The following is a 115,343-nucleotide window of genomic DNA, read 5'->3' on the forward strand; positions in this document are numbered from 1 at the left end:
AAGTGCTTGTGTCCCCGTGTTTCCTGCCATCCCGCCAATTAGTGGAATAAAGACAGCTAGAATTGCCTTTTGGCTTAATGTCTCCTCGAATTGGCCAATTAAGCTCGCTGTCATCATTCCGAGAAATAATAGTATAACAAGCCAAGGCAGGCGCTTCCTTGCCGCAGATATTGGGCTCTTATCAACAGTATCAAGATTGGATACACCAGCAAGTTTAGAATAATCATCGGATGCTTCTTCATCCATGACATCAATAATATCATCGACTGTAATAATACCTAGTAATCGATTCTGAAAATCAACAACCGGCATCGCAAGAAAATTATAATCACGTATTTGTCGGGCTACTTCCTCCTGATCTTCTGTGACAGAAACAGAGACTACCCGATCATCCATAATTTCAGAAATCATCGTATCATCGTCACTAACAATTAATGTCCGTAATGAAAGAACACCTGCTAGTTTTTTATTATCGTCCACAACAAATATATAGTAAATCGTTTCAGCTTTTGGAGCTACTTTTTTCAAAATATACATGGCGGATCGAACGGTTTGGTTTGCTTCAATCGCTACGAATTCAGTCGTCATAATACTACCTGCTGTATATTCCTCATAGCTTAATAGCTCTTTAATCTCTCTAGCCGATTCATCATTCATGATCGTTAAATAACTACCTGCTTGTTCTTTATCAATTTCATTGAGAACATCAGCGGCATCATCGGCGTACATAAGCGATAGCATATCAGCCGCATAAATAGGAGACATTTCAGCTAATAGTCCTTCATATTCCGTTTCGTCAATTTCCATGATTTCAAACAATGTAGCCATTTCTTCTGGAGATAAATAGTGGTAGACTTTGGGACGTAGTTCTTCATTCAGACTTGTAAAAAAATTCGCTTGATCGTACGGGTGAGACTCTATGAATTCAGTCCTAAATACATCAATTTGGTCATCTATTAATGCTTGAATAAGCAATTGTTCATTTATTTGATTATTTTGCTTTTTTTGAGAATCAACAGTTCCCATTTTATACCTCCTCCTTTCTTTAATACTTCATGATCAGATATGTCATACATATTCTTATTAGTAATCGTACATCTTAGTGATAACATACAAGTAGATATACATTATTATTATTCTAACAAGTTTGCAGGTGAAAGAATGAAAATTGACATTATTGGTGATATCCATGGCTGTTATGAAGAATTTACCCAATTAACCGAAGTATTAGGCTATTCATGGGAAAAAGGGTATCCAGTTCATCACGATGGTCGAATCCTAGGTTTTGTAGGTGATCTTACGGATAGAGGTCCACAATCATTAAAAGTCATTGAAATCGTGTATGAACTTGCTATTGTTCATAAATTAGCTCTATATGCTCCTGGAAATCATTGCAATAAACTGTATCGTTATTTTTCTGGAAACAAAGTACAGATTACGCATGGACTTGAAACGACAGTAGCTGAGTATAAACAGCTGCCTGAGCGCCATCAAAAAATAATTCGTAAGAAATTCATGGACTTATACGAGCAATCTCCGCTCTACCAAGTAACTGACAATGAAAAACTAGTAATAGCTCACGCAGGTATACGGTCTGATTATATTGGAAAAATGAATGATAAAGTGAAGTCATTTGTCCTATATGGCGATGTTTCGGGTGCAAAACATCCTGATGGTTCTCCTATTCGACGAGATTGGGCTCCATATTATCAAGGTCAGGCTATAATCGTTTATGGCCATACCCCAGTTTTAGAACCAAGAAATGTAAACAGAACCTATAATATCGATACAGGATGTGTATTTGGAGGAAAACTAACTGCACTGCGTTACCCTGAGTTAAAAATGATTTCTGTACCATCTACTCTGCCTTTTTTTGCAGAAAAATTCAAGACAAGATTTGATGAATCATGAAGTTACTTTATTAAGTCTATTTATATGACAAAGGGTCAGACCTCACAAACACTATATACAGTCATTTACACGTAAATGTAATACTTTAAACTGTATGTAGAGTAATCTCGGTCTGACCCTTAACAGCCTCTATTTCATCTAATAAATATGCGTTAAAAGTTGTTGAAAATCCGCAGGCGGTTTCTCATGAAACGTGAGAGTTATTCCAGTAACTGGATGAATAAACGTTAAATGGCAGCAATGCAACGCTTGTCTTGATATTCTATCAAGCTGTCCGCCATATAAATCATCTCCACAAAGAGGATGACCGATATAGGCCATGTGAACACGGATTTGATGTGTTCTACCCGTTAACAGTTGTAATGATAAATGAGTATAATTCTCTCCCGACTGCAATACCTTGAATTTCGTACAGGCATATTGACCGTCTTCTCTTACCTCGCGTTCGATAATACTCGTTTCTTTCCTCCCAATTGGAGCTTCTATATTTCCTTGCTTTTCTTGAAAATCTCCTTCAACAATCGCTTCATACGATCGACAGACTCTTCCTGCTTTCTGCTGTTCACTTAGGAGATGATGGATATGACGATGTTTCGCTACTAAAATCAACCCCGAAGTATCACGATCCAATCTCGTAACGACATGAACAGTCGCAGCAATCTTATGTTTCTGATAATACGATAGTAAGCCATTAGCAAGGCTCCCTGTTGGATGTTCTCTTGATGGAATAGTATTCATATTAGCAGATTTAACTAAAACCATTACATATTCATCTTCAAAAATAATCTGAAGGGGCATTTTTTCTGGAAGCAATCCTTTACTTCCAGCTTCAAGCGGAAATTCTGCGGTCACACGATCTCCCATTTTAAGTACGTAACGGACCGTCACTTCTTCTTTATTGACACTCAACTTTCCACCGTCAAATTTAATAGCGGTTAACGCGCGTTTTGAAATACCTTGTTCCTCAAGAAAAATTCTTAATAACTTTCCCGCATCACTCTTTCCGACATTCCAATTTAATCGAAATGGCGATCCAATTTTGTTTGACATAACACCCATAACTCCTTAATTCGCAATGAACGAATCATGCACTCGCTTCCAGAACGGAAACGGTCTAAACCGAGCAAACCGAATTTTCTCATCTGCAACTCTAAATTGTATCGATTTTACATCTTCATGAAGCAATGAAAGGTGATCAATGGTAATTTGAAAATCAACATTGTTAACTGGCTTTAACATGCATGTATGATGAGCAGGCAAGACTAGTGGTGATCCTACCGTCCGAAACACACGGTTATTAATCGAAGCCATTTCTGCAAGTTGAATAGACGGAATGGACGGATGAATTAGCGCTCCACCGAGTGCCTTATTGTATGCCGTACTACCTGAAGGTGTTGATACACAAAGTCCATCTCCCCTAAATGTTTCAAAATGCTCACCGCGCATTTCCACATCCATTACGAGAGTACCTTCCACACTTTTAACAGTTGATTCATTCAGTGCTAAAAAACGAGACTCCCTCCCGCCATGCTGATACCTGATGATCACTTCAAGAAGGGGGTATTCAACGACTTGAAATGGAGTTTTCGCCAAAGCAATCACTAGCTTTTCGATTTCTTCAGGAGTCCAATCTGCATAAAAACCAAGGTGGCCTGTATGAACGCCAACAAATGCGGTTTTATCAAGGCGGTTTTTATAGCGATGAAAAGCATATAGTAACGTACCGTCTCCCCCAACTGAAATGACTATATCTGGCTGGTCTTCGTCATACTCTAAATTAAAATCTTGGAGATACGTCCTCATACGTTGCTTTAAATTATTTGACTTCGAATCTCCCTTTGAAGTTATGGCAAATTTCATACAATTCCACCTCATGTTTTCTACTGCTCAATCTTTTGATTTATCTTTTTTTCGTGAAAAAACACGCTGAGCTTCCTGTATCTCGAGTCGTATCTGCGACATTTCCTCGTCCAACAAGAAAGCAGCTTCAGCTGCTCGCTGCAGGCGTACACGTATATCTTCCGGAAAATCCCCGCGATATTTATAATTTAGAGAATGCTCAATCGTTGCCCAAAAATTCATAGCGAGTGTCCGGATCTGAATTTCAATGAGAATCTTTTTTTCACCATGGATCGTTTGGACTGGGTATCGAAGAACGACATGATAGGAACGATAACCACTCACTTTTTTATGAGAGATATAATTTCGTTCCTCAACGATTTCAAAATCATTTCGGGCCCTTAGTAATTCCACTACTTTTGTTATATCATCCACAAATTGACACATCATCCGTAATCCTGCAATATCTTGCATTTCGGTTGCCAATTTATCTAGCGGGATATTCTTCTGTGCTGCTTTATCCAAAATACTTACAATCGGCTTTACTCGACCCGTCACAAATTCGATTGGTGAATGTACATGGTCGCGTTCGAATTCATTTCGTAATCCTTTTAACTTTACCTTTAGTTCTTCAACCGCTTGTTTGTATGGAGCCAAAAAGTCATCCCAATGTTCCATTGCCACACCACCTGTTCATAGAAAAGCGCAAGCGCCTATTAAAGAACTTCAATTATGGTCTGCTAAGCCTGTTTTTGAATCAAGTTATTACATTCTGTACAACTCCGCAATCAAGGCGCTTTAACTAGACAGACAAATAAAGTATTTAGGCTTCTTACGCTAGCGCCAAAATTTATTAAATTCGCATACCCTAAAAAAACTGCTGCTACTCATTGGTTAAAATAACCAATGAATAGCAACGTTCAAACTTTACATATATTCAGTGCAAATAGAGGATTAAGAAATAAACATGCGTTCCACTTTTGCTACAAACTCTTCCCCGTAATTTCCATTTCCCTCAATATTGTCAATTAAATAAGTAAGTTCTTCATAAATACCCGATAATTCTAGCGTTTTATCCCCAGACTTCAGGATGACTGGCAATCTCTCTGCCATGGCTTGTTTCAAAGATGCCCATATTGCTTCAGGCAAGAAAATATATGTATAACTTTCAGCATTTTCTGCTAAATAAATGAATGAAGCGTTATCTGAATCTACGATTACTTGCTCTTTCGGTAATAGATGAGCAATCTCTATTACTTTCTCAGGAATCAAAACCAGATTTCCAACTTCGATAACCGCTTCTTTAATTTGTATATTCTCTCTCATGAACCCCTCAACCTCCCATTTTAACGATTATATTTTATCACATCCTACAAGGTATTCCTAAATATTCAGGGTTGTAATAGCAAATTTTCAAATTGATCACATTTTATTACAAGTTCTTGTTGATGAATTATTACAAAAACGTATATGATACGGATAAAGTGTTACTTTCATCAGGAGTCTTTATCCACCTCCCTATCTATTTTTTCTTATTCGATTTACAAATCTAAGGGTAGGATTTACTGCCTATTAAACCTTTTTAAAAAAGGCTGTTTTCACATACTTTGTTGCTTTTCAATCATTTTTACACTAATAACCCGGGTTGATTTCCGTTGCAGGTACTCGCTTTCCGCGGGCGGTCTCAGAAGCCTCCTCAGTGCTTTGCACTTGCGGGGTCTCCCTCTACACGCTTTTCCCGCAGGAGTCTCGCACCTTCCACTACAATCAACATCTGTTCGAATTAGTTTCTTGCTAAAAACAACAATCTTTACGAAAAGAGCCTTAAAAAAAGATTGCCTAGAAAGGAAGTACCTAATGAACCAGCATCTTGAAATTGAATTCAAAAACATACTAACTAAAGAAGAATTTCAACTATTGGTACAAAATTTTTCTGTTAAAAAAACAGATTTTACCTATCAGGAAAATCACTATTTTGACACTCCACAATTTTCACTAAAAGAAAACGAATCAGCACTCAGAATTCGCCATAAAAAAGGAAATTATGAGCTAACATTAAAACAGCCAGCGAAAGAAGGTTTACTTGAAACAAATCAGCTCCTGTCAAAAGAAGAAGCTCATTCACTACTTCAAGGAAGTCGCATTCCCAATGGGGATATTGCCACTTTAATTGGTGAAATGGGAATTCATTCGGACGTGCAATTTTTCGGCACGCTCGCGACGAATCGTGCTGAGTTTCCTTATCAAGGCGGTCTACTTGTCCTTGATCATAGCCTTTATTTAAATACCGAGGATTTTGAAGTAGAATTTGAAGTGACGAATACATTGGAAGGCAAAGAAATTTTTGAAAAATTACTAAAATCCCTTCAAATTCCTATCCGAAAAACCGAAAATAAGGTTAGACGATTTTACAATGCTAAGCAGAAGCAAAATTAATCACTACCGTATTCAGAGGTGTATATATTGAAAATAGAAGATTTTAAAACTTTAATAGAACTTCAAGCTCTTCAAGGATTACATGCAAAGACTAGTACAGAAGAATCAACTTCAAATGGCATGTTTCAACAGCTTTTATCGGAATTCATAACAAAGGACCCTAGTGTACAATCTGATATGCAGACACTAGGAACTGTGTATGACAAAATTAGCGAAGGATCTTCATTAAATGGCTTATCAAATCAGCTGCCGATCAACATTTCACCAAGTTTACCGACGACCTTTAACACTGGCGCTATAGAAAAAACAGATTATGATCATATAATACGTGAAGCAGCTTTGCGATATAATATCCCAGAAAAGCTGATTAAGTCCGTCATTTTGCAAGAGTCTAATTTTAACACTTTAGCTAAAAGCCATGCAGGGGCATCCGGACTTATGCAACTTATGCCCACAACAGCAAAAGATCTTGGCGTGACAAATATTTTCGACCCTATTCAAAACATTATGGCTGGAAGTAAATACTTAAGTAATATGCTAAACCGTTATAACGGAGATACAAAACTCGCACTCGCTGCCTATAATGCTGGCCCCGGAAATGTAGACAAGCATAATGGTATCCCACCATTTAAAGAAACACAAAACTACGTTCAAAAAGTCATGAATTCATATTTAGGCTAATAACGATCCTAATATCAGTATTTTATGATGAATATTAGAAGCACCTAAAAGATGATAAATCTTTTTAGGTGCTTTTTAATTGGTCTAGGAAGTCTTTTCAATATGTTCTATTACAATGTGTAGTAGTACAGAATATCTAATTTCCTTAAGCTAGATATTTGTTATATTGCAATGGCGTTGTTAAAATGTAAATATACTTATTCTTTTAAAGGGAGTAATCATCATGACACAAGCGAACCCTACACCATACGATTTAATTGGAGAGGCGCTTTTATATAAATTAATTGATGTCTTCTATGAAAATGTGAGTCACCATCCAGAGTTAAAGCCGATTTTTCCTGAAGATTTAACTGAAACAGTCCGTCGGCAAAAACAATTCATGACTCAATATCTAGGAGGCCCTTCTCTTTACACAGAGGAGCATGGTCATCCTATGCTAAGGGCCCGGCATCTTCCGTTTGAAATCACACCAAGTCGTGCCGAAGCATGGCTATCCTGTATGAGGCAAGCTATGGATACTGTCGGCCTCGCTGGAGATATTAGAGAGTTTTACTACCATCGTCTTCGGTTGACCGCACAACATATGATAAATACTACAGATCAAGACGAGAAAGGAGAAGAAAATTGAGCGCTCAGAAACCGATTTTCAATATCTCTAATTGGATTAAATCGCAGCATTGCTATGGAATCGGAAAAAAGCCGATTGAAATCTATGTGTTTATTGACCCAATATGTCCTGAATGTTGGGCACTTGAGCCGATTATTAAAAAACTCCATATTGAGTATGGGCAATTATTCAGTATCAAGCATGTTGTAAGTGGAAAGCTATCTTCCCTTCATAATACCAAAACCAAGAATTATGAAAATATAGCGCAAACTTGGGAAAGGACAGCCAGCCGCTCTGGCATGTCGTGTGACGGAAATTTGTGGCTTGAGAATCCAATTTCTTCTCCTTATGCTGCTTCAATTGCTATTAAGGCAGCTGAATTACAAAGCAGAAAGCTATCAGCTCGTTTCATTAGGAGATTGCAAGAGCTGCTGTTTCTTGACAAACAGGACATTTCCAGTCTTGAAGTCCTCACCCAATGTGCACAAGAAGTTGGATTAGATGTAGATGAATTCCTTAATGATATCACTTCTACAAGCGCAGCAAAGGGTTTTCAATGTGATTTAAAGATTACATCTGAGATGGAAGTAAATGAAATTCCTTCCCTCGTTTTCTTCAATGAAAATATCGAAGAAGAAGGAATCAAAGTATCGGGCTTGTATGCATATGAGGTGTATGTAAATATTCTTGAAGAAATGCTTGAAAAACTTCCTACTCCCTCTACTCCACCGTCCCTTGAAGCATTTATACGTTGTTATAAATTTGTTGCAACGAAAGAAATTGAAGTAGTTTATAATATGAATAAACAAGAAGTCGAAAAAGAAATGAAAAAACTTATCCTCAAGCAATTTGTAGAAAAAATCCCTGCTAAATACGGAACCTTTTGGAGATATATCGAAAATGAAAATGAAACATTTGAGTAGAAAAACTCTAATATCTCATTAATACAAAAAACGAAACCTTTTGAAAGTAAATAGATGTGAAGCTAAATATCAAAATCCCTAAAAAAATTTATCTTTAAACGAGAGCCTGTCTTGACAGGCTCCTATTATACAAAAAACCTAGCAAATCGCGAATTTGCTAGGTTTTTTATCTATTTATACGAACAAAGGGGATGGGAGAAATTTTTCACGATCAAACAAAGGGGTATAAGTTTGTTTGTGATTAACTTCACAACTATAATATAACACGATTTAAACTTCTAAGCAATAACTATGTGATTAAATTCACAAGTAATATTTGGTAACCGTCATAAAGTGAAACTTCAATCTGTAGAGGTTTTCTCCATCCCCTACTGATTGTTAGTCCCGTTCTAGAGTCGCTAATATCTCCGCTCCACTTCGATAAATCGACTCTACGAACCCGAATCAATGAATCACAGACTAAGTACGCCGCGTCCTGCGGCAACGTCTGTGTGACCCACATCCTGTGGGCCTCAACTAAACCTCTGCTCACACATCGGTAAGTTTCACTGTATCTCACCAATCGGGCTTTTACTTCAAAAAGTGAGGCGACTGCCCAGCCCCGACAAGCATAAGATGGAATACGGCGTGGCGTAGTTTGCCACAGAGTATTACAGCTTATGACCTCGAGGGGCTAGGAGCCGCAACTAGATTAGGCAGTTATCCCCCACCTACGCTTCTACGAATATTCTAAGCCTTGGTGAGAGTTTTACTGCCCGTTAATGCGGGATAAAATAAGAAAATCCCAACAAATCGCGAATTTGTTGGGATTTTCTATCTATAATATACGAACAAAGGGGATGGGAGAAATTCTTCACGGTCAAACAAAGGGGTATAAGTTTGTTTGTGATTAATTTCACAACTATAATATAACAAGTTTTACGACATTTTTCAACATATTATGACCCTCTTCACAAAATTGTCATATTTTTAGAATTCTGATATATAGTTTAAAGTAAGAATATTCCTGGAGGTAAATAACGTGAAAATTATTTTGTTTTTGTTATTAATTCTAATATCACTTTTTCTGCATTTATTAGCTTTTCTAGACCTCTTCCCTTTATACATCAGTTCTTCGATTCTTTTTCTTTCCCTCTTTATTATTGTCTTTACCATCAGTCAGAAAAATCGATTCAAAGGTTATTAGAAGTACTATTACGTTTTCATAATACAAAACCTGTATATCGTAAATAACGCCACCATTTACCATGAAGAATCAATCCTATAGCACGCTACTCTCATCTCATCCAATGGTGGAGGTGCGGTGGCCACATTTTGGAGTTCTTTCTGTTAAACTTGCCTGTTGATTGGAACGTAAGGCATTCGCTTTCCGCAGGGGTCTCACGCCTACCGCTCAATCAACATAGTGTCAATAACAACAAGCTTTAACATAGCCTAAATAAAAGAAGGATACCTTCTATAGTTTGGCTATTTGAATAAGTCGCGAAGACCCGCCCCATGTCCTAAAAGGATGACTCGTAAGCGGAATACGCCTTAAGTCATCCTCTCTATCTTTAAGCTAATAAAGATTCCAGTTCAATTAGTTTTTCTTCAAACACTTTTAATGCTTCTTGAATAGGTTCTGCTTTTGTCATATCGACGCCTGCTTTTTTCAAAACCTCAATCGGGTAATCCGAGCTTCCTGATTTCAGGAATTCTAGGTAGCGACAGACGGCTGGCTCTCCTTCGGTAAGGATTTGTTTACTTAGAGCTGTTGCCGCACTGATTCCAGTAGCATACTGATACACATAATAATTATAATAGAAATGTGGTATTCTGGCCCATTCAAGACCAATTTCCTCATCGATAATAATGTTTGAACCAAAGTATTTTTTATTCAACTCATAATACTCTTTTGTTAATACTTCAGCCGTTAACGCTTCTCCATCTTGTGCTTTTTTATGGATCGTATGCTCGAATTCAGCAAACATTGTCTGGCGGAAAAGGGTGCCCCGGAATCCTTCCAATTGATGATTTAATAAATAGATCCGCTTTTTCTCATCTTCAATTGTATGAAGAAGATATTCATTCAATAAGTTTTCATTACAAGTTGAAGCAACTTCCGCAACGAATATCGAATAATTTCCATATGGATATGGTTGATGCTTTCTTGTGTAATAACTATGAACGGAATGACCAAATTCATGGGCAAGGGTAAATAAATTATTAACATTATCCTGCCAATTCATTAGTATATAGGGGTTCGTTCCATATGCTCCAGATGAGTATGCGCCGCTACGTTTCCCTTTGTTTTCATGAACATCCACCCAGCGATTTTCAAAACCTTCTTTTAATACGTTAAGATAGTCTTCTCCTAGTGGAGCGAGACCTTTTAGAATATATTCTTTCGCTTCAGCATATGTTACATCCATTTTTACTTCTTTAACAAGCGGTGTGAAAAGGTCGTACATATGAAGTTCGTCTAGGCCAAGTACTTTTTTACGCAAATCAATATAACGGTGAATCAAATGCAGATTCTCATTTACAGTCTGAACAAGATTGTCATATACAGTTTCAGGAATATTATTCTCGCTTAATGCTGCATGGCGAGCAGATTCATAGTTGTGCACAGAAGCATTGAAATTATCGCTCTTAACTTGACCTGCAAGTGTACTAGCAAATGTATTACGAAACTTTCCATATGTCTCATAAACACCTTTAAATGCTTCCTCGCGCACACGCCGATCTTCACTTTCAAGAAAACGAATATAACGGCCATGAGTAATTTCTACATCTTCCCCGTTTTCATCTTTAATCGTTGGAAAAGTGAGATCCGCATTGTTTAGCATCCCGAATGTATTACTTGAAGCATCAAAAATCTCCGAAGCTTGTGCAAGTAATGCTTCCTTCTCTGCTGATAAAATATGTGGTCTTTGTAGGTTAATTTGTTCAAGAGCATGAGCATATAATCTAAGTTCTTCTTTTTCCTGAAGAAAATCGCTAATTTTGCTTTCTTCAATACTAAGAATTTCTGGAACAATATAAGAAAGTGCACTGCTTGCTTCAGCAACTAAACTTTTTATCCGTGAATCCATCCCTTGGTAAAATGAATTGGTTGTATCTTGATCATAACGCATATGTGCATATGTATAGGCTTTCCCTAACTTTTCCCATACTTGATTTTGATATTGTAATACGGCAAAAAGCTTTTCAGCACTTTCGCCAAGGGTGCCTTTATATGCCTCTGCCTTTAATAAGTCTTCTTTCACTTCTTGAAAAGCAGTTTCCCAATCCTCTTCAGTAGCGTAGATATCCTCCAATTTCCATGTATCCTCAACTGCCAATTCACTTCTAGCAGGTAATGCTTTTACTGCATTTTCTTGTCCCATACATCTATTCCTCCAATCTAAATACAACGTAATCCCGATTTATTAACCCAACTAAAAAAACTACGTGGTAACAATATATGATTCTAATTCATATGGTCCAACCTCTATTAATAGAAGTTTCTCGTTACCATATTATTTCTCTATTGCTCGAAAAAATCCTTCTACTTCGATACAAATTAAGAAACAATCGCTCAAACATAGTATCCAGTATTAACGGACACTAACAACTCCATGATAAGATATTATTGAAGAAATATGAAGAAGTTTAACAATGTAAACTGTCCATAAAAGCCCGATTGGTGAGATACGGTGAAACTTACCTTTGTGGTTATCTAAGGTAAGTTTGCACCCACAGGATGTGGTGTACGACTAACCGTTTGCGAAAAGTCAGTCCTGGAAGTCTCACTTTATTCTATTGTACTTTACCTTTTATCATAAAATCATTTCCGAAAGCTTGGAATAGAGATCATTTTCTAATTGCATACATTCAACACTACTAGTAGGTGGAACAAGCTTATTTTTAATGATATATATCCCTTTTCCTCCAAATTCCAAAATCTTAAGTTTAGTCAATAAAGTTAAATAGGCATCCACTGGGAAAAAAGGATTTTCCCCAGGTAGCAAAGGCAGTGTTCTAAGTCGAATCTGCCCTTTAGCCATCCTCTTTTGAAAAGCTTGATAAATTTGACTAAGATAAATACGACTGCCTATTTTCTTATGCTGCAAACAATCCATGAAGACCCATCCTTGCCATTCAACTGGAGATGTTTCAATGATTACCATCCCTTCCACCGGAAGCCCTATTTCGCTCGGTAACCATGCAGGTGACCAACCACTTTTATACAATTCATAAAAAAAAGGATTCGTATGATTTGCTGTTTTTACACTATGAATAGCCCACGCCTTTCTTTTTATTCGCCATTCTTCAATAAAGTGAAATTCCCAAGTTTTATTAACGGAAAAAAGGATATTTGGATGGGTGTTGCTAAGAGGTACAACAGTAAACTGCGAAAAGGTTGTACGTGAGGAGAATGGAGTTAAGGGCTCTAATATGTAAAGCTTATGTTGATCAGGAGAAAACGTTAGGATCATCGGGGAGTGAATCGTATTCACGGTAAATAGCCATTGAAAAGCTGATAATGAATACTGACGAGTCTTTTTACGCTTAATTCGCTTCTCTGCCAATATCCAAATTGGTTTAATTCCAAAATCTTGATAAGATTTTGTACGGGATAGAAATAACTCCTCTGAAATGGGAGAGCATTGAAATTCAATCGCATAGGATTGTTGCTTATAGTGGATGAGGATATCAGGTCGCTTATTTATTTTAGAAAGATATGGTTCCATCTCTGCTTCTATACGATTGTCAACAAACCATTGGAATAGTTGCCGCTTTCCTAAAAGATGATATTCCGTTTCTGGTTCAGAAAAGCCTGTACACGCGGATGTTTTTTTGTGGGCAAAATGCGGAATCTTGATTTGACCAGCCTTAAGGATTAATTCTTCTGCACAGCAAGGACAATAATAATTATTCGCTTGCCATTCAACTAGCCGTTCTTTCGGGATATTTTCAGGAATTGTAATGATATTCCCATTAACATCTCGTGCAGATAACATCTAATTTCCCTCCTTCTTTAAGATTATTCTTCATTAATTCACTAAATCCTCTTTTTTGTGAGGTATTTTCTAAAATTCTTAGACATATTATCATACAAAACTCTTATGGTGTAAAACGGCACCATTTACCATGAAGAATCCGTCCTGTAGCACGCTACACTCGCCTAATCACAATGGTGGATGTGCGGAGTCGGATTTTGAAGTACTTTCTTAATAAGATATGTATATCTGCCAAGTAAATTGGCTAAATTAGTATGCCGCTAAGCCCCGTCCCCATGTCCTGAATACAAAAACGCCGATTTCATAATCTTTCATGAAATCGGCGAATTAGTTATGAGAAATATTTGTGGACTGTTTCAAAAACATGTTCATCCATTACCAGTCTTCCATACTCTTCAAGCATATGGATCGTAATTGAAGATTCTTGACTATATTCAAGTAAAAGACTTAAAACATCATCAATTTCGTCTTCTTCAATTTCCTCTTCCTCAAATTCAATATAGAGAAAATATCTATTCTCATAGGCATATAATTGTGTCTTGAAGTGATCAAGACCACTGCGCTTACTGAGTGAAATGACATCTTCAAAGTCTTTGAACTCCGTAATAAACTCAATGATACCATCCTCAAACTGAATTGGTTCATGGCCATCGTTTCTATATTGTTCATCTAACAAGGATTCAAGCTTATCATCGACATGAAGTTCACTAAATCTTTCATCGGTAATCGGCAGTTCTAGCTTTTGACCATCTTTCGTCAATTGTGCCTTCGTGACTAATATCTCAAGACCCTTTTCCAATGCTTGAACTTGAATCCATAATGGACCTTCAATCATAAACTCTTCTTCTTGATGTACTTCATCCATCATCTCCCAGAAAAGTTCCTCACTTCGTTCTCGACTATACCAAATATCTTCCCTATTAAAGCCGCGATCTTCAATATCTATATAAGAAATGTAAAACTTCACTGTATCTTCATTAATACGTTCGATCTCCACAAAAATCCTCTCCCTTCTGTACATGTTTTGAAGGGATTTACCCCCGAGCAATTAATGCTCTTTCTTTAATCTCTACCCACCATACCCTTTTAAACATCAGGTAGATAAGGAAATATGTTGTCATAATTTATTTTATGATAAAACTCTTCATAATGGAAATAAAATCGCTTAATCAATTAAAAACAAACTATTGCCTAATGTTCCATATATTTTACAAAATCCTCACAGGATATGCAACTGTTAAATAGGAAATATTTTTGGAATAAAGAAACAAAACACTCTCACTGGTCAGCTTCTACTTAGACATTTATTTTAACTTTATTCACAAAATAGATGCATGAAAAACCCTGTCAGTGCTTAGACAGGGTCGATGCTATAAATTAGTTGACCATTCGCTGAGCTTCACGTAGTTGGAACGATCGGACTTTACGTGGTAGGAATCTGCGAATCTCATCTTCGTTATATCCAACCTGTAATCTTTTTTCATCAAGGATAATTGGCCTTCTTAATAGTCCTGGATTATCTTTGATTATTGTATACAATTCTTGAAGTGGAAGAGACTCCACATTTACGTTAAGTTTCTGGAACGTCTTCGATCTTGTCGAAATAATTTCATCTGTACCATCTTCTGTCATACGAAGGATTTCTTTAATCTCTTCAATTGTAAGTGGTTCAGAAAAAATATTTCTTTCTGAAAAAGCAATATCATGCTCCTCAAGCCATGCTTTTGCTTTGCGACAAGAAGTACAGCTAGGTGATGTATATAAAGTTACCATGTTAACACTCACACTCCCTAAGTATAGAATCGACGATCTATGATGGGAAACTTATTATTCACAACAGTTTCAAGTCTAGATTGAAATAACTATAAAATAGTAATTCATATTAATATTATACACTAGAATTAGCAAAAATCATACTCTTTTCACAAAGATTGATCCGCTTTCAAAGTCCAACATTAATTTTACAATCTAATCATTCTTCTTTTAATTGAAAATTTTCACAAGCCATTCTCAATTACTTTTTTTCATATACTATATAAAATACCCAGTTTACTTGCTTATAAACATATTAGTTAGGATCTCTCACTTTTGTATTTCCATTCTTGTTCCTATTATGACTAAAAAACGATCTCATTTTTTGAGATCGTTTTTTGGTTATTGCTTATACATTTGTTGATATTGTTTAAATTCCTTTTCCGAGCAATTCACAAAGTGCCCTGGCCTTACTTCACGCATTTTCACATCATCGGTTTCACTATAATTGTGAATATTCGGGTTGTAAACTATACGTTGTCTCAGACGTTCACTTTCAGGATCTGGAAGTGGGATTGCCGAAAGCAGAGATTGAGTATATGGGTGAATTGGATTGTTATACAAATCATCACTTGGTGCAAGTTCAACTAATTTCCCAAAATACATAACTCCGATTCGATCACTGATGTATTTAACCATGGAGAGATCGTGTGCGATAAAGAGGTATGTTAAACCATGTTCAATTTGTAATTTTTTTAATAGATTCACGACTTGTGCCTGAATGGATACATCCAATGCTGAAATCGGTTCATCCGCAATGATGAATTCCGGTTTCACAGCTAATGCACGGGCTATTCCGATACGTTGACGTTGTCCACCGGAGAATTCATGTGGGTATCGATTGGCATGTTCCCGGTTTAACCCTACTGTTTCAAGCAAACTGTATACTCGTTCAGCTCTCTCTTTTGATGATTTCGCCAAACCATGAATATCAATTCCTTCAGCGATAATATCAATGACCTTCATCCGCGGGTTTAAAGATGCGTATGGATCTTGGAAAATCATTTGCATTTTCCGGTTAAAATCCTTTAATTGATTTTTATTTTTAGACCCATGAACATTTTCGCCATCAAAAATAACTTCGCCATCGGTTGCATCGTATAGGCGAATGATTGTTCGACCAGTCGTTGATTTGCCGCAACCTGATTCACCGACAAGTCCTAATGTTTCACCTTTGTAAATATCGAAAGAAATACCATCAATAGCTTTAACCATATTTGGCTTTCCAACATTGAAGTATTGCTTTAGATTTTTTATTTCCAGTAATTTCTCACGTTCAGCCATCATTGCCCCTCCTGTCCAGCTTGGAATTGTTTCATCCGTTTGACTACAGCTGCTGGCGGATCGACTTTCGGTGCATCAGGGTGCAATAACCAAGTTGCCGCATAATGTGTGTCAGAGACTTTAAACATAGGCGGTTGTTCTTCTAAATCTATTTGCATTGCATATTCATTACGTGGAGCAAATGCGTCACCTACTGGCGGATGCAAAAGATTTGGCGGAGTTCCTGGAATCGCATATAAGGCTTCCTCTGTCGAATCCAAGCTCGGCATTGAGCTAATTAATCCCCATGTATATGGATGTTTTGGATTATAGAAAATTTCGTCTACCGTTCCAATTTCAACAATTTTCCCGGCATACATAACCGCTACCCGATCTGCAACATTGGCAACAACACCAAGGTCATGCGTAATGAAGATAATTGAAGTATCAATTTTCTTCTGCAATTCTTTCATTAATTCAAGAATTTGGGCTTGAATCGTTACATCAAGCGCTGTTGTTGGCTCGTCTGCAATCAAAACCTTTGGATTACATGCAAGAGCAATTGCAATAACGACGCGCTGTCTCATCCCACCAGAAAATTGATGTGGATATTGATCAAAGCGTTGCTCAGGATTCGGAATCCCAACCATGCTCAGCAATTCAAGAGCCCGTTTTTTTGCTTCACTCTTACTAGCATTCTGATGCTTAATAATCGGTTCCATGATTTGCTTACCAACTTTAATTGTCGGGTTTAAAGATGTCATTGGATCTTGGAAGATCAAAGAAATGTCTTTCCCACGAACTTTTTGCATCTTTTTTTCACTTAAATGAGCTAAATCATTCCCATCGAAAAGAATTTCCCCACTCTTTATTTCCGAGTTTTGCGGTGGCAAAAGGCGCATAATCGCTTTTGTTGTTACCGATTTACCTGATCCCGATTCTCCTACTATTGCAAGTGTTTCACCTTTTTTCAACTCAAAATTCACGCCACGAATCGCTTGAACTTCTCCTGAGAAGGTATGAAACGATATATTCAAATCCTTAACTTCTAATATGTTATCCATCTTTTTCACCTACCTATTAATCGCGCATTTTCGGATCCAATGCATCACGGATTCCGTCTGCAATCATGTTAAAGCAAATCATGATGATACTGATAAATACTGCTGGGAAAATCATTAAGTGTGGATACAATCTCAATGTTTTAAATCCATCATCAATTAATGTACCTAATGAAGCTAGTGGAGATTGAAGCCCTAATCCGATGAAACTTAAGAATGCTTCAAAGAATATCGCATTCGGAATCGTAAACATTGTGTTAATAATGATAACACCAGCTAAGTTTGGCAATAAATGTTTGAAAATGATTTTACTATGAGAGTTTCCAAGTGTTCTTGAAGCAAGTACATATTCTTGTTCTTTCAACTTAAGTACTTGAGCTCTAACAACCCGCGCCATTGTTGTCCAGCCTGTAATAGCTAGTGCAATTGTAATCGACATAATCCCTGGTTTGAAAACGAGGATCATTAAAATCACGACAACAAGGTTTGGTATTCCAGAAATGACTTCAATAACACGCTGCATCATACTATCCAGTCTGCCACCAAAGTAACCTGATATTGCTCCATAGGTTACGCCAATTACCATATCAAGCAATGCAGCCAAGAAAGCGATATATAAGGAAATTTGAATTCCTTTTGCCACACGAGTAAATAAATCACGGCCTAAAGAATCTGTCCCGAACCAGAAGTATTCGTCAATATTCTTCTGTTCATAAACATCAACAACCGTTCCATCATTTCGAACAGTAGTCCCATCAAAGGGTAACCAGCTTACATTTTCCAATGCTGGGATTTTGGCAGGCAGATTTGTACGTTTTAAATTTTGGTCATTTGTTCCATGACCGCTAATTAAAGGACCTACAAAGGCAAGAATAATGACTAATAACATGACTACGATACTAACAAGAGCTGCTTTATTCTTTCTTATTCTCAGCCATGAATCTTGCCAGAAATTTAAGCTAGGCTTACCCAGTGCCTCACTTAAGGAAGCATCTAGAATGGCAGGAGCAAACTTATCTTTACTTATTTTCATATCTTCTTTTGCCATTACTTTTTACCCCCTGACAACCTAATACGCGGATCAATAACACCATAAAGAATATCCACTACAAGGATAATGACAACAAACATAAATGAGAATAACAGAGTCGTTCCCATAATAACGGAATAATCATTTACCGTTATAGACTTAACAAATTGTTCCCCGATTCCCGGGATGGCAAATATCTGCTCAATAACGAGAGAACCCGTCATTAGGGACACCGCTAGAGGTCCTAGCACTGTTATTACTGGGATTAACGCATTTCGTAATCCATGTTTAAAGGCCACTTCTAAACTACTTGCCCCCTTCGCTTTCGCAAGGGTAATATAATCCGAACCTAATACATCAATCATTTCTGTTCTCATAAATCGAGCCGTAATGGCGATAGGGAACATTGCTAGAGCTATCGTAGGCATAATGGTATAGTCCCAGCCCTTCCAGAACAAAACTGGTAACCAGCCTAGTTTAACACCGATATAATATTGCATGACTCCTGCAAAGACAAAGTTAGGAATCGATTTACCAAGAACAGCTATGAATGTTGCTCCATAATCGACCCAAGTATTTTGTCTTAAAGCGCTGATTACACCAAGCACAATCCCGATAATCGTACCGAAAAAGATGGCTTGAAATCCTAATTGTAGGGATGGCTGAATGCGTTCAATCAATAATTGTGTTACTGGAACATTATTAAACTGGAACGAAATTCCTAAATCACCTTTGAATAAACCACCTATATATTGTGCGTACTGTACAGCTACAGGCTGATCTAATCCATATTTATCCTTCATGATTTGTAACTGATCAGGTGATAATTTTCCCGCAGCGGAAAAAGGTGTTCCTGGTATCAATTTCATCAAGAAGAAGGTAAGGCTTGCAATAACAAATAAGGTTATTAACATATAGATAAACCTTTTTGTAATATATCTAGCCATTTGCACACCTCCTGCATATTCAAATTTTCTCTATAATTCGACAATTTTTTTAATAGGGAAAAGAGGATGTCCCAGAAGGGTCTTACCTCGCATTTTTCATACTGTTGAAAGGAAAAGAAATATCCTTACATACAAGATAATAGAAGTTGCGGGGTTTGACCCTGGCTTTGAGACAGCCTCTCTTCAGCTTTTAAATCGTTTTATTATAGTATTCTATTCTTCAACTGTGATCCATTTATAAGAATAGTTAGGACCAAATGGTAAAGCAACTAATCCTTTAACTTTAGTGTTAATAAGAATGTTATCTGCTTTTTGATAAGTTGGTGCCACGCCGTAATCTTCAGCTAAGAATACACGTTCTGCTTCTTGAAGTGTTGAAACGTACTCTTCTTGATTCGCTGCAACTTCTTCAGCCTTTTTAATTAACCCGTCATATTTAGCGCTTGAATAGGTCATTTCATTATTCGGGCCATCTGTTAACCAAAGATCCGCAAATGTCATTGCATCTGGATAGTCAGGACCCCATCCAGAGTGAAGCAAATCATAGTTTCCAGCTTTTGCACGATCAAGACGAATTGCAAATGGAACACTCTCAAGATTCACTTTTAAACCAGGTAAGTTCGTTTCTAATTGGTTCTTAATATACTCGTCCACTTTTTTTGCTGAATCAGTGTCTCCGCCGAGATATCTAAGCTCAAGTTTGTCAATTCCAAGATCAGCCAACCCTTTTTCCCATGCTGCTTTTGCTTCTTTAGCATTGAACACAATCAAATCGCCATTTTTCTCACGGAAATCTTTACCGTCTGGAGTCGAAACAAATTGTTTTGGTACAAAATAATTCGCTGCAATTGAACCGTTGTTCAAAATGCTTGCTGCGATATCTTCTTTATTGAAAGCTTTCGCGATTGCTTCACGGATGTGAACATTCGCAAGTGCTGCATTTTTATAGTTCATTTTCACCCAAAATACAGATGGTTGAAGTGAACTAACCATTCTTTCATCACCTTGATATTGTGGAACAAGATCAGATGCTAAAATATCTGTGATATCTGCTTCTCCACCTTCAAATGCATTCACTTGTGCATTATTATCTTTAACTACGTTAAAGGTAATTTTCTTAAGGGAAACCGCCTTTGCTTCTCGGTAATTATCGTTCTTTTCAAGAGTCCATTCAGTAGCTGTAGGACCGTTCCAAGAAGTTATTTTGAAAGCACCATTTGATAATAGGTTTTCTGCATTACTTGCATAAGCATCGCCTTTTTCTTTAACAAACTTTTCATTTTGTGGATAGAATGTTGGGAATGCCATTAAGTCTTTCCAGTAAGGAAGAACTTTCTCAAATTTAACTTCTAAAGTTTTTTCATCTAAAGCTTTAATACCTAAAGTATTTAAATCAAATTCTTTTTTGGCAACTGCAGCATCAGTAATTTCTTGAGCGCCTGCAATTTTTCCATTCATCATATATGGGCCATACTCTGAAGCAGTAGCAGGATCAATCGCACGCTGCCAAGCGTATACGAAATCATTTGCTGTCACTGGGTCTCCATTAGACCATTTTGCGTCTACAAGCTTAAATGTTACAGTCTTCCCGTCTTCACTTACTTTTGGCTCTCCGTCTACTAAAGCCGGAACAGAACTACCATCTTTGTCTGCTGTGTAAAGACCTTCGTTAATACTATTTAATACGTTAAAACCAATTTCGTCTGTCGTCTTAACAGAATCCAATGTTGGAATTTCAGATCTACTTAGGACTTTAATTTCTTGTGCTACATTAGATGTTTTTGCACCGTCAGACTTTTTATCGCCTTTGTCTGCACTGTTCCCGCCACCACATGCTGCCAAGAAAACACTGAGAACTAATGTCAAGGTCAAAAGCAGTGAATATTTAGATTTTTTCAAAATTTCGACACCCTTCCCTATTTTTTGTGTAACATTTACTATTATACAAATAATTTAGAATTTGTATATAAATATTTAAAAATAATTTAATATCTAGTAGTCATTATTTAATAAATATGTATATTTAGTTTTTTCGCCAAAGAATTATAACATTAATTGCAATTTTCGTAAAATTAAGCCTTTTCATTGTTAAATTTTTACATAAGTATTTTTCTCAACATTTTTTAATCATCTTTTTTAAACAATTAATTATTATATTTAAATAATAGTAACTTATTGCATGTACCTCTTTATGTTTTGGTATACTTTTTTTAGTAACATTTAGAAAGGATTTTGGAATATGAAAAAAACGATGATTTGGACAGGCGCAATGGTTTTGCTTTCTTTAATTTTATCGCTAGTCTTTTATCATGAGGTCACGTTACGTTCATTTCTTGATATGATCTTTTATATAGCTGGCTTCTTATTAACTTTCTCCTTATTTACGTTTGTACTACAAAAAGGTTTTTTTGACGTAATCCATTACAGCTTTCGCAAAGTACTGCCAAGTAAGAGTACAGAAACAGAAGAAAAAAGTGAAATCCGCAAGCTTTCTGAATTAATAACATTTAACCTTAGTGTCCCATTCTCAACTGGATTCACTCTTTTACTCATTTTAATTATTGGTTTATATGTTTATTACTTATGATATTTTGTAAAAATGGCGATGCTGTAAGGAAAATATGTAGATTTCAACAGTAAATATCTCTACAATGAAAGAAGTAAACAAACTATTATTTTTTAAGTTTATACAGGGAGTGACAATAGGTGAAAAGGATTTTCTCAGGCATACAGCCTACCGGTTCCATAACATTAGGAAATTATATTGGTGCGATGAAGCAATTCATCGAACTTCAACATGAATATGATTGCTACTTCTGCATCGTTGATCAGCACGCAATTACCGTGCCACAAGATCGATTAGAATTAAGAAAAAACATCCGAAATCTTGCAGCATTATATCTGGCAATTGGTTTAGATCCAGAAAAGAATACGATCTTTATCCAATCTGAAGTACCTGCACATGCCCAAGCAGGCTGGATGATGACATGCAATGTCTATATTGGCGAGCTAGAAAGAATGACTCAATTTAAAGACAAATCTGCTGGAAAGGATGGCGTATCAGCAGGTTTACTAACATATCCACCATTAATGGTCGCAGACATCCTTCTATATAATACTGATCTCGTACCAGTAGGCGAGGATCAAAAGCAACATATTGAATTAACACGTGATTTAGCTGAACGTTTCAATCGAAAATATGGGGAGATCTTTACGATTCCTGAAATCAGCCTGCCAAAAGCTGGCGCTAGAATTATGTCTCTACAAGAACCTGAAAAGAAAATGAGTAAATCTGATCCAAACAAAAAAGCGACGATTTCCTTATTAGATGATCCCAAGCAAATTGAGAAGAAAATTAAAAGTGCAGTTACCGATTCAGAAGGTATTGTCAAATACGACAAAGAAAATAAGCCTGGTGTATCTAACCTTCTTTCCATTTATAGTATTTTTAGTGGTAAATCTATCGCTGAAATCGAAGCGATGTATGAGGGTAAAGGATATGGAGACTTTAAGTCTGGATTAGTGGAAGTCGTTCTTGCAGAAATCAAACCGATTCAAGATCGATACTATAACCTACTTGATTCTACAGAGTTAGATGAAATTCTAGATCGTGGTGCTGAAAAAGCAAATCGCGAAGCCAATAAAATGCTCCGCAAAATGGAAAATGGCATAGGGTTAGGACGTAAAAAAAAATAAAGGCGCAATGACAGTTTGCATATCATGTAAACTGTCTTTTTTAATTACAGTGGCAATCATTTATTTGTGGTACAACTTTATATCTTTGTTTGTACACACAAATAAAGACGCCCTCACTTGCGACGTCTTTATCTTCCATTTCTAGACTATGGCCAATCGAAGAAACGTAGGTGTTAGAACAGAACTAACAATTATTTAGGGAGGCCCCTTTCTAATTGAATGTCACTTTATAACATTGACTGACTATCGCCGACTTCCATTTCCCATAACTTTTCAAAGAATGGTTGGCCTTTTACTAGATGCTCACACATGTGTAGATGTTGATCCGACCAGCCTGTTTTCATTTCTTCATATAACCCAAGCCAGGCTTCTTCGAAGTTCATCTCCTGTATACTTTCATATTTTTCTGGTGACCACTCTGTAAACCAGTAGCGAATTTCAGCTGTATGTTTCGCTGTAAATAGTTGATCCATAGCCATAAATAAAAGTTGCTTTAATTGGCGTTCTTTGCGAGTGAGACCTTTCATATAATTCGGTGATGGAGATAAAATATGATATTCTTTTTCAGTTGGCTCATTTTCATTAAATGTGTATTCTAAAGCAGGATGGTTTTCAATCATGTCATATACAATTTGTTCTTGGCGTGGAATTAGCCTACTTTTCCGAATGGGAATATGATACCCAATAGTATCAATAGCCAGTATTCCACTTCCGTCTGTAATGACAAAACAATAATCCAATTGGATTCTTTCATGATTCTTTCTTGCATAGGCTTTTTGATAAATATCATTGAGAAGCGCTTTCGGTAACTCAGACAGATCATTTTCTATGTAATGAAAAAGTGTAGACGAAATTTTCAAAAGCGGAACTTGATCGAGTAGTTCAATTCCGTCATCTTTTCTCCATTCATGAAAATGGCAAATATTGTAGCCGTTTTCTTCTCCTTCAAACCAATTCACCCAAACATCATGAAGATATAACATCATTTGCCCCCTCGCTTACTTAGTTCTATTTGTCCATCAGTATAGGCAGATTTGAGAGATATTATTCCTTATTTAGGTAGTTGATTATTTTTCTTTTTTAAGAAACAAAGGTAACTTGAATTACATTACTTTACAGGTTTTCCCCTCATACAAATCATTGGTTTATAGAGTTTTGCCCCCTCTTTCTCCAAAGCCCGTTCCTATTCCTTCAACTTAAAATCTTCAGATGATATCGCGAATGTTTTTTTTACTGTAAGATCTTTTTTCTGTCTTACTAAAAAATAACCCGCAGTGTACCCAAGCATTTTCGGATATGGTGATTTCCCAAGCAAAAGTTGGTCATGTTTTCTCTCAATACGTTTCAGATGAATATTTTCTTTAAGATATTTCTTCCAAAAAAGCTGAAGCTGCTCATCCGAATATAAGTCGGTCCAATTCGCTAAGTAATCTTTTCCTAGATAGGTCATGACAGCATGTTCCGCTAAACCCTCCATTACCATTCGATCAAGCAAAGTGAAATCATTTTCATGTTTCTTAACTGCAGCTATCCTGCATACATGATGATATTCATGAATAAACACTGCAGTAAGTTCCTTCAAACTAATATCTGGTCGGACAAAGAGGAATATATGATTTCGAAAGGCTAAACCAGATTTCTTATCGGTCACACGATTAAATAATCCTCCAGCATTCATTGGAAAAATATATATCGGAATATCTGGACCTTGCCATAATCTTTGAAAGCGCTGATAAATAACCTTCATTTCCCGCCAAATATCATCTGAAACTAGAACTTCTGCATCTTTTTTAGCTTGCGAAGGATCTCTATACATCCCATGTTGCAATAACATTTGGTAAATGTGATTAGGACTCATTTTAGGGAACTCTTTTGCTAACTGTTTACATATTTCGATTGGGTTATTATTATCCATCAGCCATCTATTCGTTTCAACAATTCCCATCATCCTCACCCCGCCCCTGTTTTTTCCATCATATGCTAGGAAGCATATGATGAGACAGACGAAGTATGATATTTCCACTAAATAGTTTTATAGATTTTCCAATCATCTATACATAGGAATGATTAAGAGTAGTGGTTATCGAAGCTTTAGATTTATTGCTACCAACTTTTTTTCGTTTCTTCATACACAATAGCGGTGATACGGAGCCGAATTTTGAGATAATCACTAAAAAAAATAAGTATATCACCTAAGAAAATTGGCTTTAGGAAAAGCTGCGAAATCCCGTTCCCATGTCCTACACGCAAAAAAGATTCTCTTCACATTTGGATGTCGAAATCTAAGGCTAAGACAACATTACTACTAAATCGTTCAAATGAAGTGTATATAACACTATGATCTAGAAATGATGTGCAGTCTTTATCCTTCGGACATCCTAAAATGTATCAGAGAATCTATCGATTATTTATCTCGTATTAACGGAAAAGTCAAGACTTAACGCTGTGAACTTCAGCCGTTTAGTTGAGGCCCACAGGATGTGAGTCACTCAGACGAAAGACTATAGGACACGGGCTACATAGTCTGAGCTCGTTGAATTGGTTTGACTGTCGGGTTGATCGAAGCGAAAGCAAAGATCTTAGCGACTGTCAAACTGGACTAAAAATCAGTGGGGTTAAAGCCCCCACTGATTGAAGTTTCACTTATTATTCTTCATATTTCTTTAAAACAATTGTTGCATTATGACCACCGAATCCCAATGAGTTGCTTAGCGCAGCCGTAACCTCAGCTTTACGAGCTGTATTAGCAACATAATCTAAGTCACAGTCTGGGTCTGGATTTTCCAAGTTAATCGTCGGTGGCAAGATGCAATCACGAATAGCCAGTGCGGTAAAAATTGCTTCAACACCGCCTGCTGCTCCTAACAAATGACCAGTCATCGATTTAGTCGAGCTTATCGCCAAGTTATTTGCATGTTGGCCAAAAACTTCTTTTATTGCCATTGTTTCGTATTTATCATTATAAGCTGTACTCGTGCCATGCGCATTAATATACTGAATCTCTTCCGGTGAAAGGCCCGCATCAGAAATCGCTTGTTTCATTGCTCTTGCTCCACCCTCACCGCCAGGAGCTGGAGCAGTTATATGGTATGCATCTCCAGTTGATCCGTATCCGACAATTTCACAGTAAATAGTGGCGCCGCGTTTTTGTGCAAACTCCAAATCTTCCAAAATGATAATACCGGCACCTTCTCCAATTACAAAGCCATCACGATTTGCATCGAAAGGACGGCTCGCAGTACTCGGATCAGGATTTGTTGATAAGGCAGTATTCGCGCAAAAGCCAGCAACTGCCATCTTCGTGATCGGGGCTTCTGCTCCACCCGTAATCATAGCATCAGCGTCACCTCGTTGAACCGCCTTGAATGCATCACCGATTGAGTTTGTTCCAGATGCACATGCCGTTACTGTACATGAGTTGATCCCTTTAGCACCTAGAGCAATCGATACTTGACCTGATGCCATATCTGGAATCATCATAGGAACGAAGAACGGACTTACCCTCTTATAGCCCCGATTTAAAAAGGTCTCGTGTTGGTTTTCGAACGTTTCCATTCCACCGATTCCTGAACCAATCCATACACCAATTCGATCAGCGTTTGTATCATTAATTTCTAAATTAGCATCTTGGACAGCCATTGTGGCAGCCGCTACAGCATAATGCGTGAAACGATCCATCTTTCGAGCTTCTTTACGGTCAACATATTCTTCAACGTTAAATTCTTTTAATTCTGCCGCTACTTTTGCAGGATATTCATCTGCATTCAATCGCGTTAATGGACCGATACCTGATTTACCTTCAAGTATATTTTCCCATGTTGTTTTTGCAGTATTCCCTAGTGGGGTAACAGCACCAATTCCCGTTACAACAACTCTTCTTTTCGTCATTCAGTATACTCCCTTCATTGTTTAAAAATTACTCTCGCCAGTCCTATATTATTTTCCCCAGCGCATAGCTATGGCCCCCCAAGTTAATCCGCCGCCAAAGCCGACCATGACAACTAGATCGCCGTCTTTGATTTTTCCAGCTTCAAGTTCCTCAAACAGCGCAACTGGAATTGAGGCGGAGGAAGTATTTCCATATTTTCTAATTGTAGTAGACATTTTCTCAATTGGCAGACCAAGTCTTTCTCTAGCCGCTTCCATAATTCGAATATTTGCTTGATGAGGGATTAGGAAATCTACCTCTTCTTTTGATAATCCAGCTTTATCAAGAACTGTTATACATGATTCTCCCATTTGACGAACCGCGAACTTAAATACTTCACGACCATTCATGATAATAGTACTGCCAGTATCTTGATACAAATGATCTCCGCCTGCTCCATTTGCACCGAGTTCGAATGAAAGAATACCTCGATTGTCAGACACTTGACCAATTACTGCTGCACCTGCGCCATCACCAAATAAAACGGCCGTATTGCGATCTTCCCAGTCAGTAATTTTAGATAACTTTTCAACACCGACAACTAACACATGTTTATATGTTCCTGTTTTAACGAATTGCTCACCAGTTACCATACCATACATGAATCCAGCACAAGCCGCACTGATATCCATTGCAGCAGCATTCGATGCGCCAAGCTTATCTTGTAACATACATGCTACAGTAGGGAACGGTCGATCTGGCGTAACAGTTGCAACTAAAATCAAATCAATATCTTTAGCGTCTATTTCCGCATCTTTGATTGCTTGTAAAGCTGCTTCATATGCCATATCTGATGTATCCATATCATCAGCAGCGATTCTTCTTTCCTCAATCCCTGTCCTAGTCTTAATCCATTCATCTGACGTTTCTACCATTTTTTCCAAATCTACATTCGTTAACACTCTATCGGGCAAATAGCGTCCAATTCCGATTATCCCTGCATTCATTCTGCCATCCCCTATCTATTATTAATGCATTGTTATTATCATCAATTATTATTACCTGGTGCTAATTTTATAATAAAGATGCTCATGTTGCAAGAGAATGAATAAAAAGAGTACAAGATTAAGATTAGAAAAAGTTTTGGACAAGAGCCTAAGCAGTGAGCCAACCATCCCCATACAATAACATTGATGATGAAAGGAGGAATTCAAACATGACGGATCGTAATCAGTACCGTGATACAGATTTTTTCTCAAAGATGATGTTTTCAAAGAGAAAAGAACCTGAAACTGAAAAAGAATCTACTGCGGATGAAGCTACTACTAATATGGATTACATTCAATTGATGGAAAACGTGGATACTTTAATATCGCTCTATGAGAAATCTAAGCCTTCCCTTCAAAAATTCAATCCGCTTATCGCTCATTTTTTCAAAAATAAAGATAAATAATAAAACAGGGTGGAATACAAAAATTCCACCCTGTTTTATTATTGCTGATTTGCTGCATCTTTTTTTCCGAGTTCATATGCTTCATTCATGACATTTTTGAAAATATCAAGAAAAGGCATCGCCATTTCCATAGACAGTTCTACACCCGATTCTTCAAGCTTCGCTTTAGCTTCTGGGAAGTATTTCATCGCAATTGCCATAAATTCCATTGTTTTATCATTCTGCATGACTAATCCTCCTCAAAAAACACAAGACCCTTGACTGTCCTCGTACCTTTCACCAATTATCACGACTGACAAACTAACTAACAATCATTATGGCAAAATTGTATAAAGAGAGTTTTTTCAAAGGGTAGCTTGCATTCTTACTTCATGTATTAGATATTCATATTGATTATAATACCCATACATAAGAGAAATGAAAAGGAATTTACCTATTCTATTTATGATTTAGTCAAAATTTAATCACGAGTCAACGATTATGATGCAGTATCTGTAATGCAATGCCTTCTTCTGGTGTAGTATTATTGTCTATTTCAAACACATAGGTTTGATGTGCTGAAACAACTTCCGCATTTGCTTTACGTTCTTCAAGCAGTTCAGGGTGAAATAGTAGCTTAGCACATTGTGACCATTGATTTTTTAGTTTACTTCTTACAGTAATCTTTTTTTCGTTCAAGATTGTAATTTCAGGAAAACTTGCTAATAAATCATCAATGAAGATGGCATCCTTTTTGTATTCACGTTCTAACGCTTTTTCAATTTCCAAACGACTTTTTTTCTGAATACTTACCTCAAACACTGATTCTTCTTGCTGACCTGGTCCATAAATCGTTGGTAAATAAATTACCTTCATCCAATCGGATTGTTCAACGATAGTATGGATCTTCTCCTTTTCTGCTCCCAATGGATAGAGGAGAACTACCGTTGGTTGTTTTTCGTTCGGGATCATCCCCCAATTTTGAAAAGCAAGAAGAATTTCTTCTGTCGCTTCCATTGATAAACCTACTTGTCGTTTGTTAAAATCATACAAAGAAATATAAATCGTCGTCTCATTTGATACATTTATGCCCGATAAACTGCTAGGCTTCACGAAAGTAAAATTTGCGTTTCTACCGATTTCGAGCTCTTTCTCGTCATTTAATTCCCAATCTATACCTATCACATCATGACCAAGTTCTAACAGATGTTTTGTTAAATGAAAACCGACAAATTGATACATGCCTATAATTATCGTTTGATCCATCATGTCCCCCCTAATCTAGGACTAGGTTATGACTAGAACCTTCCCTTTACACGCTGTATCGTATGCCTAATCTATTGTAAATGGTTCTAAATTCAAATTGTATCTTCATTTTTCTTAAAAAACTGTTGTATTTGATAAGGTATTTTATATCTTTTTTCAGGAAGTAAATAAATCATCTCTAGATTTTTTCTTTTTTGTTCATTGAGTTGTTTATAATGGTTTGTCTGAGCTGTATCATTGTTACCCAAAACTCGAATAATTTTCAGAGGTGTATGTGATGGAATTGGATGATCTGGCATAGATTCAATATATTCTTCAATCTCGTTTACGCTTCTGTCATAGGCGAATGCTACCTCTCGAAGCCACTTTTTAAAGTACAGCTTATTTTCCCTTTCTTTCAGTAATGGTGACTTTATCGATAACCAAGGATCAATTAAAACGACAGAACGAATTTTGTCATCCATTAACTCAAGAAGCTTTAATGCTACTAAACTACCTGCCCCTTCTGCTAGTATATGGATCTTATCATTTAGGATTTCACTTTTCATCATCATGAAATAAAGTTTTTCCGCTAATTCAACTGCCTTCTTGCTCCCCCAATTTGCTCCATATAGATGTGAGGAAAAGAGTGTGTAGCCAGAATCTTTTAAATGATTCAGAATACCACGTCTGCTCGGGTGTTGAAGCCAATAACTATCCCCTTCACAAACGAAGTGACCACTGTCACCAATAAGAAGAATGGAAAACCCACTTGGTCTAAATGGATAATAAACAATACTCCACTGTCCGTCCATTTGAAAAGTACGTTGGTCCATTTATATTACTCCTTTAAATTAATTCTTGTTATATATTATGGCTTTTCCCTTCAATTGGAAGTGTGTTATACCTATGATACCGTGTAAATCTTATTGTGTCATATAATTCTTGATGAAAAATATTTTTATCCAACGCATAACGGGCAGTAAGATCCGAATGGTTTAACTATGCCTTTATCGATAATATCAGTCAATTCTTTATTTAATCCAAAAAACACTTGCTTCTTGATTATATTTACTAGACACATAATTTAGTTTAATGATCAAGTGCAAACAAAAAAACAAAATACCCATTTTATCGAAATCATAAATATGGTAAGATTAAAATAATGTAATAGAATGAGGTGAGTATCCGTGCGTTACTTTATGACTTTTTTCTGGGCATTCATATTAATGCATATGCTAACATATGTTGCCGGTTCCATGATTGGTGTTGCATACAATTTTACAACTGCATCTATTTTAGGAATAGTAAGCACTATTTTGATTTTGATTGTACCTGCTATCCTTCCTAATGATTCAGTTGAAAAGACAAGCCACTAATTTAAACATGAAGCACGTAAAAGAGGCTGACAATTGTCAGCCTCTTTTCAAATTCCCCCAAAGTTTTAGTGCTTGTTAATTTTTGAAGTTCCACTTTATACAAGCAAAATCTTCTCCCCGTCATAATCAAATACAATTTGCTGTTCGTTTGATACGTTACCTGCAATAATCTCTCTTGCAAGCTTTGTTTCAATTTGTTTTTGGATAAATCGTTTAAGTGGTCGTGCTCCATATACAGGATCATACCCTTGATCGGCAATGAATTCCTTGGCTTCATCTGTGATCTTGAGCGTTAAATGCTGATCCTCAATGCGTTCCTGAAGTTGAAAGACCATTTTATCAACAATTTTTCCAATATCAGATTTCGATAAGGGCTTAAATAAAATAATATCATCGACACGATTTAAGAATTCAGGCCGGAAATGGCTACGCAGCTCATTCATCACTTGTTCTTTCACCGTTTCTTCTATTGTACCTTGACGATTATCAGACTGTAATAAATAATGCGAGCCGATATTTGATGTCATAATGATGACTGTGTTCTTACAATCAATCGTTCTGCCTTGTGAATCTGTAATTCTGCCATCATCAAGCATTTGTAAAAGGATATTAAAAACGTCTGGATGCGCTTTTTCAATTTCATCAAGCAAAATGACAGAATATGGCTTACGGCGAATTGCTTCGGTGAGCTGTCCCCCTTCTTCAAATCCCACATAGCCTGGAGGTGCCCCGATTAATCGGGAAACTGAATGTTTTTCCATATACTCAGACATATCGATTCGGATCATCTGGTTTTCACTATCAAACAAAGTTTCTGCTAGCGCCTTTACCAACTCCGTTTTTCCTACGCCTGTTGGACCTAAAAAGATAAAAGAACCAATTGGTCGATTGGGATCTTTTATGCCAGCTCTTGCTCTGATAACTGCATCTGAAACAAGTTCGATTGCATCTTCCTGCCCAATCACTCGCTCACTCAGAATGTTCGGTAGTCGTAGCAGTTTTTCTCTTTCCCCCTCCACTAATTTCGTAACAGGAATACCTGTCCATCGTGCAACGATTGAGGCAATTTCCTCTTCGGTTACTTCTTCACGCAATAAACGGTTGTCATGTTTATCTTCTTCTAGATTGGCAACAAGTGATGCCAATTCTTTCTCCTTTTGTGGAATTAAGCCATGGCGCAATTCGGCAGCTCTATTTAAGTCATATTCATTTTCCGCTTGTTCTAAATCACGGCGAAGTTTTTCCAATTGTTCACGATGCTCAGACACCTGCTGTAAGGATGATTTCTCCATTTGCCATTGTGCCTTCATTGCGTTTGCCTGATCACGTTGTTCGGATAATTCTTTTTGTAAAATGGCTAATCTGTTTTTGCTAGGTTCATCACTTTCATTTCGTAGTGCCGCTTCTTCAATTTCAAGTTGCATGACTTTTCGGGTAATCTCATCTAGCTCAGTCGGCATTGAATCAATTTCAGTCCGAATCATGGCACAGGCTTCATCTACTAGATCAATCGCCTTATCAGGTAAAAATCGGTCAGTAATATAGCGATTAGAAAGGATAGATGCTGCTACAATGGCACGATCATGAATCCTAACACCATGGTGGATTTCAAACCGTTCTTTCAATCCCCTAAGAATTGATATCGTATCCTCAACATCTGGTTCCGAAACAAGAACCTGTTGGAACCTTCTTTCAAGTGCGGGGTCTTTTTCAATATAATTCCTGTATTCATCTAGTGTCGTTGCACCGATACAATGCAATTCTCCTCGAGCGAGCATCGGTTTTAGCATATTCCCGGCATCAAGTGCGCCATCAGTTCTACCTGCACCAACAATTGTATGGATTTCATCAATAAATAGCAGGATTTTCCCATCACTCTTTTTGACTTCGTGAAGAACTGCTTTTAAGCGTTCCTCAAATTCACCACGGAATTTTGCTCCAGCAACCAGTGCACTCATATCGAGCGAGAATACTGTTTTGTCTTTCAATCCTTCTGGTACGTCTTTCCGAACTATTCTTTGTGCAAGACCTTCGACAATCGCAGTTTTCCCAACACCCGGTTCTCCAATAAGTACTGGGTTATTTTTTGTTTTTCTTGAAAGTATACGAATGACATTTCGAATTTCTGAATCTCGTCCAATGATAGGATCGACTTTCCCCGATCTTACTTCTGCCACGAGATCCCTGCCATATTTCTTTAATACTTCATAAGTGCTTTCAGGATTTTGGCTAGTCACTCTTTGATTCCCCCTAATCTCCTTGATGATGTGTAATGCAATCTGATAATTTACATTAAATGGTGAAAATAGCCTCTTAGTAGAATGGCTATTCTCTTTAAGAATTGCCAGTATGATATGCTCGACAGACAAATATTCATCAGAAAAACGGTCCTTTTCAGACTCTGCCACTTCTAAAGTCTTCAGTAGCGATGGCGCTAGATAGACTCCTTTTTCTTCAGTATTCCCTGTAACTTGCGGTAATTTGTTTAGCTCATCTAAAAGCGATGCTTTATATGGATTGATCGGTTGACCACTCTCTGAAAGAATTCTCATTAACATGCTTTCATCTTGATTAAAAAGAGCTAATAAAACATGTAGCTCATTCAATTCCTGATTATTTCGGGAAAAAGCATAATCTTGACTTGTTATAAAGGCCTGCTGCAACTTCTCTGTCATTTTTTCCATATCCATAAGAATCCCTCCAACATTAAGCTAGATGACATTTTTAAATTTGACCTTATTTGACCTTTAATTTTATTATAAAATAAAACTCAATAAAGTAAAGGAAGAACCCTTATAGGGCGTGTTCAAAAGAAGAGGAAAAAAAGAGCCTAGAAGTTAGAGGAGCGAAAGTCTCTAATTTTTCGCGTATACAGTACATGAGGACCAGTCTTTTTGAAAAAACTTATTATATGAATATATAGTGAAACTTCAATCGGTGGGAGTTTTACTGCCTGTTAATACGGGATAAAAGTAAAGGGCCAGACTCTCCACTACGATTACAGTAAATGCTTGTTTAAAACATGCATTTACTATATGTCTTAGTATGAGTTCCGACCCAATTATACTTGATTTGATTAAGGCTTACGCTGATACGTCCAAACCCGATTATGATTCGAGTTTTCAGGAAACGCGTCTCCTGCTCTCAATTTCACTTTTTTTGGATTAATTACTGAGCTGCCTGTTTCACCTTCTTCAATATAAACCCCGTTATTCGGCGCTTTTTGGCCAAATTTAAATTGATGATTTTGACCCATGATCATCACACTCCTTTTTCTGATTGCTCTAGTAGTGTTTCCAAAAAAGTGTGTGACCATCTATGGTTATTTTTAGAAAATGGTTCGCAAATTATTGAAGTAAATCGACCAAAATCGCTTTTTGCGCATGTAGTCGATTACCTGCTTGATGAAAAACTACAGAATTTGGTCCATCAATGATTTCAGCTGTCACTTCTTCCTCACGGTGAGCAGGTAGGCAATGCATAAAAATATAGTCCTCTTTTGCATGTTTAACTAACTCTGCATTTATTTGATACTTTTTAAATGCTTCTAGTCGCACAGCATTTTCAGCTTCTTGCCCCATAGATGTCCAAACATCTGCATAAACAATATCAGCACCTTCAATTGCTTCAATTGGAGAATGTGTCACTACAATTTCAGACCCTTGTTGCTTAGCCTCTTTTTTCGCGTATTCAATAATCTCTTTATTCGGCTCGTATCCAGGTGGACAAGCTATGGAAAAATCAATTCCAGTTTTTGCACAGGCTATCATTAAAGAATGTACGACATTATTTCCATCGCCGATATACGCCATCTTCAGGCCTGCAAGCTTTCCTTTTACTTCTTGAATTGTTAATAAATCTGCTAAAGCCTGACAAGGATGGAACATATCCGTTAAACCATTAATAACCGGAATGGTTGCAGCATTTGCCAACTCTTCAATCTTTTCATGACCGAATGTTCGTATCATAATTCCATCAACAAATTGGGATAAGACTTTTGCTGTATCCGAAACTGTCTCCCCACGACCTATTTGAATATCATTACTGCTTAAAAATAAACCATGACCACCAAGTTGTAGCATACCAACTTCAAATGATACTCTTGTCCTTGTCGATGATTTTTCAAAAATCATCCCTAATGTTTTTCCTTTTAAAGGATAGTATTCATCACCCGCTGCCCATTTTTCCTTAATAGTACTAGCTAAGTTAAGCAGTTCAAGTATTGAATCGGGAGACACGTTAGCTAATGTAAGAAAATCCTTTTGCTGAATGATTTTCCCTTTCTTGATTATTGTACTCATGCATGTGTCACTCCTTTTTTATTTAAGTGAAGCCAATGTTGTAATGATGCGATTTTTATCTCTTTTTCAGTCAGCGATTGTAAGTATGCAAGGAAAGTTTCTTCTTCAGAAAAAGCGAGTATACGGTATTTTGCTGCTAATAATCGTAATTGCTGATCTTCCGCAGATTTTCCATACGATAATACTGCCGCTCCCTTACCTTCTTTAAGCCATGATTCGAAATGACCATCCGCAATTACCAAACCTGCATCCATCACACGATTTAACATTTTCTTACTAAGATGGATTGTTGAGGAAATGAATAAACCGTTTTTATTCAAGTCTCGTTGGCCATGATAAACTTTCGCTAGTGCTTCATTGACTGTTTCCGCAATAGCAATCCCTTCACCAGTCGATTTCATTTCTGGTCCGACTTTCGAATCGAGTCCACTTAGAGCAAATGTTGAAAATACTGGGTATTTAATTGCCGAAAACGAAAAATCATCTTCTAGACCCGTTTTTCCTAGTAAATTCGACAAAGAATATTTCCCAAGCAATATTTTTGTCGCTACTTGTACAAGTGGAACACCGCTAATTTTACTAATTAAAGGGATTGTTCGACTTGCACGAGGATTTACTTCAAGCACATAAACTTTATGACCTTGGATAACGAATTGAATATTCATTAGTCCTTTATAGCCAAGCTCTACTACAATTTTCTTCGCATATTCAACCATTTTTTCTTTCAGTTCTGTTGAAATAGTAGTACTTGGAAAAATAGCGAGGCTGTCTCCGGAATGGACGCCGGCCTTTTCAATATGTTCTGCAACTAAAGGAATATAGACATTACTTCCATCCGCAATTAAATCAATCTCTGCTTCTTGACCAGCAATATAAGAATCAATGAGGACAGGGTAAACAAGAGTTGAGCCATTGTTCAAACGGTTATTTAAACTTTGAAGATCTTGAATGATCTCCATTCCTTGACCGCCAATTACATAGGAAGGTCGTAATAAAACAGGAAAGCCTATTTGTTCTGCTTGCTTCAGTAATTCTTGGGCGTTATTTGCCATTTCACCAGGAACGTGAGGAATATCAAGCTTTTGCAATAATGTATAAAATCGATCACGATCTTCTAATTGGTCAACAATATCAAAAGATGTTCCTAATAAATTAATACCATACTCCTCAAGTCCTTTTGCAAGATTAATTGCCGTTTGACCACCAAATTGAACGATTACATCTTGAATCCCTTCAGCCTCAATTACATTCAAAACATATTCAAGCGTCAATGGTTCAAAATAAAGTCGATCAGCCGTAGCAAAATCTGTGCTTACTGTTTCAGGATTATTGTTAATCATGATGGTTTCTACATCTTCTTGTTGAAGGGCATAAACACTATGGACAGAACAATAATCAAATTCAATTCCTTGACCAATCCGAATCGGCCCACTCCCGATAATCAATACTTTTTGTTTATTTGACTTTTCCTGCTCATTTTCTCCAAAATATGTCGAGTAATAATAATTTGTATGCGATTCGAATTCGGCTGCACATGTATCAACCGTTTTATATGCAGCTGTAACCCCTAACAAGATTCGCTGTTTTCTCACATTAAGTTCTGATGTGTCCCAAACAGATGCTAAATAACGATCAGAAAAACCTTTTTCCTTTAGGAACATGAACTCTTCCTTCGTTACATGATCAAGTTTTTTAGCTGCAAGACTCTTTTCCAGTTCTATAATCGATGAGAAACTTGCTAAGAAAAAATAGTCCATCTTAGTCGCTTCATGAATGGCTTCTATTGTAACATTGTTGCGAAGTAATTCTAAAATCACAAAAATTCGTTCATCTGTTTGGGCATAAAGCATATCCCATAATTCTGAAATCGATTTGTCTTTTAATGAATTTAATTGAATCCCTAATGTCTTAAGCTCTAGTGAGTCAACCGCTTTTTGAAGAGCACCTTCAAAACTTCGATGTAAGGCCATTACTTCACCGGTTGCTTTCATTTGCGTTCCTAGCTTGCGGGTTGCTGTTGGAAATTTATCAAATGGCCATCTCGGAAATTTCACCGCTACATAATCAAGTGCCGGCTCAAAGCTTGCATACGTACTCTTTGTAACAGGATTGATTAGTTCTGACAAATGATAGCCTACAGCCAATTTGGCTGCAATACGAGCAATTGGATATCCTGTTGCTTTTGACGCAAGTGCTGAAGAACGGCTTACCCGAGGATTTACCTCAATTAAATAGTAGCTTTTACTATTCGGATCAAGAGCAAATTGAATATTACAGCCACCGATAATCCCTAATGCTGAAATAATTTTAATTGAAGCCGAGCGTAGCATTTGATATTCTTCATCGGAAAGTGTCTGAGATGGAGCCACAACAATGGAATCACCTGTATGAATGCCAACAGGATCGATATTTTCCATATTACAAATCGTAATACAGGTTTGATTGCTATCTCGCATGACCTCATATTCAATTTCCTTAAAACCAGCAATGCTTCGCTCGATCAGACATTGTGTAATCGGGCTTTCTTGTAATCCGCCTCGTACAAGATCCTTGAATACGTCCATATCTTCTGCAATACCGCCACCAGTACCACCTAGTGTATACGCAGGCCGAACAATGATCGGAAACCCAATTTTTTCAGCAAAAGCAACCGCCTCATCAAAGGTATGAACAATCATACTTTCAGGAACTGGTTCGTTGATTTCAAACATTAATTGGCGAAAAAGCTCCCTGTCCTCTCCTTTTTTAATGGAGTCAATTGGAGTTCCGAGCAATGTAACGCCATACTTTTCCAAAATTCCTGCCTCATGAAGTTGATACGCAAGGTTTAATCCAGTCTGTCCGCCTAATGTAGCAAGCAATCCATCAGGTTTTTCTTTTGCGATGATTTTTTCAAGTACATCACAAGTTAATGGTTCAAAATATACTGCGTCTGCATTCATATCATCAGTCATAATGGTAGCAGGGTTGTTATTTACTAAAATAACTCTATAACCCTCTTCTTTAAGCGCTAAACATGCTTGCGTACCGGCATAATCAAATTCTGCTGCTTGCCCGATAATAATCGGTCCTGAGCCAATTACTAAGATGGTTTGGATGGAATGATTCTTAGGCATATGCTTTTTCTCTCCCACTATAGTCATTTATCATTTGTAAAAAATCAGTAAAATGTTCTACGCTCTCGACAGGTCCTGGATTTGCTTCCGGATGATACTGTGTCGTAATAATTGGTAACTCTGCATGAACCAAGCCTTCAACTGTCCCATCATTCACATTGCGGAATCGTACTTGTAACCCTGTGTTTGATAAGCTCCCCTCTGACACTTCATAGCTATGATTTTGTGAACTCATATACACCCGTTTTGTTTTCAAATCAACAATCGGCTGATTCGCCCCACGATGACCAAAAAGCATTTTCTTCGTATCACCGCCAAATGCAAGAGCTACAAGTTGGTGGCCAAGGCATATGCCCATCGCCGGATATTGTGTAAGAATGTTTTTGAAATTCAGAAATAAATGATTTAGCTGCTTCGGATCACCCGGCCCATTAGACAGAACAACACCATCCGGATTTAGGTTTTGAATCGTTTGCAGGTCCGTATCGTAAGGCACGATCGTTACTTGACAATTTTGACTGAGTAAACTATCCAAAATTGATTTTTTGTAGCCAAAATCAAAAAGGACGATATGCTTTGTTCCGTTTCCATAACTCGTAATTTCCTTAGATGAAACTTCTGAAACGATTTGGGTATTTTCATAATAGTCCGTTACCACTTTATATGATGGATCTGGAGTAATCGCTGCTTCCATAGAACCTGACGTTCGAATGGTCTTAACGACCGCTCTCGTATCGATCTGACTAAGCAATGGAATATTCCACTTATCCAAATAATCTTTTAAAGAATGGCGAGCTTGAAAGTGTGAATAACTCATATCTCCTTGATAGACAATTACACCAGCTACATGAGGTTTTCTGCTTTCAAAGTCTTCATTATTAATCCCATAATTTCCAATTAGCGGATACGTAAATACGACAATTTGATTTTTATATGAAGGGTCTGTCAGCACTTCTTGATAGCCTGTCATCCCTGTGAAAAAGACAATTTCTCCTTGAACGGTATCATTCATCTCTTTTGTTAGTAATTTGCCTTCAAATGATTGACCATTTGATAAATGTAAATAGTTTTTCATAATATCACTCCTATGCAGGACTGCATTTTTATATAAAATGAAGTATTTTTATTCATTTAAGTAAGTAAAAATACAGTCATTATGAGACTGGCTGTTTGCTTGCTATAACTTTGGTAATTTTTTCTATACATAAATCCAACTCAGTTTTATTTGTCGTTAATGGTGGTAGTAATCTAATTACATTTGGACCGGCTGTCAGGACAAGAATTCCTTGCTTTTGGAGTTCTAGTAAAATCGGTTGACCAGCATTTACTAATTCAATTCCAATCATTAGCCCCATCCCGCGTATCTCTTTCACAATTTCAATATCCTTCAAATTTTCATGTATTTGATTGATAAGATAGTTACCTTTCTCAATTACCTCTAAAAGAAAATCGTCTTCGAACACTACTTGAAGTGTCGCTTCTGCTGCTGCAATACTAACTGGATTTCCGCCAAATGTTGATCCATGGCTACCTGGTCCAAAATGCTTAGCAAGCTCTTTCTTTCCTACCATTGCACCGATTGGAAGGCCATTTCCTAATCCTTTAGCGATTGTAATAATATCTGGCTCAATTTGATAGTGTTGAAAAGCAAATGGCTTACCAGTACGGCCAATTCCAGTTTGGATTTCATCAATAATTACTAAGATTCCGAATTTTTCACTTGCTGTTTTTATTGCATCCAGGAATTCCTGTTCTATTTTATGAATCCCGCCTTCTCCTTGGACAATTTCAATCATGATTGCAGCTGTGTTTGCATCTACACTGTTTACCAATGCAGCTACATCATTGAATGGGATATAAGCAAACTCTTCAAGCATTTTTCCAAAACCAACTTTGACCTTTTCCTGTCCTGTTGCTGCCATCGTTGCAAATGTACGTCCATGGAACGATTGAGTGCAAGTAATAATTTTATTTTTCCCAGTTGCTTTCCTTGCTAGCTTTATTGCAGCTTCATTTGCTTCCGCACCACTGTTACAAAAGAAAACATGACCGAGACCAGATGCATTAGTGATTAATGAAGCTGTTTTTTCCTGCTTTGAGTTTTCGAACATATTTGATGTATGCCAAAATGTAGCTAACTGTTTTTCTACGGCTGTTTTTACTGTTTCATTACAATGCCCAAGATTCAACACGCCGATTCCAGATGTATAATCCAGATATTTCGTACCATCCTTACTCGTTAACCAAGATCCCTTTGCCACATCTGGTTCAATCTGCCAACTATCATAGGTTGGAAATAATGAACTCATATATATACCCCTTCCTGTGTAACAAATTTCGTTCCAATAAAATCGTTATTTTCATAGAAACAAGTCTTTCCACTTACAATCATCACTTCTGGTATACTTTTTTCTAAAACGGAAAGCGCAGTGGTAACCTTAGGAATCATGCCGCCATAAATGGCACCTTCTTTAATCATTTCATTAGCTTCCGTTGCTGTAAGCTGTGAGAGTAAGCTGCCTTCTTTTAAAACACCCTTCACATCGGTAACAAACAAACACATTTGCGCACCAAGCGCTTTCGCCACTGCACCTGCTGCCATATCAGCATTCACGTTCAACTTCTGACCTGATTCCGTTATTGAAATTGGAGTTAATACAGGACATATCCCTTTTTGTAGTATCATTTCTAATAAGTCTGTATCCACTTTCTTAATCTCGCCAACGGCTCCTAAAGCCAATTCATTAATGTAGGCTCCTATCAACATCTTGCCATCAGATCCATTTAAACCAATTGCTTTAATATCATGGGATTCAAGTTTATGCACTAGACTTCTGTTTGATTTACCTGAAAGCATCAGTTCAACAATTTCCAATACCTCAGCTGTAGTCTTACGTAACCCATTTTCAAAGACTGGTGTGATCTTACTTTGCTCAAGCATGGCGTTAATATCTGGACCACCGCCATGAACAAAGACCATTTGCCAGCCACGGTTTTGCAGTTCTTTTATACTTTCAAAAAAAGAATCTGACAGTTCATCAATAATGCTGCCGCCGCATTTAATAACTAAGGTTTTCATTCTGCACACTCCTTATGATCGATAGCTCGCATTGATTTTCACATAATCATAGGTTAAGTCGCAGCCCCATGCTGTTCCGCTTTCAGAACCTTCTTTAAGCGTAACATTTATCACGAGTAAGTCTTGTTCCAAATAAGCTTTAGCCATTTCTTCCGAAAAATCTACCGGCTCACCGTCTTCTAATACAACAATATCTCCGAAAGCAATCGTGACTTGTTGCGGGTTAAAGTCAATCCCGCTGCGTCCCATTGCCGCAATAATTCTTCCCCAGTTCGCATCCGCTCCATAAGCCGCTGTTTTTACTAAATTAGAACCAATGATTGTTTTTGCAATTATTTGTGCAGCTTGTTTAGTCTCCATTCCGGAAACATTGCATTCAATTAATTTCGTTGCCCCTTCACCATCTTTGGCAATTTGTTTAGCTAAGCTTTCACTCGTTAGTTTCAGTAATTGAATGAAAGTATCCCATTCAGGGTGTGTTGGTGATAAAGATTGATTGCCAGCTTTGCCATTAGCTAATACAAGTACCATATCATTTGTTGAAGTATCACCATCAACAGTAATTTGGTTAAACGTCTGATCCGTTATAGTTGAAAGAGCAAACTGTAAATCGCTCGATTCAATAGCTGCATCTGTCGTAATAAATCCAAGCATTGTAGCCATATTCGGATGAATCATGCCCGATCCTTTAGCTGCTCCACCCATCGTGACCGTTACTCCATCAATTTCTGCTGAGTACGCACAATTCTTCGTTACGGTATCTGTTGTTAAGATGGCTTGTTCAAAGTCAATAGCATCTTTGTCCGCAGGTGATGGCTCTAACAATTCGATCCCACGTTTAATTTTTTCCATTTTCATATATTCGCCAATAACACCTGTTGAAGCAACTGCAAGATAATGTGGCGCTAAATCGAATTTTGAAGCAGCAAGATCTCTCATTTCATAGGCGTCTTTTAGTCCTTGTTTGCCTGTGCAAGCATTGGCGCAAGCACTATTAACGATGATGCCTTGTAACTTCCCTTCCATTTGAATGCTATCCTTCGTCACATCAAGGGGAGCTGCTTGGATTAAACTTTGTGTGTAAACAGCTGCGACTGAAGCTGGAATATCCGATAAGATGATCCCAAGATCTTTCTTCGAATAGCGTAATCCAGCGTGAACACCTGCTGTTTTAAACCCCTGTGGTGTAACGATATTTCCTTGATCAATTTTCTTTATAGATGCAACACGCTGTAGTGTTTTCATGACTTACCTCCGAATAGTTATGGATAAATGGGAATTGTGGATAAACCTGCTGTTTCATCCAAGCCCATCATAATATTTGCATTTTGAATTGCTTGCCCGGCTGCCCCTTTAACAAGGTTATCGATAACCGAGACAATTGTTACTTTTCCTGTTCTTTCATCATACGCCATCCCGATATCACAGAAATTTGAACCATATACTTGTTTCGTGACTGGGAACTGCCCTACCCTTTGAATTCTTACAAAAGGATGGGATTCGTAAATCGTTTGATATAAATCATAAAGCTCTTGTGTAGAAAAGCGTTTATTAACCTGGACATACATAGTCGCCATAATTCCTCTCGTCATTGGGACAAGATGAGTTGTAAAAGTAATGGGCTGCATGTTTTGTTGCCACGTAGAAAGTTGTTGTTCAATTTCCGGGATATGCTGATGCTCATGGACTTTATATATTTTAAAATTTTCATTCATATCGCTAAAATGGGTCATTTCTGATGGAGACTTGCCTGCTCCAGATACCCCTGATTTAGCATCAATAATCACATCTTTAGCTAACCCTTCTGAGAATAATGGTGCAAGACCAAGCAGTACCGCAGTTGGATAACAGCCTGGATTTGCGATTATGTTTGCTTCCTTAATTTGGTTTGCATTCCACTCTGAAAGGCCGTATACAGCTGAATCAATGACTTTCTGCGGTGCAGCCGTTTTTTTATACCACTTTTCATATTCACCTGGTGTTTTCAAGCGCAAGTCACCAGATAAATCAATAACCTTAACATTCAATTTAGAAAAATCAGATACAAGTTCTGCTGAAACGCCTGATGGTGTTGCGAGAAAAACGATATCCGATGTATCGGCGATTTTTTCAGGATTAATATCTTCTAATACAAAATCTTCATGCAATAAATGTGTATGTTCATCACTTATTTTCCTATCAAACTTAGACGATGTATGCAAAGAGGCAATTTTCATGTTTGGATGATTTTTCAAAAGACGTATAAGTTCTAATCCACCATAGCCTGTAGCACCAACTATTGAAACGTTCAAGTTATCATCTCCATTGTATTCTTCCCTACGATTCTATAATAATAGTATTATATGACTGAATAAAAATAAAATCAAATGTATTTTTATAAAAAGATAGAATTTTTTAAACTATTGTTAAACATCCGCATTTTCATTATATAATTCCTATTTTTTTTACAAAGGGAGAATCTCACGAATTATGCTATCAGTTATTCTGACGACTTTTAACTATCGTCCTTTATTCATTCGGATGATTAAATTTCATATTTCATCCAAATAATAAAATAAAACTCCCAAACTGGGAGTTTTCAACTCGATTGATGGTTATCCAGTTCTACTGACGATAAAAGGGTTCGCGCTGTTTTACCTGTTTTTTTAAATTTAAGTAGGGATATTACAGCCTATTGAATCTGAAATCCAACTATTAATAAGAGAGCGGGTGAACATAAATGGATTTTCCAACAATTCATACAAATTTTTGGGATGGTGTTATTGCAGTACCCGTTGTCATCATTCTAACTCAACTAATCAAGATCTTTTTTCATATCCCGAAACAGTATGTTCCAACGATCGCTGTGATAATAGGTTTATTGTTTTCAGTTTTAATTAGTCATCGTCATGATTTAATGGCAGGAATATTTATGGGGTTTTTTTATGGAAATGCGGCTATTGGCGGATATGCATCTTTAAAAAACACATTAGCTTATTGGCGGCAAAAGAAGGCTGAACAAAATTCTCCAGAATGATAAATATAAGAGGGTGTCTCAAAAGGTAACCTCTCACACTATAAATCGTTATGTATCAACAATTTATAGCAGCTGTGGGTTTGACCTTCCATTTGAGACACCCTCTTTTCATAAGTTTATTTTATACCTAATGCAATTTTTGCATATCTTGACATACGGTCTCTTGACCAAGGTGGATTCCAAACTATGTTTACATCCGAGTCCTTCACTTCCGGAATGTCTTCAAGGACATATTTCACATTATCCACGATCGTTCCAGCGAGCGGGCATCCCATAGAGGTTAGCGTCATCGTAACGATTGCTAACCCATTTTCGTCCATATCAACATCGTACACGAGACCTAAATTAACTATGTCAACTCCAAGTTCTGGATCAATAACTTGTTCTAATGCACCCATTATATTATCTTTTAAATCTTGGTCCATCCAATATTCACTCCTTCATCTACTTCGATAACTACATCATATCAAATTTCTGCTTATTAATTAAGCAATTACTTTCTTAGCAAAAGTTTTCAAAATGATTACTCTTACCTCACCAAATTGAAAGAAAATTAAAAACATTTAACATTGCTTACAAATAAGGGTAATATGAATAGTATATCCAATAAAAAATTAGAAATTGAAGGTGACTAAATGACTGAAAAACATCTGATTGTCTTAGACCTTGATGGTACATTACTTACAAATGAAAAAAACATCACCAATCGGACAAAAAGAACATTAGCAAAATTAAAAGATGACGGTCATGAGGTTATGATTGCAACAGGCAGACCGTATCGTTCCAGTGAACCCTATTATCGCGAGCTTGATTTACAGACTCCAATTGTAAATTTTAACGGTGCATTCGTTCATCATCCTAAGAACAGCGCTTTTGGGGCCTTTCATTCACCTCTCGATATAGAAGTTGCAAAAGAGATTGTAGAAGCTGTACAAAATTTTACGTATCATAACATTATTGCCGAAGTACGCGATGATGTATTCTTTCATTATCATGACGAAAAACTAATTGATATTTTACAAATGGGTAGTACGAATATTACTACTGGTGATTTGCGTAATTTTCTGTCTGTGCCACCTACAAGTATGTTAATCCATACTGAACAACAATATGTAGATATGATCAGAAAACATTTGTCCGATGTCCACGCTGAAGTAATTGACCATCGCCGCTGGGCTGATCCATTCCATGTTATCGAAATTGTCCGAACCGGTTTGAATAAGGCGGTTGGTCTTGACCGTGTCTCCAAATATTTAGATATACCAAAGAATCGCATCATTGCTTTTGGTGATGAAGATAATGATATCGAAATGATTGAGTATGCTGGGACAGGCGTGGCGATGGGCAATGCCATTAATGATTTGAAAACACTTGCCAATGCAACAACACTAACGAATGAAGAAGATGGAATTGCTGTTTTCCTTGAGGAGAGGTTCAACCTGAAATTATAAGGATATCATGTCCTAAACTTTCTATTTTTTCCCTCTTTTAATTCTTGCTTTAGTAGCCAAACTATTAATGAGGTTGATGAAAAAGATTGCACACTTCTTTAGCACAATCTCAGGAAGCTTTAGAATACGGAGGCGATTAGGAATGGGTAAAAGCAGTAAATCCAAACGTTTTGTACAGCAAGGGAAGAATACAGTCTCGCAGCATGCTGAACGAATACCTTATCATTCTACGTACGCTGAAGCTGAAGAAAAAAGAACTCAACTTATGTCTGAACAAAGCTATGGTGGATTATAATGGCAAACAAACTATTTCAGCAAGCTCGTAAATTTGTTGAAGAGGCAGTAAATAGTGATCAAAACCAAGAGGAAACAATGGAGATCGCCAAAAATGCACTCTCATCTGCCTATGCCAATTCAACTGAGGCGGAACAAGTTCAGTTAAGGGAGTTACAGAATAAGCTAGAAACTAAAATTGGACAAGCGCCAACTCACTAGAAGTTTAAACGAAGTCTTTAGAGTCTGACACCATACTCTATACATTGTTCATTTTAACACGCTAATTGAACTGTATATAGGAGTGTGGGTCCGACTCTTTTTTACTCCTTTCGAAACAAGCCAACTATGCCTGTTGTTTGAAGAATGTTCGTAAAGCTTTTAGGATCCACTTCATTGATGATTTTCTCTAAGTCATACTGCTCATAGCGGGTAATCACGATTAATATCATCTCTTTGTTTTCGTTTGTATACCCCCCTTTTACTGGGACTGTAGTAATGCCGCGAACTAGTTTTGAGTGAATGGCACGCTTAAGCTCCTCTCCTTTCTTCGTAATAATCATCGCTGTAAGCTTCTCGTGACGTGTGTGGATAGCATCGATGACTCTAGTTGAAGTATAAAGGGTAACAAGCGTATAAAGCGCCTTTTCTGGTCCATATATTGCGCCTGCAGTCACGATGATGATTCCATTCAGTAGAAATAAGTATGTACCAACCGGCTTATCCTTAACACGGGAAAGGAGCATTGCGATAATATCCATTCCTCCAGTCGATGCCCCGTATTTCAGAGTAATCCCTACCCCAATAGCTGCTATAACTCCACCAAATACTGCATTTAATAAAATATCAGGTGACATTTTATAAACAGGAATTACTTCCATAAATACAGTCATTAATCCGACGCTAATAAAGCTATATACCGTAAATGAGCGACCGACTTTTTGCCAAGCAATAATCGTAATCGGAACGTTTAAGACAAACAAAATAATTCCTGTTGAAATGTCAAACGGTGCATATGTTTTAAGTAAAGTAGATAATAATTGAGCAACTCCTGTAAACCCACTTGCATAAATGTTGGCAGGTATCAGGAACAGATTCATAGCAACCGCGTTAAAAAGCGCACCGATTATTACAATAATAATTTTCTTTACTTCTAAAATAGACATATTTTGCCCCCAATCTTTATCTATAGTATCCTTCTACCCTTAAGCTGTTATTCCATGCTTAAGTGGATTGTTTTTTTTCATTGACATGCTACACTATGAGTAGTCATATATATTCAAGTTTTAGAAAGCAGGTGTAATCATGACAATCGCCATCCTTGCTGACAGTGCAAGCGATTTGCCACTGTCTTACTATAAAGAGAACGACATTCGCTTTATTCCATTACAAGTTCTGCTTGACGGAGAAAATTATCAAGATCTAAAAACCATTAAGCCGAATGAAGTCTATGAGGCCATGCGTACCGGAAAATCTCCTAAAACCGCTCAAGCAGCTCCAGAAGATTTGATTGAATTATTTACGGAGTTAGCTAAAGAAAAGAAACAAGGGATATATATCGCTTTTTCATCTGAATTATCAGGTACATATCAAACGGCTGTAATGGCCCGAAATCAAGTAAAAGAAGAATATCCTGATCTTGATTTAGAAATTATCGATACAAAATGTGCCTCCCTTGGATATGGACTTGTCGTTAAATCTGCGGTTAATGCTGCTAACAATGGCGCTTCAAAGGAAGAATTAGTAGAGAATATCACTTTCCAAGCCGAACATATGGAACATTTATTCACAGTTGACGATCTCGAGTACCTTGCACGCGGCGGGCGAATTTCAAAAGCTTCTGCAATAGTCGGTGGGCTTTTGAACATCAAACCACTGCTTCATGTTGAAGCTGGTAAATTGATTCCCCTTGAAAAAATCCGCGGCAAAAAAAAATTATTAAAACGAGTTATTGAAATTATGCATGAACGTGGGACAAATTTAGACAAACAAACCATCGCAATCAGCCATGCGGATAATGAAGAGACTGCGCTTGAATGGAAGCAAGCTATTCAAGACGAATTTGGAACAGAAAGATTTGTAATAAATTCGATTGGTGCAGTTATTGGCTCTCATGCAGGACCAGGAACCGTTGCATTATTTTTCTTAAATAAGTTACCAAAAACGTCATTATAATTTACTGCTTTTATCGCTATTAACAGACAGTAAGACCCCACTGATTGAAGTTTCACTTTATCTATATAACACAACTTCATGTATGCACTTTAGTTGTGTTACATAGCCACATTCACTATAATAGTAGAAATAAACGTACTGCAGGAGGTAAAAAATGGCTAAAGATAGTTCATTTGATATTGTTTCACAAGTTGATTTTTCAGAAGTAACAAATGCTGTAACTATGGCAATGAAAGAAATTCAAACTCGTTATGATTTTAAAGGAAGCTCTAGCACGATTACACTCGACAAAGAAGAGCTTGTTCTAGTTTCTGATGATGAATACAAGCTTGATCAACTAAAAGACGTATTGATCAGTAAATTGGTAAAACGTAATGTTCCTATCAAAAACTTGGATTACGGTAAAATTGAAGGTGCTTCAGGCGGTACCGTTCGCCAGCGTGCAAAGCTTATCCAAGGGATTGATAAAGATCAGGCCAAGAAAATTAATACAATAATTAAAAATAGTGGCCTGAAGGTGAAAAGCCAAATTCAAGATGATCAAATTCGTGTAACCGGTAAGAACCGAGACGACCTGCAAGCCATTATCTCTGCCATCCGTGGTGCAGATTTGTCTATTGATGTACAGTTTATGAATTATCGCTAATGTAATAAAGATAAGCAGTCTAGGAAGTACGTCCGTTAACTTCCTAGGCTGCTTTTTTCTTAGTTAGGCGATTATGCTAATTATTGCTGTAATTAAGGGAATGATATGTAATTTTAACAAAGTAGGATTATGACGCTACGTTCCAAAAAGGGGAAGTCCTCACACTCTATACACCGTTTTACATGTCAATTACATGTTATCTAAAAGATATTTAGTAGATTTTGGCTCTGGCACCGTTCTCTTTATTCTCTCGAAATCCTTTCCTGCCTCAGTTCTAATGTTTACTCCAAATTTTTCCACGTTTTTATTTTTCAATTCGAAGGAATATGAAAGATGTAGATATTAAGATTTAGGAGGTTTATATATGGCTAACAATGACAAGCAAAATAAGCAAACATTTCCACCACAGCACCAAAGTCATCAACCTGGTGTTGAATCAGAAATGCATCCAAAACCAGATTCCGTCTGTTCAGAGTATCAAGGAAGCGGAAAATTAAAAGGAAAAACTGCGATTATTACAGGTGGTGATAGTGGAATTGGTAAATCAGTCGCTATTTACTATGCAAAAGAAGGCGCAAATGTTGTAATTGTCTATCTAGAGGAACAAAGTGATGCAGAAACAACAAAAGAACTTATCGAAAATGAAGGTCAAAAATGTCTTCTACTTTCAGGTGATATAGGAGATGAATCTTTTTGCAAAAAAGTAGTAGATCAAACAATTGCGGAGTTTGGTACATTAGATATTCTAGTAAATAACGCTGGGGAGCAGCATGTTCAGGAAAACTTCCTTGATATTACAGCCGAGCAACTTGAGAAAACATTCAGAACGAATATCTTCTCTATGTTCCACCTAACCAAGGCAGCACTGCCACATTTTAAAAAAGGCAGCAGTATCATTAATACAGCTTCCATCACTGCGTATGAAGGAAATCCCAAATTGATCGATTACTCTTCTACAAAAGGAGCTATTGTTTCCTTTACAAGAGCTCTTTCCAATTCCATTTCGAAAGATGGAATTCGTGTCAATAATGTGGCGCCAGGTCCAATTTGGACACCTTTAATTCCAGCATCATTCGATGAAAAAGATGTCGCTAAATTCGGAGCGGATACCCCAATGGGCAGAGCTGGTCAACCTAAAGAGCTTGCAGGTGCCTATGTGTTTCTAGCAAGTGATGATGCAAGTTATATTAGTGGACAAACAATACATGTAAATGGCGGCACTGTCATAAATGGATGATTAATCAGGATGTCTCAAACGGTCATCGTTTTAACATTCAGTAAATCGTGTTTTACTTCTCTTGTATGCGACTGCGATGTCTGACTTGAGACATCTCTTTAATGTGGTTTTGGTGAGATAGAGTGAAACTTACCTAGAGTTACGCAGAAGTATAGTTTGCGCCCACAGGGTGTGGGTCACATAGACGAAAGCCTAAAGGACGCGGCGAACTTAGTCTATGATACATTGAACCTTAGTTCATACTGTCAATAGATCGAAGCTTGTGCTTTGATCTATTGGCAGTAGAACGGGCTAACAATCATCGGGGGATGAAGCCCCGCTATATGTTAGTTAAATTTTATTTTTTTATACTTTGCACGTTCGTACAGGAAACCCGTTCAATCAGCTGATGAGGAACGATAATTCGCTTCACTGGTTCTTTAGGGTTTAATAACATCTGAATCAAGCTTTTCGCAGCCTGGTAGCCTAAGTCAAATATATTTATGTCAATTGAAGTTAATTGTGGTCTAGCTAACTCAGAAAAAAAGGCGTTATTAAAGCTGACAATAGACATATTCGCTGGTACCTCTACTTCTAGTTTCGTTAATGTGTTCACAACTCCTATTGCCATTAACTCATCAGTTACAAGTAGTGCGGTTGGTGGTGTTTCTAATAATAATAATCCCTGTATAGCCTCTTGGCCTCGTTCAAGTAAGAATTCATCATGTCTAATATAATCAGGAACAATTGGAAGTCCTGCACTTTTTAAAGCCTCTTGGTACCCTTGCAGGCGCTCCATTGTCATTACTAGGTTTTTGTTCCCCCCGATAAAACTAATTTTATTGTGACCTAGATTGATTAAATATTCCGTCGCTTCCCGAGAAGCCCGGTAATTATCATTATCCACATGAGTAATTTCTTCTTCCCACTCATATGGTCTGCCAATGACGACAAACGGAAATTCACGATCACGTAAATATTTCAAAATTTTATCATCTGTTCGCGAATAAAGTAGAATAATACCATCTACTCTTCCACCTTGAACCATATTGACAACATCTTGATAAATTTGTTCTTCCGTTTTTCCGGTACTCATTTGCAATGCATATTGTTTTTCATGAGCACCTTCACTTAATCCTCGAAGGACTGTTGAAAAAAATGGATTTTGAAAAAAAACATCAGAAGAGTTTGGTAATACTAGGCCGATAACTTGAGTAGATTGACTCGCAAGACTTCGTGCAATAAAATTTGGATGATACCCTAACTCTACCATCGCTTCTCGGACACGAACCTTTGTTTTTTCGCTTATTCGAGGATTATTTGCGATGACACGTGAAACAGTTGAGGGGGCAACACTCGCCAATTTTGCAACATCTTTTATTGTAATTGCCATGATTCATCACTCCTCTCTAAGCGCTTACATTTAATTTTAATACTAAATAAAAATTATGTAACTATCATACCTTTGAAATTACGTTTTTGCATCCATTTTCTAATTTTTTTCTGTGGTTAAGGAACGTGGCTCGCAAGAACAGCTCCGCACCGTCAGGGTTTTAATTATAAAAAACATCCATGAGCGTCTGCTGTAAATATAAAAAAGCGGAGCGATACTTACTAATCCGCTCCGCCTAATCTTATTTATACAAGTAGACTCTTGTTTCATAAGGACGTAGGATTATTTCATTTGTGAGACAAGCATCACTATCTGAATAATTCGTTAGCAGTAGCTGTGAGGCTTCTACTTTGATTTCCGATAGGCTAATTGTTTGTTCCGCATTTTTGAAATTGCTAAGCACAACCGCAGATTGATTTTCTATTGACCTAGTATATGCATATACACAAGGATGCTCCTTAAGCAGCAGCTTATATTCACCATACACAAACACTTCATGATTCTTTCTAAGCTGAATCATTTTTTTATAAAAATGATAAATCGAATCAGAATCTTTTTTCTGCTGTTCAACGTTTATAGATTTATAGTTTGGATTTACTTTCATCCAAGGAGTTCCTTCCGTGAAGCCTGCATTTTCACAATCATTCCATTGCATTGGCGTTCTTGAATTATCTCTCCCACTGTTCCATATTACTTCCATCACATCATTATGGGGAGTACCTTTAGCCACTTCAATATTGTAAAAATTAATCATACCGACATCATCATAATCTTGAATTGATTCAAACTGGACATTCGTCATGCCAATTTCCTGGCCTTGGTAAATGAATGGAGTTCCTTGCATAAAGAAATAGCAAGCCGCAAGCATTTTTGCACTTTCTTTCCAATAATCCGTATCATTTCCCCAGCTTGACACACTTCTAGGCTGATCATGATTTTCCCAAAACAAAGCATTCCAGCCTTTTTCATGCAAACTAGTTTGCCATTTTGAAAGAGTTTCCTTTAGTTGGACAACATCAACGTCTTTGTCAATTCCTTTTCTCCAAAGGCCAAGATGTTCAAATTGAAAAATCATATCAAACTTCCCGTTTCGTTCACCAACCCAGTCATCTGCTTGGTGAATTCCAACTCCATTTGCTTCGCCAACAGTCATAATATCGCATTTGGCGAAGGTTTCTTCTTTTAATTCCTGGAGAAAAGTTTGAATCCCTTCTTGGTTTGTATGCATATCAAATGCTGGTACATAACTAAGGCCATATGGATTATGCATATCTGGGAATCCTTCCCGTTTTTTTATATGACTGATTGCGTCAACACGGAAACCATCAATTCCTTTATCCAGCCACCAATTTACCATGTCATACAAAGCTTTGCGAACTTCTTGGTTCTCCCAATTTAAATCTGGCTGTTTTGTTGCGAAAAGATGTAAATAATATTCATCTGTTACAGCATCGTATTCCCACGAGCTTCCAGAGAAGATACTTTCCCAATTGTTTGGAGGTAAATCCCCTTTTCCTTCTTTCCAAATATACCAATCACGTTTAGGATGATCCTTTGAAGATCTTGATTCGATAAACCATGGGTGCTCATCACTTGTATGATTTAATACCAAATCTAAAATTAGCTTCATTCCACGTGCATGTATTTCTGCCAACAGCTCGTCGAATTCCTCCATCGTACCGAATTGCCCAGAAATATCTTGATAATCACTAATATCGTAACCATTGTCCGCATTTGGTGACTTGAAAAATGGACAAATCCAAATCACATCAATCCCTAGTTCCTTAAGATAATCAAGCTTAGACATTATTCCTTTAATATCCCCAATGCCATCGCCATTACTATCCATAAAACTTCTCGGATAAATTTGATAACTGACTGCCTCTTTCCACCATTGCTTTTTCATTAAATCCCCTCCCGATTCTCATTGTATCGGCTTTCTTTTAAGTGAAATTCTTATAAGTACCATTTGAAATTTTGAATATACTTATGATCGGCCTTTAAAATAGATACGGGAGAGGCTCATTTGCTATTTGAAAGATCGATTACGCTTTGATCTTTTCAAAATGAAGACAATGAACATAACAAATGCAAAAATGACAACTCCCATTGTAATCAAATACGGAATATTCAGGCCTGATTTTTCTGACACCGTATAGATCTCAGCCTTTTCACGATTAATTATAATCGGATATTTCCCATCATTATTGCGTACTAAATCATATCCAACCAATCCTCTTAACTCTTTGTCATTTCCCAATTTATTAGCGTCTACGTCTATCGTTTGTGACTTCGATGAATTATTAATTGCAACAATAATTGTTTCATTTTGAAAAGTTCGTTTATAAACAGCTGTACTATTATTAACATGAAGCAGTTCCAAGTCACCCTTCATTAGTGCCGGATGCTGCTGCTTTATTTCACTTAATTTCGTAATATAATCAATTAACACAGGTTCAGCTTTAAAGCCCATAAATCTTCTGTTGTCTGGATCATTTCCACCGTTCATGGCAATTTCTGAACCATAATAGATGATTGGGATTCCAGGTGTTGTATACATATACGTTAAAGCAAGCTTCCAACGAGTCTCTTGATTTTCATTATTTGCAGCGATTTCATGAGTAAACCTGGTCATATCATGGTTATCTATAAATTTCCCATTCCATTCCGGATGCGTGAATAACTTTTCGTTTCTATCTAGTGCAGTGAAAACAAAATTCAATGATTGATCAGGCTTAGAAAAAGCATCTCGCATGCTGGCGTTTTGTGAAAAGTCCATAAAGCCATCAATACCTGTTTCTTGATAGCTAGCAATGACAGTAGGATCATCTAGCCAAATCTCACCAATCAAGTAGAAATCTTTCTTCTCTTCTTTGACTGCTTTAGAAAAATCATTCCAAAAACTTTTATCTACATGCTTTACTGTATCTAAGCGATATCCATCAACATCGGTTTCTTGAATCCACCATTTAGCAGCATCCAATAAGTACGCACGTGTTTCTGGGTAATCTTGATTTAAATCAGGTAAGTCATGTAACCAGCCAGTTTCCACTTGATTCTGATCATTCCAATTTGTGATACCTTTCTTTTCATGGAACCAATCCTGCTTTTTTGGATCGTTTACCCAAGGGTGATTCGGTCCTACATGGTTGACTACAAAATCAAGGATAATTTTCATATCCCGCTTATGAGCTTCTGCTACAAGCTTCTTGAATTCATCGATCGTTCCAAAATGCTCATCCGTATTATAGAAATCCTTAATCCAGTACCCGTGATAGCCGAAAGCCTCATTATCAAAGATTGGAGTCAGCATAATCGCTGTAAATCCCATATCTTTAATATAATCAAGCTTCTCTATGATCCCGGCAAAATCACCACCTTGATAAGCAAGTGGATCATTTACATCCACCTCTTTATCATTTTTTGTATCCCCATTATTAAAACGGTCAATCATTAATGAATAAACGATTTCATCTTGCCATGTTCGTTCTTCCTTTTCAACAGCACCTGCGGGTAGGGCGTAAATAAGTAAGAACAAAAGCAAGATGAGTGAAATTGCTTTTTTTCTCATCTCTGCTTCCCCCTTATGTAACTTCTTCACGCCTTTAAGATTAGCCTTTCGTGCCCCCTGCCGTCAAACCTGAAACGAAGTATTTTTGGAAACAGAGGAATAACATTGCAATCGGTAGGGCAATTAAGACAGACCCTGCTGCAAATGTCGTAAATTCATTTCCGAATTGTTTCGCTACCATTTCATATAACCCAACCCCCATTGTAAATTTCTCATTACTTCTTAGCATAATTCTTGCTAAGATGAAATCAGCGAATGGAGCAATAAATGCGAACAAAGCAACAACAGCAATGATTGGTTTAGCAAGCGGCATGATGATTTGCACGAATATTCTCATATGACTTGCTCCGTCTATTTTTGCCGATTCATCAAGCTCTTTAGGAATTGTATCTAAATAGCCTTTCATTAACCACGTGTTTATCGGAATTTGACCGCCAACATAAATTAAAATTAATCCGAGATGTGTATCAATTAACTCTGTACGAACCGCCAATACATAAAGCGCAATTAATGCGGCAAAGTTAGGGATCATTTGTAACACTAGAAACGTAAGCAGTCCATTTTTCCGTCCAATGAAACGATATCTAGAGAAGGAATACGCTGTAATCGACGTTAGAATGACTGTCGAAATCATTGTAATAATACTAATTTTAAGAGAGTTCATGTACCAGTAAAGATAATTTGATTTTTCCGGGTTGAATAAATGCGCATAGTGTGCGATTGTTGGATTCTTCGGAAACATTGATGCGCCAGATAAACTTTGACCAGGGTTAAAGGAAGAACCGATTACCCATAGCAGTGGATAAATAATGACTACACACATCAGAAGGATGATCAGGTACGAAACAGTTAAGCGAATCATTTTGTTTTTTTTCATACCCATGATTAGTTCATCCCCTCCTCTTTAAACGATTTAGATCGTTTAAATTGCCAAAGTGCAACTGTCACAACAACTATTGATAATAGCATGGTAATAGCAGCCGCTTTCCCATATTGAGCAGATGTCATAGTAAGACTATAAATCCATGAAATCAAAATATCTGAACCGCCTGCGTTTTGACCTGGAATCGCAGGACCACCACCATTAAATAAGAAGATGACATTAAAGTTATTAAAATTAAAGGTATATTGCGTGATCAATATCGGTGCTGTCGTAAATAAAATCATCGGTAAGGTAATCTTCATGAATTTCTGCCAAATGGTCGCTCCGTCCACATTTGCCGCTTCATATAATTCATCGGGAATCGATTGAAGAACACCAGTTGTCATTGCAAATATAAATGGAAATCCTAACCATGTCTGAATAAATATTAGAGCAAGCCTAGTCCAGTTTTCTTCAGTCATCCAAGGAACTGGATCAATACCAAATGCATGAAGAATACCTGTATTAATAACACCGAATGATTCATTAAACATTCCTGAATAAATTAGGATTGAGACAAAAGCCGGCACTGCCCATGGTAGTATAAATACCGTCCGGATAATCGCTTTACCTTTTAAATCTTTTTGGTTGGCAAGTATCGCCAGGAAAATACCAAGTGCCACCTGGAGAGTTGTTGCCACAAATGTCCATACAATCGTCCATCCAAGAACGCCAAAAAATGTTTTGCGCCATAAGTCCAACTTAAAAATATCGATATAGTTTTGTATCCCAACCCAGTCTACTAGCTTTGCCGGCGGTGAATGATATAAATCGTAATTCGTAAAAGATAATAAAATAACGAATAATATCGGGAAAATGACAACAAAGATTAATAACAGAAAACCTGGTGACACCATTAAATAAGGAAAGCCACTATCTAGTAAATTATGATATTGTTCCTTGACTGAAGAAATCGCTAATCCATGGTCGCGCTTTTTCCCCGAGTTATACGCATCGTAAATATTGACTATATAAATACCAAGTCCAATCACCGAAATGATTAAGGCAATAATCCCATCAATCAGCAAGAAAATTGAATGATCAAGCCCAGCAATGGTTCCTAGTGTGAATAATCCCCAAAATCCCCAATTCAATGTATCTAAGAAACTAGCGAAAAAGGCGATTGTTAACAGAAGAAAGATAAATCCTTTTACATATTGTTTATTATAAAACTGGCCAAATCCAGGGATGATCGATAAAAGTGCAGCATTTCTGCCGTGTTTAATTGCTGGATTTATACCATCCATATCAATCTGCCTCCCTTTCAGTAGGAGAGTATTATTGATCCCTGTTTACTTAACCATTAATATTGGATTTCAAATGGCTTCACTAAATAGAGAGCCTCTTGAGTGCGCAAACGCTTGCCTCTGAATGGGTTAAAAAACGGCTTAACGCCGCTTTCCAACCTAATTATCTTCCTTAAAGGGCTCTGACCATTAACATTATTACTTCTTGGCTCCTGCAGTTATATTCCATTATTCAGAAGGATGGTTTGTTGTAATGTTTGTTTCGATTGATTTTACTGCATCATCCATCGCTGCTTTTGGTTCAGCTTTTCCAGTTGCAATCGTTTGTAATGCCGATCCTGCTGGCTCCCATACCTCTGCCATCTCTGGAATATTGGGCATTGGAACAGCATATTGTGATTGAATGGCCACAGCTTTAGCTCCTTCATTATCGGTAATAATCGGATCCTCGATTAACGTTTTGACAGGTGGAATTTCTTGCGTTAACTCAAATCGGATTTTTGCATTTTCTTCATTTGTCAACCATTCGATTAGTTTTGTTGACCAGTATGGATGTTTCGTAAATGCTGTCACATTCCAGCCTTTAACACCCATAAACGTTTTCATATGCTCACCATTTGGCAATGTTGGCAACTCAGAGATACCGATATCAATTCCAGCATCTTTCATTCCTTGGAATGCCCACGGCCCATCCATAACAGAGGCTACTTTACCTTGGTTAAATAAACCGTCTTTAGTAGAACCCCCGTTATCCCCGATGATTCCTTTAGGGAATAGTCCTTCTTTGTACCATTTTTGGATGTATTTTGCTCCTTCAACCGCACCGATGTTATTCAAACCAAGATCTTTTGGATCAAGGCCATTATCAGTTTGATTAAATACATAGCCTCCCATCCCTGCAATTACACCATGTGCAAAGTAAAAGTTATCCCAAAGCGCCAAAAATCCGTATTGGCCGCCTTTTGTTAATGCTTTTGCTTCAGTATAGAGTTCATCCATCGTTGCCGGAGCTTTACTCATTAATGCTTTATTATAAATGAATACAGGTGTTTCAGTCGCTTTGGGCAAACCGAATAATTTCCCATCATACATTTGAGCATTTACAGATGATTCAGTAAATGTATCAAGTACATCATCTGATACATTGATTTCTTGAATCAACCCCTCAATTACCACTTGACCAATTTGGTCATGAGGCAATGTCACGACATCAGGAGCTTTTCCGGCTGGACCATCTAGTCGTAATTGATCGCGCATTTTATCAGCCATGTTTAACTCTTGAAATTCAACTTTAATGCCATATTCTTTTTCAAAAGATGCAATAGCTGGCTTTAAGGCTACAGCTTTATCAATGTCTTCCCACACAATTAGTTTTTCTGGCTTAGCTTCCTCAGCTGTTTTATCTTTATTTTTTGTTTCGTCTGGAGATTTTGATCTAGTTTCCCGTTCAGGAGCTCCACATGCAACAAGTATACCTAGAAGCAACATAAGCATCATAAAAATAGACAGTGCCTTTTTCATGATTTAACCCCCATTTGCGTTTTGATTTAAGTCAGCAATCGTTTGCGCACTTGTTGCTGGAAACCAAATATGTAAACGCTATCAAATTATCCCGATAATAAAATTGTGTATCTTTATCTTTGAAACTTTCTTCAAAAATAAAGACTTTTAGCTTTCTTAGGTCCAGGAATAATTTGTGAAACCGATTGCACTACTTTATAAACTTAATTATACAATTATTCTTGATTTTTACAAGTGAAATTTTAGGACTTTTTAATTTTAGTTTATAAGATTAATCTGAAAATGCCTTAAACACTAGATTATTACATCAAAAAATAAGAGGGACTCACAAAAAAAGGGTCAAACCCCACAACAACTAAATACAGTGTACGATACTCGACATACTGATTTAGAGTGCGAGGTCTGACACCTCTCCCCCTTCTACATTAACATAAAATATACTTCAAATCCTCTTTAACAGAAGGTTTAATCGCTATATGGTATCACATAAAGTGAAACTTCAATCAGTGGGTTTTCTTCATTCCCCACTGATTGTTAGTCCTGTACTACTGTCGCTAAGATCTTTGCATTCCTTCAATTAATCAACAGTACGAACTAAGGTCAACGAAATCAGACTAAGTACGCCGCGTCCTCATGTCTCCGTCTGAGTGCCCCCCCATCCTGTTTGCCTCAACTTAAACCTCTGTTCACGCATCGGTAAGTTTCACTGTATCTCACCAATTAGGGTTTTACTGCCCGTTAACGCAGGACAAATTCTAGTCTTCTATGATTCAATGACTTGAATTCCATATGTCTTAAACCACACATCGATTTGAGCCAGATGTGCTAAAAGCTGTGGACCGGACATAAGCTGACCAAACCACGGTTCTTTAAACGCTTCCCCTTTAGTTTCGATCAAGTCGTTAAGCTTTTGTTTCTCAAAAAACTCATGAAGAACCGAGGTCCGATCCTCAAGTATATGCTTTAGCCATGATTGAACTCCATTCGTGTACACTGGATTATGTGTTTTCGGATAGGGACTTTTTTTACGATATAAGATTTCTTCTGGCAGCAGGCCTTCTAACGCTTTTCGCAAAATTCCTTTTTCCCGATTTCCTGTCATTTTCATTTCCCATGGGATATTCCAAACATATTCCACTAGACGATGGTCGGCAAATGGCACCCTAACCTCAAGACTTGCCCCCATGCTCATTCTATCTTTCCGATCAAGCAGCGTAGTCATAAACCATACAATATTCAAGTAAAATAGTTCTCTTCTTTTTGCTTCTTCGCCTGTTTCTCCATATAGTCTTGGCATTTCTGCTAGCGTCTCCAAGTATTTAGCTTCAGCATATTCTTCTAGCCATAATTTGCTTCGCCAATTTTCTTTTAGCAATGAAACTCGTTCTGCTGTGGAGCGCATCCATGGAAACCCTGTTCGATTCAAATCTTCACTCCGATGAAACCACGGATATCCCCCAAATATTTCGTCTGCGCATTCGCCCGAAAGACCTACGGTAAAGTCTTGTTTGATTTCCTTGCAAAACCACAATAGGGAAGAGTCTACATCTGCCATTCCGGGAAAGTCTCTTACTTTGACGGCCTCGGTTAAATAATCAATTAATGTTTCCTGAGTAATGACTGAATTATGATGGACGGTGTTGAATTGATCTGACATTAGCTTAATCCATTTATCATCAGAATTTGGTTGAAATTCATTAGATTGAAAAAACTTATCATTACCTTCATAATCAATCGAATACGTATGCAGCCTTCCTTTTCCAGTTTTTTCATAGGAATCCGCAGCGATTGCTGTTATTGCACTAGAATCAACACCACCTGATAGGAACGTACATAATGGTACATCTGAAACGAGCTGGCGAGTCACAGCATCGCAAACAAGAAACTTCACCTTCTCAGATGTTTCTTCAAGCGTATCTTGATGTTCCATACTTTTCACATTCCAATAACGCCATATTCGAAGCCCTTGCTGCGACAGAGTTAATGCATGCGCAGGTCTAAGTTCCTTCATGCCGTGAAATACTCCATTACCAGGCGTACGTGATGGTCCTAACCCAAATATTTCGGCCAAACCTTCTCTTGTTACTTCAGCCTTCACTTCAGGATGCGCTAGAATGGCCTTCAGCTCTGAAGCGAACAAAAAACCGCCATTTTTTTCTGTGTAAAAAAGCGGCTTCACACCTAAACGATCTCTCGCAATAAATAATTTTTGCTCGTTCACATCCCAGATAGCAAAGGCAAAGATGCCATTAAAAAAATCTACGCATTTTTCTTTCCATTCTATATAAGAAGTTAGTAAAACTTCTGTATCAGAATGACCTTTAAAGGAATATCCTTTTAATAGTAGTTCTTTACGAAGATCTTCAGTATTATAAAGTTCACCGTTGTAGCAAAGGATATAAGAATTACCATCTTTCTCTTTTTCCATTGGCTGTTTGCCACCTTCTGAATCGACGACAGTCAATCGGCGATGACCAAACAACACATGGGAATCATGCCAAATATTATGTTCATCTGGACCTCTTTTGACCAGTGTATTCGTCATCTGTTCTATAACCATACTTTCCTTGCGCAGATCTCGTTGAAAGTGAACCCAACCTGTAATACCACACATAACCTTCATCCTTTCAATCAGCATCGCAAAATTTACTATACAATTCGCCCTATTAGTATTTCTTAGATGTATCCCGGTTTATAACAGGCTGTAATACCCCGATTGGCGAGATACAGTGAAACTTACAGATACGTAGATACGTAATCAGAGATAAAGTTTGCGCCCACGGGATGTGGGTCACACAGACGTTGCCGAAGAACGAGACGTACTTAGTCTGGTCTGATTCATTAAATCAGGTTCGTAGTGTTGCTTTATCGAAGCATTAGCTGAAGATTTAGCGACACAAGAACGGGACTAATCATTAGTGGGAAATCCCCCAACTAGTGGAAGTTTCACTTTATCTGCTGATTCCTTATTCAAGCCCTACATTGACACATTCTCAAATGAGCCATGCAGCGAGAGTATAAAATAGCCTATGCAAAAGTTGATGAATGGTTATTTGTCCGATAAAGTAAAATTTTTGGTATGTAAAGGTTATCCTCAAGAAAGATCGCTAATTACGATTAGGATATATAAATTGTCGTACTCCACTGGTGCTTTGAAAGATAATAAATGTCTATCCAGAGTTATTACCCAATTTTCTTGCTCATTCTATACTTTTCTGTTTCTTCTAATTAAAATTGGGGTAATAAATCTATGCTTTATGGTTTAAAAAAGAGACATTTTGTCTAAAAAGAAGGGGAGGTAATCCATTTTTGGAGGTAAATTATGAATGATCAACAACGAATGAACCTAATCAATCATCAACATCGCTCATTTTTAGAAGGAACGGTTGAGAATATCAATCACCAATGGGTTTTTTTTGATAATGAAACCGACGAAGCTACTTCTTTAGAAGAGTATGCAAATTTAGATATAGATATCTATCGGAGAAAAAATTGGTACAGAGGAATCATTGAAGAAAACGGCTTTGTGAAAATCTACAACGATATGGTCCATTTATATGACGGAGAAACAGTAAAAATTCGTAAACCATTGTTAGGATCATTTGAAAGATTATTGAAAAAAATAGAGACAGAGTCATTCGTCCAGTTTATCACGAGTTTAAATTCATTAGATTTCTCGATTCACGATTGCATTTACTGTTATAATCAGCTTGACTTTTCAGAAGGAGCATCCCCAAAAACTGGTGTGAATTTCCTAGTTTTCGACAACGAACTTTCCGTATGCTCTGTACAGCATCATTTCTTTTATACATCTACTAATCATGACCGTTTTGAATTCACAATAAATACAGGAAAACGGATTATCATTGAAAAAATCAATTCTAAACATTCCTAGTACTCAACAAAAAATAGCAAAGAGGATGCCTCATAAGTAAAGCTTCATACTCACAACTTCTTTACACAGTTTACACGGATTGTGTATCACTCTATACTGCAAGTTGAAAGGTTCAGACTTTATGAGACATCCTCTTAAATATATTTCATCTTGGATTGTTATACACCTTTTGGTAAGATGAAGAATCCATAATATCCAATAATCAAAAAAACTATGACAAATAACGCCCACATTACTCCTGTACTTTTCCCTTTTTTGGTTCTAACTAAAATCATTTCCATTGCGGCGATAACAATAAATCCTAAGACCATTTTCAGCCAATAAAAACCAAATGCAGACCCCATCAAAGCTCCACCAGTTAGGATAATAAGGATGTAAAATACCCGATTAATCATATGTACGATTTTGAATCCTTTAGTTTTTCCACTATTATGCAGAGCTAGTGCAACGAATAGTAGAATAATAGCGATTACCCAAGTGGTAATATGCGCATGTGTTAAGTGTGTCAAAATATATTGCCCCCCTTAAAAGTTTCTCCTTCATCATATCATAGACAAATATCTAAAAACAAAACTATATTCTCAGCTACAGGAATTATTGAACATTTAGTGAACAGTATTTGTAAGTGTTCCAATTCCCTTGACTTTCACCGAAATCTCGTCCCCTTTTTGCAAAAATTTCGGCGGCTTAAAGCCTTTACCTACTCCAGCAGGTGTCCCTGTGGCGATGATATCACCTGGTTCAAGCGTCATACCTTTTGAAAGAATCGCGATAATTTCTTCAACTGGAAAAATAAATTGTTCGGTATTGGATTGCTGTCTGATTTCACCGTTGACTCGGGTTTCAATATCAAGCTGATTAGGATTTTTAATCGCGGACTTCTCTACAATAACCGGACCAAGCGGGCATGAACCATCCAAGCTCTTACCAAGTAAATATTGCTTATGATTTACTTGCAGGTCTCTTGCAGTGATATCATTTACAATCGTATACCCGAACACATAATTCAGCGCTTCATCCTGTTTTATCCCTTTACCCTTCTTACCAATGACAATAGCAAGTTCACCCTCATAATCGAGTTCGCCTGTTATATCTTCGTGACGAGGAATGTTTGCCTCATGACCAATCACAGCCGTGGGCGCTTTTGAAAATACAATAATATGCTCAGGTATATCTGCCTCACTCCCCATCTCAACAGCATGTTTGGCATAATTCTTACCTACACAAAAGATATTTTTTGCTGGACGCGGAATTGGAGCTTCCCAAACGAAATCATCGGCATAAAATTTTGATTTGTTCTCTTGCTTGGATACCCATTGTTCAATTTTCTTTATATTTTGTAAAAAAAACTCACCCTGTGCAATACATTCGAGAAGTGTTGCCGGTATCACTTCACCCATTTGTATTGCAGCAGCTTGCAGTAGCAATACATTTGTACGGTTCTCTTCTACGAGTACAACTTGACTCTCCCCATTCACTTTTACCGTTCCGAATTTCATAATCAGTATCCCCTTTGCTATGTTTACTTTTTCATCATTGGACGAGTACCATAAGTAGCAAATCGCCAGACATATTCAACAGGGCCCATGTAATAATGCTTCAACCAAATTGTACTGAGTATGAGCTGTAAAAAGTAAATAACAACAACTAGTACGACTCCTGTTGTAAAAGAAATTTTACCATATAACCCAAAGCCATACGAATAGAATAATAATGTGCCAATAATAGACTGTAGCAAATAATTGCTCATGGATAATCTACCGACATTGGCTAGTGGTGTTAAAATTTTTGCAAGGGATTTATTTTGCATGAGTAGTACAAGTGCAGTAATATAAAAAATTGATATCACTGGACCGCCAATCATATCTTGAAGAGATACCGTAAAATAATTGTAGTCTGCAATGTACGGACTTGCTTTAAGCAAACCGCCGCAAACTAAACAAACAACAGTAATAATCGTTAGTTTTCGCTGATGCTCTCTCGTTCTCTCCAGCCACTTAAGTTTCGCAAAGCCTGCACCGATCAAAAACAAGGGAAATATTGAGATGATAAGAATGATACTACTTCCTAAATTATTTACCATGTACCACTCCACAAAGCGTTGCTGAAAAATCTCCGTAAAAGTACCTGTTTGATACGCTTTAATAGACGCCTGAACCATATCTAAATCAGTTATTATAGCAGCCTCTTCGGGCATTGTAACGTATACGACCATCATCAATAAGCAGAGCAATAACGCCGGAATGGCGAAGAGAAGAGAACCAACCCATAGGAGAGTTTTCCCGCTCATTTTATAAAATAACAGAAATAAAAAACCGATCAGCGCATAATTGATTAGAATATCTCCATGCCAGATGAGAAAGGCATGAATGCAACCAATTATCAAAAGAAAGAATAATCTTCTAGAAAATACAACTGGAAATGACGTATTTCTGCTTTGGACTCGCTCTGCAAGAATCACAGCGCCAAAACCAAATAAAAACGCAAACATCGGGTAAAAGCTTGCCTGAGCAAATAAATCAACCATTATGTAGATTGTACGATCTGGGTCATTATTCCACCATTCAATTGGATTTACATGTAAAAAAGGTGAATGAAAATCAGGCATATTTACAAGCAAGATCCCCAATATAGCTAGTCCTCTTAAACTATCAATACTTTGAATTCTTTGCCTACCATCACTTATTTGTCTATTTTGTTTCATTCTTTGTATTCAGCTCCCTGTTTTTCTCCTTTTTCTAATATTTTACACTCAATTGTTTAATAACGATATATTTCTTTCAAATTCAGCTCCATTACTTCTTTCATTAAAGATTTCTAAAGCATTGATTAGGCGATTGAATCACATCGTTGCACAAATTACATAGTATATGGCAGGTAAATTTTTTTAGGAGGAGTTATTTATGCCGGCCATCGTTGGGGTCGTTCAAGTCATCAGCCTTGGAAGCAGCGGCGTTTTCAATATTGGAGATGTATATAAAGTAATGCCATTTTCTACTTCGAAAACTTATGCTGGTGCTGGTTCATTCAATACTGGAGATAACATTTCATTATATAACGGAAACAGTACGACAAATACGTATGATCCAGATGTGACTGATCAACCAATTCTATTCAATATTTAACGTATCAGAGAGGGGAATCTTGATGATTTTTAATATTCAGCAAAACATTCACATTCATAGCATTAAAATAACCAGTGTTGGGAATTCCTCTGTTTTTCAAATTGGCAGTGCTGGTATCATTAAACCTCTATCTCAGCTCGCTAATACTGGTGGATATACTGAACCTGCACCACAACTAGAGTCAGATTTTTCACTTCCTACCGGACAGCAAGCAGTTATACTTCCACCGACAAAAGTGTCTAGAAATTAGCCAATATGTTAGTCTTTCATAAAACATGTAACTAGTTTCATTTGGCAAAAAAAGCGAGGTGATTGGAACGATGAATGAATTCTACAACTATACTATTCAAATGCAGAAATATCTCTCTACTCAAAATAAGCGCATCGAAAACCTCGAGTCCACGGTTCAATCCTTGTTGGAACAGTTGGAACAATTAAAAACAAAACCAACTGTCAATGTTGAACGAATTGAATATAAATTTGATCAATTGAAAGTGGAAACACTTGAAGGAACTTTGAACATCGGTTTAAATCCAAATGATCTGAGCAATATTGAAGAGTTAGCTGTACCTTCATCGAATCCTTCAACTTTTGAGCCATACATGTTTCCTGCAAGAAATGAACTTATTCACGATATTCACAATCATATTCTTACCAATCTTGATACACTGATTAAAGATACTGAAAGTGAACTTGGTTTTAAGGTTGACCCATCATATCATGAATTTATTCAAAATGATCTTGAAAGGCAGCTTCAGCAGAGAATTGAACAATATTTAGACCAAACATCACCTACTGAACGTTCACCACATCTTCACGAACAGATTAAACAAAAAATTATCGAAAAACTCAATACTGATATTCACATCGCAGTTCGAAATTTTATTATTGCGTCAAACAAACAGCCAGGAGGGAATTCAAATCATGGAGTTTAATATTACCAATGGTGAATTATGCGTTGGGCAAATCGACGTCAGTATAGTAGCCAGCTCGTCTTTATTTCTAATCGGAGATGTGCAAACGATCCAACTTGCTTCTGCTTTTGATACACCACCCGAATCATTAATTATCGGCACTGCATTCGCCCCTCTAACTCCAAAAGGATGATAGGATGTTTTCTAGAATTTCAAAGGTCGAGAGAATTAATATCACGATCATTTCATTTAGTTCATTTTTTCAAATTGGGGATTGTCAATTTATTGATGGAGGGAATGATGTATTAGCCATTCAACGCCGTTCAGACATTTTGCACACCGATGACAAAGATTTCAACGATTATCCAATATTTCAATCTTATCCTACCTTTTTGCCAATAGTGGAGCCGATGGTTATCAATACGAACCAGCTTCAACCGTTTATCTCTGTAGGTGCAATTAAGATTAAAGGTATATCTTCTTCATCCGTAGCTAGGATTGGGAATACCGACCACATTAGGATGCGCAACCGAGTGATGCATATTCGCGATATTTCAAAGAAACTATCAGATGTTAGTACTCCACCTGAAGGAACTATTCAACTCTAAAACGAAGATCTACAAGTATAACCATTAGAATCCTCACCTGATTACTTTGATGAACTAAAGACTTAATCCTATTAGCCCGTGGGTGACATTCAGTTTTCTGAATTATTTAAATTTCTATTTAACTAAAAAAAAACAAGTCTATGTGATTTTTTCTATTTTTTCATACTAAATTTTTTTTAAAAGGATGATTTTCATGCCAGCTATCGTTGGTCCTGTTCAAGTAACTAGTATTGATGGTGGAGGAATTGTTCAATTTGGTGACTCGCTTGCCATTTCTCCGAAAAGCTCATCAAAATCTGTAACAGGTTCTGGTTCTGGTAATACGGGACTCTTTATTTTTAACGCAAATGGACTAAGTGGAAGTAATATTCTTGATTTGGCTGGTGTTGATCAGCCTATTGCCGGGAATAACTAAATTAGAAGGGGCGGACCTCGTAGCTACTATATACAGTTCTAAATAAGTAAATGCAACATTACTGTGTATAGAGTTCAAGGTCCGACCCCTTTTCCATTCATTCATTAATCTATTCTATTTCTAACAAATGTCCGCCATCAAAGAAGAATAAATAGCGATGATTCACTTTCTTCTTCAATATCCCTTCAATTGCGCGCGTATACCATTGCAGTTGAATCCGATAACGGTCAGCTAATATTTCTTTTGCACCTTCAAATCCATTATGGAAACGACCCGTAATGCCATCTGTTTTATAGTCTAATAAAACAAGCCCGTCTTCATCTTCAATTATACAGTCAATTACACCTTGAAGAAGAACAGTTTCTTCTTCTCCATGCCAATGAGAGTACGCTTCACTTGCTGGTATCGCCAATGTAAACGGAACTTCCCTGCGAATAACAGTAGCACTTTGCATTCTCTGGCCAATTTCAGTATCAAAGAATGAGAGAATTACCTCGATGTTAACTGCGTTCTTCTGTTCTTCCGTTAACAACTCTTTTCTGATTAGCTCGTTCAATAATTGCTCAACGGATTCAATCGTTACCGGTTCTTTTACGCGAATATGTTGCATCACCAAGTGGGTGATTGTCCCTTTTTCAGCAGGTGTTAATGATTTTTCCTGCATAAAGGCAGGTCGATTAGATATCGGCCGTTTAAATTTACGCAATAGTTCTGTAGAACTTTGCTCATCCCGAATTTCAAGCTGTCGTTTCAACTCCGAAACAGATTGTTTCGAACGGTTTACACTAGCATCTCTTTCAGGATATGTCCATTCAAGTTGAGACATAATTTTGTCGTGATATTCTGATTTTATTTCAATTTTCTCAGCGTTCTTAACATGGCCGAGCCAATTTTCCATCACGTTTTCAGTTTCCTCTTCTTGTAATTGAAGCTGTTCTCTTTGTATCGTTGTCAAGATCCAATGTGATGGATGATTCGCTTTATTATTATCATGGTCTAAGGCATAGCCCATGCTCTCCAAGAAAGGAGTACTACTTCGGTGATGTATTAAAGCAGGCCCTATCCAGTCCATATAGCTACGAGCATTAGCACGAACATAATCTTTAAGCAGCCACTCTGAACCGCTTGCGTCGCCGATCCATTTTGAAGCACTTTTCCGAAGATCCTTCAGCGTTCCGATTAGATATAACTTTTCTTTAGCGCGAGTCATCGCTACGTATAATACACGCATTTCTTCTGCAATCATTTCAAGCTGTTTCTTTTTCTTGAATGCAATTTGCGGAAGAGAAGGATAGGAAATTCTCAGCTCTGGGTTCACATAGTCACTAGCAAAACCATACTCTTTATCTAGCAAATAAGACTTACGAAGATCCATCATGTTGAATTGTTTGGAAAGCCCCGCAATAAATACGAGTGGAAACTCCAATCCTTTCGATGAATGGATCGTCATTAAGCGAACCACATCTTCCTGCTCCCCGAGTGCACGAGCCGCCCCAAGATCATCTCCGCGCTCCTGCATTCGATCTATAAATCGCAGAAAGCGGAATAATCCTCTAAACGAGCTTGTTTCATATTGTCTTGCACGGTCATATAAGGCACGTAAATTCGCCTGCCGTTGCTTCCCTCCCGGCATTCCACCAACAAAGTCATAAAATCTCGTTCCACCATACAGTTGCCATATTAAATCAGACAAAGATACTTGCTGAGCCATTTTCCGCCATTTGGTTAAGTTTCGATAAAACAGAGAAACTTTTTCATAAACATCAGGATATAGATTATGATCGGCTTTCCGGTAAAAATCTGCCAATGCATCATAATAGCTGCCTGAATTGAATAATCTCACCTGTGCAAGCTCTTCTTCATTTAAGCCGACGATTGGTGAGCGTAATACAGATACGAGCGGAATATCTTGCTGTGGATTATCAATTGTCTTCAGCAGTGAAAGCATTATGGCCACTTCAGTTGCCTCGAAATAGCCGCTCGATAAATTTGCATACACTGGAATTCCTTGTTTCTTGAATTCCTCCATAATTTGTGGTGCCCATGGCATAGAACGCAGTAGGACGACAATATCACGATACGTTGCAGAACGATATGATCCTGTTTTGCTATCGTAAATTTGCTGTTTTTCAGATATTGCTTTTTGTATAAGCTTTGCCATCATCCTTGCTTCAAGCTGTGCATTTTCCAATTCATCCTCTTCAAAACCTTCGACATTTTCTCCGTTACTTTCTTCTCCTTTATAGCTTGCTTCCTCTGGACTAGCACCATCAATTAAATATAATTCAATCGGATATTCGGAATCCTCCGGATAATCTGCTCCTTTTTTCAATTCGGCTTGTTCATCATATTCAATTTCACCAACGAGTACTCCCATCAACCGTTTGAATAAGTAATTGGTTCCATCTAGTACTTCTTTACGACTTCTGAAATTACGATTCAAATCAATTCGTAATCCTGTTTCATCCCCATCACGGGTAAATCGCTTGTATTTACCAAGAAAAAGATTCGGCTCTGCTAAGCGAAAACGATAAATGGATTGCTTGACATCACCTACCATAAACATGTTCCCCGTGTTCTCCCCATCAGCTGTAACCAGTTTCAAAATCGATTCCTGTACAAAATTGACATCCTGGTACTCATCGACTAATACTTCCTTAAATTGCTGACGGTACTCCAATGCCGCTTGGGATGGCGTGCGGTTATAACCTTCCACTTTTTCCGTTAAAATGGCTAAGCAATAATGCTCCAAATCGGAAAAATCAACGATGTTCTTTTCTGCTTTTGCTATCCTGAACCGCGCATTGAACTGATTGACAAGCACAACCAATGTTTCGACATACCCTTTTAATTCTCGGATGTCTTGCAGATAATGCTCAGGCTTTCGCAAAAATAACTCACCCTTGACTGTTTCAAGAATTTTCTTTGCTTTATTCCGATGCTTAGTAGCCAGCTCAACAAGATCTTTATCGAACGCATCTCCCGAGCATCTCTTCGCCGTTGTAAACTTCCAAGTTTGCATACTTTCATACATTTTTTTCCATGACTCTGCATTGGCTTTTTCTAATCGTTCTACAATCCTTAAATCATCCAACAGATTTTCGGCTCTTGGCGCGGGACCGCTTGGCAATTTTGTCAACTCAAGCGCCTGCTCCAATAAATCCCGAGCCGATTGAAGCTGCATAGTGATATCAAACTTTAATGAGTCCCAAAATGGCAGATCTTCAATCTCTGCATCTTCGGTGATGTTATACATTGTTGCTGCTTGTTGTAACCATGATTCAGGGTCTGGGTATGATTGGGAAAAATTGTGAAGCGAACGGATAATCTGCTGTAGAGCTGCATCGTTACGATCACTAGTAAATGCATCCACCAATCTAAAAAAATTCTCATTACTTTGACCATAGTGTTCCTCAAGCAATTCTTCCATCACTTCATCGCGAAGCAGTTCGGCTTCTGTAGAATCTGCAATCCGAAACCCAGGATCAATATCTGTTAAATAATAATACTTCCGAATCACTTCTAAACAAAAAGAATGGAGGGTCGAGATTGAAGCACGATTGATTAAACTCAGTTGCTTTCGTAAATGCTGTGATTTTGGGTTATCTGAAATTGACTTCTCCAATGCTGCACCAATTCGATGCTTCATTTCTGCAGCTGAGGCATTCGTAAAGGTAACGACCAATAGTTCATCTACGTTAATTGGATTATTTTCAGATAGAATCTTTTCAATAATACGAGTCACCAGAACGGCTGTTTTTCCCGACCCAGCAGCAGCAGCCACGAGTATATCCTGATCTGTTGCCCAGATCGCTTTCCACTGGTCATCAGTCCATGTAACATGATCAGGCTTTACTGGGATATTCGTCTTACTCATGTGTCGGAACCTCCCTTCTTAATACATTCAATACTTCATCTTGTTTATTTGCAGACAATAATCGATATTCATTATCCTCCGTGGATTGGTCAAATTGGCATACGGACTTAAATGTACAAAACGTACAAGGAACTTTATCCTTAAGTTTATAAGGATTAATCTCTACGTTACCTCCAACAATTTCATTTCCCGCTTCTTGATACAAATGTCGGATGTGATTTTGCAAGAGCGAAAACTCTTCCTGACTTGCAATCTTAGATTTAGCTTGCAATGTTCCATCCTTTTTTAAACCAGCTGGAATCATATTTGAGTTGCTTAGAACACCCTGTTCCAATGATTGATCCATTAATTGAACAACGTCTGGATCACCTAAAAGCAGACCCTTCATTTTAAAACTTTTAAATATTTCTTGCTCAAGTACCGAAAGCTCGACCATCCCCTTGCTTTTTACAACCGGGTTATGAACATGAAAATAAAGTACGCCAGCAGGCAATGCATCTTTTCCAACCAAAGTATTTGAATGAGTAATCACGATATCTAAATATGTGAGCATCTGCAGGGCTAATCCGTAATACACTTCACTTAAATTTAAATCCTTCTCACTGGATTTATAATCTAACACTCGCAAATAAACACTATCATTTTCTTCTGCTTTATCAATCCGATCAATCCGGCCAACTAATTCCATCTTTGTTCCATCTTTCAACTCAAATGAAAGCGGTGGTAACTGACCATTTTTTCCAAATCCTAGCTCTAACCCTACTGGTACAAAGCCACTTTGCTTTGCTTGCTCACTTAGGACGATGGAAGCTCGCCCAATTACCTGTTCTAACTTTCTCTTTAAATAATGGTGTCTGTTACTGCTCAATAAGATTTGGTTTTGTAACTTCGGTGCGAGCCGTTCAACAGCCTTTCTTGCAAGCATCAAACATTGTTCCTTTGTTAAAGATGACCAGGATATGTTTCGTTCATATAAATAATCCGAGATTATTTTTAACGCGCCATGAAACATTTCACCAATGTCAGGAGCATCCAAACGAAAAATCTTACGCTCTTTTAGTTTTAATCCATGGGCAGCATAATGAGCAAACGCGCAGCTATTGAATAATTCCATCCGAGACACACTGGCTAAAATGTTTTCTCCATAGATTTTTTTGCTCGTTTCTGCAGATATTCTTTTCGTCTTATTTTGATAAAATAAACTCGACAGTACTCGAACTGCTTCTGGCCTCATCCTTTCATGATCCATGTAGGCATTATAAACATCCCACCATACAGGATGAACTGGATAATTCCTCTTTTTAAGCTGGAGCTGCGCCGTTAAATAAGACAAAGCCACATCGTAATTCGCAGCATATTCTGCTTGCTCACTTGCATCCAAGTCTGACGGATCATTCATGAACACCGCTTCTTGCATTTTCGGAAGTACATCCTTTACCCGCTTAATATAAGAAGAAGGAAGCAGTGCTTTCCCTTCTTCATCTGCGAGTGGGTACGTTAAATAGAGTGATTCTGATGGTGTTGCAAAAGCTTTATACGCTATAAACTCCTCATCTAATAAACGTAGCTTTGAACTTGGTGCAAGCTCAAATCCGTTAACAGCTAGGTTTTCACGATCCTGGTCTGATAAAATCCCATCCTTGCCAGCCTTACCTGGTAAAACACCTTCATTTAGCCCCATGACAAATGCAGTACGAATGTCATCTAGCCTTGATAAGTCAAGGCTTGCGACAAGCACTTGGTCAATTGCTGGTGGAACGAGGGAGAATTTTAATGTTTCAAAACCGCTTTCCATTATGGTTGAGAACTGCTTTAGTGTCATTTTCTCTTCGCTGAGTAATTCTACGAATTGATCAAGCAGATTAACAATCGCATCCCAAGCTTGTTCATGTTCTCTTGCACTGATCAGATCATCTCTCTCTTCTGCTTCAACCTTCAACTTTTCCAACTTTTCTGGAATGTGCAGTTCTTCTAAGTATAAATACAGCGATTCGCACATTTCCTGGCCTGTTTGGGCACGCTTTAAGCGTTTGGATAAACGTAAAATGGCAGAATTAAAAAGTTCCTTTAGTTCGTTAAGTTCATCTTCCAATTGCTTTTCCTGGTTAGTCTGGCGTCCTTCCTCTAGCTCCAACCCTCTTATTCTTCTATAGATCCACGGGTCCTTCGAATACCATCGATTCCCTTTGATTCCACGAGAGAGTACATAGTTTTCCAAACGGTCTACCTTTTCACGCATACTTTCAGTGTTCAGGCCGATTGGATGCAGAAGTTCAGTTTTAATGGCTCTGAATACTGGTTCATAACGCCAATTCGTATTCAAAATCTCTAAAGTAGAGCGAATAAGTTCAATTAACGGATGATTCAACATTGTTCTTTTTGTATCGATAAAAACAGGAATCTGATAATCCAAAAAAACCGTGTTTATCAGATCATGATAGGATTCGCCGTTTCGGACCAATATAGCCACATCCCGAAAGCGGTGATTTCCGTCACGAACAAGCCGCAAGATTGTCCGAGCAACTCCTTCTACTTCTGCTCTTCGATTCAACGCCTGTACGACTGTGACGCTCGTATCCTCGTTAAACTCATGTGCTGGACGCACAGTAAGATTGGCTTCAAGATGCGCCAATCCTGGGTTTCCTTTAAAACGGGGCGCACTCTCTAAATGTTCATCATTCTCAACAATAACTCCTAAAGCCACTGCCCTTTGATAAATATTGAAGTAGGTCTGACCAGTCTGCCTGAAAAGATTCAACCCATCAGGTGGGGATACCCTATACGGCTGATCGAGCGTTAATACAACAGTTACATCCTTACTTAGCTTCAATAATCCTTCTACAATTTGCAATTCCTGGGGCGTTAAACTATAAAAACCGTCTATATATATCGAAGCTTCTGCTATATAACTTGATTGAGCTAATTTTTCAATTAATAAACGAAAGTAATCCTCCGAATCCAAATACTTACCTACCAATTCATCTTCAAATGCTTGATAAATCAACTCTAAATCATGTAGTTTATCACGAACGGCATCTGATGATTGTTGTAAAGAATACTCTCTAAATTCATTGATATCTTTAGGATTGAGACAATAGCGTTTAAACTCAGCCAACATTTCTTCCATTTGCATTACGAAACCAGGCTTGTCCGCTGAACGACGAAACATCTTTAACTCATCCTTTTTTCCTTCCATAATTTTGCGGATGAGCATGTTCACTCCGACACTATCCAGATGGTGCCTGTTGCCCCCACCTGTTTCCTGGAGGATTCGCCACGCTAAACGGCTAAAGCTGAATACCTGTGCTCGCATCATTCCCTCTAGATTCGGTGTTTTAATTAATTTATATTCAGACAGAAATGTCATTTGATCCGGAACTAAATAAATAATCGGTTTTCCAGCTGGGTCTTCCCAAAGTCTATCACGTATTTCATTCAGCACCTTTGCCGTCTTTCCCGATCCCGATCGTCCAGTAATAAATCGCAGCGCCATTACCTTGCCCCCTTTTCTAGAATATATCCTCTATATCTTTTCGGTCTTTATATCAAGTTTCGTATCAAAAAAAGACATTGGATCCCCAATGCCTTTTTACTTATTATACTATGAAATCAATAATTTTTCTTGTTCAATGATTGGTAAAGCAGCGTTTTAATCAATCATACGTATGTATGTGAAAGACAAGCATATTCCCACATTTTAAGGTTTTTGTTCCACTACCATCACTCATTTTCCCTACTCATCTTCCTGTTTAACCTTGCTTCTATTCTTTTCCCAACAAGCCATAAAACAAAGATAATAATGATGACGATCGCCGTACGTAAGGGCTCATGGAATAATGATCTTATATCATACCCTATAAAACTAATCGTAAAAATCATGACCATTTTACCACCTAATAATGCAAGTGCATAAGGCATCGGTCTAATATTTGAAAGTCCAGCTACAATATTCACAAGGGCAGATGGAGTAAATGGAAAACAAAGAAGAAGAAAGAGCGGGCCGAATCCATGTCTCTCTACCCAATGCATAAGTTTTTTAATCTGTTTATTTTTTTGAAGAAACTTCAATAGCCTTCGGTGCCCATAATGGCGAAATAAGAAAAAGACAAGTAGCGATCCCGTAACAGCCCCAATCCATGAATACATAAATCCGAGCCATAGTCCAAATGCACTTGCGTTTGCAAACACAAATACGAAGAGCGGTAAAAAAGGAAGGAAAGACTCAATCATCGGTAAAAAGATTCCTGGCAAAGGTCCGAACGAACGATACTGTTCAATTAATTCCAATATATTTTCTAATGTAAACCAATTACGAATATACTCCAAATCCATTTCAATCTCCTCAATGTCAAAAAATCTAATGCGCTATCTCTTACTTAATACAGCATTAACAGGCAATCCCCCCACCTCAAGGCTTAGAGGAATTGTAGAAGCGTAGTGGAGATAACCTGCCCATAAAAGCACGATTGGTAAAATACAGTGACACTTACCGCTTGATCTTCAGCGGTTTAGTTGAGGCCCACAGACGAAGCCATAAGGACGCGGCGTACTTAGCCTGTGAAACAATTAACCTTAGTTCGTAGTGCCGCTTTATCGAAGATTTAGCGACACTAGAACGGGACTAACAATCAGCGGGGGATGAAGCCCCCACTGATTGAAGTTTCACTTTATATCGTGGAGTAGTCAGTATAGATGAATGCATTTTCGCCCTTTAATTCACTTCCTATGTGATAAACATGGAGACTTCCCATAGCACCTGACCTTCACTATGAGTCATCCGCATGTTCGATTAATGTGAAGTTTCCTAATTATTCACATACTTTTCAACATAAATTAAAACGCTATTTTGTGCAACAAATAAATGATTTAAGACAATCTGAAATTCATCTCATTTTCATATTTCCCCACTGAGCAGTTGATAATCATCCATTCACATTTTCCTTTAATTTTAACTTGATTATTGATGCATTTTCCATTATTATTAACAAAACAGAACAAACGTTCTCAAAAACTTCACATGAGTATTGTCAGAAAGAGGGATGATAATGACTCGAATTCCAGAATACGACCGTACTATCATTGAAAAAGCACTCTATCTTCCTATGGTCGTTACGATTTTCAACCGTGATTTACAAATAATTGAGGGAAGTTCTCTTAAGATGAAAAGGCCTTACTTAGAGATGGTCGAAGCAGCATTGAATTTGGTTCAATCCGATTTGGTTCAAGTTAGAAAATACTTAAGAAAAGAAAATATTAAGGTTAGCGAGCTAAAGAGAGATCAGGAATTTACGATGTATTGCTTTTTATACAAAGGATATGAAGAGCATCATAATTATTTCAATCCACGTTTAAGAAATAAAGTAGAAGAATTATTGCGAAGCTATTTCAAAGAAGTATTTACCTAAATGTCCCTTTCATATCTTATCTGTGGAGACATAAAGAAACATACAGATTCATCATGTCCCCGTTCCTTCTCTCAATCTTTAGCTCTTTTTTCAGCTGAATAACTACGAAGAGCCTCTGAAGCTTCCATATTATTATGTAAACTGTGCAAACCATAAGCCATCTTCCCTATCTCTTTATTTATTTTAATAATCTTGGACTCTAGCATGGCAGTTCTTTGCATTTGATTCGTGAATGAACCAATTGACATATTCACCTCTAAGGTGATGTTGTTATGAAAATATACTTGTACCATCCCATTGTCTTTTTCTTTGAAATCTATTACATGGTGATACGCAATCCAAATGCAATCATCAATTAACGGTGAAGTAGTTGGAAAAAAGAAAATAGGATTTGTCTGATCTATGATGATTGGCGCTTTATGTGTCGCGCCAATTAATCGTCGTGTTCCGCCTCTCCTGCCTTCATAGCTGCTGCCAAAGTATTCACAGCTTTTCTTAATAATGACTAAAGGTTTAAACGGCGAGATAAATTCACCATTTTTTTCGATAGCTTGCGAATAGATTTTGCTACCGTATACTATTGGTTTAATGAAACATGTAAATGGGTTAATTTCATAATTTTCAATCAATACTTGTTTCGATTTTGTCATTCTTCATTTCCCCTTCCTTGTTAAATCGTTCGGAACCAATAATATCATTTAAAAATAGTAAAATATACCCATTTTTAGTCAATTTATCAATCTTGTAACAAATTTACAAATTGTATACATTTGATGATTTTTTAAATATTTTTGAAAATTTAAAAATTATTATTGATTTTTATCCTGATGATTCCATATAATAAAAAAAAGGTCAGGAGTGGATCTTCATGAAAAATGAAAAATTACCTTCAGAATTAGTAAAGTCTTATTTGGCCAACAAGAAAAATCAGGACGCTACACTGCAGGATACATTCATTGAGATGATTATTCACGAATCTATACTCATTAGCAAAAGAACACAGCTTGAACAGCAAATCGACCAAGCACTTGATGAGAGGAATAAGCCTTTATTTCTACAATTGAGCAATGAATTAAACAAAGTTATAGAAATGTTTGGTACTTAATATTAATAAACGTTTTCAGTCCTTAACTAGAAACACAGACACCTTGTTGACATTCAATTGAGATCGTTCTTTGACTCAGTGGCTAGCTTAATGAGACACAAAAGGAAACAATTTTCTCTAGAACCTAAATAAAAGTTACCTAAAAAGAAAAAGGTCTGACCCGGCCACTCTTCATACAGTAAAAAATTCGTGTTTGAAGAGTGGACGGTCAGACCTTTATGAAACTTCACTTTTCTGCTATCATCCTCTGTCGAACATGCCCATTACCTCAGTCGTTTCCGTAATATTAACAAACGCATTCGAATCGATCTCATTAATCATCAACTTAACATCTGTTAACTGGTAGCGAGTAATCACAGTCATAAGAACTTTTCGATCTTCCCCAGTATATGCACCCTTACCATCCATTACAGTAATCCCTCGATAAAGATTAGCGAGCAGTTTCTCCTTCATCTCATCACCCTTATTTGTAATAATCATCAAAGTTAATTTAATATGGTTCGTATGAATCGTATCGATGATCTTCCCTGTTGCATAAATTGCAACGAGCGTATGAAGAGCCGCATCCCAACCAAACACAAAACCAGAGGCGATAACAACAACAGCATTCATTGCGGAGATTAAGGCTCCTAGTGGAAAATCTCTCTTCTTTGTAAGCAGCATCGCAATAATATCAAAGCCACCCGAAGACCCGGATGCCCGAAAAATAATTCCTATCCCAATTCCAGTAATAACACCGCCGAACAGCGATGACAGAATCGCTTCATTTGAAATTGCTTGAACAGGAACCACATACAAAGTAACAGAAAGAACGATGACTGACAAAATTGTATACCCAATAAAACGTTTACCTAATTTCATAACTCCGAAAATTAATAAAGGCAAATTAAGCGCGAAGTTCAAAATTCCAGTATTGAAGGGGGTAATGATCCCAAGCATAATCGCAATCCCGCTAAGTCCACTGCTTAATATTTGATGGGGAATCAAAAATAAATTGTAAGCAACTCCCACAATGATGGAACCAACTATTATGGTCAAAATATTGCGCATAACTACTCTCCCTTTAAACCAGTGACATTTTCTGATCATTTCTATCCTAAAAAGACTCCTCTGTTTACAGGAATGACTGATCAGCCTAGATATTTTTTCTACTTGTGATTATTATAATAGAGAAATAAAGGAAAAATAATATAAAAGTTTTTTCAGATTATATAGGAAATTTTTTTAAGTTAGACAAGATAAGAAAAAACTGTCGCTGATCAGTCAAACAAATAGGGCTGCCCCATAACAAAAGGGTCAGACCCACAACAACTATATACAGATTTTAGTCACTATTTTACTACTATATACTGTGAAAAGAGTGCGAGATCAGTCCCTTTTTGACACCATCATTCGTTCAGATTACTCGTCTCATAACGGTCAAGCGTTGAAATTCTCTCTAACATGGAAGGATGTGTGTAGCGAAACCATTTTACAAGCAAGGGAGGATTCACTTGACTTAACCCAGCTCTCGTCAGCTCCTGAAAGGAACTGACTGCAGCTTCTTTATCTTGAGTCATTTCAATCGCATAACGGTCTGCGCGACTTTCTTGATACCTTGACACAAAATTTGATAAAGGACTGGAAGCGAACAATAAAACAGAAGTAATCAATAAAAATAACGGGAATGAACGAATGCTACTAACTTCTGATATATTTAGCACTTTCCCCCAGCGTCTAATGGAATAATTCATCAATTTCGCTGTGAACCATAAGCCAACAAGCGTTAAAACTAGATATCCTGCAATTCCGAAATAAATATGTTTTTCCACATAGTGCCCCATCTCATGTGCCATGATAAAAATTATTTCTTGTTCATTTAACCGATTCAGGGTCGTATCCCATAAAACTATTCGGGAATTGGAGCCGATTCCCGTGACATATGCATTTAAAGCATTCGTTTTTTCCGCCATATTTACTTCATATACATGTTCTGCTGGAATGTTCGCTTTATCTGCCATTTCTAATATCTTTATTTCTAATTCCTTGTTTTTTAGCGGATAAAAGTCATTATAAAGTGGATCGATAACTACTGGCTGGATGAACATGATAAATAATGAAAAAGGAATCGTTAATAACCAAGCATACAGCCACCATTTCTTCGCGCTTTTTTTCATTAACCAATATAAAACAGAGACAATAAGAATCATCGTCCCGAAATCGACCCAAAACCCAATCAGTCCATCCTTCATCCATGAAGAAAAAGACTGTGTACTTATTCCATAGCTTTTGCTTAAAGTGTATCGATAATAATTAAGCGGGTACATAACCACATAACTCAGCAAAGATAACCAAAATAAATAAATAGCATTTTGAAGAATTTTCCACTTACTTTGCGATAAAGACCACTTTTCGATTCCTCGGGAAATTCCAAATGTCAAAATAAGAAAGTAAAATAACCAATCAAATGGCATCGCCACAAAAAACAAGAAATTTCTAATTTTAGAATACTCTTCACTCAATATCCATTCCCTTTCACTCAAAAAAACAGTTGGATCAGCAACCGTCCCTTTTAATACTTCAGGTATTATAGATTGAGCTCCATAAAATATATACACATACATACCAGCTACATATAAACCAAATAAAATGATTGCAGTTAATACCGATTTTCTTACCATAATTCAGCCCCTTCCTCATAACTTCCTACTTTAAGTGTAGTACATCACGGACAAGATAGAACCATTTCTTTATATTGAAATGGTAAGTTTAATATCCAAAACAAAATTGGCGTTAAAGCGCCGCCATTTACCATGAATGACAATCCCATAATACACTAGACTCGCCTAACATGATGGTGGCGGTGCGAAGCTGGAATTTTGGATGCTTTCTCAATAAAATCAGGAAACCTGCTAAGTAGATTGGATAGACTAGTAAGTCGCAAAGCCCCGTCCCCATGTCATTCATACAAATGGCCATATTAAATCGTTGATTAGTTTTATGGATAGCCTCTTTATAATAGACTATTATTTAACATTGCCTAAAAACTATCTAACATTTCATCAATTACTGGGATTATTAAAGTTTCTTTTTAATCTTTCAATCAAAACAGCCACCATCCTTTATCTTAGGATGACGGCTTATTTCTAACTTTTTCAATCATATCATCAAGACGAATAATGCTTTTTTTCGCACGTTCAAAGTCAATTTTTCGATAATGATGAAGACCGCCTTCTTCTTCGTCTTTCTCATCGGCCCATTTTACAATTTGCTGAAGCGGCGTGCGTACAATGTCATTTGTAGGTAAAAATGAATCAGTATGGAATAGAATAGCGAGGGATATGGTTTTGGCCTGGATTGGATTTTCTCCAAGTCGAATAAGTAGCTTATGTGCTCTTTCTGCTCCTTTTATTGCATGAATATCATTTTGTTTATAAAGGTCATAGTCCCACTTTCCGTTTCTATACCATGTAAAATGTCCCATGTCGTGAAGTAAACCGGCTTTGGCAGCTATGTCGACATCCACATTCTGCTCTTTTGCCAAGTAGAAGGCATGGTATGCAACAGCAATGGCGTGCGCTAATCCAGAGCGGTTTAAATATTTCTGTGTAATATGATGCTGAAATATATCAAGAAGGGTCACATCTCTCATCCGCTCTCTCCTCTCAATTGTTCTCCCTTTTCGAACCTAAAATTTTTAAATTTAATCATAGCGAATATGAAGATATTTATCAAGTGAAAATACTGTTACTGTTAAGGGGTATGATGATAATTTAGTCATATTTTTTGGTATAGTGATGAAATATTTGCCTCTGTTTCGATCCGTGATTTTTCAAATCCAGATTGCCCTAAACCATTTTAGCGCATAAAGTAAAACTTCAATCATTAGGGGGATTACTACCATTAATGCGGGATAAAACTCATTTCTAAAAGAAATAGTCAAGAAGAGATAAATCAAAAGCCAACTACATTTCGCAATATTTTTTTCATACATCGTAATTAGACTAAATCCTTCCGTTATAATATGGGGATTCAATCATTCCATTTATATATTCAACCTAAAGAAGACTCGTGCATAGTACGCTATTAATTATTGGCTGTTTTCTTATACTTTGTTGCTTTTAAATTAAATTTACACTACTATCCTGGGTTGATTTCCGTTACAGGTACTCCCTTTTAAGCGGGCGGCCTCAGGAGTCTCGTCAGTACTGCACTTGCGGGGTCTTCCTCAACGCGCTCTCCCCCGCTTTGTTACTTGTTAAAAACAACAATCTTTACGAAAAGAGCCTTATTATTTCAATGAAGTTGGAAATTCAGAACACTTCTTAGGAAAACTAGAAGCCGTCTTAAATCGAACTAACGAAAGATGACGGCTTTTTAGGTTTTCTATTAGTAAATAAGGTTGATTACTTCTTCTTGTGTTACATTACCAAAATAATGCTTCACATCTACATCTGCTAAGACACGCTCAATTTCAGTCCGTTCATAGCGAATCCCCATAAGTTTCTCTTCAATTTCACTTACATCACCAACACCAAAGAAATCTCCATATACTTTACAGTTCTCAATTTTCCCTTTATTCACTTCTAAACGAATATCAATGGATCCAACTGGAAAACGGTGTGAATGCTGCAAGTTGAACTTTGGTGATTTCCCATAATTCCAATCCCAGTTTTGGTAGCGTTCTTTAGAAATTTCATTAATCTTTGTCCAATCCTCTTCCGTTAAAACATACTCAGGAATTGTTTCGTTTCCTTCAAATATATATTCAAGAATTAGAGAGCGAAATTCTTCGATTGTCATAGGTTCTTCAAGGAACTCTGCAATATTGGCTACACGGCTTCTAACCGATTTAATACCTTTCGACTCTATCTTGTCCTTTTTCACTTTTAAGCTAGAGACAATATGGTCCATTTCGGAATTAAACAAAAGCGTACCATGAGTAAACATTCGACCTCTTGTACTAAATTGGGCAACACCGGATATTTTTTTACCTTCAGCTAAAATATCATTTCTCCCGCTAATTTCTGCGTTAATCCCTAGCTTGCCAAGCGCCTTAACAACAGGCTCCGTAAATTTCTTAAAGTCATGGAAGCTTTGACCGTCATCCTTCGTAATAAAACTAAAGTTCAAGTTTCCAAGATCATGATAGACAGCACCACCACCTGAAAGTCTTCGAACCACTTTAATTCCATTCTTTTCGACATACTCTGTATTGATCTCTTCAATTGTATTTTGGTTTTTACCGATAATAATGGACGGACCGTTGATATAAAACAATAAATACGTTTCATCTATATCAAGATTTTTCAATATGTATTCTTCAATAGCGAGATTCACTTGGGGATCGTTAATCCCTTTATTATCAACAAAAATCATTAATGCTTCCTCCTTAATGTTACCCGAAAAATTATAATTGAAATTCCATGCCACCTCTAGCAATGGCAATTTCACGTTTAAATACTTCTCCTGCTTCTTTTTTCAATTGCTGTAAATCTCCATAATGCGGCAAGTGAGTAAGCATGAGTAAATGGGCTTCCGCAAGATGGGCAATCATCCCCGCTTCTCTTGCTGTCATATGTCCTGCCTGACGGCCATCTGTATGTCCATAAAGGTTACTCTCACATAATAACACTTTCGCACCTTTTGCAAAAATCGACAACTCTTCCATATACGAACTATCCCCCGTATAGACAATTGATTCGCCATTTACCTCAATTTTCATGGCAAAGCAAGGGACAGGATGCTTTGTTCTTAAAAAAGTAAAAGTAAAAGGTCCAATTTGAAGAGGCTCGTCCTCTTTATACGCAATCCCTTTTGTAATGTCTTTATAAGTTAGCTTCTTAAATTCTAATTCATCTAAATGATGACCATAGATTGGCAATGTTTTTTTCGGATTCCCTAAGAAGCTTCCGATTAGCAATGCGTGCTGAAGTACACCAATATCTGCAATATGATCCGGATGATAGTGACTCAATACGACAGCATCTAAATTTTCTGGCTGCATATGATTTTGAAGCTGAGCCAAAACACCACTACCACAATCAAGCAATACCCTATAATCTTCGTATTCTACAAGATAGCCAGAAGATGCTTCATTTTTAGCCGGATAGCCTCCCCAGCAACCTATTACAGTAATTTTCATACTCCAATCCCCTCCTGTGATTATTTTAATAAGAGAAACGCATGTGCTTCGTTCAACCAAAAAGTTAGACATTAGAGTGGATAGTAGCTTACAGTAGGCATCAAAACCTATGAATAAACTTATACTTATATATTAAATATATCGTATTCCCCAGTACTTTTCATCTTTTACCTATTAGAGTTAAACCTTTACACGAACGGGCTGAACCATAATGAAAAGGTCTAAACCCCACACCTATTATATACGGTTTATATGACACAAATAAACCGTATATATAGTGTGAAGTTAGACCTTCTTGTTTATGCTTCTAATTCTTGAATTGTGTCGTTCATTTCTGAGTAGTTTTTTTTATATTTCACTACAAAATAAAGAGTTGTAAGCACAAGAAAACTAACCATGAACGCTAACAGAACAAAGCCATTCGTCCACATTAGACTGAAGTTTCCACTTGAAATGACTTCCTTAAACCCTCGCACAGAATATGCCATAGGCAATACATGATTTAACCATTGCAACTGTGACGGGATTAATTCCACCGGGAATGTACCGGCACTTGTTGTCAATTGCAAAATCAAAATGATAATTGCTAGAAAACGCCCTGGGTTATCCATTGTTGTAACTAGAAATTGGATTAGAGCCATGAATGTTAAGCTTGTAATGATTGAAAATAAAATGAATAGTGGTACACTCTGCACTTTAAGTCCTAGAAGGATTATGAGTAATCCAGAAGCAAGTATTGCCTGAGCAACCCCAACCGCTACGATAACACCAAATTTACTTAAGAACCATGTAAATCCATTTTTCGGAATACCAACAGGTTCTCTTAATGGAAAGACAATAGAAAGCATTAATGCCCCTACAAATAAACCTAGTGATAAGAAATATGGAGCAATACCTGTTCCATAGTTCGGCACTTTGTTGATCCCTTCTTTATCTACCGTTACTGGTTTGGCAACCATGTTATACGTTTCTTCCGTAGGATGTAATCCTTCAGATTCATTCGCCGCTTTATTTAGTTCATCTTTAAATGTTTGTGAACCTTCTTTAAGATCTGTTGTACCATTAGCAAGTTGCTTTGATCCATCTACTAATTTTGTGGAACCGTCAGCTAATGCTTTCGAACCTTCCTCTAATTGTTTAACTCCGCTCGTTAAGCTACTAGCTCCAACGACAAGTTTATCTCCGCCTGCCTTCGCTTCATTCAATTTACTTGAGAACGTCGTTAGTCCAGAACTTAACTGCATTTGTCCACTAAGCAACTGATCTGTACCTGTTTCTAATTTAGCTGCTCCGTTATTTAGCTCCTGTAATCCGTTTTGAAGAGCCTTTTGTCCTTCGGTTAATGCTGCTAGATTGCTAGAGACATTTGCTGAACCAGCGGCAAGTTTCCCTGCTGAAGCAGCAATATTCTCGTTACCAGCTTCGAGAGCAGCTGTTCCTTGAGTTAATTGTTCTAAAGCTTGCTTAAGTGCAATTTGGTTTTCTTCAGGTAGCGATGCAAGTACTGGAGCTAATTGATTTTGCAGAGCGGCTACGCCATTTTTAACGTCCGTCGCTCCTTTATAAGCCGAATTCGCTCCATCTTGAAGCTGCTTAAGTCCATTTGTCACTTGATTTGAACCTTCATTTAGTTTACTTGTACCCGAAATAGCTTCATCCATTTTCTGCACAATAGTGCTAAGTCCTTGGTGCGCTTGTTGAATGCCAACTTGTAAGCTTCTTGTACCATCTTCCGCTTTCTTTGCACCATCCACTAGCTGAGTTTGAGCCTTTGAAAGCTGACCAAGCCCATTAGTAAGGGTTCCAACTCCTGCTTTGAGCTCTTTAGTGCCACTTTCTAATTTAATCGCACCACCAGTAAATTCAACTTGTTTCTCAGCTATTAGCGCCAATTTTTCCTCAAGTGTTTTAGCACCATTATTTACATCTGCTACACCAGTTAACAGTTTCCCTGCTGCTTCATCTGCTGTTTGATATCCATCTGCCATTTTTGTTAAGCTGTCGAACATCGTTTTTGCATAGGTTTCGGTCAATTTTTCTTGAAGGTTCATTTGAATTTTTTGTATCGCAGTTTCACCGATTTGTGCCGATAAGAAGTTAAAGCTTTCATTCGGCACATATTTTAATTCCAACTTTTTCGGTTTATTATCAAGCAAGGTTGTTGCATTTTTAGAGAAATTTTCAGGAATTTCAACAAGTAAATAATATTTTTGATCTTTTAAATTATTATACCCTGTTTCATGATCTACAAATTTATAGTTAAAATCCTTACTTTCCTTTAAATTCTTAACAAATTCCTTACCAATTTCATAGGTTTTCCCATCAAGTTCAGCACCTTGATCATTATTAACGATGGCAACAGGCAGATCGTCCAATTGCTGATACGGATCCCAAAATGCCCATAATAACACGCCACCATACATAATCGGAATAAATAATATCGCCACTATAGAAATAAGCATTTTTCGATTTGTAAAAATCGTCTTCCATTCTCTTTTCAACATAAACCGCCTCCTAGATTCATAATGACCGATTTGTTCATTCGGTCATCACTCTCCAAAAAAATGAGGATTATCCATTTTAAAATGATAATCCCTTAAATAAATATAGGTCGAACAATTCCGCTATCTCTTCTTTACTTAGAGGTTTCCGTATTCTCTCCCAATCAACAATAAGAGTGATATACATTTTCAACATAAGAAATGCTGTCAATTCAGGATCACAATCTTTAATGTACTTTTTCTGGATTGCAATGTTAATCTTCTCGGCAATAAAAGAAATAATTGCATTTTCAATTTCCTCAACTATTTCCAATACAGCTGGCGTTCTTATTTCTCTCTCTTCTTGAAATAATTTTATCATCAATTGATGTTCACGCCTAAATTCTAATAGACGATAGAGTGTAAGATGAAGGTTTTCCATAAATGGTTGCTCAGGATTTATAGCGTCGTTAGCTTCCTTCTCCATCTCAACAATCATATTATCAACAATTTCTTTAAATAATTCCTCCTTATTTGCATAAAACGTATAAATGGTCCCCTTACCTACATTGGCAATCTTGGCAACCTGATCCATCGTTGTAGCTTTATACCCAAATAGTGAAAAAGATTTTGTCGCTGCTTCGATAATTAATTTTTTGCGATCAACTGACATATCCCACCCCAAACTGACCAAATGAACAATCTAGTCATTAAGTACAATGACATATTAACAAATTAATTCTTATATTGCAATGACTATTACGGTACATTGTTACAATGAGAAAAATTAACTTTTACCAGTTCCTTTACTCTACATATTCTATTTATGACAATTAGTAATGATGTTTTTAGTATATATTTCAACACGAAATCATCAAAAAAGAGGATATTTCATGAAATCATTCATCCCTTAAGATAGGTGGTCCCAAAGGCCTGACCGCTCACTTTATACATCGTTTTTATTCCATGTCATTTAAACGATATAGATGGGGGTCTAGCCTTCCGTTTTGGACCAGCCTCTTATAAGAATCGATCTCTATCGAATCATCCTCTTGCTTTGTTTTCTGTGGAAAAGGGGCGGGGCTTCGCGCCGCCACCTTCATAAGGTTATGAAATTTTGAGAACCTGAACCTTTTCATCTTTGATTTTAGAGCAGGCGCTCATAGATGTTTTTATCCCGCATTAACGGAAAGTCAAAACCCCCACTATTGAAGTTTCACCTTATTGCAGATTTAATTTTTTCATAATAATCGTTTTCAATGCGTCAATAAATGCAGGATCTACATTCGGCATATTGGGACGATAGTAGCTTGCCCCTACTTCATCGGTTACAACCTTACACTCATAATCATTGTCATAAAGAACTTCTAAATGTTCAGCGATAAAACCGACTGGTATGTATATAAAAGCTTTATAGCCTTTTTGAGCGTGAAGTTCTCTCGTTAAGTCCTGAACATCTGGACCTAGCCAAGGCTCTGGTGTTTGTCCAGCACTTTGCCAACCTATTTCATAATTCTTAACATTTGCTGCTTCAGCGATTAGCTTAGCTGTTTCTTCCAATTGTTTTGGATAAGGATCACCATTTTGCAAGATTTTTTCTGGCAGGCTATGAGCCGAAACAATTAAAACATAATGATCTTTTTCTGCCGGTGTCATTTTCGCAAACGTTTCATTTAATTGATCAACCCAAAATTGAATAAACTTCGGTTCTTTATACCAGCTTTCAACAGATGTAATCGTTACATTTCCAAGCGCTTCAGCTGCTTTTTTCGCACGCTCATTATATGATTTTACACTGAACGTAGAAAAATGCGGAGCAAGAACAATGCTTACAGCTTCTGTAATTCCATCAGCATGCATTTGCTGTACTGCATCTTCAATAAAAGGCTCAATATGTTTTAAGCCGATATATGCTTTAAATTCAATTTCGTTTTGCGCTTCGTTCAACATATTTTGTAGCCCTATTGCTTGACCTTCTGTAATTTTGGCAAGTGGAGAAATTCCGCCTATTGCTTTATAACGTCCGCGGAGATCTTCAAGTGCTTCCTCTGAAGGCTTTCTTCCATGACGAATATGTGTATAATACCGTTCAATGTCTTCCTCTTTATACGGAGTTCCGTAAGCCATTACTAAAAGACCCATTTTCACTCTTGCCATTGTCGTTAACACCTCATCTTAGATTAAACTGTCTTACTTTATATACTTTATGACCATAAAGCCGCAAGCTCCCCTAAACTGTTCTTATTTCCATGAAGAATATTCATGTATAAAAGCAGTCAACTTCCTCAGTGTTTCCGGATCAACCTCTGGGAAAACACCATGCCCTAAATTAAAGATAAAGCCTGGTTGCTCCATGCCTTGATCGAGGATTTGCTTCGCTTTATCTTCAATCACTTCCCATGGCGCTAAAAGGTAAGAAGGATCAAGATTTCCTTGTACAGCCTTATGAATACCCATTTCTCTTGCTTCCCTAATAGGTAATCTCCAATCTAAACCAACTACATCAAGCGGGAGGTCATGCCACTCTAAAGCCAAATGTCTGGCACCAACTCCATGCATGATTAAAGGTACATTTTCTTCACGTAAGCTAGAGAAAATGCGATTCATGATTGGTTTTATATACTTTCGGTAATCCTCTACATTTAACGTACCTACCCAGGAATCAAAGATTTGGATTGCGCTTACACCTGCATTTATTTGGGCTTTAACATATGTAATGACCATGTCACCTAGCTTATCCATTAAGGCGAACCAAGCTTGAGGCTCAGTATACATAAACGCCTTTGTTTTATGGTAATTTTTCGATGGTCCACCTTCAATCATATACGATGCTATTGTAAATGGCGCACCTGAGAAACCAATTAATGGCACAGTTAACTGTTCTTTCGTTAACAACTTAATTGTATCCAACACATAAGCAATATCATTTTCAGGGTTTAATTCTCCAAGTCTACCTACATCTTCAATTGAACGAATAGGATTATCAATCACTGGACCGATTCCGGATTTAATCTCCACATTAACACCAAGTGCTGGCAGCGGTGTCATAATATCTTTATAAAGAACAGCAGCATCAACATCATATTGTTCCACCGGTAATCGTGTAACATAAGCACATAATTCGGGTTGATGAGTAATTTCAAATAAGGAATATTTCTCTTTAATTTTACGATACTCCGGCTGTGACCTTCCAGCTTGACGCATATACCAGACTGGAACGTGGGCTGTCTTTTCCCCTTTGGCAGCCTTTAAAAAAGTATCATTTGTAATCTTAACCATTCGTATCCACCTTTCGAACCATCGTCTTCCTAACATTAGAATAACAGAAGTCAGATTATTTTCAAATGCAACTGCTTACTACTTTATGATATTCCGTTCTAGAAGTATAGGACTCCTTTGACATTGTCACTAATTCGACTTTTTTGTGGAAATGGGGTGGGGGCTTCGCAAAATCAGCTCCGCACCGCCACCTTCATAAGGTGTTGCAGTTTATAAAACCGAAACCTTTTTCATCGTTGATCTTTTTAGCAGGCGCTCTTGGATGTTTTATTTGAAGGAATGATCAGAATTTTAATGAATGAATAAAAAAACAAAGCATACTATTCAATAAACTTTCACAAATAAGGATAAGCAAATAGGTATTGTTTTGTATTGATGGTTTATTCTTGCTATTATTTAACCAAGATGTTTGCAAATGTTACTAAATCAAAAAAAGGTGGGAAAATAATGAACGTATTTATTACGACTGGGACACGAGAATTTCTACAAAAAGTAAAAGAAAAGCACGCAGATAAAAAACTTTATTTTATGGGAAATGCAGAACATGCTCTTTTATTGCATGAGACACCGGGTAAAACCATCTTTTCGTCTCCAAGAAAATTTGAAGTAGTGGATGGACGTGGTGAACTAAAGGAAGATGGGTATGTTGTGATGAACAATATTCCAGTTACAGAGGAAGGCCGCCCAGGATTTGAATTCCGGTTTAAAAATCGAGCTGGCCTAATTGAAAAAGAACCTGGCTTCACGGCGCTGAGAATTTTGCGACCTTTGAATTCAGATACGTATGTTATTTTGACCATGTGGGTAGATCAACGGGCATTCACGAATTGGAAAAACTCCAATTCCTTTCAATCTGCACATAGTAAAAATGATAAGTCACTTGATAATCCCGACTTGAATAAAAAGATTTTTTCAGGACCAGCTTATGTTACACAATATTCGTTAATAACCGAAGAAGACCAATGAATCGAATTACCTTCCACTTAATTTTCTAAATTTGAAGTGAAGGATTCCTACAACCGCCAGTTTATTCACTAGTTATTGCGTAGGCAAAACAAGCTACACGCTCTATTTAAACCAAGAATTAGCCACCTCTAAGCGTCTAAAGGCAAAGAATGTTGAAGCTTTCACCCAACAGACGCTCCTCCCGTTAGAACGTATTATTTTCAGTTTTCAAAGAACAACTTGTACAGAGTCCATAAAGTGAAACTTCAAACAGTGGGGACTTTTTTCCCCACTGTTTGTTAGTCCCGTTCTACTGTCGCTAAGGTTCAATGAATCACAGACTAAGTACGCCGCGTCCTTTAGTCTTTCGTCTGTGTGACCCACATCCTGTGGCGCAAACTTTACCTCTGCGTAACTCTAAGTAAGTTTCACTGTATCTTACCAAGCGGGCTTTTACGGCTTTCATATCCTTTATTGCTTTTAAATAATATGCACACTCCTATCCTGGGTTGCTTTCCGTTACAGGTACTCGCTTTCCGCGGGCGGTCTTAGGAGTCTCGCACCTTCCACTACAATCAACATCTTCGCGAATTTGTTACTTGCTCAAAACAACAATCTTTACGAAAAGAGCCTTCGTCAAAAAGCGAGGCGACTGGTGTGGGAACGTCTCCTAAGATTGCTCACTTCCTGTGATAGTCCACCAAGCATAAGATGGAATACGGCGAGAGTATTACAGCTTAAGAACCTACTATTCCTCTAAGGCTTGGGGTGGAGGTTTACTGCCCGTTAATGCGGAATAAAAAGTGTTTCGCTATGCAATCTACTCTTTGGGTTATGCCATTACATTTCTTAAGGTAAAATCTTATTTCTTCCTACCAATTAAACGGTTGATCTAAGCTCCACTTAGACAACCGTTTTAATTTTAATCCATTCATAAACATTTAGATTGCTATTGTTTGGTTCAAGGCTTCGTCATTCTTAATAATCCAGGCAGGTCAAACACCATTCCAATCACCCATCATATTCTGTACGAAAATCACTGGGGAGGATTCTTTATGGGCGTAGAGTGGACAGCGCTGCATTGGATTTATGTTGTATTCATCGTATTGATTATAGGCTTTATGGTAAGAAGGCGGGATACGACACTTATCTGTATACTTGGGATATTTTCACTTGCTCTCATTGCAACAGGCAGTCTTGCTGCTTCAGTTAGTGGGATATTTAATAGCTTCATCTTTGCAATTACCGAGTTAATGTCAACTATTCTCGTCATTTCTATCATTGTAGCTATGAGTCAAGTTTTAACGAGAACAGGAATAAATAATGTGATGATTTCACCGTTTACACGTTTAATAAAGACACCTGCACTAGCTTATTGGACGATTGGAATCATAATGATGGGGATTTCATGGTTTTTCTGGCCATCTCCAGCCGTTGCATTACTTGGGGCTGTTTTATTACCAGTAGCTTTACGAGCGGGTTTGCCTAGTCTCGGCGTTGCCATGGCAATGAACTTGTTCGGTCACGTTTGCTCTATCAAGTGATTTTATCATTCAGGCGGCACCTAAATTAACAGCTGATGCTGCTTCTCTTCCAGTTGGAGAAGTAATTAGTGCAAGTATTCCTCTCGTTATCACAATGGGGCTTGTCACTACTATTACGGCATTCTTTTTTCTTCGCAGAGACATGAAGCGTGGTTCATTGCCTGAAAGCACCTACATTCATGTAGAATATGAAAATACTCAATCAGAAGATTTATTATCTAGTAAACAGAAAAAATTTTTCGCAATATTGATACCAATCTCCTTTGCACTTGATGTTTTCGCCATGAGCGTATTGAAGCTGCAAGGCGGTGATGCTACAGCTTTAATAGGTGGAACAGCTGTATTCATCTTGATAATTCTTACACTTTTTGCACATAAACAGCAAGGTTTTGAAAAAATTACCGCTTATCTAATTCAAGGATTTCAATTCGGCTTTAAAGTGTTTGGGCCAGTCATACCTATTGCAGCTTTCTTTTATTTAGGAGATTCTGGCTTTCAGCAAATTTTAGGAAATCATCTACCAAAAACGTCATAAGGGATTGTAAATGATCTTGGGATTGGGTTGGCAGCACTAGTGCCCTTATCAAAAGAAGTTGCAGCCGTTACATTAACAATTACTGGTGCTATAACGGGATTAGACGGTTCAGGTTTTTCAGGCATTTCCTTAGCAGGTTCGGTAGCCAAATTATTTGCTACAGCAATTGGAGGTGGCGCAGCTACTTTAACGGCACTTGGTCAAATTTCGGCCATTTGGGTCGGTGGCGGTACGCTCATTCCTTGGGCTTTAATTCCAGCAGCAGCTATATGTAACGTAGACCCATTTGAACTAGCACGAAGAAATCTATTGCCAGTGACGATTGGTTTAGTAGTTACGACCGTAGTTGCAATGTTTTTAATGTAAGAACCATTCTTCTTATCACTTTCCTTTAGCAGCCGAAGATACCTAAAATCATCCGATTACATCTTCTAAAACGAAACAGAAGAAGGATGTCTAAAAGGGTCAAACTCTTTTAGGCATCCTTCACTCTTATCTAGCTTCATTATCATTCACCTATCACACCGCATGCGATGCGATCTCCTGCATTACCGGCTGGTTGGGATTTGTTGTCGTCTGCTTTTGCGTGAATCACAAGTGCCGAGCCATCTGAATCGAACAATGAATTTTCTTGATGAGTTTTTAATGTAACATGTTTAGCTATAATTTCTTCTTTAATCGTGCCATCTTTTCCTACTTCAATATTAGGAAGGTCACCAGCATGTGGTCCTCCTTCATGATCTATACCATGACTCGCATTTGTAGGATTAAAATGTCCTCCTGCTGTTTCAAAAGTAGGTGCAACACATGACGCTGTTTCATGAATATGAAAGCCATGTATTCCTGGTGGCAAATCCGATGCCTCTATGCTGATGCGTACCCCTGCATCGGTTTCTTCCAGATTTACTGACCCAATTTTCACATTTTCCTTATTTTGTAATTCAACAGTTACCAATTCACCCTCACCTTTACTCTTTTCTTGAGGGTTATTTTGCTCTACACCTGCATTAGCCGGATTCCCTTCTTGATTCAACCCTTCATCTGAGATTGACCTCTCGTCACTTTTTTCAGCATTGCTACCACTATTGCTTTTACCATTATTATCACTATTGTCATTGCCGCTTCCGCAAGCCCCTAATACAAACATCATGCCTATAAAAATCGTTAAAAAAAGGAAACGTTTCATAATTATCTATCCTTTCTCAATTTATGTTACTACTACATACACTCTTTACAAAATCGAACAACTTTAAACATTTCTAAGTCTTATTTAGACATGCTAGAAAACAAAAACTACCTTTTCCTGTTACATTTTTGGAAATAGGTAGTTTATCTAAAGATTAGTCGAAAAGTAAGAAATAATGATTTTTCCCATACACGGAGTTTAACTATCTCGCTACACATCAAAATTTATTAAAAATCGTATTGTTCCCATCTAAATTTATGCTAAATCGTTAGATCATAAACACGAATTACTTTATAATGTCCACTTTATTAAAATAAATGATGCCATTCATAATGTAATGTATTAAGAATTGTCGCTGCAAAAAAACCGAAAATAAACAAAGTCGAACGCTTACCAATCCACAAAATCAATATGATTGCCAATCCAACAGCTGCTCCTATATACGCTAACCAAGGAAACTGAGCTGTAGATAGAGATAAATAATAGCCTAAATTAGCAGCTAATAATACCCCTAGAAGTAATGAATTTAATAACCTCAATTCCGAAAATGCGTGATTTTCCAAAGATAATCCCTCCTTGTTTTAAGTATTCGACATTTAATGAATACTATTCAAGAGAAAGTGAACCTTCAATCAGTGGGTGACTTACTGCCGTTAAACGGGATAAAAAACAAGAAAGGGTCAGACCCCACATCTACTCTAAAGTTATTGGACGTCTAATGTCACAATAACCGTAATAGCGTGTAAGGTTAGACCCTTTTGGAATACTCTCGACCTTTATTCGTAAACCATGTATAAAACAGAGCGCATACGATCACAATAGCTCCCCCAAGCGAATATCCTGCCAATACATCAGTCGGGTAATGTGCCTTTAAGACAATTCTACTTAAACCGATTAGCAGAACGAGTAAACAAAGAACGATTCTAAACGAGTTTTTCCAAATTGTTGACTTAATATGTTTCCCAATAAAATAAACAGCCAAACCATAACAAGTAATGCTCACCATTGCATGTCCACTCGGGAAGCTGTACCCTACCGCATCAATCGCTGCATTAATACTTGGCCTGTCACGTTCGATAATTCCTTTCACAAACCGATTCAGCTGATCAGACCCGGCAACTCCAATCGAAACGACAGCCATCGCGAGATAATCTTTTTTCTTGATCCACAGCCAAACGACTACAATCAACGCGCAAACTCCAAGTAAAATGGTTGAACCCATTTCTGTAAGCTTATAAAAAAAACCATACATCCATGTACCAGATATACTTGAAATGAAAGGTAAAAAGGCTTGATCCAACTTCAATGGCTGGCCGCTTTGAACAGCTGTTGAAACGATAAAGTAAATAGCTAAACACATAAAAAAAACAATTAGAAGAATCGGTACGTTCTTCTCATCAACTTTTCTCATTTTCCCCTCCGATTATTTGACTAAGAATTTGGCAAAACAGCTAGACCTTCTTTCCAAACATTGTATGCTATACTATTTCCTATATACCAATTATTCACTCAATTCCGGAGGTAAAATATGATTACTACGTTACATACCCAATTAGAAGAGTCTTATGAAGAAATGGTCGTCATTCGACGCTATTTACACCAACACCCTGAGCTCTCTTTTCAAGAAACGAAAACGGCTGCTTATATTACTAATTTTTATCAACAACTTGGCATTGAAGTAAAATCTGGTGTCGGTGGCAATGGGGTTGTGGCAAGAATTACGGGTGCTAAACCAGGTAAAACCGTCGCACTACGTGCTGATTTTGATGCATTACCAATACAAGATGAAAAGGATGTTCCTTACAAGTCAACTGTTCCTGGTGTCATGCACGCATGTGGGCATGATGGGCATACAGCTACCTTGTTGATTCTAGCAAAAGTTCTTCATTCAATGAAAGATGAACTAATGGGTGAATATGTATTTATTCATCAGCATGCCGAGGAATACGCTCCAGGCGGCGCTAAACCAATGATTGAGGATGGCTGTTTAGATGGAGTTGATGTTATTTTCGGCACCCATCTTTGGGCAACCCTACCAACAGGAACAATACAACATCGAGTCGGACCTTTTATGGCAGCTGCTGACCGATTCGAAATAACTCTTTTTGGCCAAGGTGGACATGGTGCACAGCCACATAAAACGAAAGATGCCATTGTAATTGGCGCTCAACTCGTATCAAACCTACAGCAAATTGTCAGCAGACGTGTCAGTCCTCTCGATTCTGCCGTCGTAACTATTGCATCCTTTATGGCTGAAAACGCCTTTAATGTGATAGCCGACAAAGCAACCATTGGCGGCACTGTACGGACATTTAATGAAGACGTACGTGCCTTTATAGCAGAAGAAATTGAACGCATTGTTAAAGGAACATGTCTTTCTGGAAATTGCACATATGAATATACATATGATTATGGCTACCCTGCTGTTGTCAATCATGAAAAAGAAACACATTTACTTATAGAAGCAGCTGCTACTGTATCAGAAGTGGAAACGATTGAAGAAACGTTACCTGATATGACTGGAGAAGACTTTTCATATTATTTACAAAATGTGAAAGGAACATTCTTTTTCACTGGTGCTAAGCCATATTCTGATTTCGCCTACGGCCATCATCATCCTAAATTTGACATCGATGAGAAAGCGATGCTAATTGCCGCTAAAACATTGGGCACAGCAGCACTATCTTATCACCAAAGCAGTGAAAACAAATAAGCAACTCTACTACAACCAATACGTACATGATGAGTTTTATGAACCGCTCTAAAATCTCATATCAGGTTAACTTTTGAAACTTAAACTTAGGAGGAGTTTAGATGATTCAAGAGATGGAAAGTAATGTGATTCAACTGAACGAAATTATATGGAACAGAGATCATAAGAATATCTTGAATTGTATTTCCTGGAATGTAAACAAAGGAGAACACTGGGCCATATTAGGGTTAAATGGATCTGGGAAAACTTCTCTCTTAAAGATCATAACGGGTTATCAATGGCCAAATAAAGGTCAAGTTACCGTATTGGGAAATACATTCGGTAAAACAAACATCCCTAAGCTTCGTAAAAAGATTGGGTGGGTAAGCACTTCATTAGATGAAAAATTTCACTCCCGTCCAAGTGATACCGCTATTGAGGTCATATTAAGTGGGAAAAACGCTTCGGTTGGTTTATATGAAGAAGTAACGGAAAATGATATTGATAAAGCAAGAGAACTTTTACAGCAGTTCAGAATAAGCTATTTAACTGACCAGGCTTACTCGTCCCTTTCTCAAGGAGAAAAAAGAAAAGTGATGATTGCTCGAGCGCTCATGTCTTCTCCAAGCTTACTTATCCTAGATGAACCATGTAATGGTTTAGATCTCTATTCAAAAGAAGAGCTCCTTTCCACGATTGAGAGATTGACCCAATCAAAGGAAGGACCCACTCTATTATATGTAACCCATCATATCGAAGAACTCATTCCGTCTATAACACACGCTTTACTATTAAATAAAGGGAATGTTATTGCAAACGGACAAAAAAAAGCAGTGTTAACTGAGGAGTTATTAGAAAAGACTTTTAGTCTGCCGATTTCATTAAAATGGGAAGATGAGCGTCCTTGGATTCGAATTAAATCAAAGAATAGAGTTTAAGAAAATAGAGTAAAAAAGACGATATTTCATAACAAAGGGTCAGACCAAGCAAGCTCTCATACAGTTTACATAGTATAAGTAATACTATAAACTGCCATGCATGCGAGGTCAGACCCTTCTTTTTACTATGCTTTTTCAGAAAGAATTCGTAGGCGATACCCATTCATCGCTGTTTCCCCTAGTTGCTCTAGTAATTGATGATTGGCATAGGCACCTACTGCCGCACCAATCCCTGGGACGAGCTGAAACATTTTGACGAAATCAATTTGATCTCTGTACTCTTGCTGAAACTCTTGCCAGTCTAATTCCTTGGTATGATTAGTCCGATCCCAATTCTCAATAATCAAAAGCGTTTCTCGTCGCTTTTCTTCACTAGAAAAAGCTAGTTGAAAAATATGAAGGATGAATAAACGTTCTTCGTATTTCTTTGCGTCGAAGCCGTACAAACCAGCTATTTCAAAGAGAAGCTTCATTTTGATCGTCAATAATAACGGGAAATCAGCAAGGCCTAGCAAAAGACCACCTGCACCTGTTCCAGCACCTTCAATTACTGCTGTTTTCTTATAGGTTCCAATTGTATCCTTCACCCATTGATCTTTTTGCTGCAAACTCAAAGTAGAAACATCTCTTTCCTTTGAAACGAATTTGGACCCTTTTAAGACAGCTTCAACAAGATTTCGGACGCTTTCGGTAATGACGCCATGTACTTTTTTGGGAATGAATGTGTTCATTTTATTTTGTGCTGTTTTGGAAATCCGCTCAAAGGTACCCGATTTCCGTAAAATTTTCTTTTTCCATGCCATAAGCTCGCGGTTGATGATTTGTTCATACGTATCGATTATAATCATCTCCAGTCTTTGAATGAAGGACATGGGTCAGGGATTAGGACTTGCTAATCTAGCCAATCTATTATGCAGATCTACTTGAAAGTACTACAAAAGACGGCTATGCACCGCCACCACTGTGATGAGGTGAGGGTCCCGCACCATGATTTTCCTTCATGGTGGCTAAAAACACCATTGGAGTTTTGTATCTTAGAAACTCCTTATTTTTTTTGCAGAATAACCTCTAAATATTAGAAGAAATACTATTGACGCTAAGAATGATGCACTAGCACCTTGCCAATTTCCTGCAATAAGTAATACAAAGGCAAACACGATTGCTTCAAAAAGTAAAAAGCTAGATACAAGTTGTATAACTGCTGTTTCTCGTAATTTTGCAGGCAATGGATATAAAGATACCCAAATTTTTAACTCATGCTGTTTCCAAACTGGAAGAATTTGAATTCCTGTCATATAAAGAAACAAGATCGTTACGAGGATACTTGCAATTATTGAAGGAAAGGTAAGCAATACAAATGATCCTATGACAGTCAACCTTACTAGTAAGCCTACATAGTCATTCGCACGGAGCATCGTCCGAGCATACAAAAATGTATAAGTTGAACTTTGACGATAAGGAATAAAGGTAAATAACCAATCCAGCCATTTTCGTCTGGCCACTTTTCCTCTTAGCTTAGGTACATCAGTGAATAGATTCGCTATACGGTAAAACGACATCATCCGCTTGCCCTCTAGTTCGATTAATCGCTCCCACTTAACGCCCTTCTTTATCGTTGCATTTCTATAATAGATGAATAAACCGCCCAAAAGCAGGCATAGTATTACACCTAATTGACTCGCTTTTGCAAAAACTAAATAGAGTAAAACTATATTCACTAATAATCGAATAAAGAAATCAACTTTGATTACCGACGTCTCCGTATATTTCAGCGTGTACCAATGAATATGTATATTCAAATATTTTACAGCAAGTAACAAGATGATAAGAAAAAGACTATAAGCGGAATCAAGTTCTGTTACCTTTGTATACATTGGTAGGAAGACAATATACACAATGATCAAAATAAACCCCTGCATCATCGCACTTAACAAAATGGACTGTTTAAAATACATTCTAAGTTTTGTTTCCAGTGGCAATAAGAACACCACATCCGCTTCTTTTAAAAATGTCATAATCGGGCTTCTTGTTAAGAAAAAACCAAGAACGATTGCCATGATCCAAGCTGCTGGAAAATCAGCAGTCAACGTTTTTACCCATTCGCTGTAATAAAAACCGAGCCCACCTAAACCAATCACCATTACAAACATTAAATGTCCGTTAAAAATATATCGTAAATACTTTTGCATTTCTTGGCTGTAACCGAGGAATCTCTCCTTCCATAACCCTTGGCTATTCATTTTTAGACTCTTCCTTTGTTAATTGGATATATAGATCATCAAGCGTCGCCCCCGGCATGTCAAACTGACTGCGGAGCTGTTCTAAATCACCTTTTGCACGAATTTCTCCATTGTGAAGTATAACGAAGGAATCACAATATCTTTCTGCTGTCGCAAGGATATGGGTTGACATTAAGATCCCTGCACCGCTTTCTTTCATACTTTGCATAAGATCAAGCAATGACTGGATTCCAAGTGGGTCAAGCCCAACAAATGGTTCATCCACAATATACAAGGATGGTTGAACAAGAAACGCACACATGATCATGACCTTCTGCCTCATCCCTTTTGAAAAATGGGCTGGAAACCAAGATAAACGTTTTTCCATATGGAATTCCTTTAATAATTTCTCCATCCTATCTTTAAACACAGCTTCAGGAAGGCCGTATGCCATAGCAGTTAAACGTAAATGTTCCTCAAGTGTAAGCTCATCATAAAGAATTGGCGTTTCGGGAATATAAGTATACTGTTTACGATATTCATCGGGATTTTCCGCGAATGTCTTTCCATTTATTGTGATAGATCCGCTTTTCTCTTCCATCAAGCCAATAATATGTTTAATTGTTGTACTCTTTCCTGCTCCATTCAACCCAATAAGACCAACAAGCTGATTCGGCTGAATGTCAAAGCTGATCCCTTTTAAAACAGGAATTCTTGTATAACCTCCGACTAGGTTGTTTATTTCTAATAAGGACATATCAACGATCCCTTCTATAATGTACGTTAGTTCCATTTTAGCAAATTCCGTTTTGATTATCGAGTTAAAGAAAGCTTAAGTTTTTTACTGTTGAATGTTAAAAATTTAATGTATATAAGATTTAGATTTCGGTTATCATAAGTTTTGAAGAAGGGGTTCTTCATTAGACGAATGATTTTATCATCTTGTAAAATGAGGTGTCAGTTAAAGACAACTAACTGAATGAAACCAGAAACTTCAATCAACCAAACGTTTTTATGCAAGGAGATGGTTGCTTTGCAAACATTAGATGAAGTAAACATTCATGCTCGATTCAATTTGCTTTATTGTTACAAAACTTTAAGGTAATAAAAGATCGTTGCATGGAATGAAAAAACTTTGTTAAACGCTAAAACTTACTTTTTGTAAATGAGGTGTTTGTCGAAGACAAGTCTATGTAATTAAACGTATTTGAAGTTTGGCCCCTTTTTCAAGAATCACAGGGTGCAGCTATTAGCTGCATCCTGTTTCTTTTTAACAGCGAATTATTTATTTGCTTTAAAAATTATTGTGTATACAAAATGTAAATCGTGGCTATCATAAGTAGTGAAGAAGGGGTTCTTCATTAAACTTATGATGTTAATCATTTTTACAATGAGGTGTTTGTTAAAGACAACTAACTGGAATAAACCAGAAACTTCAATAAACTAACGTTTGATGCAAGGGGATGGTTGCTTTGCGAACATTAGATGAAATAAACATTCATGCACAATCCAATATGCTTTACTGTTTTAATACTTTAGAGATATAGGGGATGGTAGCTTTGAATGCAAAAACTTTTTTAAACGCTAAAATTTACTTTTTGTAAATGAGGTGTTTGTTAAAGAAAAGTCTATGTAATTAAACGTATTGAAGTATGGCCCCTTTTTCAAGAATGCAGGGTGCAGCAATCAGCTGCATCCTGTTTCTTTTTTCTTTCCGACTTTCATATAGCTATGATAGGATAAGATTACCACTATACATTAACTAGGGAAGGATGTTAAAGATGAGCGATTGTATTTTTTGTAAAATTATTAATGGAGATATCCCAAGTACAAAAGTATTTGAAAATGAACATGTACTTGCTTTTCTTGACATTAGTCAAGTAACGAAAGGTCATACACTAATCATCCCAAAAATACATAAAGAAAATGTATATGAATTAACACCTGACATTGCAAAAAATATTTTTGAAGTGGTGCCAGAAATTGCTCGTGCACTAAAAAAGGCGTTCAATCCAATTGGCTTGAATACTATTAACAATAACGGTGAAGCTGCTGGACAGTCTGTTTTTCATTACCATCTTCATTTAATTCCACGCTATGGTGAAGGTGATGGATTCGGAGCAGTTTGGAAAACTCATACGAGCGAATACACACCTGAAGATTTAAAGGAATTGGCACAATCCATTTCAGAGAACATGAAAAATTAACCATAAAAAAATTCACCTGAGCCTACCTCAACGGTGAATTTTTTTTATGATTTAAAGGAAATTTCAATTAAATCAAAATTATTTCATTAAACATTCTTTTTTTCTTTCAACTCCTAAACATTTTCTGATAGGATAGAAACAATCAAATCCTTTCACATATTACAAGGAGGAACAAATATGAAAAGAGCACGTAATTTTAATGCAGGTCCTGCTGCTTTACCAGAAGATGTTTTAAAAAGAGCACAATCTGAATGGTTAAATATCGACAACACAGGGATGTCGGTCATGGAATTGAGTCATCGGAGTGTTACATTTGAAACAATCCATAATCACGCCATTCAAACGCTTAAAGAACTAATGGATATTCCAGAAAATTACGATGTGCTCTTCCTTCAAGGCGGTGCTAGCCTTCAGTTCTCGATGATTCCAATGAACTTACTAAAAGCCGATAGCCAAGCGGATTATGTTCTAACTGGAAGTTGGTCGGAGAAAGCTCTACAAGAAGCGAAGAAAATCGGGGCAACTAGGGTTGTAGCGTCTACAAAAGAGGTCAATTATACATCCATCCCGAAACTTTCTGACATCGTCTACAATCAAGATGCAGCTTATTTACATATCACTTCGAACAATACCATTTACGGAACTCAATGGAATGAATTTCCGGATGCAAAAAACGTACCTTTAGTTGCGGATATGTCCAGTGACATTTTGAGTAAAAAAATCGATGTCAGTAAATTCGGTTTAATCTATGCCGGTGCTCAGAAAAACCTAGGTCCATCTGGTATTACCGTTGTCATCATTCGTAAAGACCTTATTTCTAATTCTTTGGAAGAAATTCCAACTATGTTGAATTACCATACACATCAAGCTAGCAATTCTCTATATAATACGCCACCAACTTTAGCTATTTATCTCCTCTCTCTTGTTCTTGATTGGGCAAAGGATTTAGGCGGTATTGCCAAAATTGAAGAAAATAACGCGAAGAAAGCAGAATTGCTTTATCATGCCATTGATTCAAGCGATGGTTTTTATAAAGGCCATGCCGAGCGTGAGAGCCGTTCTCATATGAATGTTACCTTCACCCTCCCTAGCAAAGAATCTGAGCAGGAATTTTTATTAAAGGCGAAAGAAGCTGGATTTATCGGCTTGAATGGGCACAGATCTGTCGGAGGCTGCCGTGCATCCATTTATAATGCTGTTCCACTTGAACATTGCCAAGAGCTTGCTGATTTCATGACAAGCTTTAAAGAAACCTACCAAAATAAAGAAAAAACCTTGTTTAATGCATAAGTAAAAAATTTTTCAATGCTTTGTGTGAAATCACTTCTAAAAAAAGGATAGTCATGATATACTATTTTAAACTTCTCGCTATAGGCAATAGTGCACTATTGGAGAGGTATACTTTAGACGAGACGAGAATGGGAGAGATGAGAAATGAATACGAAAGTACTAGTGTCATTGTCCTTATTAATGGGGTTAGGTGCAGTTCTGCATTTAGTTGTTCCTGGAATTGCTTTTGGAGTTAAACCCGATATGATGCTGACTATGATGTTCTTAGCCATAATCTTATTTCCAGAAAAGAAAAATGTTTTTCTTGTAGCGGTAACCGCAGGTGTCATTTCCGGAATTACATCAACCTTCCCTGGAGGATTTTTACCGAATATCATCGATAAATTTATCACTGCCTTTTTATTTTATTTTATGTTTATCGCTATTCAAAAGTTTACTAAATCAATTATTAGCACCGGTATTTTAACGGCAGTTGGAACGATTATTTCTGGAACAGTATTCCTTACTTCCGCATATTTCCTTGCAGGTTTGCCAAAATCCTTTCTGATTCTATTCACAGGGGCCGTTCTACCAGCAATCGTTTTAAATGTAATTGCCATGGCAATCATTTATCCAATTGTAAACGGACTTGTTAAAAGATCAAACATTCCTGCTAATATATAACAAAGACTATTCCAAAACACCGGATGTTTTTCCGGTGTTTTTTTAAAACCATCAGATTAAATGACAAGTTGGATTAATAGGCCAATAAGAAGGAAAGCAATACTTGCAGCACCTAAAATTAGCATTCTTTGTTTTATTATTTTTTTTGAGGGAAACATGCCTGGTCTTTGTAAAATGGCCAAATAGAAGAATGACGCCATTAATAACGCGAGTGATAATATAAAAAAAAACAAGACGCTACTCCTCCTTTTTCAATAGCTTTTTGTATGAAGGACATGGGGACGGGTCTGCGCGACTTACTAATCTAGACAGTCTACTTAGCAGATATACTTATTTTTTTGCAGTAAGCACCTCAAATTCCGGCTCCGCACGCGACCATTGTGATGAGGTGGGTGTAGCGTGCTACAGTGATTCGCCCTTAATGGTAAAAGGTGGTTGTCTTAGCGCGCCATATCTGTTTTGTATGTATATGTCAAACCTCACTTTATTATGATTTTTCAATTTGTAAACTATTTTTATATATTGAAAACAAAATAAAGATGTTTAAAAAAATACTTTTGTGATATAAAGAATATATAAACTAACTCTTTTACTAATAAGCAGTTTATGGTATTTTAATAAAAAGATTTTCAACTTTTATTTTATTTTCCTAGCAGGTTTTTTTAACTATAAGGCGAAATTAGTATAAAAGAAAATGAGGTGGTCATTTGAGGACAAAATCAATTGTTTTTGGCATAATAACAGGCACTATTGTAGGTGCTGCAGCTGCTCTCCTTACCGCACCAAGTTCTGGAACAGAGCTTCGCAGTAGAGTGAAAGCAAATACAACTGAAATTTCTAACTCAATTAAAGAGCTGAAAATCCAGTTGATGAATGTAAAAGTAGATGCCATACACGCTTCAAAAATAAGCACAGAGACAATTAAAGCTTTTATAGAAGATGTGAGGATTTTAATTGAAGGCTGGAAACAGGATATTGAACCAAATTCAGAAGAAATAGCGAAAAGTATGAAAGAAATCGAAGCAACGATTCAAGAACTCGAAATGATTGCTACTCCTAAAAATGAATCATGAAAAACTAAAAAAAAATGCCGGCTTGCGTAATATCTTTTTGCAACAAAACAAAGTGTACATATTTATAAGTAAAAAAAACAATTTTTTGAACACGTAATCATGCCGGCACTTCTACCTTTTAGTAGCTACATAAGCTGATATAAAAAATTTACATGAAAAATTCTAAAAATTTCGCAAATTTAGCTTTATTAATCTTTACTTTATTGTCATAATAAAACTAGAGAATTCTGATAAGTAGGTGAGTGTATTCATGCAGGAAAAAAATTATACTATGAAAGATGCTATGATCTTCAGCCAGAGAATTGCTCAATTAAGTAAAGCACTTTGGAAGGCAGCCGAAAAAGATTGGCAACAATGGATTAAACCGTTTGATTTAAACATTAACGAACATCACATCTTATGGATTGCTTACCATTTAAATGGTGCTTCCATTTCAGATGTAGCAAAATTCGGCGTTATGCATGTTTCAACCGCATTTAATTTTTCCAAAAAATTAGAAGAACGCGGCTTATTAACTTTTTCAAAGAAAGAAAATGACAAACGTAATACGTATATTCAAATTACATTAGAGGGAGAAAGGATTTTATTAGATTTAATGGAACAGTATGATCCTGCTAGCAATTCGGTACTTTCAGGAACTCTTCCAATGCGAGAGCTATACGGGAAATTCCCTGATATGATGGAGATGATGGCCATTATCCGAAATATTTATGGCGAAGATTTTATGGGGATATTTGAACGGTCATTTGATAATATCGATAAAGAATTTACCGTAGAAGAAGGGAAAATTGCAAAGAAAAAGTCAGAGAAAGAAACTGAGGCTGTTTAATTCTTTGCAATTTTCTCCATCTCTTTCATAAAAGAATCATATAATCCTTGCTTTAAACAAGCTTCGATCAATTCATTTACTGTTACTTTTTCTGTTAATTCCATTGTCAGACAGTTAAAAAGCGGTTGAAAATGTATATACCCTTCCGCTTTTTCTATTTCATACCGTTTGCTCAAATTATCACATACTTTTAAAATTTCATGAGCTTCTCTTTCGGAGAGATTTTTTTCAAAAAAGAGTACATCTAATTGTGCATTCGGGTTCCGAATAATGTTTAATAAGAGTGTTTGATGAAATTTCAGTCTATTAATTTCTCTCTCTAAGTCTCGCATTTAAAGCCTCCACCATTCTTCTACATTTACCGCTTTTCTCCATTATACATGATTTCTTTGACTTCTCCACGATTGCAAGCGCAAACAGATTATTTCATATAATATTCTATTGATTTTTTTGCTTAATCATCGTAAAGTATGGGAAGGATTTTATTAAAAAGCATATTAGCTTTACCCTATTATCCTTATTATCCCGCTTGTGGAGGCGAATTTTTTGAATAGCTGGAAGTCAATCAACTTGGATAGGCAATTCGGGAATCAATTTATCTTCTTTCTATCCATGATGACCATGTTTTTTTCTTTTATTGTCATTTATTTAAGCATGAGTGTGTTTTTTCCTAATGTCTCCATGCATGATGATTATGGCTGGATTTTACTTTTTTCAGCGCTTTTCTTATACCCGATTCATAAACTGATGCACTGCTGTCCTTGTATTCTGGAATATCCAAAAATTAAACCGGTATTTTATATTAAATGGAGGGTTCTTCCTCTCATTTCTTTCAAAATAGGTGATCCCATTCCAAAACGCCTATACAGATTAACTTTACTTTTTCCTTTTCTTGTATTAACGAGTGTTCTTATTGGTGGCGCATACGAATTCCCACATTACGCTCATTATTTTGCCATCCTGCTTTCCATTCACACAGGACTATGCGTTTCTGATTTTATTGCGATTAAATGCATGAAGGGTTCACCTGAACAAAGCTATGTAGAAGAAACTGAACAAGGATATGACATTCTTATTTTTAAAGATTAATAGGATATATACGAATGATGAAGACAACTAAATAAAAAGTTTTAAGTATCTTTTTTTGAAATTATTTGGTATCGTAATAATACAGACTTGTTTTAGAGGGAGGGATTCAGGAGTGATATTAATCGTGTTTATCATCTTCTCGGCCATAATTCTATATAATATTAACAGAATGACAAACTCATTATGTATCCAAAAAGAAATACCTGAAGACCGCCAAACGAAAGTATTTCGGACTATTAATATCTTAATTACGATTTTACTATTGTCCTCGTATGTTGAAATATCCTTTACATAAAAAATAACATGTAAGGCGGTCAGATTAACCGTTTCTGACCCTTCACAAAGTAAAATGGTAGCCCTATGGGCAGATGTAAGGTCAGACAACAAACGATGCGAAAAAGAAATGCTTTCGCTTATCACGCGAAAAAGGTGAACCTGTTAAAAGGTTCACCTTTTTTAGTATCCCATTTTATAGCCACGAAGCTCCGATGATAATCAAAAGGATAAAAAGTACAACAATTAAAGCGAAACCTCCGCCGACTCCTCCAGACATTGTGTATCCTCCTTTCAATGATGCATACGAACAATCCCGTTTATAGAAATCTGGTTGCAATTTTACAACCAACCCTTTAACGGCTACGATATTCTATTCAGCTTATCTTTAAGAAGCGTGGGCTTTTTCCGTTTTTTAATTAGATGTGGTTTTTAGTTACAAAAAGCAGCACCAACAATGATTAATAAAATAAACAATACTACTAACAAAGCAAATCCTCCGCCAAATCCAATGCCCATTTATAATACCTCCTTTATATTCGTAGACAGTCTTTGTTAAGGAACGGACTGCCTAATGTACACGAAACCAATATGTGTGAACGATCATTACATCTTATGTAAACGGATAAAAGTTGGATGGGCGGTTGCCTACTTTCTTTAAATTAAGATGCAAAATTCGCACTTTAATTTTTGAAAATCTTCCAAATATGGTATAGTAAGATTTGTGGATTCACAAATCAGCCACGAATCTAGATAAACAGGAGTTGTTCTAAATGAAAAAATGGGCTTTATCCATAACGGTAATTGCGGGTCTACTAGGATTATCTGCTTGTAGCAACGGCGGCGATTCTGAAGTGGTGGCAACTTCCAAAGCGGGAGACATAACGAAAGAAGAGCTTTACGATGCAATGAAAGATCGATACGGCGATGCAGTTTTGCAAGAGCTAGTATATGAAAAAATTCTTTCAGATAAATATAAAGTAACTGATAAAGAACTAGACAAAAAAGTGGACGAGGTTAAAAAGCAATTTGGTGATAGCTTTGAAATGGCACTCACTTCAAATGGCTTTGCCGATGAAGCTGCTTTTAAGCGTACAATGAAGAGCGGAATGCTCCAAGAAAAAGCAGCGACTGCTAGTGTTAAAGTAACTGAAGCTGATATTAAAGCTGCCTATGAAAAGAAACAGCCTGAAATTCACGCACGACACATCCTCGTTGAAGATGAAGCAACTGCTAAAGAAGTAAAAGATAAGCTTAACAAGGGAGAAGACTTTGCTAAGTTAGCGAAAGAATATTCAACAGATACTGGAAGTGCTGAAAAAGGCGGGGACCTTGGATGGTTTGGACAAGGAGCAATGGTTCCTGAATTTGAAGAAGCTGCTTATGCTTTGAAGAAAGATGAAATCAGCGAACCAGTTAAAAGCCAATATGGATTCCATATCATTCAACTTCTAGATAAAAAAGAGAAAAAATCTTATGAAGATTCAAAGGCTGAGATCGAAAAAGAATTAAAGCTTGCTAAACTTGATGCTGCTACAGTTCAAAAAGCCCTTTCTAAAGAAGTAAAAGATGCAGATGTAAAAGTGAAAGATAAAGAGTTACAAGACACATTTAAAAATGAAGAACAAGAACCAGCTACACCAGCTAAAAAGTAAAAAACATAATTAGTGCTTGGAGCTAGATGAAGAAAAGCCATATACATCTCAACTCTAAAAACCCTAAAAAAAAGAGGCTGTCCATATTAAAAGAATCTGACTAATATCTACTCAATATCGTTTAAATGACTTAGTAAACGATTTATAGAGTATGTTGTCAGACGCTTTTAGGACATCCTCTTTTTTAATGTTCCATTCCTGGCTGTTGCTCTTTTTTCCTGCCTTCTTGTTCCTTCTTCATTCGCTCAATATACTTTTGCCCTTCCTGCTCAATCCACTCATTTTCTTTTTTCCGATCCTGTCTTGCTGTATATACACTCATCCAAGCACTAACTAAGATTCCTGCAAAAATAATCCAAACCCAGATTGGCATGTGCTTGCTCCTTTCAGGGACCTTGTCCCACTCGTATTACTAAAAGAATATGCTAGAAGCAAAAATATATGACTACTTTTTCAGGTTCTAGGTCAAATATTGGGGTAATGGTTACAAAAAAAGCACCAATGCAAAATCTTCGCATGGTGCAATTATCATTATTCAGAAAATGTTGGTTTGTAAAATGATCGATTTTCTAGTGCAAATACTTTTTCTGTAAATTCGCCTGGTTTAGCCTTTTCTAGAGCACGATTCATCATATTAATTTTTGCATCTAAGTTATCAATATAATGGAGAACCTCTGCTTCACGAACTAGAGGTGGTTTGGCACTCCCCCACTCTGCTTTGCCATGATGGCTCAAGACAAGATGCTGCAGAATCATGATTTCTTCGGTATGAATGTTCAATTCATCAGCTGCTTTGCCTATTTCATTGACCATAATCGTAATATGACCAAGTAGATTTCCTTCAGTTGTATAAACAGTCGACACAGGGCCAGATAGCTCTTTCACTTTCCCAAGGTCATGCAAGATAATTCCTGCATATAAAAGATCTTTATCAAGTGTTGGATATAAAGCTGTGATCCCTTTCGCTAAATCAAGCATTGATACTACGTGATAAGCAAGCCCTGAATAAAATTCATGGTGATTTTTCGTTGCAGCTGGGAATGTCAAGAAATCACTTTGATATTTTTTCAGTAAATGACGAGTTATTCTTTGGATATTCGGGTTTTTCATTTCAAAAATATACTGTGTAATTTTCCCCATCATTTCATCTTGACTCAATGGAGCCGTTTGAATAAGATCGGCTGGGGTCACACCATCCTGTTCAGTCGTTAAACGGATATTTCGAATCTTCAACTGGCTGCGACCTCGGAAATTCTGAACATCCCCCAACACTTTGACCGTTTTTTCACCTGAAAAATTGCGCTCATCGTCCTCGGAAACGTCCCATAACTTTGCTTCTATTTCTCCTGTTTTATCAGAAAGAATCAGCGTAAGAAAGGGCTTGCCATTACTAGCCACTGCTTTTGTACTACTTTTAATATACATATATGTATCCATTGAATCACCAACACCGAAGTGAATGATGCCTTTTTGCATGTGTACATACCTCCGTTCCAATTTCAGTATCAATAGTATACCATATCTTGCAATATTACGGTTTCAACTTCTTCGATTTTCATGATAAAGTGAAACTTCAATCAGTGGGGGTTTTCTCCAATCCCCACTGATTGTTAGTCCCGTTCTACTGTCGCTAAGATCTTCGCTCTCACTTCGATCAATCGACAGTACGTACCCGATTTATCGAACTCAGCCTGTAGGGGTGTTACTTCCATTGATGCTAGATAAATCTGTTCTAATTTTTTGCTTATAAAGAAGCTCCTAAAGGAGTTGACAAATACGTTAAACCGTCTTTTGAAAAGTGGTTGAGCAGATGTTCATGACATGTAAAGAAAATTATTTGCCTATGTTCAGAAACTTTTTCAAGTAAAGCAATCGTATTTGCTGTTCGTTTACTGTCAAAATTCACAAAGCTATCATCAATAATCAAAGGAAAAGAATCATCCTTGAATGTGTAGTCTGCGAGCGCAAGTCGGAATGCTACATATATTTGTTCTTGAGTACCACGGCTCACTTCATTGACGTCAAAAATCAAATGATCAGAGCGCTGGATAGTGAATCCGTCCGAATCATGGTTCAGAAAAATGCGATTGTACTGTCCATCCGTTAAATAGGTAAAATACTCTTCTGCTTTGCTTATCACACTAGGAAGACGTTCCTTTTTAAATGTATCAATCGTTTGGTTCAGCAAACTACGTGCTACGGCATATTTGGCCCAGTCTTTTGCTTCTTCGTTAAATATTCGGCGCGCTTCATAAAATTGATGCATTCTTTCATCATATAAACCGCCTTCTTCAAGCTGTTTAATTTTGTGTTTCAAATCAGATTGCTTCTCTAGCAGCTGTTCATGTTTACTAGTGATTTCAGTTCGAATTGTTTCAAGATTTTCAATCGTATACTTGCTAATGTCTTTTTCGATATAGCAAGTGAGTTGTTCTCCTTGTAAACGCGCCTGCTTAAGTTGGACAATGATAAGCTTCAGCTGGCTGAGAAGTTGTAGCTTTTCTTCAGCATCAAATGCTTTTTTCCGAAAATCACCTTCATCGGCCGCACCAACTTGGTCTATTAATTCTTGTATTTGCTTAGTTACATAATCCGTTTCTGATTTGTGATTCTCAAGTGCAACTTTCGTTTTGGATATTTCCTCAAAATTCTGTTTCAGTTGAATTTGTTTTTCGAACAAACCATTTAACGCTCGTTTCAAAATAGTGAGAGCTTCCTGCCAAGTACCCGGATATTCTTCCAACTCACTGGTATAATAAAACAACGCTTTCTTCCTATTTTGTATTTCCAAATGTATATGCTCTATATTGTTACGGATTTCGTTTTTCTCTTCCACTTTCACTTTTAATTTCTCAAGAAAGCTGAAGATTTGCTCTAAGTCATGCTGGATCGCTTCATTCGGAAGCCCCCATAGTTTCGCGATATTCATAGCTTCCGCCTGAACTATATTCCACGATACTTCCCAAGTTTCAAAATCATGTATCACATCATCAAATGCTTGTTCTCGTTCTCCCATCTTAAATGCTTCATTAGCTATTAAACGTTCTAATTCTCGTTCTTGTTCAAGTAGACGCCGAACTGAATCAGTTTCAAATTCTATAGATTGAAAATGAGCTTCTTCTTTCTCAAGGGAAGTTCGCTTCTCTTTGACCTCAGAAATTTGCCTCTTGTATTCAACTAACGTATTCTTTTCCTTAAAAAAGAAAAATCTTGTCCAAATAACAAATAGTGCAGCTGCAAAGAAAACAGTAAGTATAGGCTGTTTAATAATAAACGAATAATACGAAATGCCTAATAGAACCATGCTGATAAAAACAAAGATTATTCGCTTTTTACTATGTTGATCCCGCTCTTTTTTTTCTTGAACTTTATACATCCGATCCAGGTTCGCAATTTGTTCATCTAGCATATCTTTTTTCACTTGATCATATTGTTTTTGTTGATTTTGATCTTGTGCTGTCTCGAACTTGAGCTTTTGTTCCTTTGGCATGCGTCGATTCTTAAGTTCTATCAGCCGCATTTCAGACTGTTCTAAACGGCCTTTTACTTGTTTATATCGCTCATCAAGTTGCTCTTTTTCATTACTTAACACTCGTTTTTTTTGAGCGAGCGTTCTTACTTTGTCCTTCTTAAAGGAGCTGAAATCAAGCTCCAAGATTGCTTCTTCACTACTTTTAAAAGACAAATCAGCCTTATGTTGATCGATTTCCTTATTTACTAGTTCGAAAACTTTTTCTGCTTGATGTTTATCGAGCTCTAATTGTTCAAGAAGCGCAGAACTCTCGATAGCTGTTTCGATATTTTCTTTATTTCCTTCTAAAAAAGGGGATACGAACATCTTCTCCCGTTCAACCATCAGTTCGTCAATCTGTTGTTGAAATGAAGCTTGCTTTGCCTCAAGCTGCAGCAAAATAGAACTTAGCTGTTCAAACCGTTTTAAACCATCAATTGGAAACAATTGATCACCTAACAGAGCCAATCTCGATTTGATGACAGCCTGCTCTTCAATAAGCGGCTTGATTCGAAGATATTCTCCTGTATAAAAGAGCTGTTCTTCATTAACCTGAAATTGTTTCTTCAGCTCTTCCAGTTCTTCGTTAATTTCTTTTAACTCACTTTGTAATTCATTATAGGTAAGCTGATCATCACCTGCGATTTTCATATCTTGTTGACGTGTTTTCAGCTGCTTCATTTGACTATTAAGCAGCGGTTTCTGTCCAGAAGGTTTGAACCTTAAATCCAGCTCTTTTTGCAATTTCCCTTCTACATCCAAAATCTTATCATTGCCAACTAAACCTGCCGAAAGCAAATACTTGCCTATGGTTCCTTCTCCTAGCATATGTAGTCCTTGTAAACCTTGTAGGTCAAAAGAAAAAATCGATTGATAATAGGCCTTATCCATGCCTTGCATAATATTATTAAGCATTTCTTCCCCAAACACTTCACCATTTTCAAACGTGACAATTACATCCCCCGTCGCTTTTCCTTTTACCCTTTCAATTCTTACCTCGCCATATTGCTTTGTTGCAACAATAAGCAGCCCTCCATATTTGGCATGCATTTTTGGTTCATATCGTAACTCGTTTTGAATTTTTGTTGGGAAGCCAAATAAGATACTGTGGATAAACGACATTATTGTTGATTTGCCAGCTTCATTTTTCCCGAAAAACACATGCAGACCTGACATGTTTGTAAACCGCATATTTTCCATTTTTCCATAGCCGTATATGTATATTTCTTTGATTTTCAAACTGCACTCTCTCCTTATTGCAGCATTTGCAAAAGCATCCGTTTGGCGTCTTTTAGAATTTTCCCTTGCTCTTCTTCCGTCAGTGAATCAAGCCATTTCTTAGCAATCCCATGTCGATATAAAGGATTGAGCGCTTCATCGTATTCCGTAAAACATTCTACTTTTGAAAGGAGCTCTGATGTAAACGGCGTGTCATGTAAAACAACTGGCATAGTGTCCTTATGAAAAGTTATCCGATATGGCCAGACATTCCATTCCTCATCTTCTGCCTGCTCTTGTAATATTGATAGAACATCATCTAGAAAATCTTCACGAAGGATATTAGAATCATGACCATCCCTTCCATCTAGGATAAGATCAAGTAAGTACTTCTCTTTAAAAGGATGATATTTCATCAAAATATGTTTGCATTCCGCTAAAATCGCATCAAATGTGTATCCCTCGGAAATCGTGACAGTTACTGTATCCCAAATCACTTCTGACGTACGAATAAATTGCTGTTTCCAATCTGAACCATTAAGTTCAATCAAATAGCAGCCCTTCTCCCCGTTTTCCTTGCGATTTCTGCCTTGAATATTTCCAGGATAGATGGCAAGCGGTTGTTCTGAGATAATTTCCCTTTTATGAATATGACCAAGCGCCCAATAATCGAAATGCTTGTCTGTGAGATCCCGTAATGTGAACGGCGCATATGGACTATGAGTTGTAACGCCTTCTAAATTCCCGTGTAGAAGTCCAATATGGTAATCCGCACCTTCAATCTTTGCATATGTATCAATCATTCTCTCAGTTACATGTCGCTTCGGATAGCTGAATCCGTAAAGATGAACTAGCGTACCATCACTTTTTTGAAACAACTTCATTTCGGTTTTTTCCGAAAATACATGAACATTATCAGGAAAATCCACATGTATCCATGCTCCGCCCAGATGATCGTGATTACCGTGAATAATATATACAGGTATTCCAGCCGCCTTCAAATGCTCCATTTCCCTGCGAAACTTCACTTGAGTACGTAAGCTTCTATTTTCACCGTCAAATAAGTCACCTGATAAAAGCATAAAGTCCACTTTCTGCTCAATGGCTGTACCGATAATATTGCGAAATGCTTTGAACGGACTTTCCCGCATTTCGTCTGTCCATGCTTTAGGTACAGATTTTAGTCCTGTAAATGGACTATCTAAAT

General features: G+C 37.2%; 106 protein-coding genes and 1 pseudogene (2 of these 107 only partly in view). 38 read left to right on the top strand and 69 right to left on the bottom strand.

The features are described 5' to 3' along the window. Positions 1 to 1,026, bottom strand: partial view of a magnesium transporter gene (gene mgtE / locus HNP81_RS02140; RefSeq protein ID WP_182501404.1) — the 5' portion only. It extends 354 nt beyond the left edge of the window; the window shows 1,026 of its 1,380 coding nt (coding positions 1–1,026); its start codon is at positions 1,024 to 1,026; the stop codon falls past the left edge of the window. Between the two features lie 135 nt (positions 1,027 to 1,161). On the opposite strand from mgtE, the gene prpE reads away from it, so the two are divergent. Further along, positions 1,162 to 1,911, top strand: coding sequence for a bis(5'-nucleosyl)-tetraphosphatase PrpE (gene prpE, locus HNP81_RS02145; protein WP_028393124.1), 750 nt, complete (start codon positions 1,162 to 1,164; stop codon positions 1,909 to 1,911). A gap of 138 nt (positions 1,912 to 2,049) precedes the next feature. Here the strand turns inward: prpE and HNP81_RS02150 are convergent, their stop codons facing one another. The 4 genes from HNP81_RS02150 to HNP81_RS02165 form a co-directional block, all read right to left on the bottom strand. Next, positions 2,050 to 2,961 (bottom strand): RluA family pseudouridine synthase, encoded by a 912-nt coding sequence (locus HNP81_RS02150; RefSeq protein ID WP_182501405.1) that lies wholly within the window; start codon positions 2,959 to 2,961, stop codon positions 2,050 to 2,052. Positions 2,962 to 2,976: 15 nt separating this feature from the next. Then, entirely contained in the window at positions 2,977 to 3,771 is a 795-nt protein-coding gene (locus tag HNP81_RS02155) for an NAD kinase (RefSeq protein WP_028393126.1), read from the bottom strand. A gap of 27 nt (positions 3,772 to 3,798) precedes the next feature. Next, positions 3,799 to 4,428, bottom strand: a complete 630-nt coding sequence (gene yjbM, locus HNP81_RS02160) for a GTP diphosphokinase (protein WP_028393127.1) — start codon at positions 4,426 to 4,428, stop codon at positions 3,799 to 3,801. Between the two features lie 276 nt (positions 4,429 to 4,704). After that, the gene (locus HNP81_RS02165) at positions 4,705 to 5,076 is read right to left on the bottom strand and encodes a UPF0738 family protein (RefSeq protein ID WP_028393128.1); all 372 of its coding nucleotides are present in this window, start codon (positions 5,074 to 5,076) and stop codon (positions 4,705 to 4,707) included. Positions 5,077 to 5,607: 531 nt separating this feature from the next. On the opposite strand from HNP81_RS02165, the gene HNP81_RS02170 reads away from it, so the two are divergent. From HNP81_RS02170 to HNP81_RS24890, 5 genes are all read left to right on the top strand, one after another. Beyond that, on the top strand, positions 5,608 to 6,186 hold the full coding sequence (locus tag HNP81_RS02170; protein WP_182501407.1) for a CYTH domain-containing protein: 579 nt from the start codon (positions 5,608 to 5,610) through the stop codon (positions 6,184 to 6,186). Positions 6,187 to 6,204: 18 nt separating this feature from the next. After that, positions 6,205 to 6,867: a lytic transglycosylase domain-containing protein gene (locus HNP81_RS02175; protein WP_312859639.1), complete on the top strand. Its 663-nt coding sequence runs from the start codon at positions 6,205 to 6,207 to the stop codon at positions 6,865 to 6,867. Between the two features lie 223 nt (positions 6,868 to 7,090). Then, positions 7,091 to 7,495 (top strand): globin domain-containing protein, encoded by a 405-nt coding sequence (locus tag HNP81_RS02180; protein WP_182501408.1) that lies wholly within the window; start codon positions 7,091 to 7,093, stop codon positions 7,493 to 7,495. Then, positions 7,492 to 8,397 carry a ClpXP adapter SpxH family protein gene (locus HNP81_RS02185; protein ID WP_182501409.1) on the top strand — a complete coding sequence of 302 codons (906 nt, stop codon included), beginning with the start codon at positions 7,492 to 7,494 and terminating at the stop codon, positions 8,395 to 8,397. Before HNP81_RS02180 ends, HNP81_RS02185 begins: the two co-directional genes overlap by 4 nt. A 1,021-nt stretch (positions 8,398 to 9,418) precedes the next feature. Continuing rightward, positions 9,419 to 9,583: a hypothetical protein gene (locus tag HNP81_RS24890; protein ID WP_512698944.1), complete on the top strand. Its 165-nt coding sequence runs from the start codon at positions 9,419 to 9,421 to the stop codon at positions 9,581 to 9,583. Positions 9,584 to 9,950: 367 nt separating this feature from the next. Here HNP81_RS24890 and pepF read toward each other — a convergent pair whose 3' ends face one another. The 9 genes from pepF to HNP81_RS02230 all read right to left on the bottom strand — a co-directional run bounded on the left by pepF (position 9,951) and on the right by HNP81_RS02230 (position 21,394). Further along, on the bottom strand, positions 9,951 to 11,765 hold the full coding sequence (pepF, locus tag HNP81_RS02190; protein ID WP_182501410.1) for an oligoendopeptidase F: 1,815 nt from the start codon (positions 11,763 to 11,765) through the stop codon (positions 9,951 to 9,953). Between the two features lie 432 nt (positions 11,766 to 12,197). After that, complete coding sequence (locus HNP81_RS02195; protein ID WP_182501411.1) at positions 12,198 to 13,382, bottom strand: competence protein CoiA; 1,185 nt, start codon at positions 13,380 to 13,382, stop codon at positions 12,198 to 12,200. Between the two features lie 331 nt (positions 13,383 to 13,713). Continuing rightward, on the bottom strand, positions 13,714 to 14,379 hold the full coding sequence (gene mecA, locus HNP81_RS02200) for an adaptor protein MecA (RefSeq protein ID WP_182501412.1): 666 nt from the start codon (positions 14,377 to 14,379) through the stop codon (positions 13,714 to 13,716). A gap of 380 nt (positions 14,380 to 14,759) precedes the next feature. Next, positions 14,760 to 15,155 (bottom strand): transcriptional regulator SpxA, encoded by a 396-nt coding sequence (spxA, locus tag HNP81_RS02205; protein WP_028393136.1) that lies wholly within the window; start codon positions 15,153 to 15,155, stop codon positions 14,760 to 14,762. Positions 15,156 to 15,536: 381 nt separating this feature from the next. Then, positions 15,537 to 16,478 carry an oligopeptide ABC transporter ATP-binding protein OppF gene (locus tag HNP81_RS02210; RefSeq protein ID WP_028393137.1) on the bottom strand — a complete coding sequence of 314 codons (942 nt, stop codon included), beginning with the start codon at positions 16,476 to 16,478 and terminating at the stop codon, positions 15,537 to 15,539. After that, positions 16,478 to 17,521, bottom strand: coding sequence for an ABC transporter ATP-binding protein (locus HNP81_RS02215; protein ID WP_028393138.1), 1,044 nt, complete (start codon positions 17,519 to 17,521; stop codon positions 16,478 to 16,480). Before HNP81_RS02215 ends, HNP81_RS02210 begins: the two co-directional genes overlap by 1 nt. Positions 17,522 to 17,537: 16 nt before the next feature. Further along, the gene (gene opp3C / locus HNP81_RS02220) at positions 17,538 to 18,566 is read right to left on the bottom strand and encodes an oligopeptide ABC transporter permease (RefSeq protein WP_182501413.1); all 1,029 of its coding nucleotides are present in this window, start codon (positions 18,564 to 18,566) and stop codon (positions 17,538 to 17,540) included. Then, the gene (gene opp3b / locus HNP81_RS02225) at positions 18,566 to 19,495 is read right to left on the bottom strand and encodes an oligopeptide ABC transporter permease (RefSeq protein WP_028393140.1); all 930 of its coding nucleotides are present in this window, start codon (positions 19,493 to 19,495) and stop codon (positions 18,566 to 18,568) included. The genes opp3C and opp3b overlap by 1 nt, the downstream gene beginning before the upstream one ends. Before the next feature lie 213 nt (positions 19,496 to 19,708). Continuing rightward, positions 19,709 to 21,394 carry a peptide ABC transporter substrate-binding protein gene (locus HNP81_RS02230; RefSeq protein WP_182501414.1) on the bottom strand — a complete coding sequence of 562 codons (1,686 nt, stop codon included), beginning with the start codon at positions 21,392 to 21,394 and terminating at the stop codon, positions 19,709 to 19,711. A 340-nt stretch (positions 21,395 to 21,734) separates the two neighbouring features. Here HNP81_RS02230 and HNP81_RS02235 point away from each other — a divergent pair, with 340 nt between their 5' ends. Further along, on the top strand, positions 21,735 to 22,082 hold the full coding sequence (locus tag HNP81_RS02235; RefSeq protein ID WP_182501415.1) for a DUF3899 domain-containing protein: 348 nt from the start codon (positions 21,735 to 21,737) through the stop codon (positions 22,080 to 22,082). Positions 22,083 to 22,201: 119 nt separating this feature from the next. Next, positions 22,202 to 23,191, top strand: coding sequence for a tryptophan--tRNA ligase (gene trpS / locus HNP81_RS02240; RefSeq protein ID WP_028393143.1), 990 nt, complete (start codon positions 22,202 to 22,204; stop codon positions 23,189 to 23,191). 227 nt (positions 23,192 to 23,418) lie between these two features. On the opposite strand, the gene HNP81_RS02245 is transcribed toward trpS, so the two are convergent. The 4 genes from HNP81_RS02245 to HNP81_RS02260 all read right to left on the bottom strand — a co-directional run bounded on the left by HNP81_RS02245 (position 23,419) and on the right by HNP81_RS02260 (position 28,066). Continuing rightward, a complete protein-coding gene (locus HNP81_RS02245; protein WP_182501549.1) occupies positions 23,419 to 24,174 on the bottom strand; it encodes a YjbA family protein in 756 nt (251 codons plus the stop codon). Positions 24,175 to 24,374: 200 nt separating this feature from the next. Further along, complete coding sequence (locus tag HNP81_RS02250) at positions 24,375 to 25,139, bottom strand: DUF2268 domain-containing putative Zn-dependent protease (RefSeq protein ID WP_182501416.1); 765 nt, start codon at positions 25,137 to 25,139, stop codon at positions 24,375 to 24,377. A 698-nt stretch (positions 25,140 to 25,837) separates the two neighbouring features. Further along, positions 25,838 to 27,079, bottom strand: coding sequence for a beta-ketoacyl-ACP synthase II (gene fabF / locus HNP81_RS02255; protein ID WP_182501417.1), 1,242 nt, complete (start codon positions 27,077 to 27,079; stop codon positions 25,838 to 25,840). A 48-nt stretch (positions 27,080 to 27,127) separates the two neighbouring features. After that, a complete protein-coding gene (locus HNP81_RS02260) occupies positions 27,128 to 28,066 on the bottom strand; it encodes a beta-ketoacyl-ACP synthase III (protein WP_182501418.1) in 939 nt (312 codons plus the stop codon). Between the two features lie 209 nt (positions 28,067 to 28,275). On the opposite strand from HNP81_RS02260, the gene HNP81_RS02265 reads away from it, so the two are divergent. Next, a complete protein-coding gene (locus HNP81_RS02265) occupies positions 28,276 to 28,512 on the top strand; it encodes a hypothetical protein (protein WP_182501419.1) in 237 nt (78 codons plus the stop codon). 38 nt (positions 28,513 to 28,550) lie between these two features. On the opposite strand, the gene HNP81_RS02270 is transcribed toward HNP81_RS02265, so the two are convergent. The 3 genes from HNP81_RS02270 to HNP81_RS02280 all read right to left on the bottom strand — a co-directional run bounded on the left by HNP81_RS02270 (position 28,551) and on the right by HNP81_RS02280 (position 30,572). Continuing rightward, the gene (locus HNP81_RS02270) at positions 28,551 to 28,739 is read right to left on the bottom strand and encodes a ComZ family protein (RefSeq protein WP_028393149.1); all 189 of its coding nucleotides are present in this window, start codon (positions 28,737 to 28,739) and stop codon (positions 28,551 to 28,553) included. Between the two features lie 244 nt (positions 28,740 to 28,983). Then, complete coding sequence (locus HNP81_RS02275; protein WP_182501420.1) at positions 28,984 to 29,757, bottom strand: hypothetical protein; 774 nt, start codon at positions 29,755 to 29,757, stop codon at positions 28,984 to 28,986. A gap of 92 nt (positions 29,758 to 29,849) precedes the next feature. Further along, positions 29,850 to 30,572, bottom strand: a complete 723-nt coding sequence (locus tag HNP81_RS02280) for an alpha/beta hydrolase family protein (protein WP_028393151.1) — start codon at positions 30,570 to 30,572, stop codon at positions 29,850 to 29,852. Between the two features lie 354 nt (positions 30,573 to 30,926). Between HNP81_RS02280 and HNP81_RS02285 the strand changes: the two genes are divergently transcribed. After that, on the top strand, positions 30,927 to 31,115 hold the full coding sequence (locus HNP81_RS02285; RefSeq protein WP_182501421.1) for a YjzD family protein: 189 nt from the start codon (positions 30,927 to 30,929) through the stop codon (positions 31,113 to 31,115). Between the two features lie 95 nt (positions 31,116 to 31,210). Here HNP81_RS02285 and clpB read toward each other — a convergent pair whose 3' ends face one another. From clpB to argC, 9 genes are all read right to left on the bottom strand, one after another. Then, entirely contained in the window at positions 31,211 to 33,805 is a 2,595-nt protein-coding gene (gene clpB / locus HNP81_RS02290) for an ATP-dependent chaperone ClpB (RefSeq protein WP_182501422.1), read from the bottom strand. A 386-nt stretch (positions 33,806 to 34,191) separates the two neighbouring features. Then, the gene (locus HNP81_RS02295; protein WP_028393154.1) at positions 34,192 to 34,371 is read right to left on the bottom strand and encodes a YjzC family protein; all 180 of its coding nucleotides are present in this window, start codon (positions 34,369 to 34,371) and stop codon (positions 34,192 to 34,194) included. Between the two features lie 91 nt (positions 34,372 to 34,462). Continuing rightward, the gene (gene argF / locus HNP81_RS02300) at positions 34,463 to 35,416 is read right to left on the bottom strand and encodes an ornithine carbamoyltransferase (RefSeq protein ID WP_182501423.1); all 954 of its coding nucleotides are present in this window, start codon (positions 35,414 to 35,416) and stop codon (positions 34,463 to 34,465) included. Next, the gene (gene carB / locus HNP81_RS02305; protein ID WP_182501424.1) at positions 35,413 to 38,532 is read right to left on the bottom strand and encodes a carbamoyl-phosphate synthase (glutamine-hydrolyzing) large subunit; all 3,120 of its coding nucleotides are present in this window, start codon (positions 38,530 to 38,532) and stop codon (positions 35,413 to 35,415) included. The genes argF and carB overlap by 4 nt, the downstream gene beginning before the upstream one ends. Further along, positions 38,525 to 39,607, bottom strand: a complete 1,083-nt coding sequence (locus HNP81_RS02310) for a carbamoyl phosphate synthase small subunit (RefSeq protein WP_182501425.1) — start codon at positions 39,605 to 39,607, stop codon at positions 38,525 to 38,527. Before HNP81_RS02310 ends, carB begins: the two co-directional genes overlap by 8 nt. Positions 39,608 to 39,686: 79 nt before the next feature. After that, positions 39,687 to 40,841, bottom strand: coding sequence for an acetylornithine transaminase (gene argD, locus HNP81_RS02315; RefSeq protein ID WP_182501426.1), 1,155 nt, complete (start codon positions 40,839 to 40,841; stop codon positions 39,687 to 39,689). Next, positions 40,838 to 41,611, bottom strand: a complete 774-nt coding sequence (gene argB, locus HNP81_RS02320; RefSeq protein WP_182501427.1) for an acetylglutamate kinase — start codon at positions 41,609 to 41,611, stop codon at positions 40,838 to 40,840. Before argB ends, argD begins: the two co-directional genes overlap by 4 nt. Positions 41,612 to 41,623: 12 nt before the next feature. Further along, positions 41,624 to 42,856, bottom strand: a complete 1,233-nt coding sequence (gene argJ, locus HNP81_RS02325) for a bifunctional ornithine acetyltransferase/N-acetylglutamate synthase (RefSeq protein ID WP_028393160.1) — start codon at positions 42,854 to 42,856, stop codon at positions 41,624 to 41,626. Between the two features lie 17 nt (positions 42,857 to 42,873). Continuing rightward, the gene (gene argC, locus HNP81_RS02330; RefSeq protein WP_182501428.1) at positions 42,874 to 43,902 is read right to left on the bottom strand and encodes an N-acetyl-gamma-glutamyl-phosphate reductase; all 1,029 of its coding nucleotides are present in this window, start codon (positions 43,900 to 43,902) and stop codon (positions 42,874 to 42,876) included. Positions 43,903 to 44,330: 428 nt separating this feature from the next. On the opposite strand from argC, the gene HNP81_RS02335 reads away from it, so the two are divergent. Further along, positions 44,331 to 44,627 (top strand): hypothetical protein, encoded by a 297-nt coding sequence (locus HNP81_RS02335; protein WP_182501429.1) that lies wholly within the window; start codon positions 44,331 to 44,333, stop codon positions 44,625 to 44,627. A gap of 116 nt (positions 44,628 to 44,743) precedes the next feature. Here the strand turns inward: HNP81_RS02335 and HNP81_RS02340 are convergent, their stop codons facing one another. Next, complete coding sequence (locus HNP81_RS02340; protein WP_028393163.1) at positions 44,744 to 45,052, bottom strand: metal-sulfur cluster assembly factor; 309 nt, start codon at positions 45,050 to 45,052, stop codon at positions 44,744 to 44,746. A gap of 210 nt (positions 45,053 to 45,262) precedes the next feature. Here HNP81_RS02340 and HNP81_RS02345 point away from each other — a divergent pair, with 210 nt between their 5' ends. The 3 genes from HNP81_RS02345 to HNP81_RS02355 all read left to right on the top strand — a co-directional run bounded on the left by HNP81_RS02345 (position 45,263) and on the right by HNP81_RS02355 (position 46,573). Beyond that, positions 45,263 to 46,078 carry a Cof-type HAD-IIB family hydrolase gene (locus tag HNP81_RS02345; RefSeq protein ID WP_028393164.1) on the top strand — a complete coding sequence of 272 codons (816 nt, stop codon included), beginning with the start codon at positions 45,263 to 45,265 and terminating at the stop codon, positions 46,076 to 46,078. A 142-nt stretch (positions 46,079 to 46,220) separates the two neighbouring features. Continuing rightward, positions 46,221 to 46,373, top strand: coding sequence for a hypothetical protein (locus tag HNP81_RS02350; protein ID WP_180320065.1), 153 nt, complete (start codon positions 46,221 to 46,223; stop codon positions 46,371 to 46,373). Next, positions 46,373 to 46,573: a DUF3813 domain-containing protein gene (locus tag HNP81_RS02355; RefSeq protein ID WP_028393165.1), complete on the top strand. Its 201-nt coding sequence runs from the start codon at positions 46,373 to 46,375 to the stop codon at positions 46,571 to 46,573. The genes HNP81_RS02350 and HNP81_RS02355 overlap by 1 nt, the downstream gene beginning before the upstream one ends. 101 nt (positions 46,574 to 46,674) lie before the next feature. On the opposite strand, the gene HNP81_RS02360 is transcribed toward HNP81_RS02355, so the two are convergent. Continuing rightward, a complete protein-coding gene (locus HNP81_RS02360; protein WP_028393166.1) occupies positions 46,675 to 47,517 on the bottom strand; it encodes a YitT family protein in 843 nt (280 codons plus the stop codon). Positions 47,518 to 47,656: 139 nt separating this feature from the next. On the opposite strand from HNP81_RS02360, the gene HNP81_RS02365 reads away from it, so the two are divergent. The 3 genes from HNP81_RS02365 (at position 47,657) to HNP81_RS02375 (ending at position 50,409) form a co-directional block, all read left to right on the top strand. Continuing rightward, entirely contained in the window at positions 47,657 to 48,526 is an 870-nt protein-coding gene (locus tag HNP81_RS02365; protein ID WP_028393167.1) for a fatty acid kinase binding subunit FakB, read from the top strand. Positions 48,527 to 48,680: 154 nt separating this feature from the next. Continuing rightward, positions 48,681 to 49,172, top strand: coding sequence for a YajQ family cyclic di-GMP-binding protein (locus HNP81_RS02370; RefSeq protein WP_028393168.1), 492 nt, complete (start codon positions 48,681 to 48,683; stop codon positions 49,170 to 49,172). Between the two features lie 364 nt (positions 49,173 to 49,536). Further along, positions 49,537 to 50,409 (top strand): SDR family oxidoreductase, encoded by an 873-nt coding sequence (locus HNP81_RS02375; protein WP_028393169.1) that lies wholly within the window; start codon positions 49,537 to 49,539, stop codon positions 50,407 to 50,409. Positions 50,410 to 50,746: 337 nt separating this feature from the next. On the opposite strand, the gene HNP81_RS02380 is transcribed toward HNP81_RS02375, so the two are convergent. The 7 genes from HNP81_RS02380 to asnB all read right to left on the bottom strand — a co-directional run bounded on the left by HNP81_RS02380 (position 50,747) and on the right by asnB (position 61,656). Then, complete coding sequence (locus HNP81_RS02380; RefSeq protein WP_028393170.1) at positions 50,747 to 51,781, bottom strand: LacI family DNA-binding transcriptional regulator; 1,035 nt, start codon at positions 51,779 to 51,781, stop codon at positions 50,747 to 50,749. 241 nt (positions 51,782 to 52,022) lie between these two features. Then, positions 52,023 to 53,687 (bottom strand): glycoside hydrolase family 13 protein, encoded by a 1,665-nt coding sequence (locus HNP81_RS02385; protein WP_182501430.1) that lies wholly within the window; start codon positions 53,685 to 53,687, stop codon positions 52,023 to 52,025. A gap of 123 nt (positions 53,688 to 53,810) precedes the next feature. Then, positions 53,811 to 55,352: an alpha-amylase family glycosyl hydrolase gene (locus HNP81_RS02390; protein ID WP_182501431.1), complete on the bottom strand. Its 1,542-nt coding sequence runs from the start codon at positions 55,350 to 55,352 to the stop codon at positions 53,811 to 53,813. A 40-nt stretch (positions 55,353 to 55,392) separates the two neighbouring features. Beyond that, positions 55,393 to 56,235 (bottom strand): sugar ABC transporter permease, encoded by an 843-nt coding sequence (locus HNP81_RS02395; protein ID WP_028393173.1) that lies wholly within the window; start codon positions 56,233 to 56,235, stop codon positions 55,393 to 55,395. 2 nt (positions 56,236 to 56,237) lie between these two features. Continuing rightward, entirely contained in the window at positions 56,238 to 57,521 is a 1,284-nt protein-coding gene (locus HNP81_RS02400; protein WP_182501432.1) for a carbohydrate ABC transporter permease, read from the bottom strand. A gap of 228 nt (positions 57,522 to 57,749) precedes the next feature. Beyond that, a complete protein-coding gene (locus tag HNP81_RS02405; RefSeq protein WP_028393175.1) occupies positions 57,750 to 59,042 on the bottom strand; it encodes an extracellular solute-binding protein in 1,293 nt (430 codons plus the stop codon). A gap of 763 nt (positions 59,043 to 59,805) precedes the next feature. After that, on the bottom strand, positions 59,806 to 61,656 hold the full coding sequence (gene asnB / locus HNP81_RS02410; RefSeq protein ID WP_182501433.1) for an asparagine synthase (glutamine-hydrolyzing): 1,851 nt from the start codon (positions 61,654 to 61,656) through the stop codon (positions 59,806 to 59,808). Between the two features lie 708 nt (positions 61,657 to 62,364). Between asnB and HNP81_RS02415 the strand changes: the two genes are divergently transcribed. Continuing rightward, positions 62,365 to 62,937: a DUF2777 family protein gene (locus HNP81_RS02415; protein ID WP_182501434.1), complete on the top strand. Its 573-nt coding sequence runs from the start codon at positions 62,365 to 62,367 to the stop codon at positions 62,935 to 62,937. Between the two features lie 158 nt (positions 62,938 to 63,095). Here the strand turns inward: HNP81_RS02415 and HNP81_RS02420 are convergent, their stop codons facing one another. The 3 genes from HNP81_RS02420 to HNP81_RS02430 all read right to left on the bottom strand — a co-directional run bounded on the left by HNP81_RS02420 (position 63,096) and on the right by HNP81_RS02430 (position 65,641). After that, positions 63,096 to 63,446 (bottom strand): YisL family protein, encoded by a 351-nt coding sequence (locus tag HNP81_RS02420; protein WP_182501435.1) that lies wholly within the window; start codon positions 63,444 to 63,446, stop codon positions 63,096 to 63,098. A gap of 96 nt (positions 63,447 to 63,542) precedes the next feature. Continuing rightward, on the bottom strand, positions 63,543 to 64,436 hold the full coding sequence (locus HNP81_RS02425; protein WP_182501436.1) for a fumarylacetoacetate hydrolase family protein: 894 nt from the start codon (positions 64,434 to 64,436) through the stop codon (positions 63,543 to 63,545). Positions 64,437 to 64,459: 23 nt separating this feature from the next. Beyond that, positions 64,460 to 65,641: a DUF418 domain-containing protein gene (locus tag HNP81_RS02430; protein ID WP_182501437.1), complete on the bottom strand. Its 1,182-nt coding sequence runs from the start codon at positions 65,639 to 65,641 to the stop codon at positions 64,460 to 64,462. Positions 65,642 to 65,840: 199 nt separating this feature from the next. On the opposite strand from HNP81_RS02430, the gene HNP81_RS02435 reads away from it, so the two are divergent. From HNP81_RS02435 to HNP81_RS02460, 6 genes are all read left to right on the top strand, one after another. Further along, positions 65,841 to 66,062 carry a spore germination protein gene (locus HNP81_RS02435; RefSeq protein WP_028393181.1) on the top strand — a complete coding sequence of 74 codons (222 nt, stop codon included), beginning with the start codon at positions 65,841 to 65,843 and terminating at the stop codon, positions 66,060 to 66,062. 22 nt (positions 66,063 to 66,084) lie between these two features. Next, complete coding sequence (locus HNP81_RS02440; RefSeq protein ID WP_028393182.1) at positions 66,085 to 66,312, top strand: spore germination protein GerPB; 228 nt, start codon at positions 66,085 to 66,087, stop codon at positions 66,310 to 66,312. 70 nt (positions 66,313 to 66,382) lie between these two features. Further along, on the top strand, positions 66,383 to 66,997 hold the full coding sequence (gerPC, locus tag HNP81_RS02445) for a spore germination protein GerPC (protein ID WP_182501438.1): 615 nt from the start codon (positions 66,383 to 66,385) through the stop codon (positions 66,995 to 66,997). Beyond that, positions 66,987 to 67,169 carry a spore germination protein GerPD gene (locus tag HNP81_RS02450; protein ID WP_028393184.1) on the top strand — a complete coding sequence of 61 codons (183 nt, stop codon included), beginning with the start codon at positions 66,987 to 66,989 and terminating at the stop codon, positions 67,167 to 67,169. The genes gerPC and HNP81_RS02450 overlap by 11 nt, the downstream gene beginning before the upstream one ends. A gap of 4 nt (positions 67,170 to 67,173) precedes the next feature. Further along, positions 67,174 to 67,584 (top strand): spore germination protein GerPE, encoded by a 411-nt coding sequence (locus HNP81_RS02455; RefSeq protein WP_028393185.1) that lies wholly within the window; start codon positions 67,174 to 67,176, stop codon positions 67,582 to 67,584. Between the two features lie 193 nt (positions 67,585 to 67,777). Next, complete coding sequence (locus HNP81_RS02460; RefSeq protein ID WP_028393186.1) at positions 67,778 to 67,999, top strand: spore germination protein; 222 nt, start codon at positions 67,778 to 67,780, stop codon at positions 67,997 to 67,999. A gap of 109 nt (positions 68,000 to 68,108) precedes the next feature. On the opposite strand, the gene addA is transcribed toward HNP81_RS02460, so the two are convergent. From addA to HNP81_RS02475, 3 genes are all read right to left on the bottom strand, one after another. Further along, on the bottom strand, positions 68,109 to 71,876 hold the full coding sequence (addA, locus tag HNP81_RS02465) for a helicase-exonuclease AddAB subunit AddA (protein WP_182501439.1): 3,768 nt from the start codon (positions 71,874 to 71,876) through the stop codon (positions 68,109 to 68,111). Then, positions 71,869 to 75,369: a helicase-exonuclease AddAB subunit AddB gene (addB, locus tag HNP81_RS02470; RefSeq protein ID WP_182501440.1), complete on the bottom strand. Its 3,501-nt coding sequence runs from the start codon at positions 75,367 to 75,369 to the stop codon at positions 71,869 to 71,871. The genes addA and addB overlap by 8 nt, the downstream gene beginning before the upstream one ends. Before the next feature lie 227 nt (positions 75,370 to 75,596). After that, positions 75,597 to 76,208 (bottom strand): TVP38/TMEM64 family protein, encoded by a 612-nt coding sequence (locus tag HNP81_RS02475; protein ID WP_028393189.1) that lies wholly within the window; start codon positions 76,206 to 76,208, stop codon positions 75,597 to 75,599. Between the two features lie 713 nt (positions 76,209 to 76,921). Here HNP81_RS02475 and HNP81_RS02480 point away from each other — a divergent pair. Next, a complete protein-coding gene (locus HNP81_RS02480) occupies positions 76,922 to 77,281 on the top strand; it encodes a YhjD family protein (RefSeq protein WP_028393190.1) in 360 nt (119 codons plus the stop codon). 71 nt (positions 77,282 to 77,352) lie between these two features. Here the strand turns inward: HNP81_RS02480 and HNP81_RS02485 are convergent, their stop codons facing one another. Beyond that, positions 77,353 to 77,931: a competence protein ComK gene (locus tag HNP81_RS02485; protein ID WP_028393191.1), complete on the bottom strand. Its 579-nt coding sequence runs from the start codon at positions 77,929 to 77,931 to the stop codon at positions 77,353 to 77,355. Between the two features lie 218 nt (positions 77,932 to 78,149). Between HNP81_RS02485 and HNP81_RS02490 the strand changes: the two genes are divergently transcribed. Next, the gene (locus HNP81_RS02490; protein ID WP_182501441.1) at positions 78,150 to 78,386 is read left to right on the top strand and encodes an IDEAL domain-containing protein; all 237 of its coding nucleotides are present in this window, start codon (positions 78,150 to 78,152) and stop codon (positions 78,384 to 78,386) included. A 240-nt stretch (positions 78,387 to 78,626) separates the two neighbouring features. Here the strand turns inward: HNP81_RS02490 and HNP81_RS02495 are convergent, their stop codons facing one another. From HNP81_RS02495 to hemE, 9 genes are all read right to left on the bottom strand, one after another. Next, positions 78,627 to 79,436, bottom strand: a complete 810-nt coding sequence (locus HNP81_RS02495) for a YitT family protein (RefSeq protein WP_028393193.1) — start codon at positions 79,434 to 79,436, stop codon at positions 78,627 to 78,629. A 338-nt stretch (positions 79,437 to 79,774) separates the two neighbouring features. Then, positions 79,775 to 81,046 (bottom strand): M48 family metallopeptidase, encoded by a 1,272-nt coding sequence (locus HNP81_RS02500; protein ID WP_028393194.1) that lies wholly within the window; start codon positions 81,044 to 81,046, stop codon positions 79,775 to 79,777. A 446-nt stretch (positions 81,047 to 81,492) separates the two neighbouring features. After that, on the bottom strand, positions 81,493 to 82,017 hold the full coding sequence (locus HNP81_RS02505; RefSeq protein WP_182501442.1) for an HD domain-containing protein: 525 nt from the start codon (positions 82,015 to 82,017) through the stop codon (positions 81,493 to 81,495). A 737-nt stretch (positions 82,018 to 82,754) separates the two neighbouring features. After that, positions 82,755 to 83,744 carry a lipoate--protein ligase gene (gene lplA, locus HNP81_RS02510; RefSeq protein WP_028393196.1) on the bottom strand — a complete coding sequence of 330 codons (990 nt, stop codon included), beginning with the start codon at positions 83,742 to 83,744 and terminating at the stop codon, positions 82,755 to 82,757. A gap of 31 nt (positions 83,745 to 83,775) precedes the next feature. Next, on the bottom strand, positions 83,776 to 84,510 hold the full coding sequence (locus HNP81_RS02515; protein WP_028393197.1) for an MBL fold metallo-hydrolase: 735 nt from the start codon (positions 84,508 to 84,510) through the stop codon (positions 83,776 to 83,778). A 299-nt stretch (positions 84,511 to 84,809) separates the two neighbouring features. Continuing rightward, the gene (locus HNP81_RS02520) at positions 84,810 to 87,014 is read right to left on the bottom strand and encodes a YhgE/Pip domain-containing protein (RefSeq protein WP_028393198.1); all 2,205 of its coding nucleotides are present in this window, start codon (positions 87,012 to 87,014) and stop codon (positions 84,810 to 84,812) included. A gap of 76 nt (positions 87,015 to 87,090) precedes the next feature. Continuing rightward, entirely contained in the window at positions 87,091 to 87,663 is a 573-nt protein-coding gene (locus HNP81_RS02525; protein ID WP_028393199.1) for a TetR/AcrR family transcriptional regulator, read from the bottom strand. A 548-nt stretch (positions 87,664 to 88,211) separates the two neighbouring features. Then, positions 88,212 to 89,147: a ferrochelatase gene (gene hemH, locus HNP81_RS02530; RefSeq protein WP_028393200.1), complete on the bottom strand. Its 936-nt coding sequence runs from the start codon at positions 89,145 to 89,147 to the stop codon at positions 88,212 to 88,214. Positions 89,148 to 89,231: 84 nt separating this feature from the next. Further along, positions 89,232 to 90,269, bottom strand: coding sequence for a uroporphyrinogen decarboxylase (hemE, locus tag HNP81_RS02535; RefSeq protein WP_182501443.1), 1,038 nt, complete (start codon positions 90,267 to 90,269; stop codon positions 89,232 to 89,234). Positions 90,270 to 90,716: 447 nt separating this feature from the next. Here hemE and HNP81_RS02540 point away from each other — a divergent pair, with 447 nt between their 5' ends. Together HNP81_RS02540 and HNP81_RS02545 are read left to right on the top strand one after the other, a co-directional pair. Beyond that, the gene (locus HNP81_RS02540; RefSeq protein ID WP_182501444.1) at positions 90,717 to 91,235 is read left to right on the top strand and encodes an antibiotic biosynthesis monooxygenase family protein; all 519 of its coding nucleotides are present in this window, start codon (positions 90,717 to 90,719) and stop codon (positions 91,233 to 91,235) included. Positions 91,236 to 92,269: 1,034 nt separating this feature from the next. After that, positions 92,270 to 93,659, top strand: a pseudogene (locus HNP81_RS02545) (hypothetical protein). Between the two features lie 142 nt (positions 93,660 to 93,801). Here HNP81_RS02545 and HNP81_RS02550 read toward each other — a convergent pair. The 3 genes from HNP81_RS02550 to HNP81_RS02560 all read right to left on the bottom strand — a co-directional run bounded on the left by HNP81_RS02550 (position 93,802) and on the right by HNP81_RS02560 (position 95,890). Continuing rightward, positions 93,802 to 94,479, bottom strand: a complete 678-nt coding sequence (locus tag HNP81_RS02550) for a superoxide dismutase family protein (RefSeq protein ID WP_182501445.1) — start codon at positions 94,477 to 94,479, stop codon at positions 93,802 to 93,804. A gap of 308 nt (positions 94,480 to 94,787) precedes the next feature. Further along, positions 94,788 to 95,042 carry a hypothetical protein gene (locus HNP81_RS02555; RefSeq protein WP_182501446.1) on the bottom strand — a complete coding sequence of 85 codons (255 nt, stop codon included), beginning with the start codon at positions 95,040 to 95,042 and terminating at the stop codon, positions 94,788 to 94,790. A gap of 185 nt (positions 95,043 to 95,227) precedes the next feature. Continuing rightward, positions 95,228 to 95,890, bottom strand: coding sequence for a phosphatase PAP2 family protein (locus tag HNP81_RS02560; RefSeq protein ID WP_182501447.1), 663 nt, complete (start codon positions 95,888 to 95,890; stop codon positions 95,228 to 95,230). A gap of 117 nt (positions 95,891 to 96,007) precedes the next feature. Between HNP81_RS02560 and HNP81_RS02565 the strand changes: the two genes are divergently transcribed. After that, positions 96,008 to 97,192, top strand: a complete 1,185-nt coding sequence (locus HNP81_RS02565) for a M20 family metallopeptidase (RefSeq protein WP_028393206.1) — start codon at positions 96,008 to 96,010, stop codon at positions 97,190 to 97,192. A 101-nt stretch (positions 97,193 to 97,293) separates the two neighbouring features. Beyond that, complete coding sequence (locus tag HNP81_RS02570; protein ID WP_034302124.1) at positions 97,294 to 98,109, top strand: ABC transporter ATP-binding protein; 816 nt, start codon at positions 97,294 to 97,296, stop codon at positions 98,107 to 98,109. Between the two features lie 125 nt (positions 98,110 to 98,234). Here HNP81_RS02570 and HNP81_RS02575 read toward each other — a convergent pair whose 3' ends face one another. The 3 genes from HNP81_RS02575 to HNP81_RS02585 form a co-directional block, all read right to left on the bottom strand. After that, a complete protein-coding gene (locus HNP81_RS02575; protein ID WP_028393208.1) occupies positions 98,235 to 98,948 on the bottom strand; it encodes an EcsC family protein in 714 nt (237 codons plus the stop codon). Positions 98,949 to 99,143: 195 nt separating this feature from the next. Next, positions 99,144 to 100,349, bottom strand: coding sequence for an ABC transporter permease (locus tag HNP81_RS02580; RefSeq protein WP_028393209.1), 1,206 nt, complete (start codon positions 100,347 to 100,349; stop codon positions 99,144 to 99,146). Continuing rightward, positions 100,342 to 101,085, bottom strand: a complete 744-nt coding sequence (locus HNP81_RS02585; protein WP_028393210.1) for an ABC transporter ATP-binding protein — start codon at positions 101,083 to 101,085, stop codon at positions 100,342 to 100,344. Before HNP81_RS02585 ends, HNP81_RS02580 begins: the two co-directional genes overlap by 8 nt. Before the next feature lie 1,024 nt (positions 101,086 to 102,109). On the opposite strand from HNP81_RS02585, the gene HNP81_RS02590 reads away from it, so the two are divergent. From HNP81_RS02590 to HNP81_RS02600, 3 genes are all read left to right on the top strand, one after another. Beyond that, positions 102,110 to 102,535: an HIT family protein gene (locus HNP81_RS02590; RefSeq protein WP_028393211.1), complete on the top strand. Its 426-nt coding sequence runs from the start codon at positions 102,110 to 102,112 to the stop codon at positions 102,533 to 102,535. Positions 102,536 to 102,712: 177 nt separating this feature from the next. After that, complete coding sequence (gene serC / locus HNP81_RS02595) at positions 102,713 to 103,825, top strand: 3-phosphoserine/phosphohydroxythreonine transaminase (RefSeq protein ID WP_182501448.1); 1,113 nt, start codon at positions 102,713 to 102,715, stop codon at positions 103,823 to 103,825. 144 nt (positions 103,826 to 103,969) lie between these two features. Further along, on the top strand, positions 103,970 to 104,488 hold the full coding sequence (locus HNP81_RS02600; protein ID WP_028393213.1) for a tryptophan transporter: 519 nt from the start codon (positions 103,970 to 103,972) through the stop codon (positions 104,486 to 104,488). A gap of 56 nt (positions 104,489 to 104,544) precedes the next feature. Here HNP81_RS02600 and yhzF read toward each other — a convergent pair whose 3' ends face one another. Further along, complete coding sequence (gene yhzF / locus HNP81_RS02605) at positions 104,545 to 104,721, bottom strand: membrane protein YhzF (protein ID WP_154664021.1); 177 nt, start codon at positions 104,719 to 104,721, stop codon at positions 104,545 to 104,547. Between the two features lie 474 nt (positions 104,722 to 105,195). On the opposite strand from yhzF, the gene HNP81_RS02610 reads away from it, so the two are divergent. Next, the gene (locus tag HNP81_RS02610) at positions 105,196 to 105,561 is read left to right on the top strand and encodes a YtxH domain-containing protein (protein ID WP_182501449.1); all 366 of its coding nucleotides are present in this window, start codon (positions 105,196 to 105,198) and stop codon (positions 105,559 to 105,561) included. Between the two features lie 250 nt (positions 105,562 to 105,811). Next, on the top strand, positions 105,812 to 106,390 hold the full coding sequence (locus HNP81_RS02615) for an HTH-type transcriptional regulator Hpr (RefSeq protein ID WP_028393215.1): 579 nt from the start codon (positions 105,812 to 105,814) through the stop codon (positions 106,388 to 106,390). Here the strand turns inward: HNP81_RS02615 and HNP81_RS02620 are convergent. Continuing rightward, positions 106,387 to 106,722 carry a DUF1878 family protein gene (locus tag HNP81_RS02620; RefSeq protein WP_182501450.1) on the bottom strand — a complete coding sequence of 112 codons (336 nt, stop codon included), beginning with the start codon at positions 106,720 to 106,722 and terminating at the stop codon, positions 106,387 to 106,389. The two genes, HNP81_RS02615 and HNP81_RS02620, sit on opposite strands and share 4 nt — an antisense overlap. Positions 106,723 to 106,936: 214 nt before the next feature. On the opposite strand from HNP81_RS02620, the gene HNP81_RS02625 reads away from it, so the two are divergent. Next, positions 106,937 to 107,479, top strand: a complete 543-nt coding sequence (locus tag HNP81_RS02625) for a DUF3267 domain-containing protein (protein ID WP_182501451.1) — start codon at positions 106,937 to 106,939, stop codon at positions 107,477 to 107,479. 115 nt (positions 107,480 to 107,594) lie between these two features. Further along, entirely contained in the window at positions 107,595 to 107,774 is a 180-nt protein-coding gene (locus tag HNP81_RS02630) for a hypothetical protein (RefSeq protein WP_084552460.1), read from the top strand. Positions 107,775 to 107,948: 174 nt separating this feature from the next. On the opposite strand, the gene HNP81_RS02635 is transcribed toward HNP81_RS02630, so the two are convergent. Together HNP81_RS02635 and HNP81_RS02640 are read right to left on the bottom strand one after the other, a co-directional pair. Continuing rightward, complete coding sequence (locus HNP81_RS02635; RefSeq protein WP_082190951.1) at positions 107,949 to 108,032, bottom strand: YjcZ family sporulation protein; 84 nt, start codon at positions 108,030 to 108,032, stop codon at positions 107,949 to 107,951. 152 nt (positions 108,033 to 108,184) lie between these two features. Continuing rightward, positions 108,185 to 108,271 (bottom strand): YjcZ family sporulation protein, encoded by an 87-nt coding sequence (locus tag HNP81_RS02640; protein ID WP_182501550.1) that lies wholly within the window; start codon positions 108,269 to 108,271, stop codon positions 108,185 to 108,187. Positions 108,272 to 108,525: 254 nt separating this feature from the next. Between HNP81_RS02640 and HNP81_RS02645 the strand changes: the two genes are divergently transcribed. Further along, on the top strand, positions 108,526 to 109,407 hold the full coding sequence (locus HNP81_RS02645; RefSeq protein WP_182501452.1) for a peptidylprolyl isomerase: 882 nt from the start codon (positions 108,526 to 108,528) through the stop codon (positions 109,405 to 109,407). A 184-nt stretch (positions 109,408 to 109,591) separates the two neighbouring features. Here the strand turns inward: HNP81_RS02645 and HNP81_RS02650 are convergent, their stop codons facing one another. The 4 genes from HNP81_RS02650 to HNP81_RS02665 form a co-directional block, all read right to left on the bottom strand. After that, positions 109,592 to 109,780 carry a sporulation YhaL family protein gene (locus HNP81_RS02650; protein ID WP_028393219.1) on the bottom strand — a complete coding sequence of 63 codons (189 nt, stop codon included), beginning with the start codon at positions 109,778 to 109,780 and terminating at the stop codon, positions 109,592 to 109,594. A 158-nt stretch (positions 109,781 to 109,938) separates the two neighbouring features. Then, positions 109,939 to 110,883, bottom strand: a complete 945-nt coding sequence (yhaM, locus tag HNP81_RS02655) for a 3'-5' exoribonuclease YhaM (protein ID WP_028393220.1) — start codon at positions 110,881 to 110,883, stop codon at positions 109,939 to 109,941. Between the two features lie 268 nt (positions 110,884 to 111,151). After that, a complete protein-coding gene (locus tag HNP81_RS02660) occupies positions 111,152 to 114,157 on the bottom strand; it encodes an ATP-binding protein (RefSeq protein ID WP_182501453.1) in 3,006 nt (1,001 codons plus the stop codon). A 14-nt stretch (positions 114,158 to 114,171) separates the two neighbouring features. Beyond that, positions 114,172 to 115,343 carry the 3' portion of a metallophosphoesterase family protein gene (locus HNP81_RS02665; protein ID WP_182501454.1) on the bottom strand. 37 nt of this gene lie beyond the right edge of the window, so only the last 1,172 of its 1,209 coding nucleotides appear in the window; its start codon lies beyond the right edge, outside the window; the stop codon is at positions 114,172 to 114,174.

The sequence above is a fragment of the Peribacillus huizhouensis genome, from assembly GCF_014138605.1.
Taxonomy (GTDB): domain Bacteria; phylum Bacillota; class Bacilli; order Bacillales; family DSM-1321; genus Peribacillus; species Peribacillus huizhouensis.

What these genes read in the sequence shown, in the direction of transcription:
- serC (WP_182501448.1), top strand. Translation starts at nt 102,713, where the DNA reads ATGAAAAGAGCACGTAATTTTAATGCAGGTCCTGCTGCTTTACCAGAA.
- HNP81_RS02280 (WP_028393151.1), bottom strand. Translation starts at nt 30,572, where the DNA reads ATGGACCAACGTACTTTTCAAATGGACGGACAGTGGAGTATTGTTTAT.
- HNP81_RS02455 (WP_028393185.1), top strand. Translation starts at nt 67,174, where the DNA reads ATGTTTTCTAGAATTTCAAAGGTCGAGAGAATTAATATCACGATCATT.
- HNP81_RS02540 (WP_182501444.1), top strand. Translation starts at nt 90,717, where the DNA reads ATGAACGTATTTATTACGACTGGGACACGAGAATTTCTACAAAAAGTA.
- carB (WP_182501424.1), bottom strand. Translation starts at nt 38,532, where the DNA reads ATGCCTAAGAATCATTCCATCCAAACCATCTTAGTAATTGGCTCAGGA.
- HNP81_RS02475 (WP_028393189.1), bottom strand. Translation starts at nt 76,208, where the DNA reads ATGGATTTGGAGTATATTCGTAATTGGTTTACATTAGAAAATATATTG.
- HNP81_RS02295 (WP_028393154.1), bottom strand. Translation starts at nt 34,371, where the DNA reads ATGGGTCAAAATCATCAATTTAAATTTGGCCAAAAAGCGCCGAATAAC.
- pepF (WP_182501410.1), bottom strand. Translation starts at nt 11,765, where the DNA reads ATGGGACAAGAAAATGCAGTAAAAGCATTACCTGCTAGAAGTGAATTG.
- prpE (WP_028393124.1), top strand. Translation starts at nt 1,162, where the DNA reads ATGAAAATTGACATTATTGGTGATATCCATGGCTGTTATGAAGAATTT.
- HNP81_RS02360 (WP_028393166.1), bottom strand. Translation starts at nt 47,517, where the DNA reads ATGTCTATTTTAGAAGTAAAGAAAATTATTATTGTAATAATCGGTGCG.
- HNP81_RS02640 (WP_182501550.1), bottom strand. Translation starts at nt 108,271, where the DNA reads ATGGGCATTGGATTTGGCGGAGGATTTGCTTTGTTAGTAGTATTGTTT.
- HNP81_RS02565 (WP_028393206.1), top strand. Translation starts at nt 96,008, where the DNA reads ATGATTACTACGTTACATACCCAATTAGAAGAGTCTTATGAAGAAATG.
- HNP81_RS02245 (WP_182501549.1), bottom strand. Translation starts at nt 24,174, where the DNA reads ATGTTATATCTTCATGATGTTTGGGTGAATTGGTTTGAAGGAGAAGAA.
- HNP81_RS02525 (WP_028393199.1), bottom strand. Translation starts at nt 87,663, where the DNA reads ATGTCAGTTGATCGCAAAAAATTAATTATCGAAGCAGCGACAAAATCT.
- HNP81_RS02635 (WP_082190951.1), bottom strand. Translation starts at nt 108,032, where the DNA reads ATGTCTGGAGGAGTCGGCGGAGGTTTCGCTTTAATTGTTGTACTTTTT.
- HNP81_RS02260 (WP_182501418.1), bottom strand. Translation starts at nt 28,066, where the DNA reads ATGAATGCAGGGATAATCGGAATTGGACGCTATTTGCCCGATAGAGTG.
- HNP81_RS02415 (WP_182501434.1), top strand. Translation starts at nt 62,365, where the DNA reads ATGAATGATCAACAACGAATGAACCTAATCAATCATCAACATCGCTCA.
- HNP81_RS02645 (WP_182501452.1), top strand. Translation starts at nt 108,526, where the DNA reads ATGAAAAAATGGGCTTTATCCATAACGGTAATTGCGGGTCTACTAGGA.
- HNP81_RS02395 (WP_028393173.1), bottom strand. Translation starts at nt 56,235, where the DNA reads ATGGGTATGAAAAAAAACAAAATGATTCGCTTAACTGTTTCGTACCTG.
- HNP81_RS02210 (WP_028393137.1), bottom strand. Translation starts at nt 16,478, where the DNA reads ATGGCTGAACGTGAGAAATTACTGGAAATAAAAAATCTAAAGCAATAC.
- HNP81_RS02520 (WP_028393198.1), bottom strand. Translation starts at nt 87,014, where the DNA reads ATGTTGAAAAGAGAATGGAAGACGATTTTTACAAATCGAAAAATGCTT.
- hemH (WP_028393200.1), bottom strand. Translation starts at nt 89,147, where the DNA reads ATGGCAAGAGTGAAAATGGGTCTTTTAGTAATGGCTTACGGAACTCCG.
- HNP81_RS02550 (WP_182501445.1), bottom strand. Translation starts at nt 94,479, where the DNA reads ATGAAACGTTTCCTTTTTTTAACGATTTTTATAGGCATGATGTTTGTA.
- HNP81_RS02370 (WP_028393168.1), top strand. Translation starts at nt 48,681, where the DNA reads ATGGCTAAAGATAGTTCATTTGATATTGTTTCACAAGTTGATTTTTCA.
- HNP81_RS02450 (WP_028393184.1), top strand. Translation starts at nt 66,987, where the DNA reads ATGGAGTTTAATATTACCAATGGTGAATTATGCGTTGGGCAAATCGAC.
- HNP81_RS02515 (WP_028393197.1), bottom strand. Translation starts at nt 84,510, where the DNA reads ATGAAAATTACTGTAATAGGTTGCTGGGGAGGCTATCCGGCTAAAAAT.
- HNP81_RS02350 (WP_180320065.1), top strand. Translation starts at nt 46,221, where the DNA reads ATGGGTAAAAGCAGTAAATCCAAACGTTTTGTACAGCAAGGGAAGAAT.
- HNP81_RS02500 (WP_028393194.1), bottom strand. Translation starts at nt 81,046, where the DNA reads ATGGTAAGAAAATCGGTATTAACTGCAATCATTTTATTTGGTTTATAT.
- clpB (WP_182501422.1), bottom strand. Translation starts at nt 33,805, where the DNA reads ATGGATATGGAAAAAATGACAGAGAAGTTGCAGCAGGCCTTTATAACA.
- HNP81_RS02560 (WP_182501447.1), bottom strand. Translation starts at nt 95,890, where the DNA reads ATGAGAAAAGTTGATGAGAAGAACGTACCGATTCTTCTAATTGTTTTT.
- gerPC (WP_182501438.1), top strand. Translation starts at nt 66,383, where the DNA reads ATGAATGAATTCTACAACTATACTATTCAAATGCAGAAATATCTCTCT.
- HNP81_RS02485 (WP_028393191.1), bottom strand. Translation starts at nt 77,931, where the DNA reads ATGACAAAATCGAAACAAGTATTGATTGAAAATTATGAAATTAACCCA.
- yhaM (WP_028393220.1), bottom strand. Translation starts at nt 110,883, where the DNA reads ATGCAAAAAGGCATCATTCACTTCGGTGTTGGTGATTCAATGGATACA.
- HNP81_RS02590 (WP_028393211.1), top strand. Translation starts at nt 102,110, where the DNA reads ATGAGCGATTGTATTTTTTGTAAAATTATTAATGGAGATATCCCAAGT.
- HNP81_RS02250 (WP_182501416.1), bottom strand. Translation starts at nt 25,139, where the DNA reads ATGATGGGAATTGTTGAAACGAATAGATGGCTGATGGATAATAATAAC.
- HNP81_RS02600 (WP_028393213.1), top strand. Translation starts at nt 103,970, where the DNA reads ATGAATACGAAAGTACTAGTGTCATTGTCCTTATTAATGGGGTTAGGT.
- HNP81_RS02435 (WP_028393181.1), top strand. Translation starts at nt 65,841, where the DNA reads ATGCCGGCCATCGTTGGGGTCGTTCAAGTCATCAGCCTTGGAAGCAGC.
- HNP81_RS02570 (WP_034302124.1), top strand. Translation starts at nt 97,294, where the DNA reads ATGATTCAAGAGATGGAAAGTAATGTGATTCAACTGAACGAAATTATA.
- HNP81_RS02365 (WP_028393167.1), top strand. Translation starts at nt 47,657, where the DNA reads ATGACAATCGCCATCCTTGCTGACAGTGCAAGCGATTTGCCACTGTCT.
- spxA (WP_028393136.1), bottom strand. Translation starts at nt 15,155, where the DNA reads ATGGTAACTTTATATACATCACCTAGCTGTACTTCTTGTCGCAAAGCA.
- HNP81_RS02585 (WP_028393210.1), bottom strand. Translation starts at nt 101,085, where the DNA reads ATGTCCTTATTAGAAATAAACAACCTAGTCGGAGGTTATACAAGAATT.
- HNP81_RS02495 (WP_028393193.1), bottom strand. Translation starts at nt 79,436, where the DNA reads ATGCGCAATATTTTGACCATAATAGTTGGTTCCATCATTGTGGGAGTT.
- HNP81_RS02490 (WP_182501441.1), top strand. Translation starts at nt 78,150, where the DNA reads ATGAAAAATGAAAAATTACCTTCAGAATTAGTAAAGTCTTATTTGGCC.
- HNP81_RS02195 (WP_182501411.1), bottom strand. Translation starts at nt 13,382, where the DNA reads ATGTTATCTGCACGAGATGTTAATGGGAATATCATTACAATTCCTGAA.
- argJ (WP_028393160.1), bottom strand. Translation starts at nt 42,856, where the DNA reads ATGAAAACACTACAGCGTGTTGCATCTATAAAGAAAATTGATCAAGGA.
- addB (WP_182501440.1), bottom strand. Translation starts at nt 75,369, where the DNA reads ATGGCGCTGCGATTTATTACTGGACGATCGGGATCGGGAAAGACGGCA.
- asnB (WP_182501433.1), bottom strand. Translation starts at nt 61,656, where the DNA reads ATGTGTGGTATTACAGGTTGGGTTCACTTTCAACGAGATCTGCGCAAG.
- HNP81_RS02375 (WP_028393169.1), top strand. Translation starts at nt 49,537, where the DNA reads ATGGCTAACAATGACAAGCAAAATAAGCAAACATTTCCACCACAGCAC.
- HNP81_RS02345 (WP_028393164.1), top strand. Translation starts at nt 45,263, where the DNA reads ATGACTGAAAAACATCTGATTGTCTTAGACCTTGATGGTACATTACTT.
- opp3C (WP_182501413.1), bottom strand. Translation starts at nt 18,566, where the DNA reads ATGGCAAAAGAAGATATGAAAATAAGTAAAGATAAGTTTGCTCCTGCC.
- HNP81_RS02615 (WP_028393215.1), top strand. Translation starts at nt 105,812, where the DNA reads ATGCAGGAAAAAAATTATACTATGAAAGATGCTATGATCTTCAGCCAG.
- opp3b (WP_028393140.1), bottom strand. Translation starts at nt 19,495, where the DNA reads ATGGCTAGATATATTACAAAAAGGTTTATCTATATGTTAATAACCTTA.
- HNP81_RS02620 (WP_182501450.1), bottom strand. Translation starts at nt 106,722, where the DNA reads ATGCGAGACTTAGAGAGAGAAATTAATAGACTGAAATTTCATCAAACA.
- argD (WP_182501426.1), bottom strand. Translation starts at nt 40,841, where the DNA reads ATGAGTTCATTATTTCCAACCTATGATAGTTGGCAGATTGAACCAGAT.
- HNP81_RS02480 (WP_028393190.1), top strand. Translation starts at nt 76,922, where the DNA reads ATGACTCGAATTCCAGAATACGACCGTACTATCATTGAAAAAGCACTC.
- HNP81_RS02405 (WP_028393175.1), bottom strand. Translation starts at nt 59,042, where the DNA reads ATGAAAAAGGCACTGTCTATTTTTATGATGCTTATGTTGCTTCTAGGT.
- HNP81_RS02170 (WP_182501407.1), top strand. Translation starts at nt 5,608, where the DNA reads ATGAACCAGCATCTTGAAATTGAATTCAAAAACATACTAACTAAAGAA.
- HNP81_RS02385 (WP_182501430.1), bottom strand. Translation starts at nt 53,687, where the DNA reads ATGAAAAAGCAATGGTGGAAAGAGGCAGTCAGTTATCAAATTTATCCG.
- HNP81_RS02335 (WP_182501429.1), top strand. Translation starts at nt 44,331, where the DNA reads ATGGATTTTCCAACAATTCATACAAATTTTTGGGATGGTGTTATTGCA.
- HNP81_RS02400 (WP_182501432.1), bottom strand. Translation starts at nt 57,521, where the DNA reads ATGGATGGTATAAATCCAGCAATTAAACACGGCAGAAATGCTGCACTT.
- HNP81_RS02150 (WP_182501405.1), bottom strand. Translation starts at nt 2,961, where the DNA reads ATGTCAAACAAAATTGGATCGCCATTTCGATTAAATTGGAATGTCGGA.
- yjbM (WP_028393127.1), bottom strand. Translation starts at nt 4,428, where the DNA reads ATGGAACATTGGGATGACTTTTTGGCTCCATACAAACAAGCGGTTGAA.
- argB (WP_182501427.1), bottom strand. Translation starts at nt 41,611, where the DNA reads ATGAAAACCTTAGTTATTAAATGCGGCGGCAGCATTATTGATGAACTG.
- HNP81_RS02265 (WP_182501419.1), top strand. Translation starts at nt 28,276, where the DNA reads ATGACGGATCGTAATCAGTACCGTGATACAGATTTTTTCTCAAAGATG.
- HNP81_RS02430 (WP_182501437.1), bottom strand. Translation starts at nt 65,641, where the DNA reads ATGAAACAAAATAGACAAATAAGTGATGGTAGGCAAAGAATTCAAAGT.
- HNP81_RS02275 (WP_182501420.1), bottom strand. Translation starts at nt 29,757, where the DNA reads ATGGATCAAACGATAATTATAGGCATGTATCAATTTGTCGGTTTTCAT.
- HNP81_RS02425 (WP_182501436.1), bottom strand. Translation starts at nt 64,436, where the DNA reads ATGAAATTCGGAACGGTAAAAGTGAATGGGGAGAGTCAAGTTGTACTC.
- addA (WP_182501439.1), bottom strand. Translation starts at nt 71,876, where the DNA reads ATGAGTAAGACGAATATCCCAGTAAAGCCTGATCATGTTACATGGACT.
- HNP81_RS02340 (WP_028393163.1), bottom strand. Translation starts at nt 45,052, where the DNA reads ATGGACCAAGATTTAAAAGATAATATAATGGGTGCATTAGAACAAGTT.
- fabF (WP_182501417.1), bottom strand. Translation starts at nt 27,079, where the DNA reads ATGACGAAAAGAAGAGTTGTTGTAACGGGAATTGGTGCTGTTACCCCA.
- HNP81_RS02165 (WP_028393128.1), bottom strand. Translation starts at nt 5,076, where the DNA reads ATGAGAGAGAATATACAAATTAAAGAAGCGGTTATCGAAGTTGGAAAT.
- HNP81_RS02355 (WP_028393165.1), top strand. Translation starts at nt 46,373, where the DNA reads ATGGCAAACAAACTATTTCAGCAAGCTCGTAAATTTGTTGAAGAGGCA.
- HNP81_RS02380 (WP_028393170.1), bottom strand. Translation starts at nt 51,781, where the DNA reads ATGGCAATTACAATAAAAGATGTTGCAAAATTGGCGAGTGTTGCCCCC.
- HNP81_RS02235 (WP_182501415.1), top strand. Translation starts at nt 21,735, where the DNA reads ATGAAAAAAACGATGATTTGGACAGGCGCAATGGTTTTGCTTTCTTTA.
- HNP81_RS02505 (WP_182501442.1), bottom strand. Translation starts at nt 82,017, where the DNA reads ATGAGAGATGTGACCCTTCTTGATATATTTCAGCATCATATTACACAG.
- HNP81_RS02180 (WP_182501408.1), top strand. Translation starts at nt 7,091, where the DNA reads ATGACACAAGCGAACCCTACACCATACGATTTAATTGGAGAGGCGCTT.
- HNP81_RS02310 (WP_182501425.1), bottom strand. Translation starts at nt 39,607, where the DNA reads ATGAAAAACTATTTACATTTATCAAATGGTCAATCATTTGAAGGCAAA.
- HNP81_RS02440 (WP_028393182.1), top strand. Translation starts at nt 66,085, where the DNA reads ATGATTTTTAATATTCAGCAAAACATTCACATTCATAGCATTAAAATA.
- HNP81_RS02460 (WP_028393186.1), top strand. Translation starts at nt 67,778, where the DNA reads ATGCCAGCTATCGTTGGTCCTGTTCAAGTAACTAGTATTGATGGTGGA.
- HNP81_RS02580 (WP_028393209.1), bottom strand. Translation starts at nt 100,349, where the DNA reads ATGAATAGCCAAGGGTTATGGAAGGAGAGATTCCTCGGTTACAGCCAA.
- HNP81_RS02270 (WP_028393149.1), bottom strand. Translation starts at nt 28,739, where the DNA reads ATGCAGAATGATAAAACAATGGAATTTATGGCAATTGCGATGAAATAC.
- hemE (WP_182501443.1), bottom strand. Translation starts at nt 90,269, where the DNA reads ATGGTTAAGATTACAAATGATACTTTTTTAAAGGCTGCCAAAGGGGAA.
- HNP81_RS02650 (WP_028393219.1), bottom strand. Translation starts at nt 109,780, where the DNA reads ATGCCAATCTGGGTTTGGATTATTTTTGCAGGAATCTTAGTTAGTGCT.
- HNP81_RS02390 (WP_182501431.1), bottom strand. Translation starts at nt 55,352, where the DNA reads ATGAGAAAAAAAGCAATTTCACTCATCTTGCTTTTGTTCTTACTTATT.
- HNP81_RS02155 (WP_028393126.1), bottom strand. Translation starts at nt 3,771, where the DNA reads ATGAAATTTGCCATAACTTCAAAGGGAGATTCGAAGTCAAATAATTTA.
- lplA (WP_028393196.1), bottom strand. Translation starts at nt 83,744, where the DNA reads ATGATTTTTGTTGATAATAAAGGGATTAACGATCCCCAAGTGAATCTC.
- HNP81_RS02215 (WP_028393138.1), bottom strand. Translation starts at nt 17,521, where the DNA reads ATGGATAACATATTAGAAGTTAAGGATTTGAATATATCGTTTCATACC.
- argF (WP_182501423.1), bottom strand. Translation starts at nt 35,416, where the DNA reads ATGAGTACAATAATCAAGAAAGGGAAAATCATTCAGCAAAAGGATTTT.